The sequence below is a fragment of the Christensenella minuta genome, assembly GCF_003628755.1.
Taxonomy (GTDB): domain Bacteria; phylum Bacillota; class Clostridia; order Christensenellales; family Christensenellaceae; genus Christensenella; species Christensenella minuta.
Window position 1 is genome coordinate 1,267,987 of record NZ_CP029256.1, and the last position, 115,343, is coordinate 1,383,329.

Genomic DNA, 115,343 nt, shown 5'->3' on the forward strand with positions numbered 1-115,343 from the left:
GCAAGAGTCAATGCCCATCATAGCTCTCGGTGGAAGATTTGTGATAGCAATAAGAGTCTTTCCAACCAGTTCTTCCGGCTCATAAAAGCTATGAATACCGCTTAAAATGGTTCTGTCTGTGCCTGTTCCGTCATCAAGAGTAAACTGTAACAGTTTCTTTGACTTCGGTACTGCAACACACTCTTTAACCTTTACAGCTCTGAAATCTGACTTGCTGAATGTATCAAAATCAACTTCTTCCTCAAATAAAGGCTCAATCTTTACATTAGAGAAATCAATTTTTTCCGGCTCTGCTTTCATTTCTTCGGCAGCCTGATTTTTTACATCATTTTTCTTATTTACATCACCGAGTGACTTCATTGTGGGGAACAGTAATACGTCCCTGATAGAGAAGCAATCCGTGAGAAGCATCACCATACGGTCTACGCCAATGCCCATACCGCCGGTCGGCGGCATGGCATATTCAAGTGCCGTGACGAAGTCCTCATCCATCATATTGGCCTCGTCGTCGCCTTCCGCGCGCTTTCTCGCCTGCTCCATAAACCGTTCCCGCTGGTCGTCCGGATCGTTTAGCTCGGAAAACGCGTTTGCAAGCTCCCTGCCCGTAATAAACAATTCAAACCGCTCCACCATCGAATCCGAACCCGGTTTCTTCTTGGCAAGCGGGGACACCTCGATCGGATAATCGTAAATAAACGTCGGCTGGACCAGGTTTTCTTCCACCTTCTGCTCGAACGCCTCGTTGAGGAGTTCTCCCCGCGACGGCTGTCCTTCAAAATGAATCCCCGCCGCTTTCGCCGCCGCGCGCGCCTGCTCGTCCGTTTCGCACGCGCCAAAATCAACGCCCGAATATTCCTTTACAGCTTCGATCATCGTCATCCGTTTCCACGGCGAACCAAGATCGATCTCCGTTCCCTGGTACATAATCACATCCGAACCATTCACCTGCCGCGAGCAGTAACGGAACAGCTTTTCACACAGGTCCATCATGCCCTTGTAATCCGTATAGGCCTGATACAGCTCTACCGTTGTAAATTCTGGATTGTGCTTGGGGTCCATTCCCTCGTTGCGGAATATCCTGCCAATCTCATACACACGCTCGAAGCCGCCCACAATAAGCCGCTTCAAATGAAGTTCAGTCGCGATCCGCAGGTACATATCGATGTCGAGCGTATTGTGATGCGTCACGAAGGGGCGTGCCGCCGCTCCGCCCGCGCTCGTTTGCAGCACAGGGGTCTCGACCTCGATAAAGCCCTGTGCGTCCAGAAAATCACGGATTCCCCGAATGATTTTAGACCGCGCATAGAACGTATCTTTCACATCCGGATTGACGATCAGGTCAACATACCGCTGGCGGTACCTCAAGTCCGTATCCTTGAGGCCGTGCCATTTTTCAGGCAGCGGAAGCAGGGACTTGGATAATAAAACCACCTCATGGCTTTTCACCGAAATTTCGCCGGCATTCGTCTTGAACACCTCTCCCGTCACGCCCACGATGTCGCCGATATCAAATTTTTTATAGTCTGCATAGGGTTCGTCGCCCATCACATCGCGGCGGGCATAAATCTGCAGCTTTCCCTTCCCGTCAAGGATATGGAAAAAGCTTGCCTTACCCATCACGCGCTTGGAAATAATCCTGCCGGCGACCGATACGGTATCGCCTTCCATTTCATCGAAATGATTCAGTATTTCGTCCGAATGATGCGTTTTCTCAAACGTCGTAATTTCATATGGGTCCCGCCCCGCTTCTTTCAGGGCGGCAAGCTTTTCCCTGCGCACCCGCAGGACTTCGCTTAGCTCCTGTTGTTCCTTTTCCTGCTTCTCGGCCATGGTGTCGTATCCTCCTTACCTGTGGATGTCCAGAATTTTCAGCTTCACAATTCCTCCGGGCGTTTCCACCTTCACAAGATTGCCGACTTTCTTGCCAAGCAGTGCACGGCCAACAGGCGATTCGTTCGAAATTTTATTCGTGCTGAGGTCCGCTTCCGCAGAACCGACGATCTTATACTCGATCTCCTCGTTATATTCCTTGTCTAGGACCTTTACTGTCGTACCCACATTCACGCGCTGTACATCTACGTCTTCCTGATCCACAACCGTCGCATTCCTGAGCATGTTTTCGAGCATCACGATTTCGCCTTCGATCTTGGCCTGCTCGTTCTTCGCCTCGTCATACTCGGCGTTCTCCGAAAGGTCGCCGAATGCCCTCGCCGTCTTAATCTCTTCCGCAATTTCAAGCCGTCTTACGGTTTTCAGATATTCAAGTTTCTGTTCCAGTTCCTTAACGCCCTGATGCGTTAATACTACACCCTCGTTCGCCATTCATTTACTCCTCACCGCGCGCATATGCACACTGATCCAATTTACATGTCATCTATTATATAGAAATTCCACATTTTGTCAAGATAAAGGCCGTGTTTACGGGCTTTCCAGCCCGTTTGCGCGCCGTTATTCCCTCACCCCGTTCTTGGCCTCAAGGAACTTATCGATCTTCCCTTTCGCCCTCTGCAACGCATTGTCGATCGATTTTTCATGCCGTCCCATGATCTTTGCGATCTGCTGATAGGAAAGGCCGTGCAGGTAATACGTCAGCACCTGGTTTTCAAGGCTGGAAAGCATTTTCGATATCTCTTCCTCCATGCTCGCGTAATCTTCCTGGTCGATCACGATTTCTTCTGGATTAGAGACCTTGGACGCCGCGATAATATCCACCAGTGTGCGTTCGGACTCCTCATCATATACCGGTTTGTTGAGGGACACGTAGGAATTGAGCGGCTGGTGCTTCTGCCGCGTCGCCGTTTTAATCGCCGTAATAATCTGCCGCGTTACGCAAAGCTCCGCAAAGGCCCGGAAGGAAGCCTTCTTTTCCGCATCGTAATCGCGCACCGCCTTATAAAGCCCGATCATGCCTTCCTGCACGATATCTTCCTTGTCGGCGCCGATCAGAAAATACGATCTCGCTTTTGCGCGCACAAAATTTTTATATTTATGCAGGATATACTCGAGCGCCGGGCTCCCCTCTTCTTCGTTCGCCATAATAACGATTTGCTCGTCCGTCATCAGCGCGTACTTTTCAAAGCCCGCGTGCACGATCACTTCCCGCTCTTCTTCCAGCTCCAGTTTTTCCGGCAATCCCCGCCGTTCCTCTTCCGCCAATTTTTTCCCTTTCTTACCTGACCAATTCCTGCCGCCGCTTCTCATAGACCAGTATACTGGCTGCGCACGAAGCGTTGAGTGAGGTTGTCCGGCCGCCCATCTCGATTTTGACAATGAGGTCGCACAGTTCCTTTGTGTGTTTTGCTACGCCTTCGCCTTCTCCGCCGATCACCAACGCCATAGCGCCCGTAAGGTCTGTCGCCGAAAGGGGCTGCCCGTCCATATCCGCCGCCGCGGTCCATACGTTCCGTTTCTTCAGCTCTTCGATTGTCTGGTTGATGTTCGTGACCTTAACGACCGGAAGATACTGTGCGGCGCCGCACGATACCTTAAACGCCGATGCGGTCAGCGACGCGGACCGCCGTTTTCCAATAATGACTCCATGCGCCCCGAGCGCCTCTGCGCTGCGGATCACCGCCCCCAGGTTATGCGGATCCTGCACATTTTCCAGGATCACGATAAAGGGCTCTTCCCCACGCACCTGCGCCAGTTCAAAGATATCGTCAAGCTCGCTGTAGCGGAATGCCGGAATCTGTGCCGCGATTCCCTGATGGTTTCCCGGACGGCCATCCGGCCCTAGCCCCGCGCACATGCCGTCCAGCTTGGCGCGCGGCACCTCCGTCACAACGAGGCTATTTTGCCGCGCCATCATCAGCAATTCACGGATACTCCCGTCCGTAAGCCCCTGCTGTACATAAATACGGTCGATCTGCTCTCCGCTTTTGATCGCCTCGCGTACACTGTTGCGCCCAATCACAAATTCCCGCTCATTCATGTCCGCAGCCCTCCATCAGTTTCCGGTGCCGGGCACGCACTTCGTCCGCTCTGCCGCAGCACATTTTCCCCTCGCTGCACGCTCCGCATATGCAGGACGGTCCAGCCTTGCCAAAAAGGTCCGGCGCTTTTTCCATCACCAGCGCAAGCATCTGCCACGCAAGCTCGCGTATTTCCCACTGCGCCCGGTTACAGCACCGCAGCGCAAAAAAATGCAGGAGTTCGCGGGCGTTCATGGTAACGATCATCTTGGTCTCGCAGGCATTCGGAAGGACAAAACGCGCGTCCTCGTTCGATTTTTCCCCCGCGTTTCCAAGCGCAGCCACCCATTCGTCGTACCACTCCTGCATGGTCCGCATCTGTTCCTCGAATTTATGCACCGCCGCCTGCCCGAGCGCCTCGATGCTCGGCGGGATCACATAAGAAAATTCACCTTTTTTGGCGCTCTGGTTCACATACCGCTGCGACTGCACGGAAAAGCTCGCGATGCGGTGCCGTGTGATCTGCGCGAGAAGCGCGCGCGATACGCCCTCTATGCCAAAAGAGAAGGAAGCGTGCTCGATTGGCGAAAGATGCCCCATCTGCGTCAGCCTTTCAATAAATTCCGGACTCTTGGCCGTCTTTTCAAGGCCAGCGATATCCGCTTTGGAGTAGCATAGTTTCGCCCCCATAGAAACGATCTGTTCCGGATTCGGCGTGGCTGCCAGCAGCACTGTTTTGAGCTTTGTTTTCGGCATCTTCTTTCCCTCCTGTAACTCACACTTCAAAATCAAGCGTCCCCAGTATTTCATCGATCCGCCCGGCCTGCCCCGTCAGGAACAGGTAGCCGACCACCGCCTCGAGGGCGGTCGCGTATTTATAATCCGCAATGCTCATATTCTTGGGCGGCGAAGGACTCTTTGCGTTCCTTCCCCGCCGGAAAATATCCGCTTCCGCTTCGGTGAACCGCTCCATCCACCGGCGTGCGAATTCCGCCTGCGCACGGGCGTTCACAAGCCGTATACTCATGGAGTGCAGAGCGCCCGCATTTTTGGCACAGCCGAGCACATACTTTGTGCGCACGTAAAGATCAAACACGCTGTCGCCGATATAAGCAAGCGTAAGCGGCGGCATTTGCGCCGCTTTTTCCTCCGAAAGCCTCAAGTCCTCATCTATTCTACTTAACATTTCCACATTCCAATTGATAATATTTGATCCCGTCCACGATGGCCGCAGCCACCCTGTCCTGGTATTCCTCCTGCTGAAGCTTTTCTTCTTCCTCCGGATTCGTAAAAAAGCCGCATTCCACCGTCACGCTGGGCTGGCTGCCCGGCGCAAGCAGCCGATACCGCCCGAAATTCACCTTGCGCGGCGCTTCGATCTCAAGTTCTTCGTTCATCACCGTCTGGATACTTTCGGCGAGCTTTTTTCCTTCGCCGGAGTCCGTATAATAAAAAATCTGCGGCCCGCAGGCGTCCGCGTTCTCAAAGCTGTTCTGGTGGACCCCGATATACATATCCGCGTCCGCATCACGGATGATCTGTTCGCGCTTCTGCATATCCGCTTCCTTACGCTTCCCGATATCCGTTTCCTCCGCTGCGGCAACAGGATCGTCCGATTCGCGCGTCATCACTACCGTAACGCCTTCCTGTTCAAGCGCCGCCTTCAGCTTCAGGCCGATCTCAAGGTTCACTTCCTTTTCATACCGCCCCGTCGACACCCCAATCGTTCCGACGTCCGTATCGCCGTGCCCCGGATCGACGACGACCTTCACCCCTTCGAGGCTGACAGAGGAATAGCTCCGTCCGGATTCTTCTTCCCCGCACGCGCACAGCGCAAGCAATATGAACCCTGCAAGCAGGACAAGCAACCATCGTTTCAGCCTCATTTTTTCTCCCTAGAGCTCCATGACCGGCTGCGCATTGAGGTCGAGCCCCGCGCGCCGTCCTTTCCTGAACTCGTAATATGCACACGACGCGATCATCACCGCATTGTCCGTGCAATACTTAGGCTCCGGAAAATAAAGCGCGGTTCCGGTTTCCTTCGCTTTTTTTTCAAACGCCGCGCGAATCTGTTCGTTCGCAGATACGCCGCCCGCCACCGCAAGCGCCCGGGCATCCATCCGCCGCGCCGCTTCAAACGTATTTTTCACCAGCGTATCCGCAACATTTTTCAAAAACGATGCGGCGACGTCTTCTTTTTTATATTCCTGCCCCTGCTGGCCGAACTTATGCAGCAGGTTGATTACCGCCGTCTTCAGGCCGCTGAACGAAAAATCCAGATGATCCTCGCCGCGAAAGCTGTGGGGAAATTTATATTTTGTTTTATCCCCCCGCTTTGCCAGCTCCTGTAGGTTCGGGCCGCCCGGATAGGGAAGCCCGAGAACGCGCGCCACCTTATCAATGGCCTCGCCCGCCGCGTCATCCCGCGTGCGGCCGAGCGTCTCATACTCCGTGTAATTCTCCGCCCATACGATCTGCGTATGGCCGCCCGACGCTACAAGGCACAGAAAAGGCGGCTTAAGCTCCGGATGGGAAACATAATTCGCACAAATGTGCCCCGCAATATGGTGTACGGGCACCAGGGGCTTTTCCAGCGTATACGCAAGCCCCTTGGCATACGAAACGCCTGTCAGGAGCGCCCCCACCAGCCCGGGCCCGTTCGTTACCCCGACCGCGTCGATCCGTTCAAAACCGCCCGCGCCGCGCACGGCGGCTTCCACGACATGCGGAAGCTTCTTCACATGGTTGCGCGAAGCGATCTCGGGCACGACGCCCCCGTATTCCTTATGGATCTCGATCTGCGTATAAAGCGCCTGCGAAACGACTTCGCGGCCATTCCTGACAACCGCTGCAGCCGTCTCATCGCACGAGGTTTCAATTGCAAGTATATTCAGGTCTTCCATGTTTTTTCATCCTTTGGTAAACAATTCCCGCGGCTGCCGCGCTTCCCACCGCGGCCGAAAGAAACCACGCCAGTATCCGGGCCACCATATTGGCAAAAAACGCCTCCTGGAACATGCGTATCATACGTGATACGGCCGGGTCGAGCAGCCACAGGTCGTTGGTAAAAAACATATGGTGAAAACTGACCCAGAAACTGTTGAAATCTACCGCCGCCCACACGCCGATACAGGCAAAAAGGGCAAGCACGCCCACCGCCGCCCAGAAATAACAGCGCAAAAAGGTGCCGAGCGCACGTTCCCTCTTCCACAGGAAACAGCCCGCAAACAGCGCCCCGCCCGCACAAAAACCGACTGTCATAAAGAGAACCGCGTTTTGGTAAAGCGCCTTTACGTCAACCATGTGGTCCTTTTCACGTTGGCTGTAATATTCTTCACCGTTGTCCATTGCCAGATCGAGCGAAGGGGCATTGCCCTGTAAATAATCAAGCAGCGTATTGGTCGCCTGCTCCAAAACAGGATCAGTAACGCCCACATACGCCGCCGTATCCATTTTCCGGTATTCGTCACGGTAAAAGCTTTTGTCGAACGCTACGCCGCTGATACAGGCCACCGCAGCCGAAAGAACAATCAACACCGTTCCAGCGGCGGCCATCAGCCTGACAAAGCCGGTTCCATGCTCCCGCAGGCCTGTTTCGTTCATCCTTCGTCCCACTCCTGCAGGAGGCAGGCGCGGATCGGTGAGCCATCCGTATCGATCTTCAAGGGAAGCGCGCACAAAATATAGTTGCCCGGCTCCGCCTTGTCCAGCTTTAAAGATTCCAGCACCACGATGCCTTCCGAAAGCAAAATCTTATGCACCGCATCGTTGCCGATCGACTGCGCGTCCGTACCGATCAGGCGTACGCCCGCATCCGCCAAACTGCGTGCGCTTTTCTCCGTCAGCCGTCCTTCCGCGTCTTTCGTCCCTTTCAGGATAACGCGTTTCGTTCCGCGCGGAAGGCGGAAATCCTTCTTGTTCACCAGTACGGCCTCGCCGATCAGCGTGGAAAGCGGCACCTCTTTGGTCGTCTTTCCTCCGATCACGACATGCGCGGGCGCGTCAATATGGGTTCCGCTGTGAGAGCCCATCGTCAGCTTTGTCACGGCATAGCCATAGTTATCCACCGTGAAAAATTGCTCGAGCCGGACGTGCGGATCCCCTTCGTATACCTTCGTTTCACTATTCAGTTCGTGGGTAATATCGATTATTTTAATTTCAAACACCTCATATTCAAAGATTAGCCATACAATTTTCCGTAGTGTCTATTATAGTGATTTTCATCTGTTTTTTCAACCGCCATCCGGATTATTCATAAAATCGTTTCAAACTTCGCCGGACGCATATCCTTAAAACAGGTCCCCGCGGCGGCAAAAAAACACCCCGTTCGCTCTCCTGGCCGCGTACGGGGTGTCTTGCCATGTCAAATATTCTTTTGCAATTCCTGATCGAGGAACTCTGCCGCGCATGCAACGAGCTCTGCGCAGGGACGCTTCCTGTAATAAGCTTTCGTCCGTTTTTCAGGCACGGGACAGCTCGTATGCTCCGCAAGCCCTAAAAGCTCCCGGCATACGATGGAGCCGTTTTCGTCCCGGAACTGCCGTGCAAGCTTCTGCACGCGGGCATACTGTACCGCCTTCCCGCAGGCATCCGCCGGGGAATCATATCCCTGCACAAGCCCAAGTACCAGAAACATTCCGCTTACCGCCCCGCACACCTCGCGCAGCCGTCCCATTCCTCCTCCGAAAGAGGAACCAAGCCGCGCGGCCGTCTTTTCGTCAAGGCCAGCCTCCGGTGCGAAGGCAAGAACCACGGATTGACAGCAATTATATCCTTCTTTGAAATAACGCCCTGCGAGCAGCGCTTTTTCACTCATAATTTTTCCACTTGCTCAGCCGCTTCTGCGAGCCATTCCCCCGGGAGCGCCTCGATCTTCCCTTCGTCCGCCGCACGGGCGATCTCCGGATCGACCGGTACTCTGCCCAGCACCCTGATTCCGAATTTAGCCGCCGTCTCCTCGACGCGGCTTTCGCCAAAGACCGGGATTTCCTTCCCACAGTCCGGGCATTTCAGGTAACTCATATTTTCCACAAGGCCTATAACCGGCACGTTCATCATGCCCGCCATCTTAACCGCCTTGCCGACGATCATAGACACCAGCTCCTGCGGCGAAGTCACCACAATGATACCGTCTACAGGAATGGACTGGAACACGGTAAGCGGTACATCGCCCGTTCCCGGCGGCATATCCACAAACATCACGTCCACGTCGGACCAGATTACATCTTTCCAGAACTGCGTTACGGTCCCCGCAATGACCGGGCCGCGCCATACCACCGGATCGGTCTCGTCTGGCAGCAGAAGGTTGACGGACATAATCTGTATCCCGTTTTTCGTATAGACCGGGAAAATCGTGTCTTCTGTTCCGCGCGCCTTTTCCGTCACGCCAAACATCTTGGGGATGGACGGCCCTGTGATATCCGCATCGAGGATCGCGGTGCAGAGCCCCTTGCGGCGCAGCAGAACGGCCAGCATCGAGGTCACGAGGGATTTTCCCACGCCGCCTTTCCCGCTGACCACGCCGATAACTTTTTTGATGGTGCTTGCCTCGTGCGGCGCTTCCAGGAAATCCGCTGGGTTTTGTTCCCGCGAACCGCAGTTTTCCGAACAACTTCCGCAGTCATGCGTACAATCTTCACTCATCTTTTTCACTCCGTTTCTTTATCGTTGTCATTGATTATTTTTTTCTGTTGCTCCGAGTCCCTGATTTCCTTGTTGAGGAAATAGGAAATCACCGTGCGTATCGCCACAATCGCCGCCAGCCGCAGGATATCCTCAAACGTCGGTTTTGCGATGGAATCGATGATATCCGCTACGATCAGCACTTCAAGGGCCAACAGGATATAACCCCCAAGGCCGTTCTTTGCGTCGGCAAGCTTTCTCATCCGCGCAAACCGCTCCATCCGCTTGAAATGCGAAGCCAGAAAATCCCGCAGGCATAAAACAAATCCCCACAGGAGTATAGCGACCGAGGCAAGATACAGGACTGTTGTGATAACGTTCAAATATGGCGCAAAAAATTCCATATATTCCCCCTTTCCCCACAGTCTTATGATACCCTTTCCGGTTCAAAGCAAACAGCCCGGCGGCGCTTTTGCCGCCGGACTTTTATTCATAGTGAACAGGCTGTAACAAGTTTTTGTCCGCTGATTATCTTTTCGGCAAATTTTTGCGCGGGTCTTTCAAATATTCTTTGAATTTCACACGGAAAATAATGAAATAAGCCACGACGCAGGCAAGGATATACACGATGCTGATAATGCTCCAGATCGACATCGCTTTGTCTTCGCTCGTGTACTCCAGAACGGACAGTACCAGCAGCGGCACGCCCGTGATCCAGCAAAAAGTGCGGAGGAGCTTTCTATGTGCTGCCTGCATCTCTTCCGGATAATCGTTCTCATACGCTTTGCCCGACCCCTTAATTGCATAGTATAACAGGTATACTGCAATAAAGATGTCGAAAATTATCATAAAATTAAAAGCGCCTTCCATATCTTTCTGTTTTCCCCCTAGATTTTATTGATTTTAACGCCGTCCGGCGTATCTTTCAGTTCATACCCGCGGGTCCTTACTTCATCGCGCAGGCGGTCCGCCTCGGCCCAGTTCTTTTTGGCGCGCGCTTCCTGCCGCTTTTCGGCCATCTCCCGCACGTCTTCCGGAACCGCTCCGCCGGTCTCGTCCGAAAGTATGCCCAGCACGTCCATAAGCGTATCGAGCTCCGTAAGGGCCGCTTTTGCGTCCTCCGCGCGTCCTCCGCTCTCAAAAAGAGTGTTGATTTCTTTGATGTATTCAAAAATCCCGCCAATCGCATCCGCCGTATTGAGGTCGTCGTCCATTGCCGCGTTGAATTTCTCGCTTGCCGCCGCAATCACCGGTGCAATTTCCACCGCTTCGTCCTTCGGATGCTCCATAATGAACTTCAGGTTCTCACGGCAGTTCAAGATGCGGTCGTACGCCGTTTCCGACTGTGTAAGCAACTCACGCGAAAAATTGATCGGGTTCCTGTAATGGGCGCTCAGCATAAAGAGGCGCACCGCCGGGCCACGAAATTCCTTTAGGATGTCGCGCACCGTGAAAAAATTCCCCGCCGACTTCGACATTTTCCTGTTGTCAATATTGATGTAGCCGTTGTGCATCCAGTAATTTGCAAAGGGCTTGCCCGTCGCGGCTTCACTCTGGGCAATCTCGTTTTCATGGTGCGGGAATTTCAAGTCCTGCCCGCCGCCGTGAATATCGAGCGTATCGCCGAGATATTTCATGCTCATTGCCGAGCATTCGATGTGCCATCCCGGGCGGCCTTCCCCCCACGGGCTCGGCCAAGCGATCTCCCCTTCCTTTTTCGCTTTCCAGAGGGCAAAATCCATCGGATTTTTCTTTTCCTCGTTGATGTCGATGCGCGCACCCATTTCCAGTTCGGAAAGATCCTGCCCGGAAAGCCTGCCGTAGCCGGGGAAGCTCTGCGTATCGAAATACACGTCGCCGTGGAGCTCGTAGGCATGCCCCGTATCGACCAGCTTTTTCACCAGCGCAATGATGTCGCCGATGTGCTCCGTCGCCTTGGGATGTACGGTGGCGGGGCGGATATTAAGCGCTTCCGCATCCTTAAAATATTCCCCGATATAGCGGTCCCCGAGTTCCTTTACCGTAATGCCTTCCTCTGCCGCCACACGGATCATCTTATCGTCTACGTCGGTAAAATTCTGCACAAAGTTTACTTTATAGCCGCGGTATTCCAGATACCTGCGAAGCGTATCGAATACGATAAACGGGCGGGCGTTGCCGATATGGAAATAGTTATATACAGTCGGACCGCACGCATAAATGTTGAATTGTCCGGGGATAAGCGGATTCAGTTCCTCTTTTTTCCCCGTCATCGAATTAAATATCTTCAAAGCTTAAAACCTCTTTCCGTCATACTCACCTATTATAATATACGCGCGCTGAATTCACAAGTGAATTATCATTTTCCTCCTGTACGACAAAAGCGTTTTTCACGATGGAAAAACGCTTTTGTGCCGGGCCGGCCGTCAGATTCCATATCCCGCGACCGGGTAATATGCCATATCTTTCCTCCGGTCCAGCCTGCCGAACACGGCGACGACAGGTACGCTTGAGTTGAGGATCACCGCATATTGTCCCTTGGGAATACTGTATGCTTCTTCACCGATGGGAAAATCCATACGGAAGCAGTTGACCCGTTTCGCGGGGACGGTAATTTTAATTCCCTCTTTTGGTTCCTTGTCCTCAAACAGCAGGTCGAGGGTGATTTCGGCCTCCTCGCCGCAATTGTTTACCACCATCAGCGCTTCGTGTCCCAGCGGCTCGCTCTGCCCCTGCGGCGGCAGGTCGCCGTCCGCAAATACCCAGGTTTTCTTTCCAAGTTCCATTTTGCCCCCTCCCGCCTCTTATAGGTCTTCCATAAAGATTGCGTCCATCTCGGGGCACAGCGGCTCACAGCCGTCTTTCGTAATCAGGTAGCCCGTTTCAACGCGTGCGCCGTGCAGCGTCGGATGCCCGAAAAAGCTGACGTCGATGCACACGGTCATGCCTTCCTCCAGCTTATCGTCGCTGTTCGGCCCGTAGAACGGTCCTTCTGCTTCCATCAGTCCGATGGTGTGCACAAACGGGCATACCAGATATTCGATCAGTCCTTTTTCTTCAAAGAGCTTGCGTGCCGGAACGTCAAGCTCCCTTCCGCTCATTCCCGGTTTAAGGATTTCTTTTGTGATGCGCAGCGCCTTTCGCAAGGTGTTGACCGCGTCGCGCTGCTCGGGCGTATATTCTCCCGAAACGGGCAGCGTTTCCCCCATTGTCCCCGCATAGCCGTTGGTGCGGGGCGCAATGCCAATCATAACCCATTCGCCTGCTTTCATTTCCTTGTTGATCGCCGTGGGAACGACCGCGTCCGAACGCTCCCCGCTGCCCACGATCGTAGTGTAGGCAAAGCTGTTTGCTCCGTGTTTACGGCAGATATATTCGCCCTCCGCCGCTACCTCATGCTCGAACGCGCCGGGTTTCACCGCCGCCTTCATAGCTTTGAACGCCTCGTAGCACATTTCAAAGGACTGCCTCACATTTTCCGCTTCCCATGCGGATTTATACGCCCTCAACGCTTCATATTCGCCGGTGATGTCAACAAGCTCCGCGCCCTTGAAGCCCTCCTTGAACTGCGTATATACCTGGTAGGGGATCGCGCTCGTCCCGACGATGCCGACTTTCCTGAGCACACAGTTCTTGGCCTTCAGTTCTGCCGCCAGCCCGGTAAAATCCATGATCGTCGCATTCGGGTATTCTTCATCCGGCACCATGAAGGCTGAAAAGTTGCGCGTCTCTTTGATTGCGCTGCTCATCTTTGCGAAGGGCTCGCTTTCCGGGCCTCCCAAAAGAAGCGCTTCCCCCTCTACCGGCAGGAGCACCGCGCCCTTCTCGAACTGCGGGCACCACCCCGTAAGATACCAGCCGTTTGCAATGTTCAGTTCATCATAATAGATAAGCGCTGCGTCAAGGTCCTTGTCCTTCAGAATTCCCTTTACTCTGGCAATCCTGTTTTTCGTTTCCTGTTCGTTGTAGTAAGACATGTCATTTTCTCCTTTTCCGTTCGATTTTTTTGCAATTTTATGCCCATAGCCACCCGAGCGCTTCCACGCCCGCATAGATCGGTTCGTTATCTTCCCGTTCCGGATAAAGTGCGTTCGTAAGGATACGCTTCATCTCATGATACGGGAAGCAGCAGGATTTCACCCCTGCTTCGGTCATCGGGTTCACATCGAAATAGTTGCTGCGGATGATCTCGAATTCCTTTTCGTTCAGCCGGTACATTTCTTTTAGGTACTTCCTGCCTTCCTCCGGCGACTGCGCGTTATCGTATGCGATAGACGCGAGCGCCATATCATAAATGATTCTCAGCCTGCGCATCGCGACCTCCCATTTTTTAAAATGCAGGTCGAAATGTGCCGTCTCTTCGCCCGAACGGACATATTCGCGAATCCTGCCGATCCGCTCCATCATGTCCGGGTACTCCTCAATTGCCCGCTTAATGCGCGGAATATCCTGTTTTTCCACCTTGTTGCGCGCCATCGGGAATTCCGCCCGGTATATCTTCATCTGGCTTTCATGGATCGTCAGCATATTTTTCATGACATACCATATGTCGTCTGCCGCTTTTCCAAAGACCGCTTCAAGGGAATAGCGATAGAACTCCTCGGCCTCCAGCGTTCCGCCCCAGCCGTAATAGGAATGGGCAAAAAGCGCCATAAAAAACCCGTACCATTCAAACTGGTACCCGTTGATCCCCTTCACCTTCATTTTTACGGACCCTCTGTGCTGGCGGATATCCTCTTCTACGAACTGTGTGATCGTTTCTTCTTCCGCCCGCAGCCCGTTCCACCGGAACGGCCGCAGAAGCCTTCCGAAGCAGGCCGCAAAGCCGATCGCCTCCGTATCGCGCCCCCATATCCGTTCTTTCCCAAAGGCTTTCGTCCATTTTTCAAACTCCTCGTCCGGCACATACTGTCCGGGTGCCCAAAACAGCACAATGTCGTCCGGCACGCTTTTTACCATGTTTTCAATCAGCTGCCCGTCGCGGATCAGCGGCGGCTGCCGCCATGCCCTCAGCCCGATCACACAATCTTCGGAGGCCTTTTTGATCTCCTCGCAGAGCATCTTCAGCAGCGCCGTATTCGCCGCGTGGAGCGCCTCCTCCGGTGTGCTTGCATCTTTCCAGAATGTCTTTCTGCATTGATCGCAGCCGCAATACCAGAAGGCCTCTTCGCTTTCCTCAAAATCGATTCCGTCAAAGCCCTGCTCCACAATCTTGCGGATACTCGCTTTTAGGTATTCGACCGTCTCCGGCTCGCTCAGGCACAGGCTGTCAAAATCATTGATGAATTTGCTGCCCGCTTCCTTTTTCATCCGTTTTTCCGGGTGTCGGCAGGCATACCCCCCGCTATAGCTGTTGAGTCCCGTATAGGCGAAAAACCTGATTCCAAGCTTGTGCCCGTATTCGATGAGTTCCTTCAGGAACGGCTTTTCCACATTCGGATGCGTATATTCGACGGTAATCCAGCCGTCGCTCTCCGGATCGTACACCCGCATTTTAAGGCCCCGGAGCACAGTCTCCGGATATTCGGGAAATTCAAACGGCCAAAAGCCATACAGCACCATATTGAGCTGGTTGATCCGGTAATCGGAACAGACATCCAAAAACTGTTTCCACTGTTCAAAATCCCAGAGCTGGGAATCAAAGCCAATCCGTCCGTAACCGGCATACCATGCAAGGGGAATGGATATGCCCCGCACTTCAACGGAAGGATAGTCCTCGATATGCGCGCAAGCGATCGTATATCCGTCTTCCGTGCGGGAAATCAGCTGTTTCAGCGCGGCCGCCGCATAGACGAAGCCCTGCCTGGTCGCGGCATAGACCTCCGCCCGGTCCTCCTGCGCGTGAAGCACAAAGCCCTGCTCGTAAAACAATTTTCCGCCGTTTCCGCACCCGGGCGCGTCGTTCAGACAGACGGAATAGCTGTCCGCGCCGTCTTTGAGCACATTTTTCATGTTCCAGAACCGCGACTGGAACAAGTCCTCCGCGCCTTCCGTATTTTTACAGTTTGAACAAACACGAATCCCGTCAAAGCTTCCCGCCCGCGGCGGAAGCTCTTCCATCACCTTGGGCTGCGGCATGATCTTTTTCATAAACGCCTCCTTTTCGCCTCCGCTTCGATTTCTTCCCACCGGATGTCCGTGCAGGCCGGATAGAGCCGATCCGGTGCGCGCCGGAAACCGATCTGCGAAAAATCATTTGTGCTTTGCCCCGGGGTCAGCGCAACGACAGCCTGTTCCGATATGTCCCTCAGGCGCGGGAACAGATAGCCCATTTTCAGCACGATGATCCGGTAATCCCGGGGATCGATTCCCATTTTTTCAAAATGCCGCAAAGTGGTGAAGGCCGCGCGGGCATTGGTAATTAAAATGTCGATCCCGCCGCTTTCCGCCACGACTCCCTCGCCCACCTCGTCTCCAGCCCAGCCGCATACGATTCCGGAGCTTTTTACAGTAACGTCGAGCCCGGTCTCGATCTCCTGTGCGGTATGCTTACCCTTGCACAATACGATGTGCCGTTTCTCTCCCGGCTTGCTTTGCAAAAGCTCGCTGGTGACCGCTGGGTCGAAGATGCCGCATACCAGTACGCCGTCCGCGCCTTTTTCCAGATATTTGCGGAGCATAAGCGTCCCGGCGCCCCATGCCCCGGCAGTCGTATTGTCCCCCGAGTCGTTCACGAAGATCAGGCCGCCGTTCTGTGCCAGCGAATAATCGACCGCCTCATCCGCAGGCATCGCGCCTTCAAATACCGCGCCCTCCTTATGCTCCCAGAATACTTTCGCGAGCCGCATCGCCTCCGCGAACGCCGTTTCGCTGTCGAGATCCGCCACCACGGCGCAGGCCCCCGTATGCGGCGCGTCATACCATGCGTGGCCGTTGAAAAACGCACACGAGATAACGTGATCTTCCGCGTCGAGCCGCTTAAGTTCCTTTGTGACGGAAAGATACGGCTCGTTTGCCGTGACGGACGCATCCGCTCCCAAAAACGGGACCCTGACGCGCTGCAGCCGCGGCGTAATGTTCCGCTTCATACATTCGATCAAAGAGCGCGCCGCCCGCCGTTCCGTGTCGTCGTGGTCCGTGTGAGGCGCCGTGCGGAAGCCATTGACGGCATTCACGTTCCTGTAAAACTGGTCCGACAGCGTTGCGTGGAAGTCAAGCGCCGCCGAAATCGGTATTCCGTCCCCAATTTCCCTGCGGATCGCCGTTGTGAGAAGCTCTTCGCCGCAGCCGTGCCCTTCCACGTACATGGAACCGTGGAAATAGATGTAGATTCCGTCGAACGCCTTTTGCTCCCTGATCTTTTCAAGGAATATCCCTTCAAAATATTGGTAAGCCGAATAGGCGACTTCCCCGCTCGGCAGGGCGCTGGCAAATACCATAGGCACGGTTTCTATACCGTTTTCTTCAAAATATCGTGTCGCGGCCAGCTTTTGCGCCGCGTCGTTTCCGTAATGAACCTCAAAGTCATTTTCCGTTGCCACATCATCGCAAAACGAATTTGATTCGCACTGGAAAGAACCTGTCAAAACTTTCATCGGGTTATCTCTCTTTCCGCCGCAGGCCGCGGGGAAAGGAGCCCTTTCCCCGTCCCGCGGCATTCCGCTTCCTTCTACTGTCTCTTTTCAAGCCATACTTTCGCTTCTTCAGCCGTCTTTACCGGGATATATTCCGCAAGGATCTGGCCCTTGGGTTCGCTTCCGTTCAAAATACTTACCATTTCTTCTACAGCAAGCCTGGATTCCGTTTCAACGTCATCCACTACCGTCGCTGCCATCGTTCCGTCGATCACTGCCTGCAGGGCCTCCGCATCGCCGTCGATACCGATAATCTTGATCTCTGTACGGTTCGCGCTGATGCACGCGTTCATCGCGCCGAGGGCCATACCGTCGTTGTGGGCAATGATTGCGTCAATCTCGCCCGCCGGATATTTAGCGAGCCACGCTTCCGTCACGGACATTGCCTTATCTTTGGTAAATTCGCCGCTCTGCGATTCGACCAGTTCGATATCCGGATACGCTTCCAGCGCTTCCGCGATGCCTGCGCCCCTGTTGATCTGCGCGGAATGTCCCATAACGCCCTGAATCTCGAATACCTTTCCTTTTCCGTCGAGCATTTCGGCCACCATCTCGCCCGCCAGGAGCCCGGAAGCCTTTACATCCGTTCCGACAAACGTATCGTAGTCTTCATTCTCGGTCAGCGAAACCAGCTCGACCAGAGGAATCCCCGCATCTTTCGCAGCGACGACCGCCTGGCTGCTTCCTTCCACGCTGTCCGCATTCAGGATAATGCCGTCCACGCCCTGCGCGATAAGCGTATCGACGTCGTTCAGCTGCTTTTCGACCGAATCCTCGCTGTCAACGATCACAAGCTCTACATCGGGCATCGATTCGTCGATCGCCTGCAAGGCGTTAACCATGTTTTTCAGGAACTCATGCTCCCATGACTGCGTTGAAATCCCGATCTTCCATACCTTTTCCGCATCTCCCGCGGGCTGTGCGGATTCGCTGCCCTCCGCCGCCTTAGACGTGTCGGCGGACGCGGACGGGTCCGCCGTCCCCGAACACCCCACTGCCACCATTGCCACCAAAAGGATGGCGAGTACTACAGCTACCAGTTTCTTCATTCCATTTTCCTCCTTAATTCCCTTTTTTGGTTTTCATATCAAGCAGCACTGCGACTGCAATAATGATACCCTTGATGATCTGCTGGTAGTACGAAGATACACCCAGCAAAACCAGTCCATTGTTGAGCACTCCGATAATCAGCGCACCGATGATCGTGCCGCTGATCTTTCCGCTGCCGCCCGACATACTGGTCCCGCCGATAATAACCGCCGTGATCGCGTCGAGCTCGTATCCGGTCGCCGCGTTTGGCTGGCCGGACGTTATGCGGGCTGCAAGCATCATACCCGCCACACCGCAAAGGGCGCCGTTTAATACATAGGTCCAGAATTTCACCTTGACGACATTTACGCCGGATGCTTCTGCCGCGTTCTCGTTTCCGCCGACCGCATAAATATACCGCCCGAATTTTGTATTATAAAGGATCACCGCCGTAATCACCGCCACCACGATCAGAATCAGCACCAGCACCGGAAACCCTACTCCGCCCGTCGCCGCCGGGTCCCACAGGTACCCGTTTCCGATCTCGCTGTAGGTCGTATCCTTGATGGTATGCGGAATGCCGTCCGCCACCACGAGCGCGACCCCGCGCGCGATGGTCATGGTAGAGAGGGAAGCGATAAATGCCGCTATTTTCATCTTGGCCACCAGGACCGCCGTCCACATGCTCATGAGCGCTGCGGCGCCGATCCCCACGATCAGTGCGACCGCCAGCATATTCGGATTGCTTTCCAGTATCATAGCCGATACGACGCCGGTGATCGCCATCAGGGAACCGACTGAAAGGTCGATCCCGCCGGTGATGATAACGAGAGTCATCCCCAGCGCCAAAACCCCGTTGATTGCGATCTGCCTGAACACGCCAACGATATTCGTGGGCTGCAGGAACGTTGGGGACGCGATTGCAAAAACGGCGCAAACGCCTAAAAATATAATTACAAGGGCATAGCTTCTCAGATATTGCTTAAAATTTTTCTGCCGGCTTAACGCCCCTTCTTTATTCTCTCCAAATGCCATCATTGTTTTTTACCTCCCAGTGCGCATTTCAAAATATCGTCCTGCGAATATTCGCCGATCTTAAATTCTCCTTTGATTTTTCCTTCGCCCATCACGATAATCCGGTCGCTCATCCCGATGATCTCCGGCAGCTCGGACGAGATCATTACAATCGCCATCCCGGCCTTCGCAAAATCCCCCATCAGGGAATGAATCTCGGCCTTCGCTCCTACGTCGATGCCGCGCGTGGGTTCGTCAAGGATCAGGAGCTTCGGACTCTTCATCATCCATTTGCACAAGACTACCTTTTGCTGGTTGCCGCCCGAAAGGTTGCCCGCTTCCTGGGCAAGTCCGCTCATTTTTACCGTCAGCCTCCCCGCGATCTCCTTGCACCTTTCGCTTTCCTTCTCTTTATCGAGGAATGCGCCCCTGCAGAATTCCCCCAGGCTGGGAAGCGCGATATTTTCGCGGATCGACCGGCACAGGACAAGCCCCGTATCCTTCCGGTCCTCCGTAACGAGGGCGATCCCGTTTGCAATTGCGTCCTGCGGCTTCCTGACCCTGATCCTGCGGCCGTCCATCCATATTTCCCCGCAGTCGGCCCGGTCGAGTCCGAACACCGCCCTCATCACCTCGCTCCGCCCGGCGCCTACCAGTCCGTAGAATCCCACGATTTCCCCGGCGCGCACATTGAAACTGATGTCTTCGAACACGCTCTTTCTGGTAAGATTTTTTACTTCCAGCACGGTATTCCCGATCCCGACGATTTTTTTGGGGAAAATATTATCCAGCTTACGCCCGACCATCATATTAATCAGCGAATCCCGGTCGAGGGCTTCCGTCTTTTTACTGTCGATATATTTCCCGTCCCGCAGTACCGTCACCGTATCCGCGATCTGGAAAATCTCCTCCAGCCGGTGTGAAATATAGATCACCGCAACATTATTCTGTTTTAGATCATGTATCGTTTGGAACAGGATGGTGATTTCTTCATCCGTAAGCGACGAGGTCGGTTCATCCATGACGATCAGCTTCGCCCCTGAGGATACCGCTTTGATAATTTCGATCATCTGCATCTGCGCAATGGAAAGCTCGCGCATATGGGTCCTGGCCCCAACCGGCATGCCAAACTCCTTCAGCAGCTTATCAGCCTCCGCTTCGGCCCTCCCTTTGTCGACGAATACGCTGTTTCCCCGGGTGTATTCGCGGCCAAGGAAGATGTTGTCCGCGATCGTCATATCCTTGATTGGATTAAGCTCCTGATAGATCATGGCGATCCCCAGCTTCAGGGCCTCGGACGGACTGTGTATCCGGACCTTTTGGCCGGCAAATTCTATGCTGCCTTCATCCGGTTCGAGCAGACCGTTGAGTATTTTCATAAAGGTCGATTTCCCGGCCCCGTTTTCCCCCATCAGCGCGTGCACCTCTCCTTCCCGCACTTCAATTGCGGCTCCGTCAAGCGCCTTTACACCGGGAAAACTTTTCGATACGCCCTCCATTTTCAATATTGTTTTTTCCAAATTCTTCACCTGCTTTTATCATTTTTTCCTTGCAAAAAACTATTTTAACGCTTCTGCAAACGTTTGCAGAAAACTGCTGTTTCTAATCCCGGCATGCTGTTTTAAAAAATAATGCGCCAGGATTTCTCCAAAAATGATTTTTTCTCGTTCTTTGAAATAAGAGAGGTCTTTTTGTTTGTAAACTATTGCCTTAAAAACTTTATTTTTTTCTGCAGCTTTGTTTAATCTCAAGATAAGGATCCAGCAATATCTTCCGGCACTTCGCCGTCTGTCTGGATTTTTTGTTGCCTTTTTGCTTCAAGCGTTTAATGAGAAGCTCGCCCGTCTTGGTGCCGATCAGGCTCTCCGGCTGGCGAACGGTGGTAATACCCGGGACAACGAGACCCGTTTTATCATGTACGTCAAAGCCAATCAGGGAAATATCCTCCGGAATGCGCAGGCCCCTGTCGTTAATCGCCTTGATCGCGCCGAACGTCATCATTTCGGATGTCACGTATACTGCCGTAAACGGCACTTCCCCGATGCGGTCAAGCAAAGCGCACATGCACTCATAGCCTTTGTTCTCTTTGTAGTTGCCATAGGCGATCAACCGTTCGTCAACAGGGATGTCCGCTTCCCTCAGGGCACTTTTATAGCCAAGCATCCTGTCGTACCCGGTGGTCTCCTCGATCGATCCGATAATGACGGCGATCTCCCGGTGGTTCAGCCCAATCAGATGCCGCATAGCTATTTTGCTCGCTTCCACATTGTCGATCATCACTGCGTCGATCTCCTGTTCGATGACAGGCAAGTTGTCGATAAACACTACGGGAATATCGTGGTCCAGAAATTGCAGGACTTTTTTTCCTTTCAGCTCTACTGTCGCGAGCACCAGCGCGTCCACTCTTTTTTGAAACAACATCTCCAGATCGCGCGCTTCATTCGTTTTGCTTTCCCCGGAATCGGATACGATGATGGTATAACCCTCCGGCGACACAACCTCGTCGATTCCCTTGATGATCTGTCCGAAAAACATTTCGCAGATATCCGGGATGATGACTCCAATCGTTTTTGTGGACTGCGATTTTAAAGACCGGGCGATTTCGTTCGGGACATAATGGTACTCTTTCAATGCCTGCAATACCTTCTGCCGCGTTTCTTCCTTGACATAGGATTTGTTATTCACCGCCCGCGAAACAGTGGAAACCGAAACATTCAATTTTTTTGCGATATCTTTTAACGTGTTTGAATTGACCATGCCGGCAGTCTCCCATCCCCACAGGTTCTGCAAACGTTTTCTGCAATCGTTTGCAGTAATCATAATCCTTTTTCACCCATTTGTCAATATATGTAATAAAAAAATTTTATATTTGCGTCGCCTAAAAATATCTAATCCAGCGCGATCCATTCTTCAAGCAGCTTTTCGTGCCGCTCTTTCAGCTCTTCCAGCTCCGTGCAGCACTCGCCGACCAGCTCAAAATCCGCCGGGTTTTCGGCAATCAGCCTGCCAAGCTCCGCTTCGCGCGCTTCCGCCGCCGCAATTTCTTTTTCCAGCCGCGAGATGCGTTCCCGCCGCTTCGCCTCTTCCGCACGCCGCTGCCGGGGGTTCCTCGCCGGCTCCGCCGCTTCCTGCGGTGCGGTCTTGGGGGCTTCCTCCCGCGCGCGCTGTTCTTCCAGCTCTTTTACCTGCCGGTATTCGTCAAATGTGCCCTCGAATTCATTCAGCTTGCCATCCGTTATTTCATAAATCCGTTCCGCGAGCGCGTTGATGAAATATCTATCGTGCGATACGAAGAGCAGCGTCCCTTCGTACTCTTTGAGCGCCGCCTCAAGGCTTTCCCGTGCAGGCAGGTCAAGGTGGTTAGTCGGTTCGTCAAGAAGCAATACGTTATAGCCCCCGCACATTAAAAGCGCCAGCCCTACCTTCGCGCGTTCCCCTCCCGAAAGGTCGCCAATATGCTTATAGACTTCTTCCCCGGTAATCAGCACCCTGCCCAGCATAGACCGTGCGCCGTATTCCAGCAGGGAAGGAAATGCGTCCCACACCTCCTGCACCACCGTCTTTTCGGGCGTCATGTTCTTATTCTCCTGGTCGTAATATCCAACGAGCGTGTTCTTCCCGAAAACAATCCCCTCCTCCGGCTCCCGCGAGGCCGCGACGAGCCTTTTCATCAGGGTCGACTTTCCCGTTCCGTTGTCTCCGATTACCGCAGCCTTCGTGCCGCGCTTCAATTCTATATTCACATCCGTCGCGAGCACCTTCCGCTCCCGTCCGGCCACAAGGTCGAGGTTCTGCACTTCGAGCACGTCGTTTACCGGCCGCTGGGAAAACTCAAAGCGGAAGGACGGGGCCCGCACCTCTGTTTTCGGCTTCCTGATGCGCGTGAGCCTGCTCAGCTGTTTTACGCGGCTTTGCGCGCTCTTCGCCGTGGACGCGCGCGTTAAATTGCGCGCCACATAGTCCTCCATGTGCGCAATTTGCCGGGACTGTTTTTCATATTCCTTCATCTGCCACGAAATATATTCCGCCTTAAGCTGTTTATACTGCGTGTAATTTCCGGTATATTCGGTAAGCTCCCCCTCGTCAAGCTCCCATATCTTCTTTGCCAGCTTGTCGAGGAAGTAACGGTCGTGCGATACGATCAGCACTGCTCCCCTGTAGCCGTTCAAATAGTCTTCCAGCCACATCAGCGTTTTAAAATCCAGATGGTTGGTCGGCTCGTCGAGAATCAGCAGCTCCGGGTCCGAAAGCAGCAGCCGCGCAATCGCAAGTCGGGTCTTTTCCCCTCCCGACAGCGTAGCGATATTCGTTTCATAAGCCTTATCCGCGAATCCCATACCGTTCAGTATCTTCTTGATCTCTACCTCGAACTCGTACCCTCCGCCCGCCTCGAACGCATTTTGGGCGCGCGCGTACTCCGTCTGGAGGGCAGTATCGTCCGGGGCCTGCTCCATCTTCTTTGCGATTTCCCGCATTTTTGCGCGGGCATTGAGCGTCTCTCGGAATACGCCGCGCATTTCTTCTATGATCGTGCTCGACGCGGTGAGTCCGCTGTCCTGCTCCAGATAGCCAATGGAAAGCCCCGCCTTATGGATCACCGTGCCCGCCTCCGGGCGTATCCGCTTCACCAAAGTATTGAGCAACGTCGTTTTTCCTGCGCCGTTCGGCCCGATCAGGCCGATCCTGTCTCCCGCGTTGATAGCTGCGGTCACGTTCTTTAAAATTTCCGTTTCCCCATACGCAACGGTTACGTCCGTAAATGATGCAAGCATTTTTTCCTCTCCTGTTTGCCGATTTTACCATTATATCACAGACAGACGCACATAAAAACAGGGCGGCGGGAGAATTTCTCCCACCGCCCCGTGCCTGTTTTACAGCTCGATCAGCGTACCGCTTTTCCCCTCGAGGGCCAGCGGCGCTTTCTCAAGCGAGCCAATGATCGCTTTCCGTCCTTCCCGGCTTTTCGCAAATTCGCACGCCGCCTGCACCTTGGGCAGCATGCTCCCCGGCGCAAACTGGTTTTGGGCGATATACGCATCCGCCTCATCCGGCGTCATGCGCAGGATATCCTGCTGGTCCGGTTTCCCAAAATTGACCGCCACACGGTCCACGGCCGTGAGGATGAACAGGTAATCCGCATGCACCAGCTCCGCCAGCTTTTCCGCTGCAAAATCTTTATCCACAACAGCCGCCACGCCATGGTAGCCCGTGTCCGTTTTGATAACGGGAATTCCGCCGCCGCCGCCCGCGATGATTACCTCGCGCGCACTAATCAGCGTATCGAGCGTCATATATTCATAGATGCTGACGGGCTTGGGCGACGCCACCACCCTGCGCCAGCCGCGTCCGGAGTCTTCCACATATTTGCAGCCCGTCTCCGCCATCAGCTTTTTCGCCGTCTCTTCGTCGTAAAAGCCGCCGATCGGCTTGGTGGGGTTTTCAAACGCAGGGTCGTCTTTATCTACAATGACCTGCGTGAGCATGGTGATAACGGGCGTATTGTCGTTCCCGTTGGCCACGAGCTCCGCGTCTATCGCCTGCTGGAGGTGATAGCCGATATACCCCTGGCTCATCGCCGTACATTCCGCAAGCGGCATCAAAGGCGTATACCCGCCTTCATATCCTTTTTCAAACGCAAGATTTATCATGCCGACCTGCGGACCGTTTCCGTGGCATACGATAATATCGTTTCCGGCCATGATCAGCGGTACGATCGCCTTCGCGGCTTCCCTTACACGTTCCATCTGCTCCTCGGGCGTGTTGCCAAGCGCATTCCCGCCGAGTGCAATTACCATTCTACACATTACTTTTACCGCCTTTTCCGGTTTCTTCCCCTGCGGGGATGTCCGTTTTCAGTAACAATAACCACAAAGCGGATCAAGTATCCGCTTTTCCGCCTTTTCTTATTTTTCCAAGGTGAACTTCGCGGCTTTCGCCCGGGTGGAAAAATCCGCCCGGGTCTGCCGCTGTATCTGTCGGTTTTGTCTAATTCTGCGGGATTTAGCCCCCGCAAGGTCCTTTTTTATTCCTGTCCTTTGGTCCGCCAATATTGGGGATTATTGAGCGCATGCAGATAGGTGCAGTCCGGGGGCCGGGCACGCGGTCAGCAGCGGCACTACCATGCGCCGCATAAAGGAACCCGGCGTCCTAACGCCCGAATGCGCTATGCTGCGCATGTCACTTGCCGGAGGGCTGCTGCTGTGTGATACAGTGTACGTTGCCGCCGCCAAGAAGGATCTCCCGCGCGGGGATCTGCACGATCTCCCTATCCGGGAAGCATTCCTTTAATGTCTGCACCGCCTTTTCATCGTTCGGGTCGCCAAAGCCCGGAACCACGATGCCGCCGTTCGCGATATAGAAGTTTACATAGGAAGCCGCGAGCCTGTCGCCCTCGAGCCTTGGCAGCGTGCCGTCTACGGCGTCCACTCCCTCTTCTTCCTCTTTTGTAATCGTCACCGGGGAAGGAACGTACAGCTTTACGATTTCAAGCTTCCGACCCTTTGCATCCGTTTCCTCGGAAAGGATGCCGTAATTCTCTTTCGAGATCGCATACTGCGGATCGCTCTCGTCGTCCGTCCACGCGAGCAGTACCTTGCCCGGCTTGACGAAGCAGCAGATATTATCCACATGCCCGTTGGTCTCGTCAAGATAAATACCGTTTTTCAGCCAGATCACCTTGTCCGCGCCGAGGTAATCGCACAATACCTGCGTGATCTCTTCCTTCGTAAGCTGCGGATTCCTGCCTTCTGAAAGCAGGCATTCCTCCGTCACCATAACTGTCCCGTCGCCGTCCGAATGGATGCTGCCCCCTTCCAATACAAAGTCATTGAGGCGGTAACGGCCCTTGTATTCGATGTCGCACATCTTGCGCGCCACCTCGTCGTCAAGGTCCCACGGGAAGTAGAGGCCGTCCACAAGGCCGCCCCACGAGTTGAACGTCCAGTCCACGCCGCGCACTTCGCCCGTCTTGTCGTTGACGACAAACGTCGCGCCGCAGTCGCGGATCCACGAATCGTTGTTTGACATTTCCACTACGCGTATCTCCTCCGGGAGCATTCCGCGCGCGTTTTCGTACTGGTCCTCATTGACGCCGACCGTTACCGGTTCAAACCTATTGATCGCTTTTGCAACTTCGACAAAAACCTTCTGCGCCGGTTTTCCGCCTAAGCGCCAGTTATCGGGGCGCTGCGGCCACAGAATCCAGCAGCCGTCATGATGTTCGAATTCGCCTGGCATCCGGAATCCGTCTGCCTTTGGTTTGGAAGTATAGTTTTTCATTGTAAACACACCTTTCGATTTCAATATCCTTATACTTATACAAGCGCGTTTTCCTTTGCTCACGCGCCCATATACCGCTTATTTGCGGCAGCGGTTAGTAACTCCGCATTCACCGCCTATTCTTTTTTCACCGCTTCGCGCGGCGCTTTTTTCGTCGTCACTGCGGCGATGATCTCTCCCAGCACCACGGATATCGCCACGCCGATAATGAGAATGATATCCGGCTCAAGCATTCCGGTGTCCGCATTGTACGGGAACAGCAGGAATATGATCGCCAGGATCAGCAGCGCGAACGGCACCCATGTCATAACCCCGATCAGGCCTTTTTTGCCTGGCACCTTATAAGGGCGTTCCCTGTCCGGGTCGATCTTCCGTAGCTTCTGGAAGGCCGGAAACAGAAAGATATAGGATGCGAGCAACGTGACCACATTGAGGGCGAACAGCGTCCAGAATGCATCCACCGCATCCGGATTCACCTGCCCCAGTACCGCCGCAATAATCACAATCACCGTTGCTACGACGCCGTTGATGATATTGGCGCTCGAGGGAACTTCGTCCTTATTTTCCTTTTCAAACACCTTGGGCATCGCATGGTCGCGGGCTGCGTACATCGCGACATAGTTGACGCCGAACGACCAAGAAGAGAGGTTCGCGATCAGCGAAAACATGAACAGGAAGCCAATAACCGACAGGATAATCCCCGGCGCGCCCGCCAGCAGGATGCCTGCCGCATCCATGAAGCCACTGTCCACAGAGAGCTCGTTATACGGGATCGCCGCGGAAACGCCGAATGCGCCGAACAGGTAGAATACCGCGATCAGGATACCGCCCACAACGATTGCCTTGGGAATTTCCTTTTTCGGGTTCTGCATGTCGCCCGCAAACGTCGTCACGACCTCAAACCCCATAAAGTTGAACAGGATGATCGATATGAATGAGATTCCCATCAGCGGCGAGATATCCGCCAGGGAGCCGGAATTGGCAAAGCCGTTGACAACCGCGCCATAGATGCCGAGGCCGCCCATCGCAACAATTAATATAACCTTGACAATGGTGCCGATATTAATCAGCCACTTGCTCTGGCTGACGCGATAATTGCTGATGAGAATTACGACCCAGATGAACGCGAGCTGTATAACGAGGGCCACGATCCAGTTGATCTCGATTCCGGTCGCCGCAATCAGTATGTCCGTAAACAGGACGGCAAGGGACGCCATCCACAGCGGGAAGTTGACCCAATAGTACCATGCCACGCGGGAACCGTTCCTGCGGCCGAACGCACGCTTTACCCAATCGTACAGGCCGCCTTCGTCGTCATAGGTCGTCCCTAGCTCCGCGGAAACCATACCGTACGGCAGGAAAAAAGCGACGAGCATGATCGCCCACCAGATGTACTGCCACGGACCAATCGCGGCCGCAGGCGCAACCGCTTCTACAACGAGGACGATGCACACCGCTGCCAATACGGCGTCGAACAGTTTAAACTTTTTCTTTGTAGCCATCTACCATTCCTCCTCTTTCTCTTGATTTGACAAGATATTCCATTTTGCATCGGCCCGCCGGTACGTTCGCAGTAACAGGCGGGCCGATGCTTATGTTCAAAAGGGCGTACGCCCTTCCTGCCGGGATGGTCAGATCAGCCCTTTTTCTTTCATATAGGCTTCGAGTCCGGCCTTGGAAGCGTCACGCTCGGCAAGATCGACGGGTTTTTCCGGATACATGAAATAAACGAGCAGGGAGCGCATGGCGGTAAGCCTGTTCTCCGCTTCATCGATCACGATAGACCGCGGGCCGTCAAGCACTTCGTCCGTCACTTCCTCGCCCCGCGTTGCGGGCAGGCAGTGCATAAATTTCACATCCGGCGAAGCCTTCGACAGCATCGCCTCCGATACCTGGAATTTCGGATAGAAGATACGCATGCGGTCCTCCTTGGAAAGCTCCGCTTCGTACAACCCATACCATACGTCCGTATAGACGAAATCCGCATTTTTCATTGCTTCGTCCTCGTCCTCCGTAATCAGGAACGAACCGCCGGAAACCTTGCAGTTTTCCGCCGCGATCTTCCGGAAATTCTCCTTAAGCTGGAAACCTTTCGGCCCAAACTGCACAAAATCCATGCCCAGCTTAGTCGTCAGCATCATCAGGGACGCGCATACCTGTGTCGCGTCGCCCACGAATACAACCTTCAGGTCCTCCATTTTCTTCCCTTCCGGGAGGTGCTCCTTGATGGTGATCGCGTCGCCCATCTCCTGTGTCGGGTGGTTATAGTCGCTCATACCGTTGATGACCGGGATTGCCGCTCCTTCGGCCATATCCACAACGGTCTGGTGCCGTTCTACACGGGCCATCAGGATATCGACGAGGCGTGAAAGCACGCGCACCGTATCTCCTACGGATTCATGCTTGCCCATCTGGATCTGCCCTGGGGCGAGGTACTGCGCGTGGCCGCCCATCTGCGCCATTGCGGTTTCAAAGGAAACCCTTGTGCGCGTTGATGATTGCTCGAAAATCATCCCCAGCACTTTATTTTTCATCAGCTGGGGATAATACCCCTGTTTGATACATTTTTTAATCGCGATTCCGAGGTCGATGATCTCCATCAGTTCTTTCTTTGTAAAGTCTGTTGTGTCGATAAAATCTTTGATACGGGCCATAACGGCGTCCTCCTTAGAATTTAAAGTAATGATCTAAACCGAATAAATTCGGCAAACGACATTTTGTTACAAAGCTGCGTTTTCAGATGTTCTCCGGATGCCTTTATCTTAATGAAAACAAAAAAGCAAGTCCAGTATTTAAAGCGCTTTTGGAAGAATCATACCCCGGTTGGCAGTTTGTTCCACTCCTGTGAACAAACCGTCATTCCTCCTCGCTGTTTTTCCTTGCGAGCCGCGCCTCGCGGCGCCTCGCGGCGCGTTCATACTCCCGCTTTTCGCTGTCTGTGCGCGGTGTAAAGGGCGGCACCTCGTGAGGCTTGCCGTCATACCCGAGCGCCACGAACACAAGATAAGCCGTATTCGTACGTTTCTTTACCACACAGTTGGACTTTTCGCTGTATACGTCCACGCGCACCTCGAGCGAAGTGCGGCCCGTCCATGTCACTGCGGCCTGCAGCGTTACAATCGCTCCAAGCGGCACCGGATGTTTAAAATCCATGCTGTCAAGCGCCGCCGTCGTAACCGTGCTGTGCGCATGCCGCGTGGCGGCCACCGCGCCAATGATGTCCACCCACTGCATCAGCGTTCCGCCGTGCAGGTTCCCAAGCTGGTTGATGTCTTCCGACATCACAATATGCGTTGTTTCCGCATATGCGGTCTTCGTTTGCTCCATTCTATATACCCCCTTTGTACAACTATTGATAACCATAAAGTTTTTGATTAAGCAAAAAATATCCGGTTATGAGAAAGACAGCAGTTTATCAATAGGTTTGATGTCTGGTATTTCACAACAACAGGGAACAGGATTATGAAAAAGATTTCATTTATGCAGCTTATTTTCCTTACGATGGCCTATTTCGCCTCTGTAAGGCGCATCCCGAACATTGCATATGCCGGCTGGGAATCCGTATCTTTTATGATTTTCGCCGTGCTGATGTTCGTGATCCCAATTTCTTTCGTATCGGCGGAGCTTGCCACGGCAATGCCCGAAGACGGCGGCCTGTCCGTGTGGATCGGCCGCGCCCTTTCCCCGCGTTTTGGGTTTCTTGCCGCATGGCTCGTGTGGATTCAGATGTGTTTTGGCATGGTAACGGTGGGCGCCGCCTTTGCCGATATGATCGCCACCATCACGGGAACAAAAAGTCTTCTTTCAAACGACTTTTTCATCGGCATCATTGTAATCTCTATTTTCTGGCTGATTACGTTCCTTATCATCAAGGGCGTCCCCATTACTGCAATCAGCACTTATGGCACGATTATCGGGCTTTTTGTCCCGCTGGCAGTTTTACTTGTTTTCGGGACGGTCTTTGCATTCACCCACAATCCCGGGGTCTTTACTCCGCCCACTGAGGATAAAATCTTCCCCGACCTTTCCGACCTCGGAACGCTCTCCAAGCTGTCCGGCATTATTTTCCTCTTCGCAGGCATGGAACAGGCCTCGAGCTCTGCCAACCGCATCGATAATCCGCGAAAAAATTATCCGCGCGCTATCATCCTCGCGACTTGCCTCACAGCGGGGCTTTTCACTTATGCCGGCCTGGTGACCGACGCGCTCGTCGCCGAGGGCAGCATTGCCCTGGCCGATCCGGCGCAGGTTTTCTCCGTTATGTTCAGCGGCTGGAATATCCCGTGGGTCACCGCGGTCATTGCGGGTATGATCGCCCTTTCCTGCATCACCGAAATTTCGGCGTGGACCGTCGGGCCTTCCCGCAGCATGCTGCGCTGCGCGCGCGAGGGCTCTCTTCCGCCCGTATTTCAGAAAACCAACCGGCACGATATTCCCGTCCCGCTGATGCTGTTGCAGGCAGTGATCGTAACGGGTATCGCGCTTATCTTTGTATTCATTCCCGGCACCAACGGAGTATTCAACACCATCCTCACAATGGCGGTCGCCCTGTACTGCATCGTATACATCTTCATCATTTTATCGGGTATTATTTACCGCAAACGCCATCCGAATGAAAAACGCGCGTTCCAAATCCCAGGCGGAAAATTCGGGATGTGGCTCACCTCGATCGTGGGCCTTGTGGGTATCTGCTTCGTAATCTTTACGAGCTTCATTCCCCCAGCGTCCCTGAGCGCCTCCGAATATCCGGCTTATGTCCTGTTCATGCTGCTGGGTATCATCGTGCTTGTTGCCATACCGTTGGTCATTTACAGGCTGCGCAGGCCCGCGTGGAAGCAGGCGGACGTTTCCGCTCCAAAGCAGGCCGCAGCATCCGTCCGGCAGCAATAGCCGCCAGCCATAGATAGCAATCATAGATATAAAAAGCCCGTTCCTTTGTTGGAACGGGCTTTTTATATCTATATACGCCGGGGATTCAGCATCTCTCCGGCTCCGGGTTCTTTTCCAGTATTATTTTGAAATTATCGGCCACGAGCTGGAAGGTCTCCACGAGTACGGGTGAAAAGGCATTGAATATTCCGTCACGGATACGTCCCACTGCCTGTTCGTGCGAGTATCCCTTCGCCACCACCATATTGTCGTAATCATGGGCAAGGCCCACCGCCTGGGCACAGATCGGGATATCGTCCCCCACGAGCCTGTCCGGAAAACCTGAACCATCCCATTTTTCGTGATGGGACCGGCAGATATTATAGCAATACCTGATATAATCCTTGTTTTCGATATTTTTAAGGGGTTCGATCAACTGACAGCCCTTCACTGTATGCTGCTGCCAGATCAGGCGCTCTTCATCCTCGAGCTCATTGGCCCTTTTCCGCAGAATCGATTCCGGAATCAGCAGTTCTCCGATATCGTGCAGTACGGATGCGATACAGATCGTTTCGATCGTCTGCGGGTTCAGCCCGTTCTTATCGTCGCTGTGTTCATACAGGAATCTAAGCAGCTCGCGGGTATACATCCTGATACGCTGGATATGCTCCTTTGTCTCCGCCGTTTTTGTTTCGAGCACCGACGTAAGCACCGCGACGATGATTTCGTTCACATTGGAAAGCGCTTCCCCTTTTTGCTCGAGCACTTCTTCAAGCCCATTCTGGTAATGGTACAGTTCGACGATGTTTTTGACCCTGCGTTTGACAACATCCGTAACATACGGTTTGCGCACAAAATCCATCGCGCCCAGCCGCAGGCATTTCTCCTCGTCCTCGGCCGAATCCGCCGCCGTGACCATAATGACGGGCGTATGTTTGAGCAGGCCGTTAAAGTTCATATATTCGAGGACTTCGTAGCCGTCTATATCCGGCATCATCACGTCGAGAAGTACCAGCGCCAGGTTGTCACGCTCCCGTTCCATGATTTCCATCGCTTCCCTGCCCCCGCAGGCGCAAATTGTCTCATACTCGGATGAAAGCAGTTCCTCCAGTACGGCACGGTTCAGTTCGGCATCGTCAACAATCAACAATTTCTCTTTCATTGCAGACCTCTTTACTCCATATCCTCAATCGCTTTTACCGCGGCGTCGTAACGGTTGTACACGGTATCCACATCAATATCGCCCTCATTGCCCCGCAGTTTTTTGCACACTGCGTCGCAGCTGTCCGAAAGTTCATACATTCCAAGGGTCCCGCTCGTCCCCTTCAGGGTATGCGCGGCTTCGTAGACCCCCTCCATGTCGCCTTCCGAGAGGCAGTCCTTCAGCCGGATCATGCTCCCGTCCTGCAAAAACTTCTTCAGGAACTTGCGGTACAGTGCTTCGTTTCCGCTCATCCGCCGCAGTCCGTCTTCATAGTCGATCCCCGCACGATTCATTACTTCAATTTCCATACCCGTTTCCTCCAATCATAGCCTGCTTTTTTTATCATACAAAAATTTATACAAGGCTGCAAATATTGCTTCCGGCTCAATCGGTTTTGCCAGATGCTCGTTCATTCCACTCCTGATCGCTTCCGCGGCGTCTTCATAAAAAGCGTTCGCCGTCATGGCGATAATTGCGACCGAATGCGCGTCGCTCCTCTTCATCTCCCGGATCGCCCGGGCCGCCTCGTTCCCGTTCATGACAGGCATATGCACGTCCATCAGAATCGCGTCGTAATATCCAGGCCCGGAGGCTGCAAATTTTTCCACTGCTTCCTTTCCGTTATAAGCGCATTCGACCGTAAAACCCACATGCTCGCACAGTTCCCGCGCGACCTCCATATTAAGCTCGTTGTCTTCCGCAATCAACAGCCTCTTGCCTGTGAAATCATAATTTTCTTCTTCCCGCGCTTCGTTCGCCGAAGCCGATATTTCTCCGCTCAGGCGCTGCAGGATGCGGTAGATGTCCGCCCGCATCACCGGTTTTGTCAGGAAATCGTCGACACCGGCCGCAAGCGCCTCCTGCTCGATATTCTTGTGGTCGTAGGCCGACATCAGCACAATATGAGTCTCTTTTCCCGCTTCCGACCGAATCCATTCCGCCGTGTGGATACCATCCACATCGGGCATATAAAGGTCGATCAGGCACAGGTCAAACGTCTCTCCCGCATCCTTGACAAGCCTGACCGCGTCCACGCCGGAGGCTGCCGCCGTCGCGTCCACACCCAGCTGGCTGCACTGGAGCTTCAGATGTTCGCGCATCTCCTCGTCGTCCTCCACGATCAGCACATGCAGGTTTTTGATCTCCTCCGAAATCTTGATGGAAATTCCGCCCGCGTCCGCGATCTCCAGCCACAGGCTGAAAGCAAAAACGCTGCCCATATCCGGCACGCTTTCCACCTCGATCTCCCCGCCCATGGATTCGACAAGCGTTTTGGAAAGCGCCATCCCAAGACCGGTTCCGCCATACTTGCGGTAGGTGGCGCTTTGCTCCTGCTCAAAAGGCTCGAATAAATGCTCCAGGAATTCCTCGTGCATCCCGATACCGGTATCCCTGACCTCAAATTTCAGGCAAACCTGATTTCCCCGCCGGTCCATCTCTTCCACGGACATCCTGATTTTGCCTCGCTCCGGGGTAAACTTGATCGCATTGGAAAGAAAATTCAGCAGCACCTGCTTGATCCGCGTATTGTCGCCCTTCACCATATCACAGGTCACGTTTTTCTGCAGCACATCAAACGCCTGCCTGCTCTCTTCCGCCTTGGGCTGCATAATATCCGTGATCTCGCTGAGCATGGCGTTCAAGCTGAACTCGCGTTCTTCGATCTTCATCTTCCCGCTTTCGATCTTAGACATGTCGAGGATATCGTTAATCAGGTCGAGCAGGTGCATGGTAGACATATTCAGCTTGCGCAGGTGTTCCCGCATTTTTTCCGGATCGGCAAGGTCGTACTCCATCGTGCGGATCGTCCCTGTCATCGCATTCATAGGAGTGCGGATTTCGTGGCTCATACGCGACAGAAATTCCCGCTTCGCAATATTTGCGTTCTCTGCACGTTCGAGCGCGGACCTGAGCATATTCTGCGCGCGGTTTTCCTCGGTAAGGTCACTCGTCACAAATACGAACTTGGTGACCCTGCCGTTTTCAGCGATCGGATAACGCCTGCTGGACAGCTCTTTTTCATGACCCGTCTTCGGATCTGTCATAATATATTCATCCTGCCGGATCTCGCCAAGGTTGGGCTCTCGAAAACCGTTTGCAAGCCTCTGGAACGTTTCATCGTCAAGGTATGCACGCGCGATCCAGACATTGTTTTTATAGCTTTCCGCGGAAATCCCGAGGATGCGCTCCGCATTGTCGCTGATATATTCCACACGGTCCTCAAGAAGGTCGTAGATCATGAACACATCGTCCACATTTTCCGAAATAATACTGAAAAGCGCATTGTTGTGGAAGATATCCTCGTTGCGCTTTGCAATCGCATGCACGCTGGCGGCAGATACCATAATCGCGAGCGCAATCAAAATCGAGCCCCACGCAAGCGCCATCATATTCGTTTTTTCATTCAGTTGGTTGGCCCGCTCCACGTAATTATCGATCTCTGTCCCTGTATAATCTGTGATCTCGCGCACATTGCTGTCTGCGCGAAGATAGAGCGGATAGGCAGTCTCGTACAGGAGCGTCTTTGCTTCTTCCTGCTTCCCGTCGCGGATCAGTTGGATGCAGCGGTCATGCAGCGACAAAAGCTCGTTTACGTCCGCAATCAGCTGTTCCACGGTTTCGGAATTCCCTTCATATTGGGACCGGAGCGTCTCTTCGAGCAGAGGAAGGTCGTCACGGATCTCATACATCACACCCAGCTCCGCCGCCCGGCTCTCGGGGAATTCGTCTCCCGCAAGCAGGTTCAGCATCGTATTGCGTGTGAACAATAACTGCGTACGCAACTTCCACGCCGCGTTATTGACGGAATAAGGCCGCTGGTAGATTTCGTCCGTATAGGTAGCCAGGTTATCCGTATTGACGATCGTCATACCGGCAAACGCCGCCACGCCAATACAAATGACGGCCACAACGGCAATCAGCAAAGCGTTGATGTTTTTTACTTTCCGGTCCTTTTTATGCTTCATAGCTACCTATTATTCCTTTTGCCTTCCAATCAGAAGCCCAGATAAAGCAAATATAATCCAAGGATCAGGATTACTGCGCCAAGAACGGCTTTGACCCATTTCCCCGCTTTCGCAAACCGCGCCGAGCCGCCGAGCTGGTTCACCGTTCCGATTCCCGCTCCCACGGCGACGATTAATATGCTGTTTCCCACCGAATAGGTAACCAGCATAGCGATTCCCACGCCGAGGTCGATTCCGCTTGAAATCACCGCAAGAATCGCCGCCAGCACGGGCGTCACGCAAGGGGAAGCAAACGCACCTCCGAGAAGGCCAAGCAGGAACGCGCCCACGCCGCCCTTTTTAGTCGTGGTCTGCCGCACGCCGCAGGCCGGAAACAACTTTACAACGTCCCACATCACTAGCGCCATAAACACCATCAGCGCCCCTAGCGCCAGATACCACCAGCTTCCCATAGCGGAAAGCTGCTGGCCAAGCAGCGCAAGCACCGTGCCGATAGCGGTAAAGGTCACCGTCATCCCCAGGCAAAACAGCAGGGAATAGATGAGCGCTGTTTTTCTGCCGCTCCTATTTCCGCCGACATAACCGATGACAAGCGGAAAGGTAGAGAGGGAACACGGAGTGAAGGAGGTCAGCACGCCCGCCGCCAGCGCCGCCAGCGGCCCGATCCACAAGTTTTGCGAAATCATGTTTCCAAGCTGTGCGAGAAGCTCCGTCATGCGCCTTCCCCCGCCATATCCGGGTTCGCAAATGCGTCTTCGATAAAGGCCGTAAGCGCCTCCTTCGTCGCCGCGCCCGGATAATATGTAACGGGAGTTCCCGACGCGTCGAGGATCATATAAACGGGAACGCTCGACACGCCAAATTCCTGCGCGATTTTTTTCTGTTCATCGACATTCACCGTTACAAACGTAATTTTACCATCGTATTCCCGCCTGAGTTCCTTAAGGACCGGTTCCATCTCTTTGCAATAGGGGCACCAGTCGGCCGTAAAATCGATAAAAACCGGAAGGCCGTCCACAGTCCACTCCTGTACTGCCTGCGCGGGTTCCACATCCGCCGCTTTTTCTTCCTGCGAGGTTTTTATCAAAAAAATGCACAATACAAGCAAAAGAACCACCGTTATGATCGTTACTTTGCCTGCCGTGCCCGCTAGAAATTTTTTCATTCAATCTTCCTTTACCAAAAGCCAATAATAATCCTTTTTATTAATAACCCGAAACACAGGAACAGTAACCGCTTTTTTTACACATTTTTGTCCGTGAAATTTTGCCGGCGGAAAAGTCGAAGAGGCGAAGCAAAAGCCTCGCCTCTTCCGGACAGATAGCTGCTCTTTTGCGCGCAGACGCGCGCTCCGCTCGGCGGAATTTCCCCGGAGCACGCTTTTCGGCTGAGTTCCAGTGGAATGGCGCGGCAGCAAGATGCGCCTGATTTATTATTATACTATAAAATTGTCCGTCCGGCTATTCTTCATCCACAATGGTAATCTCTTCGCGAACGTTGCGCAGGTTTGCGAAGCGCTTGCGGTAGCTGATTTCCCGGATAGATATCCCCTCCGGAAAATCTTTGCCCGCCTTTATATCCTTTGCCGCTTTTTCCGCATAGCGGAAAAAATCCCGGATACCCTCCTGCGTGGGGCGCGCCAGATAAGACAGGCCCAGGATATCGTTGTGGATCAGTATCCCCCCGTCCGTTTGTTTCGCATAAAACAAAAGCGCCGTACCGTTATATTTCAACAGCCGCCGCGCGGCATTCAGAGGCCCTATCGTTTCAATTTCCCCGGCAAAGCCGCATTTAACACATATCATTCTGCCGCCCGCAAAGCGGTTTTTCTGTGTATTCGAGCCGCACCGCGGGCAGGCGGTGAAAATACCCCTCGCGCTCACGAATACGGGCTTTTCAAGCCCCCTCAGCTCCGCTTTATAGGCCACCATCGACACCATACGGTTGAATTCGCCCGCTGTAAGCTGCGCCGCCTCCCTGCCACAGGTAAGCTTGTCCCCGATCTCTCCCATGCGGTATGTGATAATGGCGCTCTTGTTTTTCCATGCAATTTCCACCAGCTCGTTTGCCGCCGCATGCATTCCGTTTTTAGTGCAAATATCCTTCCTGCGGGGAATTCCGCCTTCCGCAAGAACCTTTCCCTGAAGGTCCGTCACCGCGTAGCGCGCCGCGTCCTTCAGGCTGCGGGTGATTCCCATATATGTCTCGTTTTTCCCTTCCTGTGCGCTTTCGCACGCCACGTTTATGGAAAGGTAATAGTCCCCGTTCTTCTTCAGCAGGCGCGCCGTTTTAAAAATCCTCGGGTTTTCCAGCCCCGCGCGCAACACAGTCTCTTGTGCTTTGCCAAAGGAAAGCGGTACGACGATATACCGCTCGCGTTTATTATCCCGCTCGAGCGGCTCGTGTCCTTCCGCAACATAATATAGCTCCGCATCTCCGCGTACGATCCCTCCGCGGCGGTTTTCGTCCCGGACGCCCATAAGATAGAGTTTTGCATAGAACCTGCCGTGCGCTTTATCGTACAGCAGGCAGTAATCGCGGTTTTTCGCATACCGCCCGAAAAGCAGCGGTTTCCGTATGCCGAGGCCGTTATAGAGGCGTTCGAGCCGCAGGCGCAGCTCCTCCCGGCCGATCTCACCTGCGTCAAACGCGTCAAGCGCGGCGGAGAACTGCCGGTCAAAATCGGCTTCTTCCAATATCTGCGGATAGCGCGCTCCCTTCTGCGCTTTACGCAGAGACAGCCACGCGACCATCGCCATCGCATAATCAAGCTTCAGGGCGTCTTTGAACGGCTGTACGCCGAATTCGTTGAGCCTGTTCATCAGTTCTTTACCGAGAAGGCCGGTGATACGGCGTGTGAGGTAAGCGCCCCCCTCCCGCATCTCCCGCATGATAGGCTCCACGTTTTCCTTGGTATGCTCGAACAAATAGGAAAGCGCACGGTTATACCGTAAAACCGCCCGGTCGATCAGCTCCCGTTTTGCCGCCGAAGGATTATGAAGTTTGAGAACAAGCGTCCTTACCACCATCTTAGCAATACTCGATCTCTACGTCTTTGCCCATCTGCCGGAGGATCTTGGCGATATCCTTCACCATGCGCAGCTTGAGGCTGAGGTCGATCGGAAGGTCCGGGTTCTGGTGCGCGGGGTTGGCTGCGCGTCCCACCGTAAAGTGCGCGCTTGTGCATTCCTCCAAGAGCAGCTTTGCAAGCCGCGACGCGCCGTCCTGCTTGAATATATCGAACAGTTCTTCCATGTCGCTTCCTTCCGCCATATATTTCTGCATGATTTCATAGGTTTTCGCAAGCGTCACGACGCCTTCCGTCACAAGGTCGATCCCTTCGATCATTCCCGTGGGCGGCACGCCCGCATCCTTATAATCGATTTTGACGCGGAGGTCGCGGCCGGAAACACGGCTTACAATCTGCGACGTCGTGCCGCCGCACACCACCTTTACCCCGTCGGCCTCCAGCAGCCTGTCGACCAGCTCCCGGTCGCGCGAGGAATCCACCGGCGGCCCCACCATGATAAAAGCCGGCTGCGCATGCCGTATTTTTGTGGTCACAAACGTCGTATCGTCCCCCGGCCGGCCGTCGTAAAGCGAATTGCACGCGGAAAGCAGAAGCTTTGTCATCGCGCGCGCCGGCATCTCTTTGCGGTATGCCCGGCAGGCGTATTCCACAATGTTATCCCGCTGCCATCCAAAATTCAGCGTCTGGCCAACCCCTGCATGGATCGCCCCGTCTGAAAAAGCGACGCACATGTCGTCCTCCTGCATAGAAAAACGGCTTTCCAGCACCTTTTTATCGCCAATTTCAATCTCCGTTTTTTCAACCGGGACTTCCTTCCCGCCGCGCAGGATAATGGCCTGCGGATTATCAAACTCCACCATATGCGCTTTTCCCGCGGTATTCACGCGCAGGATGGTGAACGTGCAATACGCCAGCCCGCGTTCCGAGCAAACGGGCAGCGTGGACGCAACCGTCTCCACCGTTTCATAGATATCCGCACCTTCGGAAAGCATGGTTGCAGCGATCTTGCTGGTGAGCGTCGAAAGGATGTTCGCCTTTACCCCGCTGCCAAGACCATCCGCCAGAACAATGGTGGTCACGTCACCTTTGCGCACGATCTCCACCTTGTCGCCGCACAATTCCTCTCCATGCTTGAACAGGCTTTCGCCCGCCGTCTCAATAAATACGCTCATCTTCGCTCTCCTGGATATACTTTTTGAGGTTTGTGAGCGCAAGCTTCGTCTCCGCCGTCGTTTCCCCAAGCAGGCTTGCGATTTCCTGTGCTACGCGCATCTGTTTGTTGATGACTTCCTGGGTGACCTCCATGGTTTCCGCGCGCATTTCGCTGATTTTCTTCTGCTGGTGTTCATCCTCCGTGATATCTTTGATGAGCAGCAGGTACATTGAATTGTCCTTGATGAAAATCGTGGACTGCTTTACCGTAATCCCGAGATCCTGGTAAAACACCTTTCGGTCAAAAATGTTTTCCCCTGTCTCGCGTACTTCGTCGATATCATCGCAGTCGATAATCATGGATACCGGGCGGCCTACATAATTCCTTTCATTCAGGTGGAACAGTTCCGCCGCGGCCTTGTTATATTCCATCAGGTTGAAATCGCTGTCAAGGATGACGATCGCATTCGGCGTATTATCCAGCACCACGTTGGAGATACTTTCCGCTTTTTCGCGCATAAACGGCAGGCACATCCTGATATCCGCCTTACCCTGCAGGACAGCAATCGCTTTATCGCGGCAGGTCGGGTATCCGCAGCCGCCGCAATTGAGTATTTTGTCCTCGCTCGTCTTGCCCATGCGCACAAATACCTGCTGTATCTCCTCGTCGCTGGGGATACGGCGGTGAAGGGAGCGGTCGCGGTACTGCCGTCCGATCCCCGTTTTTGCGTCCTCTGTCAAAGGCGCGCTGCACGCGGTGCGGTTTTTGGCATACTGCAGCGTGCGGTCCTTAATGTGCAGGAAGGGAATATCGATTTCCTTTGCGCCCGGCCCGCCGAGACAGCTGCCCGGGCAAGCGTTCATTTCAAGGAAGAAATTTTCCAGTTCTCCCGATTTGAGCGAATCCAGCACCTCGGCGCAGCGGTCGATCCCGTCCACAGCCACACATTTATAGGCCTGGCGGATGGGCCGGTCGAGCGTCTGTATGATCCCCCCCGGGATCGGATACAAACGGTTCACGGTTGCTTTCATCTCGCGCACGTCCGGGTCCTCCGCCTCAAGGTCCACGCCTTCCGCTTCAAGCCACTGCATCAATTCGTCAAACAGCACCACCGCGTCGATTGCTCCGTCCGATTCCTGTGCCTCGTGTATTTTCGAGATGCACGGCCCTACAAAAACAGTCTTGATGCGCGGGCCATAGACCTCCTTCATCATCTTGCCGTGCGCCGTCATAGGCGCGTCTACGGGCGCGAGGTAAGGGATCAGCTCCGGATAATATTTCTCTACCAGAAGCACGAGCGTCGGGCAGCATGTTGTGATAATGTTTTTCATCTTATGCTCACGCATCAGCTCCATGAAATTCTGCGAAACCTTCGCCGCCCCGATCGAGGTTTCCTCCACACCCGTAAAGCCGAGTTTTTTCAGCGCCGATGAAATTTTCGGGAAAGTCGCATTTTTATAGCAGCTTGCAAAGGACGGAGCCACCGAAACATATACCTTGTCTCCGTTTTTGATGAATCCCTTGACCTTATCTAGGCTGCTGTTCACATATTTCGCGTTCTGCGGGCAGGCCAGAAAACAATGCCCGCAGAGAATACATTCCTTCTCCGTGATTTCCGCCTGCTCATTTTTAAAGGCGATTGATTTTACCTGACAGCTTCTGATACATTTATAACAGTTTTTACAGTTTGCTTCTTTAAACTGTATAATACTCATACCCTATAACGCTCCTTTCGTCGAAACGCGCCCCTTTGCTCATTTTCTCCGCAAGGGCCTCAGACTTAAAAGTTAATTCCTGACGGCATCCCCGGATAAAAGCATTTCCTCCGCGCGGCCCCTTCGTTTGGAAAAGACAGGGATGCGCAAAGCGCGCCAGCCTCCGCCGCCGCGCTGATGCACATTTCATTTATAGTCCCGGTCAAATTTTCGCTAAAACCTGGTTTTTGAAAAACTCCCCGACGTTATCCGTATTTACGGAAAAGACCTCATCCCCGATCTGTACGGAAACCGCGTCTGTGCAGTGGCCGAGGCAAAATACGCCCGTAAGCTCTACCCGGTCCCCGAGCCCCGACTCCTCGATCATCTCCTGCAGCTCGCTCACCACGTTGTACGACCCCTTCAGGTGGCATGCGCTCCCGATACAAATGTTGATTGTCATCATTTTACGTTCTCCTCCCCTTTATAGTAATTCACATGCAGCAGCTCATGAATTTTATTCTTTAAAATACCTCCGTACAGGGCCATCATGACAGGATTTTCCTCCGAACGCTTCACCTGCGACAGCTTATCCGCATCGTAAAGCCCTTTCGCACGTTCTTCCTTTCCTTCCCTGCGCGTAAACGGCTGGCCCGCCCCCGCAATACAGCCGCCCGGGCATGCCATGACCTCTACAAAATCGTATTCTGCCTCACCGATCTCGATCTGTTCGATCAGCTTCTCCGCGTTGGCAAGGCCGTTTACCACGGCGATCTTGACGCGGCCGCTGCCGTATGGGATGCTCGCCTCTTTGATGCCTTCCATGCCGCGCACACCCGTATATGCTATATTATGCAACATATTATTGCTTTTGTCATCTACAACCCTGCGTATCACCGCCTCTGCGACGCCGCCCGTCACGCCGAAGATCACGCCCGCACCGGAGGTGATTCCAAACGGCATATCCGCAGCCTCGGGATCGATATCCTCGAACACGATCCCTGCCTGTTTCAGGATGCTCGCGAACTCCTGCGTAGTAATAACGCCGTCCGTATCGCGTGAGCCGTCCCCGTAAACGAACTCCGGGCGTACCTGCTCGTCCTTTTTCGCCGTGCACGGCATGATCGCAAACACCACCGTTTCCTTGCCGTCCACCTCCTGCACCTGCTTGAAATGCTCCTTGATGACCGCCGAGAAAATCTGCATCGGCGATTTGCAGGTGGAAATCTGCTCCACCAATTCCGGGTGCGCATGCTCCGCATATTTCACCCATGCCGGGCAGCAGGACGTAAAGAGGGGGAGCTTCGCCCCCGCTTTATATTTCTTCACAAACTCTTTGGATTCCTCCATCACGGTAAGGTCGGCGCCCATAGTGGTGTCATACACCTCGTCCACCCCCATTTTCCGCAGTGCGCCCACGATCTTGCCCGCGACATTTGTGCCCGGTTCGAGGCCGAACTCGTCCCCGAGCGCCACGCGCACGGCCGGTGCAAACTGCACCACCACACGTTTGGAATCGTCGTAGATCGCATCCCAGAATTTCTGCGTACAGTTGCGGATCACGATCGCGCCCGTCGGACATACCGACGCGCACTGTCCGCAATTAACGCAGTTCGTTTCAGAGAGGGGTTTATTAAAGGCTGTAGAGACCGTCATGTTCGATCCGCGGTGCGCAAAATCAATCGCCCCCACATTCTGTATCTCCGAGCACATGCGCACGCAATCGCCGCACAGGATGCACTTGGAAGGATCGCGGATGATGGAAAGCGCCGAATCATCGATCCCCTCCTGCTTTTTCGTATTCTCGAAGCGCACGCTGTCGATCCCAAAACGGAGCGCCAACTCCTGCAGGCGGCATTTCCCGTTTTTAGGGCACGTCGTACAGTCGCGGCAATGGCTCGCGAGCAGCAGCTCGAGGATCATTTTCCGGTAACGGAAAAGCTGCGGCGTGTTGGTTTTGATCTTCATCTTGTCACGCGGAGGCGTGGAGCACGAGGCGATGATACCGCCCCATTCGTCCTCCACTACGCACATGCGGCATGCGCCGTAGATGGAAAGCTCCGAATAATAACAGAAGGTGGGCAGGTCGATCCCCGCCTTACGAATCACCGCAAGGATATTCTGTTCCTCGTCGAAATTGACGATCTGCCCGTCTATAATCATGTGTTTCTTATCAGTCATACCACTTATTTCCTTTCTTTATACAACGCCATGTACAAGAGGCCTTCGGTCATTCCGGATAGAAGCTCCCGGCGGGGAAAACGCAATCCCGGCCAACAGAGCATACGGAGCCGTACAGGGCCAAAGACAAAGCCCGCCGCTTCCGCACCGGGAAATTCCTGATGGCCGGATCAAAATTGTTCAACAACCGCGCCAAAGCTGCACGCCTCTTCGCATGCGCCGCACTTGATGCACTTTTCCGCATCGATCACAAACGGCTTCTTGATCTCTCCGCTGATCGCGTTTACCGGGCACTGGCGCGCGCATTTGCTGCATCCTTTGCACTTTTCTTCCACGATTACATATTGTTTCATTGCCTGGCAGTTCTTCGCCGGACATTTCTTATCCACAACATGCGCAAGATATTCGTCCCGGAAATATTTCATCGTACTAATCACAGGCGACGGCGCTGTCTTGCCAAGGCCGCACAATGCGGTCCTCGCGATCATGTCCGCGAGCTCCTCAAGCATATCGAGGTCTTCCTTTTCCCCCTTGCCCGCAACGATGCGTTCCAGTATCTCGAGCATCCGCAGCGTACCCTCGCGGCAGGGGACGCACTTCCCGCAGGATTCGTTCTGTGTGAAATTCATAAAGAACCGCGCCACCTCGACCATGCAGTTATCTTCGTCCATTACCACAAGGCCGCCGGAACCGATCATCGCGCCTTTTTTCTTCAGGGAGTCAAAGTCCATAGGCATATCGAGATGCTCTTCCGTCATACAGCCGCCGGACGGTCCGCCGATCTGCACCGCTTTGAATTTCTTGCCATTTTTGATGCCGCCGCCAATATCGAAGATGACTTCGCGCAGCGTCGTGCCCATCGGCACTTCTATAAGGCCCGTATTATTGACGTTTCCCGTAAGGGCGAACGCTTTCGTGCCCGGACTGCTCTCCGTTCCCATACTGCGGAACCAGCCCGAACCGTTCAGGATAATCATGGGGATATTGGCGTAGGTCTCCACGTTCGACAGCACCGTAGGCTTGCCAAACAATCCCTGCTCTACCGTACGCGGCGGTTTTACCCTCGGCATACCGCGGTTGCCTTCGATGGAAGCGGTAAGCGCACTTCCTTCGCCGCATACGAACGCGCCCGCGCCCTGGTTGATCCTCAGGGTGAAATCGAACCCGCTGTCCAGGATATTATCCCCCAGAAGCCCCTGCTTTTCCGCCGCGGCAATTGCCGTTTGCAGGCGTTTTACCGCCAGCGGATATTCCGCGCGGACATAGATATAACCTTCGTGCGCGCCCGTCGCGATACCGGCGATCATCATTCCCTCGATCATCTTATGCGGATCGCCCTCCATGATGCTCCGGTCCATAAACGCGCCCGGATCTCCCTCGTCGCCGTTGCACACCACGAATTTTCGGACTTCCTTTTGCTTCGCCACCTGCTGCAGCTTCCGTCCCGTGGGGAAACCGCCGCCGCCGCGCCCGCGCAGGCCGGAATCCATCACTTCCTGCACGATATCGTCCGTTTTCATATCAAAGAGCGCCTTTGCAACGGCCTGATAGCCGCCGCGCGCAATATATTCTTCGATCGCCTCCGCATCCGTGTGCCCACAGTTGGAAAGCACCATGCGCGTCTGCTTTTTGTAAAAAGGGATTTCCTCTTCCGCAGCATATGCCTTACCGTCCTGATGGAACAGGAGGCGTTCTACCGGCTCGTCACCCTTGAGGCTCTTCTCAAGTATCTCTTCGCAGTCCTCCGGCTTCACCTTCACATACAGCCAGCCAAACGGCTCGATACGAAGGAGCGGTCCCATTTCGCAAAATCCGTGGCATCCGCTCTTTTTAAACGCGATCTCTTCATGCGGCTCCTTTTTCAGCTCCACCGATACGGGAAGCCCCGCTTCCTGTGCAAGGTCCTTCAGGCGGCTGAATATTTCGAGCGAACCGCCCGCGACGCAGCCGGTCCCCGCGCAGACCAACACCTTCTTGTACTGCGCCTCCATAGATTTCCTGTATTGGTTTTTAAATTTATTTAATTCTTTTACGTTGTGTATCATGTTCGTTCCTTCCGTAATTTGAGTCTCCGGGTCCGCATTTCCATAAGAGCAGAGGCCTGCCCCTATTTCAGCGTGTCGATCAGTTCGCATGCCGAATCGGGCGTCATCGTCGGGTATACTTTGTCGTTCACCGTAAGCACGGGGGCAAGCCCGCATGCGCCGAGGCATGAGACCGTTTCGACAGTGTACAGCATATCGTCCGTCGTTTTCTTCTGCTCGGAAAGCCCGAGTTTTTTACGGAGGGCTTCAAGGATCGGGATCGACTTCCTGACATGGCATGCCGTCCCGTCACATATTTTGATTACATACTTTCCCTTCGGTTCCAGGGAGAAATTCTCGTAAAAAGTTGCGATGGAGTATATCTTCGCCTCGCCTACATGCAGTTTTTCCGCCACATAGCAAAGCGCTTCCTCGGGAAGATAACGGTATTCCTTTTGTATCGCCTGCAAAATGGGAATGATTTCCGATTTTTTGGGATGCTCCTTAAGAATCCCGTCCAAAGTCTGCTTCATCTCTGCGTTGTCCAAATCCAAGACCTCCTGATTTTCATTTCGCCCCCCGGCGCCGGACATTGTTAAATATTTAACATGTCTTTCTATTGTATCTTTTTTCACAAAAAATATCAATCTCTATTCATGATTTTTTAAGAATATTTTGTAAAAATCCCGTGTTCGTCCGTGGCCGTTAAAAATCCCCGCTTTCAGGCGCTTTGCGGGCCTTTTTTCCCGCTCCGCACCCATTGCCGCAATTGTCCTTACAAACTAACAAACTTCATATTCCCTGCTTTTACGTCTCTTTCTCTTGCGGCGCTCTTATGCGGCAACGATATCCCAACTGCCGGTTCCCCGGAAGTACCGCAGGATACCGGTCTTGGGGCGTTCTTCAAGTGCATTTTCTATCGGCTGCCGGAATCCCTGGCATCCCCGCCCGGTTTTCCGGGTCTCCGCGGTGCCGGAAACAGGCAGGGCAAAAGGCCCGGGCTATTGCCGCCCGGGCCTTTTGCTGCTATTTGCAGTAATACGCGATAGCCTTGCTCATGAATTCCGCAAGTCCTTCGCCATACCGTTCAATATTTTTGGCATACCGTTCATCTGAGCGGTATAGCTCTCCCAGCCCCGCAAGGATTCCGCCGGTGCATTCATAGTAATTTTGAGTAATATACTGCTGCCACTCCCGTACCAGTCCCTGTGCCGCTTCCTCTTCGGGAGAAAATGCCATTGCCTCCGCAAACCGCCGGAACAGGCGGTCCATCCCTGCATCGATACGCGCCCAGTCGTCCTTTCGGTACCCGGCCGTCTTCGCCTCGCTTTGCCGGTATGCTTCGGTCCCGCCCCAGCGTTTTCCGGCTTCGCGGGCATATTCCTCCCGCGCTTTTTCTATCCAGCTCCTGTCGAATTCCTGAAAACTCATATTCCGCTCTCCTTTCAGCGTTTTGTCGATAAGGCGCACCAGGCCTAAAAGCCGTTCCCGTTTTAATTGCAGAAGGTCCCGCTGCTTCAGGAGCGCCTCTTTTTCATCGAAGGATGGATTTTCCATGATATTTTTGATTTCCTTCAACTGGAAGCCCAGCTCCCGGAAAAATAAAATTTGCTGCAGCCGTACAAGCTCTTTTTCCCCATAGACCCGGTAGCCCGCTCCCGTCACCGTTTCCGGGCGCAGAAGACCGATCTCGTCATAATAATGCAGTGTGCGCACACTGATGCCCGCAATGCGGGATACTTCCTTTACTGTCATGCCGTCACCTTCCTTCGATAGCTCCATCATAAACTATGACGCAGCGTGAGGGTCAAGCGGTTTTCATAAAAAAACGGGCGCATTGCTGCACCCGCAGAATCCCTCATACTTCTTTCGAGACCGCTTCCGGCGGGTAAAGCTCATACGGCACGTCAATCGGCCCGGGCACGCCCAGTTCGATCATCATGGCAAGATCGTCCTGCGTGTCGGGATAGGCATGGAAGTCTCCGTCCACCCATCCCGTCTGTAGGATTGGGTTCCCGCCGGCCTCAAAATACCGCACCATTTCGCCCACCTCTTCCTTTTCAATCGGCACCTTCACATGATGCAGCCCTTCCCCTTTTTCCTCGAGGAAGCGGAAATAGCAGTTCGGCCCTTTGACTGGCTGGATGATCTCAAATTCCACCCGGCCGATCTGGCAGGTCGCGATATGAAAATCGAACTCATCTTCCACAGGTTTGCCGTCCACCTTGTACTCCCTTACGATTTCATTCGTAAAATGCCGCAGCTTCCACGGTCCGATCCCCAATTTTTCCCAATAATTCCCGACATATTTTCTGAGGTCTTTTACCACGATACACACCTGCATGATATCCCATTCTTTTTTCATAAGGCATCCCTCCGCTTGGATTTTGCCCTCATGGTAACATACTGTTTACCGGCGGCGCAATCGTTTTAATTTTTTTCATTATATTTTCATTGTGCAGGCGGATTTGGACGGATCCTGTTTCCGTGCCGGCCGTTTTTTGCGTATGTATAAAAACAGCGCGGCTTGCCGCCGCGCCGTTTGTTTTTCCGTTTTCCCGTCCGGCTGGTCAGCCGATCGGTTTTGCATTTTTGAGCAGGTAGCGCTCCGCTTCCGCCGACCACAGCCCATTCGAGCGTTCCACGATCTTTGCGAGTTCAGCGAACATCGCATCCGTTTTGCCAAGTTCCGCGAAATCATCGATCGCCGTAAGCGGCATATCGATCTGTGTGTAAATAAGCTTTTTGCCGCCGGGAATATCGTGCAGCTTGAGCGTCACCTCGGGTACGCAGTTCAGGCCGCCGACATGCGTAATCATTACGGAAGGCTCGAGCCTGCCCTCGCCCATCATCTTGAGCACTTCGCGCATGTCCTGCGTATTGCCGCCCGAATTGCTGCACACATGCGTTGCCGCATAGTGAACGTCATAGAAATTGAATTCCGCCTTGAATTCCGTGTTCGTCGGGCCTGCAAAAAAGTTGAGGCAGCCGTCCATACCAAGGATGTTGTCGCCCATTTCCACGACCGGCTTCACGGGCGCCATAACATAAACGTCGTCGTAGCCCGTGCCGCCCGAAAGTTCCATCACATAGGCTTCATCCTTTTCAGCCGTATTTACATAGTGAAGCTCAACTCCCTGCTTTTTGGCCTCCTCGATTGTGAAGAGGGCCTCCGCACGCGCGAGCCGTACCGGGTCGATATCCGTCACGACGAGGAGGGCGGGCTTCCTTGACGCATGCAGCGCATAATCGATGGTCCCTAGCCCCATTGGGCCGACGCCCGCGAGCAGCGCCATCTTTCCGCCTTCTTTGATCCCCATTTCATGCACATAAGAACCGAACTTTGTATGGTAGTTTACATGCGCGCCGCCCGCGATACAGCTCATCGGCTCAGCGAGCGATCCGTGGTAAAACGCTTCCCCGTCGTATTTCAGGAAGCAATCCGTTTCAAACGCCTCGGAGGGAATAATAATATAGGTCGCGTCCCCGCCATAGAAGGGATAGGAATATCCCGGCGCTTCCAGCGATCCCTTATAAAACATCGCCGGCTGTACCGTGAATTTATCGCCCGGCTTGGCAAGGTGCGCTACATTTTTCCCTGCCTTAACGACTTCGCCGCAGAATTCATGCCCGATGATGACCGGGTTTTCCGCCACATTATCCGGCACGCGCTTATGGTCGCCGCCCTGAAGCGCCGCCTTATAACTGGACATGCACAGGCTGTCCGATACAACCTTTGCCAGCATTTCATCGTCCGTGATTTCCGGCAATTCAAATTCTTCCAGCCTCAAATCCGATTTTCCATACAACCTAACCGCTTTTGTTTTCATTGTTTTCCTCCAAAGACCTGGATTTTTAAATACTCCGCTGCGCCTGTCAGCGGTTTCATACAATTTGGACGTTCCTGCGCTTCGCTTCCCGCACGATCTCCTCATCGAGATCGTCGTCCGAAACGAGCACGTCGATATCTTCCATATATGCGTAAGTGAACGGCATGATCTTATCGATCTTTTTGCTGTCCATCAGCACGATCGTTTTGCGCGCACGGTTCACCACTTCTTTTTTAATCTCGCATTCCGTATAGGTCCCGCTCGTGAACCCGTTTTCCACCGAAAACCCGCTTGCCGCCATAAAGGCGATGTCGATATTTACCTCGCGGATAAAATTGCACGAATTAATGCCGGATACGGAGATCGTATTGCGGTTCACCTGCCCGCCGATCAGGGTAACGCTGGGTTTTTGCTTCTTGATAAGCTCCATGGCAATGTTCACACCCGACGTCATAATGGAAAGATATTCGTCTTCCATCTCCCGGGTGAACAGCATCAGCGTGGTGCCAGCATCCACATAAATAGACCGTCCGCGCTCAATAAACTGGAGCGCCTTTTTGGCAATCGCATATTTTTCCGCCACATTTTCAAGGGCCCGTTCTGAATAGATGTCCTCCGCCGCAATGGAAAGCCTGCTCATTGCAACCGCGCCGCCGCGCGTGCGCTTTACATAGCCATTATCCTCCAGGTATTTCAAATCCCGGCGCAATGTCATACTTGAACAATCCGGAAAATGCTGCTCCAAATCCTTGAGCTTTACTTCTCCGCGCTCCCGCAGCAATTCCTTGATTTCTTCCCGTCTTTCCGTGTTCATAACAGTTTCCCCATCTTGTTTTTTCATATTGTAACATGAAAATGTTCATTTCTCAACAAATTTATGAAAATTTCTGACATTTTCGATCATTTTATTTATCCAAACGCACTGCCTGGCAAAAAAAATTTTCTCATTTCCGTTTTTGAACATTCTTTTGGAAAATACGCAAAAAGCGATAGTTACGCATTTTTTAATTGAACGCCGGTTCATAGCATCTTGAAATATCAAAATACCGCATTAAAAAGGGATTTTTTGCCTTGACAACGCCTCCCGAAATCCGTATTATTTTATTAAATGAACTATGGTTCGTATTAAAATATTCATAGCGGACCTGCAATTGACCGTCCGTAGCCGGACGTTTGTATATTGTAAATAATTAATGTAAGGACTTATATTGGAGGTTTTATTATGGCTATTAAGAACTCGATCAAAAGCGCGGGCGCTAACGTTGCGTTCTCTGCGGCATTCAAGTACCTGGAAAAAGATCCGGTCAAGAACCTGCCGAAGCTCCTGAAATGGGCGGACGGTTTCACCAAGGGCAACCAGTGGAATAAATCCGTGAAGAATTTCCAGGACTGGTGGGATCAGCAGACTTGGCAGGGCGTTCTGATGAAACGCGTCCTCACCGACGTAAATGTAAACTATCTCAAGCGTTTCATTCTCAACTTCTTCCTGAACTCCGGCGTAAAGGGAATGCCGATCGCTCAGGCGAAGGGCAAAGAAATGGGCGTCAATATTCCGTGGGCAATCCTGATGGACCCGACTTCCGCATGCAACCTCAAGTGCATCGGCTGCTGGGCTGCCGAATACGGCAAGCATTACAACCTGACCTATGAAAAGATGGACGAGATCATCACCCAGGGCAAGGAGCTTGGCATTTATGTCTACCTGTTCTCGGGCGGCGAGCCGCTGGTTCGTAAAAAAGACCTCATTCGTCTTGCGGAAAAGCATTCCGACTGCGCGTTCGGCGCATTCACGAATGCAACGCTGATCGACGAAGACTTCGTACAGGATCTTCTGCGCGTGGGTAACTTTACGTTCATGATCTCCGTGGAAGGCACGCCGGAAGAAACGGACGCGCGCCGCGGCGAGGGCACGTACGATAAGGTAATGAAGGCGATGAAGCTCTTAAAGGATGCCGGAATCCCGTTCGGTTATTCCGCTTGCTACCACAGCCAGAACTATAAGACCATCGCAAGCGACGAATGGAACGATACGATGATCGAAGCAGGCTGCCTGTTCGGTTGGCTGTTCACCTACATGCCGATCGGTAAGGATGCCGTTATGGATTTGTGCGTAACGCCCGAACAAAGGGCGCATATGTACCAGAGGGTACGCGAAATGCGTGAATACAAGCCGATCTTTATCCTCGACTTCTGGAATGACGGCGAGTATGTCGGCGGATGTATCGCAGGCGGACGGCGTTATTTCCACATCAACTCCAACGGCGACTGCGAGCCGTGCGCGTTCATCCACTATGCAACGCACAATATCAACGAATGTACACTTGAAGAAGCGCTCGGCAGCCCGCTCTTCCGTAAATACCAGGAAGGCCAGCCGTTCTCTGACAACCTTCTGCGTCCCTGCCCGCTGCTCGACAACCCGGACGGCCTGCGGAAGGCGGTTAACGAATCCGGCGCACATCCGACGCAGGACCTCGACCTTGAGGGTGTCGACGTGCTTACGGCGAAGACGGATAAGATCGCTGAGAACTGGAAAGTCAAAGCAGATGAAATCTGGTCTTGCGGTCACTTCCCCTTCAACGGCGTGATTAATGCGGCGATGGATAAGAGGGTGGATACCACGAACGGTCAGGGCGCTGCGGCATGCGGCAACTGCGGACACGTTCAGTGCGACCGTGCTACGGAAATTCCGGAGCATCTGAAATAAAAAATTTACCGTTGCGGCACAGCCGGTTGGCTGTGCCGCATTTTTTATCCTTGCTTTTTTGTATTCCGGGAATTTTCCCGTTTACAATCCTCCCTCCCGCTCTGTATAATAGAATTGTCTATTATCAGGACCAAACCGTCAGGAGAAAAATTATGTTGCTTGTCACACGCGAAAGTATTACGGGAAAAACACTGGAAGAACTCGGGATCGTCTCCGGGAGTACAGTGCAAAGCGTACACATCGGCAAAGATTTCATGGCCGGATTCAAAACACTCGTCGGAGGCGAACTCACATCCTATACGGAAATGATGCAGGAGGCGCGGAAGATCGCCACCGGGCGTATGGTCGCGGAGGCCTCGGCCCTCGGTGCGGACGCCGTCATCTGTATGCGCTACGCTTCCTCGTCCATCACGCAAGGCGCGGCGGAAATCATCGCATATGGAACCGCCGTAAAATTTAAAGACTGATTTTTCCGGAAAGGAACCAGCTTGGAAGATATCATATCCACCTTCCCAACCGCCCTTGAAGTCATCGGCTTGCTTGCCTTCAGCGTTTCGGGTGTAATTGCCGCGCTGCAAAAGCGTCTCGACCTGATGGGGATCATCGTGCTCGCGATTACTACCGCCTGCGGCGGTGGTATTTTACGCGACGTCCTCCTGCAAAACGGAATCCCCGTTTTCTTTACAAACTATTCCTATATCACCACAGTCATCGTCGCCATCGTGGGCACGCTTGCGGCCAACAAGCTTTATTCGCGGCATAAGACGCTGCGCAAATATAACGTCAGCCGTATTTTGGACGTAGCGGATGCGGTCGGCCTTGCGACCTTCGGCACATCGGCGGCGCTTATGGTCATTGCGCAGGGCGGCAATATGCTCACCTGTGTGTTCATCTGCACCATCACCGGCTGCGGCGGCGGGATCCTGCGGGATGTTCTCGTCCAGCGTATGCCGATCATTTTTTCCGGTACGATTTATGCCGCCTGCTGCATTGCGGGCTCGGTTGTCATGTACCTCCTTTACGACTATTGTTTCCTTCCGCGTGAACTCATCACCGCCGTGTGTTTCATATTGATTCTAGGCCTCCGTTTTCTCGGTATTTTCAAAGGCGTCGGCCTGCCGAAAATACAATATCATGCCGAATAGCCGTTCCTCTTGACGTTTTGCTGGTATTACTATACAATACCAGTAGAATGGCCGCGCTTTTGAGCCTTCGGAGGTAGGTTATGATGGATAACGATTTGCTGTATGTTGAACTTAAGAATACGCTCATGCGCAGCATCTACGAAGGAACCTATGCCGCCGGGCAGCCGATTCCCTCCGAGCGTACCCTTTCGGAGCTTTACGGCCTCAGCCGCGTAACGGTGAGGAAAACGCTCCAGCTGCTCGCAAATCAGGGCATCATCCGGAAAAAGACTGGCCTCGGAAATATCGTATCGTTTGAACGCGGCAGCCACCCGGGAAAGCTTGATCAGATCGCCCTTGTCGCTCCCGCACAGCGTACATTTTTTTCGCTTTTCCTCGATCATTTCCAGCGAATCGCCGATGCGGCGGATGCGCTTGTCTTTTTTATACAGCAGTCTGAACGCGAGCGCATTGAGGACACTCTTTTCCGCCTGCTTCTGCACGGCATCCACAACTGCGTCATCTGGCTCGATTACAAAATGCTTGATCCCGTTTATATCGAACGTTTACGCGCGCTTGGGATGAATATGGTCTTTTTCGATATTCCGGTTTCCACTCCCTATGCGGATAATGTTATTCTGGACAATACCGACGCGATCCATTCCCTTTGCCAATATCTCAGGGAAAACGGCAGGTCCCCGCTTGCATACGTGAGCCGGGAAAACACATCCCCTACTAGCTTTTTTGAACGGGAAATTGCGTTTTCTGCCGAAAATCCCCATTCCGTAATCCTTCACATCCCATGGTTCCACAGCGGCTACCTTGCCGAGCATATGAACCGCTTCATCCTGGACACCCTGTATCCGGCGCACCGGCCGGGCAGCCTTTTGTGCAGCGATGGTGAAATCGGCGTCGCGCTGAAAAAGGCGCTGCAATACCACGAGATCGATGATATTCTGATTGCCAGCATCGACGATTTCCCGGAAGCGGAGGAGCTCTCGCTGACTGTCTACAGGCAGCCGTACGACCGTTTCGCGCAGCAGGTTTTCGATTGTCTTGCCACGCAAAACGCCAGCGCGGGCTGGCGGGCCGGAACTTACCGTATCAAAGGCGAACTGCTGATCCGCTAGATCCTTTTCCGTCGCGGCGGCCTTGGTGCCTCCGCACGTTTTTTATCTCATTCCACAGCAAGGGACCGCCCGGAAAAATTCCGGACGGTCCCTTTTAGAGGAAATAGAGCTGCAAGATTAATAGCTCCCTAGTTCTTTACCTTACCGCGGCTTCTTATACAGCCGCCTCTACAGGTCCATAACCTCGAACCCAAGATACCCGCGGTATGCCTCGACCAGCGCGTCCCTGTTTTGCCCTGCGGAAACGCTCACATGATGCCTGAATCCATTTTTCGCAATTCGATATAGCTTTTTCTGCAAATCCGCAATCCGGGCCACTCCGCCCGTCCCAAAATATTCCGCTTCAATGGGGTCGTTTACAAATTCCCCGTTATCCACATAAGCGACGATCGTTCCGCTGTCTGTTTTGGCGCTCGAATAGGTCATCGGCATCGCCCGGATCGTTCCCTGGTTTACACCCCAGCTCACATCGTCCCCCATCGTTTTTTTGAACATTTTATGTTCTACGATCGTTCCTTTATCCTTCATCATCGTATTGCAGACCGGGCCGCAGTGGAACAAAATACATTTATCCGGCTCGCTGCCATAATTGTTATTGAAGTCAAGGCACATGGCCGGCTGCTCCGACGCGCTCGAAAGCGCCTTCATACAGATCGCATTCGCCAGGTCGAGCTCGCAGGCCGTCACGATTCCCCGTTCGTTAAGCTCGCTTACAAGGCTGCATACGGATATCTGCATTTCCCGCTGGAATTCGTCCCAGCAGCGAATCGTCATGCAGTCTGTCTCCAGTTCCGCTGCGACCTGGTCCGCCGCAAGGCTTGCGCGCACCATCTTGTCCATAGAAGCCGCAGGGACCCGCGTACAGTCCGCATAATTCTCATAAAACTCCATCCTGCTTTTATATTCCGCCGAAAACGGATCGGCAGATTTCATCCGCAGGAAGAAATCCGCAAGATCGACGGTTTCCACCGTGATCCCGTATTTCTGCGCGGTCAGTTCGTCAAAGCGCATGGTCTTGAATGCCGAAACACGCGCTCCCACCGCAGCAACCGTAAGGTTACGCAGGTTTTTCACCACGCGGCACACCGCGCCGAATTTTTTCAGCTCTCCTTTGAATTCTTCACTGTCAAGCCCGACGACATGCGATTGCGTCAGCGAAAAGGGAATCCCGTATTGATAAAACAGGTCTGTAATAGCCAGCTTTCCGCAGAATGCATCCCGGCGGCCGGCAAAGTCCATTTTTCCGATCTCGTCCGGGCAGGCCTGGATCAGGATGGGAACGCCGCAGTCCTTCAGCGCGGCCACCGCTGCCGATTCGTCGCTGAAGTTCGCAAGGCATGCAATCACGCCGTCAAACTTCCCCTTGTTCTCTTCCAGGAACCGCGCGTATATCTTCCCTTCGCGCACCGTTTCGGCAGCGCCGTGGCTGGTCTGCCCCACATCCATGCTGATAAAGTCGCAGCCCGCTTCTTTTACCGCCTTTTCCAGCTGCGGACGCGCTTCGTCGATCACTTCGTCGGGCATAAACGCCCTGTTTCCATAAAATAAAGCAAATGTTGTCATGCTCCTGTCCCCTCCAATTCTCTCCGCTTCCCGGTCTGACGCTGCGCCGTTGCGTTGCCCCGGAAGCAGCGAACGCCGTTTGGGCGGCATTGTCAGCCGCCATACAAAAGACTGCGCGTATCCCGGATACACAGCATATCCGTAATCACCTCGCACACCTTGTCATACACCGCCTGCCGCGCCGCCTCGATATCCTGTCCATCCTTTGCCAGCGCCTTTTCATACGCCTGCCTGATTTCCGTGCCTACGTTGATTTTTGCGATACCTGCCCGGATGCCTTCACGGATACATTCTTTATTGATCCCGCTGCCGCCGTGCAGCACAAGCGGGATTCCCGTCGCTTCGGCAAGCCTTTTCAGGTGTTCAATATCGAGCCGCGCCTCCGGCTTTTTCTGGTGGCGCAGGTTTTCCGCGACCGCTCCATGGATACTTCCCACCGCGACCGAAAGCCAGTCGCATCCGCTTTCCCGTACGAAACGCTCTGCCTCCGCCACATCGGTAAATCCCTTCTTGGTCGCAAATATCTCTTCATAAGGAATTCTCGGGCCGCTTTCGTGGCCCATCACCGCCCCAAGCTCAGACTCGCAGGGAATCCCCGCTTCATGCGCCAGCCCGGCAACCTCACGTGTCGCGCGGATGTTGCCCTCAAGGTCAAGACGGGACGCATCGATCATGACGGACTGGTATCCGGCGGCGATGGCGCGCCTTATGATCGGTATATAGTCCACCCGCTTCTGGTCCTCGTCGACCACCGGAACATGGTCAAGATGCAGGAGCGTATGCTCCGGGTCTTGATATTTTCCGTATTCCTCCGCCACTGCTTCAAGGCTTTGCGATCCGAATTTCTCCCATTCTACCCTTGCCACCTGGATCATCGCCAGCGAATTCATATCCGCCACCGCCTGCACGACGGGCTTCACCATCGGCAGGTAAGGAATGTTGTACGCTGGAATGACAGTCCCACGTTCCCTTGCCCTCGATATTGCGTCTCTTGCATCCATCATGATTTGTAAATCTCCTTTACCGCTTCGTAAAGCCGTTTGTATTTTAAATAATTGCCGCGGTATACCGGTAGGTTCTCCTGCCGCGGACGAAAGGTGTCTTTGTAGCGTATCAGATCCTCCTGCGCTTGCAGAATACTGTCGTAAAGGCCGATCTGGTTATAGCAAAGAATCGCGCTGGCAAGCGTCCCCGCTTCGCTATTTTCCGGCAGGCAGACCTCCTGCTCGAAAATATCTGCGCGGATCTGCATCCACAGTGGGGATTTGGAACCGCCGCCCACCGTAATGATCCGCTTCAGGCTGATGCCGATATCCTCAAGACAGTCAATGTTCAGCTTCATTTCATATGTTTCGCCTTCCATAAAGCTACGAAATAGCGCCCCCCGCGAGGTATTGAGCCGCATTCCCGCGATCGCCGCGGGCGTCCTTCCGTCGGAATACGGCGTGCCGCTCCCGCCCAGATACGGCAGCACGATCAGGCTCGTTGGCTCCTGCGGCGCTTCCCGGTTCAGAAGTCCATAAGCATCCGGCAGTCCTGCAATGTCTTTCGCGAGCGTATCCCGGAACCACTTTACCGTACACCCTCCCGACATATTGAACGCATAGGTCACATACCTGCCCTCTCCCAGATAGGGAACGACGGGGAATTTGTACCGCAGCATCTTGCCAAGGTCCATATTCTTTTCTTTCATTACCGCCGTAAGGCAGTCAACCGTACCCATGCCGTTCGCGATATCCCCTTCTTCACGCGCGCCGCTGCCCACAGCCGCCAATATCTGGTCGTGGCCTCCGAGGATCAGCTTCACATTCCGCGGCATTCCGAGCCGCTCCGCTGCCCGGCCGTTCAGCGTGCCGATCACGCTGCCGCCCGGTGCGGGCTGCGGGAGAACGGATGTATCTACGCCCGCAAATTCCGTCGCGGGCCGCCACCACGCCTTGGCCCTGAAGTCGAACATTCCGCTGCGCGCGGCCAGGGAATAATCGCAGATATGGTCCGCCCCCAGCATATAGGTGACGAAATCGCTGATGAACGAAATACGTTTTACCCGCTCCATCATCTCCGGCCTGTTTTTATTGAGCCACCTCAGTTTATATATGGCAAACATGGGATCGACATAGTTTCCAGTCCGGTCGAATATCTCCCGCTCCGTAAAAAGCGTTTTGAATTCCTCCGCCTCTTTTGTACCGCGGTGATCCATATAGATCATCGTTTTCCCCAAAATTTCGCCGTTTCCATCAAAGCAGACGAACGATTCCCCAAAGGAGGTGACGCAAATCGCCCGGATTTCTTTTTTGTCGCATACCCGCGTTGATTCGGCCAGCACTTCATAGGTCTTTTCGATCAATACCCGCGGATCGAGTTCAAACATCCCTTCTCCCGGACAAATCAGGTCATATTCCCTGTAAGCGTGACCGAGCACATTTGCCCTGCCGTCAAAAACGGTGCTTTTCACGCCGGATGTCCCTACGTCGAGCCCAATTACATACATATTGTCTTCCCCTCGTGTGCGTCCCATGCCATAGCGCTCTTTACTTTCCCGCAGGCATATTCGGGTATTCGCTGAACAGCGGATACAGGATCGCCTCATCTTCTTCTATCGTCGGAAAGCGGCCCGTCTCTTCATAAAACCGGTTATCCACATTGTCGTCATTGGTGCGTGACACTTCACCGATCAGGCATTTTCCGCCTTCCGCCCAGAACGTATGGTATTGCCCCATCGGGAGGGAAATACTTTCCCCCGTACCGATTTCGATCCTCGAGCCCGCCTCCACCTCGTAGGCCCGTCCATCCTGGTAAATGGTGACCGGCGTATCAAGTTTTTCTCCATTTTCACCGGAATTGTAGCACCTGAGGACCAGCAGCCCTCCGCCCCTGTTGATAATATCTTCCTGCTTTTTCCAGTGGAAATGATAGGGTGTAACCTGTCCCTCCTCGCTGATTAAGAGCTTTTCCGCATAGGTCTTGTTGTATTTGGGATCGTGAAAGCTCCCATTTCGGAGGGTAATCATCAAAAGGCCCTTCCGGTGGAAATCCCCGCTGCCGAAATCCGTAATGTCCCAGCCAAGCATACAATCCTTGATCTCGTCGTATTCGCTGTTTTTCGTCTTCCACTCGTCATACGTCCACGTCACAAACGGCGGTAAAGCAAACTTCTGCCCGTCGATGAACGCGATCGCATCGCGCATAATTTGATTGATCTCTGATCTCTTCATAATTTATGTCCCTTCTCTGCTGTTTGCCTGCACAGGCGGCTGTCCGGCCGCCCGCGCCGCTTTCTATTCAGTGACTTCTTTTGCCCGCTGTGCCTTAATAAAGCTGTCGAACGCTACCGCTGCGATCAACACCATGCCGCGTACAAACTTTTGCACAAACTCGTTGATCCCCAGCATCGTCATGCCGTTCTGCAAAATCCCCATGATTAGTACGCCGATGATTACCATATACAGCTTGCCCTGGCCGCCCGTCATACTCACGCCGCCAAGCACCACGCCCGTGATAACGTCCATTTCATAGCCCTCGCCGGCATTCGGCTGGCCGGAATTCGTCCTCGCCAGGATCACAAGACCCGCAAGCGCGCTCATAAAGCCTCCGACAGCATATACCAGGAATTTGATCTTCGATACGTTGACGCCCGAAAGCCGCGAAGCTTCCTCATTGCCGCCCACGCCGTAAATATGGCGCCCTGCGCGCGTCCTCGTGAGGAAGATGATCCCGAATACGAACACACCTGCCATAATCAGCACCGGAATGGGAATCGGCCCCAAATATCCCTGGCCAAGCTGCGTAAAATTCTTATCGAAGCCGAACACCGGAAGTCCGCCTGTGATGATATAGGCGAGACCCCTGATCGATACCATCATGCCCAGCGTCGCGATAAACGGCGGCACGGCCAGCTTCGAGATGAAAAAGCCGTTCGCAAGCCCGAGGCCAATGCCGAACAGGCACATAATAATCGCTGCAAGCACCGGGTTCATCGCCTGTTCCGTCATCAACAGCGCGGCGCCCACTCCGGCAAAGCCCGCTACCGAGCCCACTGAAAGGTCGATTCCGCCTGTCAGCATAATAAACGTCATACCAACCGCGATGATGCCTACGATCGATACCTGCCGCAGAATATTAAAAATATTGTCCGCCGTCAGAAAACGGTTCGACAATATCGTAAAGATCACAATCAGCGCGATCAATACGAATACGATCCCGTAGCTTCCGAGTATCCTCTTGATGCTCTTTCCGCCCAAACTGTTCTGATTCAACTCTTTTTCCATTTCATCAACCTCCTATTAACCCGGAAGCGTATTCCAGTATCAGTTCCTGTGAGAACTCCTCACGCTTCAATTCCCCTACCACATAGCCAAAACGCATCACCAGCATCCTGTCGCTCATACCGATCAGCTCGGGCATCTCCGACGATACCATCAGTATCGTTTTCCCTTCTTCGTCCGTCAGGTGCCTCATCAGGTTATAAATCTCCTGCTTCGCACCCACGTCGATGCCGCGCGTCGGCTCGTCAAAAATGATTACGTCGCACTGCGTTGCGAGCATCTTCGCGAGTACGACCTTCTGCTGGTTGCCGCCCGAAAGGTTTTTGACCAGTTGGTTAATGCTGGGCGTTTTAATCTGGAGCTTGCCCACATATTCTTCCGCGATTGCCGTATCCTTTTTTTTGTCTACGAACGGCCCCCGCATCGCCTGTCCGAGCGAGCTGAACGTCACGTTCTCCTTGACGGACAGCCCAAGGAGAACGCCCTGGTTTTTCCTGTCCTCCGGAAGGAGCCCGATTCCGTGGTCAAGCGCATCCCCCGGGCTTTTGATCCTGACCCGTTTGCCGTTCAGGTATACCTCTCCGGATTCAATGCGGTCCGCCCCGAACAGCGCCTGCATCACTTCTGTACGGCCCGCGCCCACAAGTCCGCCGAACCCGAGGATTTCTCCCTTCCGCACCTCGAAGCTCACATCCTTTATCTTGTCGTTCGTGAGCCCCTTCACCCGCAGGACCGGCTCGCCGAGCTCCGTCACCCGTTCCGGATAATTCTCCCCCAGTTCGCGTCCTACCATGTCGGTAATCAATTCTTTCCTGGTGATGTCCTTAACTTCCTTGGTCGAGATATATTTCCCGTCGCGCAGAACCGTTACGCGGTCGCATATCTCAAACATCTCCTCCATCCTGTGCGAGATGAATATGATCGTTACCTTGTTTTTCTTTAACTTATCTACGATATTGAATAATAGCTCTGTTTCTTTATTGGTCAGCGGCGCGGTCGGCTCGTCCATAATCAATACCTTTGAATTCGCCATCACCGCTTTCACAATCTCCGTGATTTGCTGATAGGCGACTCCAAGATCGCTGATCACCGCCATCGGGTTCAGCTTGATCTCAAATTCGTCCAGCGCCTTCTGCACCTCCGCCGCCATTGCCTTTTTGTTGACGAACGCACCCTTCATAATCTCTTTTCCATAAAATACGTTTTCCGCAACCGTAAGGTAGGGAATGAGGTTGAATTCCTGATACACCGCCGATATCCCTTTTTCAATCGCTTCAATCGGCCCCAGTTTCGGATAACTTTCGCCATTCAATACGATCTCTCCCCGGGTCGGCTCGATCGCCCCTGTCAGCATCTTAATCAGCGTCGATTTTCCAGCGCCGTTTTCGCCTGCCAGCGCATGGACCTCACCCTCTTTAAAACCTACCGATACGCCGTCCAGCGCTTTTACCCCGGGATAATATTTGCAGAGATCCTTCACTTCCAATATATAATCTTGCATTTCTTCTCCTCCGCCTTTTTCCGCAGTCGGATTTCCGACAAAACCTTGCCGCGCTCCCGCAGCGGGGAGCGCGCTTTCAGGTTTTACATTTGGTTCACTGCCGGTTGCCCGGCCATGCCATATCCCGGCTTAAGATTCGGAGCCTTTCGCAGTCCATCCGGCGAGGACGTCTTCCTGCCATACCGGATCCATGTTGAAGTATGTCGTCTTGACCGCATCGCCGACCGGCATTACGCCGCTCTCGATGATGTCGTGGATCGCTTTTACGCAATTCTCCCCTGTGTCGTAAGGGCCAATGTCAACGGTAGCGCGGTAAACGCTCGTCTCGTCGTTCATCTTTTCGATTGCTTCCGGCGTAGCGTCTCCGCCGCCGATGTAGAACTTATCGAGAATATCCTGGGAAAGGTTCATGCCCTTTACCGCTTCCACAGCTCCGAGCGGGCCCGAGTCGTTGTTGCCGGTAATAACGTTGACTTCGGGATGCTGCTGCATAACGTCTTCCGTAATCTGCATTCCTTTTTCCGGATTATCGCCGGCCTGCCGTGCAACGATCACCGCATCCGGGCACAGCTCCATGATCTTATCCTGGATACCATCCGCCCTCTTGACGACGGATTCAACGTTATCCTGGGAGATAATCAGCACGTTGCCTTTACCGTCAAGTTTTTCGTTGATCCACTTTGCGGCGTTCTCGCCGATGACCTGTCCATAGGAATACTCGTCGATGGTAAAGATCGCATTCGCGTTCGGAACGAGCTGTGCAAAGGAGATCACGATGATGCCCTGTTCATTCATCTTCTGCGTCACATCGATCAGCGCGTTGGAGTCGATCGGGCACGAGATCACCGCAGTTACGCCCTGGTTCATAAAGTTCTCGAAGTCGGAGACCTGCTTGGCAACGTCATAATTGGCGTCCACAACGGTCAGCTCATAGCCATATTCCTTGCACATCGCTTCGACACCATTTTTAACTGAAACAAAATACGGGTTCGCGAGCTGCGGGATCGACATGCCGATCGTCACATTGCCGCTTTCCTTCGCAGCCTTAATCAGCGCGTCGTTTGCCGTCGATGCCACCTGTACGGCCTGCGTTGCCTGTGCGTCAGGCTCTTTACTCTCCGCGGCGCTTGCTTCCGTGCTTGTTTCCGTGCTTGCTTCTGTGCTCGCCTCCGGCGCGCTCGTGGATGGTTCTGCCGCCGGTGTGGAACACCCTGTCAGGACCATAGCCGCTGCCAACATAATTGCCAGAACTGTTACAAATACTGTTTTTTTCATTTTTCCTCGCTTCTTTCTTTTTTATTTTCCTAAACGCATTTCGCGTAAAGAAGACCGTTCGTAAGGGCGTCCATAGTTCCGCGTCCACAAGCCATAAGCGGCTTTCCACTGCCGATTGGGTACACAAAACAATCCGACCTGCAAATATATCTGCTTATATTCCGGCCGATTCCGGTCGCCATTTACTTTTCAAAAATTTTTAGTTCTTCAGATGGTTTTTTATTTTGTCGTATTCCGGATCACAAGCTCCGGCCTGATCGAGACGATCCTTTGCTTTCCGGCCGGCGCTCTGCGCGCCCCGCCCTTGATCTCTCCTTCAAGGATATCCATCGTCTGCCGGCATATGTCGGCAAGCGGCTGCCGGACCGTCGTGATCGGTTTTTGCGCGAGCTCCGCAAACATCATATCGTCAAACCCCGCGACCGAAATATCCTCCGGGATACGTACGCCTCGTTCGTCGAGACGCTTCATGATTGCCAGCGTCATCATGTCGTTGATACATATGATCGCCTCCGGCCCGCGCTCGAGGATGCTGTCCGTTATGTCGTACGCAGCCTGGAAATTCGGCTCTTCCACATAGAACAGGTTTTCCTCCGGCGCCGTGATCCCCATTTCGTCCATTGCCTTCATAAAACCGTGCAGCCTCAGCTTCGTGAAATTTGCATCCATCCTGACGTTAAGGAAGCAGATGTTCTTCAGTCCCTGATTCAGCAGGTAACGGGTCATCTCGTATTCACCGCTGGAAAAGTCGCACATTACGCAGGGCTCCGTGCAGCCGTCATAGGTTTCCGTGCAGAACACCATCGGAATCTTCTCCGTCCGCAGCATCTCAAGATGTCCGATATCTGGATGGTCGCGCAGCATCGGCACAACGATCACGCCGAGCACCCTGCGTTCCATAAAACTTTCAATGTACATCTTTTCGGTACGGCTTTTGCTGTTCGATATCCCCAAAAGCAGCGTATACCCTTTTTGCTCCGCGAGCTTTGCCATGATGTCCACAATCGAGCTGTAATAGGGATTTATGATTTCGGGGACGAGCAGCCCAATCGATCTGCTGTCCTTCGTTACAAGGCTCCTTGCGGAATAGTTCGGTACATAAGCGAGCTTTTGGGCAATCTTCAACACCTTGTTCCTTGTTTCGGCATTCACGCCCCGTTTATTGTTGATCGCCATCGACGCCGTCGCGACCGATACCTCTGCCTCTCTGGCAACATCCTTAATCGTAACCTTCATTCACTCTACCCCGGCCAGTCATTTGAAACGTTTAGAATTTGTTTGAATAAAAAAACTCCGCCTCGCTTTAATCGTTATTTCTCCTCTTCCAGAAAATCCTCTTAAAAATCTGCTGAGTTCCTCTAATGCAATTCTATGGTGTCTGGTTCATTTGAAACGTTTAGAACTTGTTTATGGGTTGATTATAGCAATCTTTGATGCGATAATACTAGTAGAGCAATATCAAAAAATAGTAAAATCGTACTTTTTATGTGAGAATTTTACAAAAATCTTACGGATGTAAATTATGAGCTTGACACTGGATACCGAAAACCTGCGGGGGTTTTTACAACATTTCAATACCATCACTGGGCTGCGCATTGCCCTTTTCGACCTTGATTTCAACGAGCTGTTGTCGTGTCCCGAGCAACCGAACCCGATCTGTGATCGGATCAAGGCAAGCAGCGTCGGCCGGGAGCGCTGCCGCAAGTGTGATCTTGCCGCCCAGCTTTATATCAAGGAAAATCCCGAAAGCAACCACATTTACTTCTGCCATTCGGGGCTTGTGGACGGCATCGCCCCCATTACGGATGAGACGCAGATCATCGGTTATATGATGATCGGGCAATGCCTGTCATGCGATATGTCGATTGGGGACGCCTGGCAAAACACCGTCCGCCTGTGCTCTGATTTTACGGATCTTGGCGACCTCAGGGAACAGTTCTTCGCGACTCCGCAGCTTACGAACGAACAGATCCGCGCGTGCGCATACCTAACCAACGCCTGCGCCAGTTATGTGCGCCTCAAAAACTATGTGCGTCTCAGGCAAAACGATATTTTTACTACAGCAAGCAAATACATTGAACGCAATCTCCCGGGCGACCTCTCCTCGGACCACCTTTGCACGGCTCTGCTCGTTCCGCGCAACGCGCTTTTTAAAGCCGTCAGAGACGAAACCGGCCTGACGCTTGGCCAGTATATCCTGCAGCGCAGGCTGAAGTATGCGAAATATTTGCTCAAAAATACCAAGAATACCATTGCACAAACCGCTGAAAAATGCGGTATCAGCGATTTTAATTATTTTTCCCGCCTGTTTAAAAAACAATATGGCATTTCGCCCCGGGAATACCGGAAATCTCCCGGTATGGATTAGAAAACAGGGATCAAAAAGCGGGCGGAAGGGATTCCCCTCCGCCCGCTTTTGGTGAAATGGTCTTTTCCTTTACGGCTGCATCTGCTGGCCGCCCGTCACGTTAAGCGCCTGACCCGTCATATAGGCCGCGTCGTCGCTCGCGATGAACACGAGGCAATTCGCGATATCTTCATACTGGCAGCCTCGCTTCATCGGCACCTGGTTGATATATTTCTGGCGCACCTCTTCCTCCGTGATGCCCTGGTTTTTCGCATACTGTTTGAACAGGCTGTTCACCCACAGCGGGCTGTCGAGCATGTTGCCCGGGCAAATCGCGTTTACGCGGATATTATCCTCCGCAAGCTCGAGCGCAAGGCTTTCCACAAGACCGATCCCGCCGAACTTCGACGAAGCGTACGCGGAATTTTTCGCCGAACCCTTTTTGCCGGATTTGCTGTTGATCTGCACGATGCTGCCATAGCCCTGCTTTTTCATCACCGGCACCGCGGCCTTCACCGTGTTGAAGAAACCGCACAGGTTTACGTCGATCACGAGCTTCCATTTTTCGGGATCGAACTCCTCTACCACGCCGGAAAGGACGATCGCCGCATTGGCAACAAGGATGTCGACCCTGCCATATTTGTCTACGGCCGCCTGGATCAGCGCCTCACAGTCGGCAAATTTGGTTACATCGAGTTTCACCGCGACAGCATCGGCGAGCATCTTGGCCGTTTCCTGCGCGCCTTCATAATTCATATCGCCGACGACGACTTTCGCTCCTTCGTCCGAGCACCTTTGGGCAAGCGCCTGTCCGAGGCCCTGTGCCGCGCCCGTGATTACCACCACTTTGTCCTTAAACTTCATACACCGTTCCATTGTTTCTCCTCCCTTGCATCACACAAGCTTTTCTATAAATTCCGCAAGCGTTTTTGCGCTGTGCTTTTTCCCCCATTTCCTCTGCGCCCGCTCCATTTCTTTCAGCTTCAGGTCGTTGAGGCGCAGCTGCATGATGACCTGGCTCACACTCTGGTACTGGCTGCAGTGCACTGCCAGCGAATTATTCAAAAGGAACGCAAGATTCATATTCTCAACGCCCGGCATGGGCTTCATCAGCAGGAGCGGTTTCCCTTTCGCAACCGTCTCCGAGGAGGAAAGCCCGCCCGGTTTGGTGATGACGATATCCGCCGCATCGATATATTCCTCCATATTATCCACAAAGCCCAGGACATGCACCTCATTTTTATATTCCATTGCGGTAAGCCTGCTTTTCAGGCGCTTGTTCGATCCGCATACCGCGACGAGCTGGATGCCTTCCATCTGGTCCACATCCTCCATCACCGGGGTCATACCCGCAAAACCCATACCGCCCGAAGCGAGCAGCACGGTAAATTTATCAAGATCAAGGCCCAGCTTCCTGCGCGCCTCGTTCCGCGGGATCGCCCGTGCGAATTTAGGATCCACCGGGATTCCGGTCGGAAGAATCTTGTTTTCAGGAATACCGCGCTGGGTAAATTCGGGGATCAGCAATTCATTTGCCGCCACAAAATAATCCATCGCCGTATATTCCCAGAACGGGTGCAGGGAATAATCCGTCACAATACCGATGCTCTTGATCCGGTCGTCGTACGTTCCCGCTTCCTTCAGGGCGGTAATCAGCATCGCCGTCATCACGATCGAGCATACGATCACATCCGGTTTTTCTTCGTCGATATATTTTTGGAGCTTGCTTTTGGCAAGGTTGGCGAACGCCCATGGGAAATACAGTTTCATATCCGCGCGGCCGTTGGCCTTTTCAGCGCCCTTATAAATCGTCTCGTTCAGCTTGGGGACAAACCGGCCCATAGCAACATAGCCCTTATCGAACCCCAACCCGATCGCTTTATTCAAAAATTTATACGTATCGAGAATATCGCATTGATGTCCCTTTTTCAAAAGCGCCGCGCGCAGGGCCTTGCTTGTCGAATTGTGCCCCTGCCCGACAGTCATACTTAATACAAGTACCTTCATGATTCAACCTCTCACTTTATCCCCAATGCATTAAATATAGCATAAACACAGGTCATTATCAACGGCATGGAGCGTAAAGAATTCTTACAAATTCCCCGCTCCGGACAGAGAGTTTCATTTTCTGCGCAATCCTTTTTAAAAGAAATCATCCGGAATGTTATTTTGGTCCGAAAAGCCACAACCATGCTCTTGCCCGCGTCTTTCCATTATGCTATGATGGGTAAGGTTATTATTCCATAGGCAGGTATACGAATGAGTAAAAAGATTGTATTGACAGGCGGCGGCAGCGCCGGACATGTTACGCCGAACCTCGCCCTCATTCCCGGGCTTTCGGAGCACGGCATCGAGGTGCATTACATCGGCACAGCGGAAGGAATCGAGCACACGCTTGTACACGGCGTTCCTTACCACGTAATCGAGGCGGGAAAGATGCGCCGCTATGCAAGCGCCAAAAATATCAGCGATATTTTCAAAATTTTTAAAGGCTACGGACAGGCCAAAAAAATCCTGCGCGGCCTCAGGCCGGATCTTGTTTTTGCCAAGGGCGGTTTTGTATCCGTTCCCGTCGCATGGGCGGCGGCAAAACTTAAAATCCCGGTCATTCTGCACGAAAGCGATTATACGCCCGGCCTGGCCAACCGGCTGTGCACGAAAAAGGCGCAGAAAATATGCCTTTCGTTCGACACGCGCGGAGCGGCGGGCGGCAAAGGGATTCTGACCGGTTCCCCGATCCGCAGCGACCTTCTGACCGGCAACCGGGCCGCCGGTCTTGAAAAACTGGGGTTTAGCGGCTCAAAACCCGTGTTATTAATAATGGGAGGATCTTTGGGCGCACAGGCGATCAACGACGCCGTCGACGCGGGAATCGACGAACTGGCAAAACGGTACAGTATTGTCCATCTCCGCGGGAAAGGAAAGCTTAATCCCGCACTGGAAGGCAATCCCGATTATCGGCAGTTTGAATATGTGGAGGATGGCCTCAATGATATCTTTGCGGCGGCCGATCTCGCGCTTTCACGCTCCGGCGCAAATGCGATTTTTGAATTTCTTGCATTGAAGCTCCCGGCGCTCCTCGTACCACTTCCTCTGTCCGCAAGCCGCGGAGACCAGATCTTGAATGCGAATTATTTTCAGAAACGCGGCTATGCAAAAGTGCTTGAACAGGAAAACCTGACCCGGGATACGCTCCTTGAGGCCCTGAGCGACCTTGAAGCACACCGGCAGGAGCTTACGCTGAATATGGCGCAAAGCACAGAGGCAGACGGTACGAACAATGTCCTCAATATTATTTTAGAGAGCATTGGTGTAAAATGAATATTCAGAATTTTGTCGAAAACTATCACATCCTGCCTGCGGCAGAACGCAAGGAAGGCCTTTCCTGTATCATCAAAGAAGGAAAGCTCCAAACCGTATACAACCAAGCCAAGGGGGCGAATACGCGTGCGGCTTTGCGCGTGATCGCGGATGCGGACGGCCGCGCGGCCGATTTCGTGCGCGCCAATATTGACGGCATCCTGAAATTCCTGCGTACGGGCGACGCTAAGGTACGCATGCATGCCGCCCAGATCATCGGCAATACCTGCGCGGGCGAATACCTCGACGAGCTGATCGACGCGATTATGCACGAACAGACAATGTTTGCGCTTCCCTCTTACCTGCTGGCCATCGGCCGGGCCAAAAACGACCGGGCGAAGCACTTTTTGGATTCCTACCAGCTGAGAAGCGACCTCGACAAGCACCGCGAAGAGGAAAAAGCTGCGCTCGATAAGGCCCTCGCGGGTTTTATCATGCGAAAAAAAGCGCGGGTACGCATCCTGCCGACGGATATCGTGATGCTCGCTTCCCCGAACCCGAACGTAACCTACGCCCAATGCACCGATGCCGGCCTCAAACCTAAAAAGCTGGGGCGGTATATCGCTGTTTCGGGCCTGAATGATTTTTACGATATTTACCAGCTGCGCACTTATACGGACGCATACATTTACCTCGGATCCGCATCCATGGCGGACCTTCCCTCGTTCCTCGCGCAACGTGAGCGCGCCGTCATCCAGCGGACCGGCGTAACGGGCTACCGCCTCGAAGTGCGCAGCGTTACACATGAGGTGCGGCTGGATATCATCAAAAAGTGCGTCGCGGCAATGAAGGAGCTGATCAACACGCCTTCCTCCTATTCCATTGAGATCATGATTGAAATGGATGGAGACAAGGCGCAGGTCTTTTTGAATCCGCTCACGGACGAGCGCTTTGCTTACCGCAAGAAAGCGATTCCCGCCAGCATCAATCCCGGAGTCGCCGCCAGCGTATGCGCCTATGCGAGCGAATTTTTCAATCCCGACGCACGTGTGCTGGATAATTTCTGCGGCAGCGGCACGATGCTTTATGAGCGGGGATTTTATCCGCACCATTCCCTGACTGGGGCGGATATCAACATGACGGCGGTCGAAGCCGCCAAGGAAAACAGCCGCTATGCCCACGTCCATCCGCAGTTCCACTACATCGACTGCCTCAAATTCACAGCAAAAAAATATGACGAAATCATTGTCAATATGCCCTTTGGGCTGCGCGTAGGCAGCCACTCCAAAAACGAACGGCTCTATAAGGCATATTTCCGTATCCTGCCCGGTATTCTGACGGATGAAGGACTTGCCGTGCTGTATACGCACGAAAAACAACTGACCGAGCAGCTCATCAGGGCGTGCGGCAGTTTCGACGTGCTCAAGCGCGCGACCTTTGATGCGGGCGGTCTTTATCCGGCCGTTTACGTACTGCGCAAAACCGCCAAATAGTAGATATTTCCGCACAAAAAATGGAAGCGCCGCTTCCATTTTTTATTTTCCAATAGAGCTCAGCCGTGCTTACCGCTCCGGTTCCGCTTCTACCCTCCCCGGCAGTTTTTCCGTCTTTCTCATCCGCTTCATTGCTATGATCCCGCCAACGATGATAATGGGAAACAGGATGGCAGATAAAAGCCCGATCCTGAGGCCGATCTGCTCCGGTGTAAATCCGTCCGCCGCTGCCTGCGCAACGAGCGCGGGCGAATTTTGCGCCCCTTCCGATACAAAACCCGTGATCCACGGCCCAATGGAACATCCAATATCCCCGCAGATCGCAAGTATCCCGAACATCGCCGTACCGCCGCCCGGGTAGCATTCCGAGGAATAGCTGAGCATGCCCGGCCAAAGCAGACTGACTGCAAGGCCGCAAAGTGAGCATCCCATCAGCGCAAACACCGGGTTGTTGGCCAGCGAAGCAAGCAGGTAAGACGCCACGCATAAAACCGAACATACGAGCAGCGCACCCGTGAGGTTGATCCGCTTCCCCCACAGTCCGTAAAACGTTCTTCCAAGGCCCATAAATACGGCGAACAGGCAGGGGCCGAGCAAATCGCCCATCACCTTCGATACGCCAAGCGCCCGTTCCGCAAACAGGGACGACCACTGCGCCATCGATAATTCGGCCGCGCCCGCGCACAGCATCATTATCATTGCGATCATAAATATCTTTGACGCAAGTAATTTTTTGATCGGTATTTTCTCATGCTCCTCCGCGGGCGTAGGGATCGGCACCTTCAGGAAGCTGAGACCGTTCGCAAGGGGCAGTACCGCCCACAAAACGGGCAGGATTATCCACAACCCATGTCCGAATACCTGCAGGAATACCGTGGAGAGCAGCACCACCAGTACCTGTCCCCAACAATAAAAGGAGTGCAGCAAGCTCATTGCCGAGGCCTTATCGTCGCCCGGCACCGCATCTACAATCGGGCTGATGAGCACTTCGATCAGGCCGCCGCCGATCGCATAAAGAATCACCGCGAGACACAGACCGGCATAAGGCGTTATGACGTTCGGCAGGATCCCGAGCGCCACCAGCCCCACCGCGCAAAGGATGTGCGCCGTCACCATACATTTACGGTAACCGATTTTATCCGCAAATTTCACCGCAATCGCATCCACGACAAGCTGCGTGCCGAAATTCAGAAAAATCAGGTTCCCAATCATGGAAAGCGATAATTCAAATTGCTGCTGGAATATGACGAACAGCAGCGGGGCCAGGTTGTTGATCGCAGCCTGCACAATATATCCCCGGTAACAGGCATGGATTGTGCGTTTGAATGTGTGTACCATTTTTGCCTCTCCGCGGCGCCGCCGTTTCCGTTCAGAATTCTGCTCCCAGCTTTTCCGCACGCATAAGCCCGTCCGTTTCCCCAATCGCACCCCTGGCGTTCACGCCGGCGGCTACCAGCCTGCCGCGGTCTTTCCAGCCAAGATATTCCGCGATCAGCTCATAGCTGCGCACAAGGCCGTCGAACGCCTTTTCTTCCGTATCCCCGCCGCAGGTAAGAAGGGCGCATTCCTTTCCCTTGAATTCTTTCCCGCCGGCTACAAAAGCATAGAATTTATCGATTACGTTTTTGATCTGAGCGGGAAAAGAGAACCAATACAGCGGCGTTGCAAACACAACCGCGTCCGCTTCCAGCACAGCCCGCGCGATACCATTGAAATCATCGTCGAAAAAGCATGCCCTGCCTCCCCGGTAGCATCCGTCGCACGCGCGGCAGCCCTTCACATCGAGGGAAGCCGTCTCAATCTTTTCCACGGTATGTCCCGCGCCACGCGCGCCCGCAATAAACGCGTCCGCCATACGGTCGCTGTTGCCGCCCTTACGCGGGCTTCCCGTCAATACTACGATAGTTTTTCCCATACTTGTTGCTCCTTTTGCAATGGATCAGTTTTATTTTACGTGAAAACGGACGAACCGTAAAGTGAACATTCTTACGATTCCCCGATTCCGCAAATATATATACCAATTTCGCAAATATGTTCTCCTCCATACCGGCCAGCCGCCGGTATATCATACGCAGTCAAGGATTTTATAAAGCAGGCTGTACAGCGTCACGGCTTCCTCCGGGCTTAAATTGATACACGGTCCGATCCTGCCCGGGATATCCGCGGCCTTTGCTTGCAGCTCCCCGCCTTTTCCAGTCAGGGCAACCATCAGGTTGCGTTCGTCCTCCGGGGCCCTGAAACGCGAAACCAGTCCGTTTGCTTCCAGCCGCTTGAGCAGGGGCGTTAACGTCCCGGAATCGAGATGCAGCCTTTCGCCAAGTTCCTTTGCAGTTGTTTTTTTCTGCTCCCACAGTACCAGCATTACGATATACTGCGTATAGGTAAGGCCGATCTCCGCCAGGAGCGGCGTATACTTTTTAACAATTTCACGGGAACAGGCATATAAGGGAAAGCAAAGTTGATTTTCCAGTTTTAAAACGTCATATTCCATTATGGTATCACCCCTGCCTCCCATTATATATCAGCTTTCCGTTGCGCGCAATCGAATCGCGCGAGCTAAAAATTACCGGGGCGCCTGCGCGTTTTTCAAAGCAATGCGGCTATTTTTTTATCAAGTTTCCTCGGGCTTTCCGCAGAACCGTAGCGTCCGGCCACATTCCCTTCGCGGTCGACAAGAAATTTCGTAAAATTCCACTTGATATTTCCCCCCATCAATCCGCCCTTCTGCTTTTTCAGGAATGTGTATAGGGGCGCTTCGTTTTCTCCGTTCACATCGATTTTGGCAAATTGGGGAAACGTGATACCAAAGCGGCCCGTGCAGAATGAGTGAATCTCCTCATCGCTGCCGGGGGCCTGGCTGCCAAACTGGTTGCAGGGAAAATCCAATAGTTCAAATCCCCGCTCCCGGTATTTTTCATACAGCTCCTGCAGTCCGGCATATTGTGGGGTAAAACCGCATCCTGTCGCCGTATTTACAATCAGCAACACCTTTCCTTTATATTCGTCAAGCGCCTGATCCCCGCCGTCCGTTTTCTTTACGGTCATTTCATAAATCGACATGTCCGATCCTCCTGAATTATATTAATTGTGTACAATTAAATTGTACACAATTAATATATAACATATTAAATCCATCCTGTCAACCATATCTTGCCGCTGCCTGCCGCGCAATATTATGATGCTTGTACGGCAAAACACCCAAAGACAATAAAAGGGATATGCGGTCCACAAATCTCATATCCCTTTTATTGCAATAGTTCAAGTTATACAAAACCGGAAGTTATAAAATTCAAATTGATTTCATAAAAAGATTTTCATACTTTTCCGCAAGGCTTTTTCCCATTTTTAATGGAGCTTACAGCCGAAACCCACACGACCATATCATTTCAGTGTCTTGCTTGGCTGTGATTCCCGCAGTCGTGAGCATATCCCCCGTGATTGCCGCGTTCACGCCGGAGCGCAGCATGCGCCTGCCCCGATCCCTGAAATTGATCCGCCCGCCCGCGAGCCGTATTTGTGCCCGTGGGAGCAAAAAACGGAATACCGCCGCTGTGCGCTCGGCCTCTTCCCCGTCCAGCACCGGGCTTCCGCCGAGCGGTGTTCCCTCTACCGGGTTAAGGATATTGAGCGGAACGGAACGAATCTCCAGTTCCCTGAGGGTGAGGGCCAGGTCGATCCGGTCTTCCATACTTTCCCCCATGCCGATGATCCCACCGCTGCACACGGTAAACCCGGCATCCTGCGCCGCGCGGATAGCCGCAATTTTATCGTCATAGGAATGCGTCGTGCATATCCTGCGGAAATACCCGCGGGAGGTTTCCAGATTGTTGTGGTAACGGGAAACGCCCGCCTGCCGAAGCATGTCGAACTGCCTGCGGGAAAGCAGGCCATGAGACGCGCACAGGGAAAGCCCGCATTCCTCCCCTATTTTTCGGTAGACCGCACATAATTGTTCTATTTCCCCGTCCGTAAGCCGTTTCCCGGAAGTGACGATGGAAAACCGCCGCACGCCGCACGCACGATTCCTCCGCGCAGCCTTGAGGATTTCCCCCATACCCAACAGTCCGTAAAATTTTGTATCGGTTTTATAATGCGCGGACTGGGCGCAGAATTTGCAGTCTTCCGGGCAGCTGCCGCTTTTCCCGTTGACAATCGAGCACAGATCGAATGTATCGCCGCAAACGGCCTGCCGGACCTCGTCTGCAGCCCGGCACAGCTCGGAGAGCTCTGTTCCGGCAAGGAAGATGGCTTCTTCCCTTGAGACCGGGCAGCCTCCCGTTGCCTTCTCCCGCAGCTCCCGCACGGTCATGATGCGCCCCCGTTCTTTTTCAGCGCCGGGATCATCCGCTTTGCGATCCACGAAGCAAGCAGGCACCGCAAAACATCGGCGGGAAGGACAAGCACGATGCACGACCAGACCGCGGCCCACATGCCGACCGGCGTATCAAGCGCATAATTCATGATGAAATAGAAGTACAGCATTCCAATGATATAGACCGGTATCATGCCGATCATACCCGTAACAAAAAGACGGCCAACCGTCAGCTTCTTCAACCTCCGGGTACGTATCCCTACCACAAAGGCGCATACCGCAAAGCCGATCAGGTAGCCGAACGTCGGTTTCAGTACATACATGATCCCGCCGCCTTCCGTAAAAACCGGAATCCCGACAAGCCCGACGGCAATATAGATCAACATTGAGGCCGCCCCATATTTCGGCCCCAAAAGGAAGCCGGCGAGCAAAACGAAGAAGCCCTGGAAGGTGATCGGCACATAAGGGACCGGAATCCTGATAAATGCCCCAATCGCAATCAGGGCGGCGAAAAGTGCGCATAAGACCATATTTCTGGTAGTGATACGTTGTTTGGCTGTCGTTTCCATAAACCCATTTCCCCCTATTTTCGTACCGTATCAGGATACCATATCCCTTTTTGATTGTAAACCAATATTTTTAATTTAGTTTACCATTTTTTAATTTTATTAAGACAGCCCAGGTCCATATATGGTACAACAATACGGCGGAAATCGATTTGATATTGCTGCCGGAATCAACCCTGTTTGCAAACCCGGACTGCGTAACCGGATAATTAGCGCATTGTAAGATAAGGAGGGATAAATTATGTGCAAATACAGCTATCCGGCTATTTTCAAAAAAGAATATTCCTTATACATCGGCCGGTTTCCGGACCTTAACTGCTGTATCTCTTTTGGGCATTCATTTGAAGACGCTTATGAAATGGCGGAAGAAGAGCTGGTGCTGCTCCTATACGCTTTGGAGCTCGAGCAGCGGCGGCTGCCCCCTCCTACGTCTATCGATGATCTTCGCCGTCATTGCAGAGATATTGTCTTGCTTGTTACAACGGATACCGCGTCAGTTTCCGCACCAAAAGAATAACGCAAAAACGCCTTGCTTCGCAAGGCGTTTTTGTATTGGACGTTTATTCCGCTTCACCAGGGTTTTTATGTCCCGCTTTTTGCACAAGCTGCGCAATGGAGTCGAACGCCTTTTCCATCCGCTCCGCGGTCTCCGCGTCTATTTCCAGCCCGCACTGCGGGCATGTTCCTTTTCCGCGCTCCTGCAAAACGCCGTCCCGCTCCACCTTGAACAGGGCCCCGCAGCGCTTGCATCTCAACTGAGCCTGCATAACCATCATCCTTTCCTTTGTTTCGCAGCTGCAGACGCCCTGGTTTCCGTACGCATGGAAACCAGGGCGCTGCAATAAGTAGAGAAAACGTCAGCTATGCCGTTTATATGCATAGCAGGAAAAAGTCTGTTGCTTCCCGGCAGGACGTCAGTCGTCCGTGATCCCAACCCATTTTTCTTCACGGGCGGACCGCTGTACCGCGTCGATAATCTGACAGGCCTTATAGCCGTCGTAAAAGCTCGCGCTTACCAAGAACGGGTCTTTTTTGGAGACCGCCTCGATAAAATGCGACATTTCCGCGCACTTCAGATCCGCATAGCCGACGCCAAGGTCTGCGATCGGCCAAAACGACATTCCGTATGGATGCATCGGTCCCATTTTAATCTTTTTGTACCCCTGCCTGTCCTCCGGGTCTGTTCCGCTGTAATACTGAAGCTCCCACAGGTATTCGTTGGTGAATTTCAACGCACCCCTGCTGCCGTAAACCTCGAAATCAAGCGTATTTTTATGCCCATAGGCAAATCTGGACGACGTAAATATCCCGGTCGCCCCGTTTGTGAACTCCACGAGGAACTCCACCTCGTCGTCCACCTTCACCTCCTGGTAACCAAGCACCTCCCGCTTCTTTTTCAAGCCCAATACGGCGGATTCTGAGACCGGCCGTTTTTTGATGATCGTACGGCTTTTCGCAGCCACCTTTGCAAAATTGCCCACCAGGTACCTGGCGAGATCGATCGCATGCGAACAAATATCTCCAAGCGCGCCGCTTCCCGCCTTGTCAATATCGAGGCGCCATTCCATCGGCACATCCTCACCAATGGCCCAGTCCTGCATATACTGGGTGCGGAACGTATAAATCTCGCCCAACTGGCCCGACTCGATCATTTGCTTTGCCAGCGTAACGGCGGGGATGCACCTGTTGTTATAGCCGACCGCGTTCACTACGCGCGCGCTGCGCGCCGCCTCATAAACCTCGCGCGCGCCTTCCAGCGTGTTGGAGAGGGGCTTTTCACAAAAAACGGGCTTCCCGCTTTTGAGTGCTTCAAGGGCCATTTCACGGTGAACCCAGTTGGGGGTCACGATGTCGATGGCGTCCACGTCGCCGCGGGCAATTAGCTTTGTCCAGTCTTCTTCATATTCCTTATATCCGTAACGGGCCATCCCCTCCTCCGCGAGACGGACGTTGCTGTCGGCAATGCATTGCAGCGCCACATTCGCCTCCGGCGGGAAAAAATACATCGGGTAATTTTTAAGGGCAATGCTGTGCAGTTTGCACATAAAGCCCGCGCCGATCATACCGATTCTGATTGTATCCATGCTTTCGCTCCTTCAGTCTTTGCTGTATATGGGATTTTGCGGGAACCGGCTGGCGCCGGTCCCGCTGCAACAGTGTGATTATTTATTTTCAAACTGCGGACGCAGGTCCACATAGCCGCTGTCGTCAACGCTGTTGCACCCATAATAGGCAAACACGAATTCCGCTTCCTCGTCGAAGGGATTCCGCGTCCAGTGAACAGACCCCTGCGGCGCATAAGCGACTGTCCCCGGCTCGCATACCGTCTCCACGTCTCCATCCGGCGTCGTAAATCCATTGATTACCTTGCCGCGGATGGTGTAAACGCACTCAATCGCGTTCAAATGCTGATGCTTATAATGCGCCGACCTCGGCGGGAACACGCAGTGCCCGAAAATCGCCTTGTCGTTGTCCGGCACTGTATCCCCTGTGATGATATACTGAATCTCAAATCCGGGCATCAGGTCGTCCATTCCCGGATCGTCCGGGATTTCCTTGTAATTCCATGCATACTTCTTGACGGGTTTCCACCCTGCAATTCCACCGCTCATTGCTTTATACCTCCATTTTTATTTTTGTTTTCCGGCAGGACGCCGGTTGTTGGTTTTTCCTACTCCACCGCTTCAAATTCATGGTTCCCCCACAAAACGTCAAGCGCTGCGTAATCCTGCGTAACCACATAGGGCTGCGTCAGTGTTTTCCTTGGAACATCCTTCCCCGTCAGAAAATCATAAGCGTAATTTGCAATGTATTTCCCTTGGTCAAACGGGTCCTGCACAACGCAGGCGTCCTGTACGCCCTCCCGCAGGCGTTCCAGGCCCAGCGGCGTGCCGTCGATTCCCACAAGCACGATGTGCCCCTCTTCACCAGTGGGCACAAGCCGTCCCATCTCGCGCAGGGCCGACTGTATCCCCGTCTGCATCTCGTCATTGTGCGAATAAATTGCGGCCAAATCCGGGTTGGCTGTCAGCACGTCCTGCGTCGCGGAAGACGCCTCGGTCGATACCCACTCCGTATTTTTAGAAATCACCTCGATATCCGGGTAATTCGCGATCGTTTCTACAAAGCCGTCGTGCCTTGCCGTGGAGGAAAGCGAAGCGAGCGCGCCGCGGCATTCCAACACCTTGCCTTTCCCACCGATCTTGTCCGCAATGAATTCCGCCGCCAGCTGCCCCATCTGGTAGTTGTCCACGCCTACATGGATCGGGACAATATCGCCTTCTACTTCACTTTCGCACGTTACCAGCGGAATGCCGGCCTCCTGCGCCATTTTCACGCCTGCAACAAGGCCGTCGTTGCTGTTCGGCGTGAGGATAATCGCATCCACGCGCTGGGTAATCATGTCCTGGATTTGGTCAAGCTGCGTATCGTCCGAGCCTTGCGCATCAAGTACGATGGGCGTTACGCCAAGCTGCTCGCACGTCGCCTCAAATTCCTGCTGTAAGCCGATCATCCATTCGAAGCCCCGGGAGAACAGCAGCAGTGCAAAGGTCATTGGTTCGCCCTCTTCCTTTTTTGTGTACTCTGAGAAATCCGCGATGTTCACAACCTCTGTGCCCGAAATCGGCTCCGGCCGCTTAAGCTCTGCTGCAGGTTCCGCCGTCCCATTCCCGCCGGCCGGCGCGCTTTCCACGGCATCCGTTCCCTCCGGCGCACCGGCGGCTGTTCCGGCGTCTGCCGGTGGTTCCGCCGTTCCCGTATTGGCGGCGCAGGCCGTGAATACGGAAACGCACAGTACGCAGGCAAGTATTGCCGCCATAATCCTGCTTTTTGATTTTCCTTTCATCTCTTTCCTCCTTATGTTCCTTTCTATTTTCAGGTTTCCCCAAACCGTTATCCAATCCTCTTTTTACGCGTACGCAGCGCGTCGATCAACGCTGCCGCGCCAATCACCGATCCGGTGACCACATTGTCGTAAGCGGCAGGCACGCCCCAGAGGTTGATTGAGTTGCTGATCATGGCGATAAGGACGACGCCGAGGAACGTTCCGAACATATTGCCGGTGCCGCCCGAAAGACTCGTTCCGCCGACCACGGCCGCCGCGATCACCGTCAGCTCCATCCCTGCCGCCGCCGTGGGAATCGCCGCATCCAGCCGGGAAACGAGCAGCATTCCGGCAAATGCGGACAGCAGCCCGCAGAGGACGTACGCCCACAGCCTTACATTGTCCGTCTTGATGCCCGACAGCCGCGACGCTTCGGGGTTGCCGCCCGTCGCGTAAAAGCTGCGGCCAAGCTTGGTCCACTTCAGCATCAGGGCCGCAAGTACGCCGATGCCGATCCAGATAAAGATGGTCAGCGGCATATTGCCGAATACCTTGATTGACGTCATTTTTTCTAAAAATTCCGGCGCCGGCGCAATGTTCGCGCCGTTGGAATATACCCAGATCACGCCTTCCACAATGGTCATCGTAGCGATGGTGGCGATCAGGGAGTTTACTTTCACCTTGGTAACAAGAAGCCCGTTTGCAAGCCCTACTCCCACGCCGAACAAAAGCGCAAGGATAATCGCCCATTCCTCGGAAAGTCCCTGATATTTCGTCAGCCCCACCGAAAGCAGGCCTGCCATGGACGCCACGTTCGCAACCGACATATCGAGCCCCCCCGTAATAAGGACAATCGTCATGCCCACCGCGATGACCCCCATAGAAGTCGAACGCGAAAGGATGTTGATCAGGTTCTGCGGTGTCAGGAATACGTCCGAAGTGATGACCATGATTATGAACAGGATGATAATCGCCACCAGCAATCCGTTATTGCCAAATACCCTTACGACCTTGTTATCTTTGATACTCATCATTTATATTGCCTCCTCGAGTGTTGTTTCAGTTATTCAGCAGGGGATCGCTTTTTTGAGCATTGCCGACTCCGTGATCTCACGATCCATTTCCGCGACGATTTTTCCGTCCGCCATTACCAGTACCCGGTCGCACAGGAGCGCAAGCTCGGACAGCTCGGACGAGACGAGTATGATGCTCACGCCCTCGCTCGAAAGCTGCGAGATGATCCGGTGTATTTCCGCCTTCGCCCCGACGTCAATGCCCCGGGTCGGTTCGTCCAGAATAAGGATGTCCGGTTTGGTCGAAAGCATCTTGGCAAGCACCACCTTCTGCTGGTTCCCTCCCGAAAGGTCCTCCACACACTGACCCACGGAAGAGCATTTGATCTGAAGCTTACCGGAATACTCCCGGATGATATCGTCCTCCAGTCCTTTTTTTATCAGTCCGCCTTTATAGTTGAAGTTCCGATAGGTGATCGCAATATTTTCGCCTACACTTTTGCCGAATATCAGTCCTTCCTCCTTGCGGTTCTCGGGGACCAGGCAAAGGCTTGTCTCATTTCCCAGCATTACCGCAGGGCTCACGCGCCGCATTTTTTTACCGTTCAGCACGAGCGAGCCGCCCGTTGGCTTCGTTGCCCCGAACACCCCCCTCATCAATTCGCTGCGTCCGGCTCCCACCAGTCCCGCGAAGCCAAGCACCTCGCCTTTTTTCAGTTCAAAGGACGCATTCTTGATCTTGGGCTGCACGCACAGGTTTTCGACGGACAGTATGGCTGGCAGTCTTGCGGTATCCTTTTTCGTATGCTCCACCTTATCCACCGCTTTGCCTACCATCATCTCGATGATTTCCCGGTGCCTCAGGGCTCCCGCATGGTTGTGCCCGATAAATTTGCCGTCCCGCAGCACGATGATTGTATCGGATATCTGCTGCACCTCGTTTAAGCGGTGAGAAATGTACAGGACCGTTTTCCCCTTGTTCTTAAGCGCGGTCAAAAGCTTCAGCAGCCGCCTGCTGTCCTCCTCGGAAAGAGAAGAGGTGGGTTCGTCCATAATCAGAATATTCGCCTCCGCCACCAGCACCCGCGCGATTTCAACAAGCTGCTGCTGCGCGACGCTCAGGTCCTTAATCATGCTGTGCGGGGAAACGTTTCCGAGTCCTACCTCGCAAAGCGCCGTCCGGCATCTTTCCGCCATTGCCTTATGGTCGTAGAGGATGCCCCGCACGATCGGGTGCCCGAGGTAAATGTTTTCGTAGACCGACATTTCGGGAATCAGGCTCAGCTCCTGGTAAACGATCCCTACGCCAAATGCCTGCGCATGGCTGGGCGTAAATTCCGTCATCTGCTTCCCGCCGATTTTCACGGTTCCCGTGTCTGGTGCGTGCGCCCCTGCAATCACGCGCATCAGCGTCGATTTGCCCGCGCCGTTTTCACCTACGATGCTGCAAATCTGTCCGCTTTCCACGCTGAAGGTAATATCCTTTAGCGCGTGGATTCCCGCAAAACTCTTGCTTACATCCTCTAATTCCAAAGCAACCACTGTGATCCCTCCGTTCGTTCCCTTTTCGTTTTTACATACATATTTTTCAGTTTTGCAGCCTTTTGAATAAAGCCCGGAAAACCGAATATTTGTTTCATTCTTCCTTTTGTGTTTTCGCTATATTGTCGGGCGCTTGAATGCTTGAATGGGTTATCGTTTGCTGTGATTTCATTTTATTTGTTTTTGAAAACGGCAACAATCAACAAAATTGGCTTGGAGATACAGGATTTTGCCTTTTGGGCAAAAAAAGCGTCCGCAGTTTTTTCCTACGGACGCTCGCCAGACCTTCCCTTGGGGCCTTCCTTCCTGAATTTTCCGGGCGTAATCCCCACGTTGCGCTTAAACAGCATGGTAAAGTAATTCTTGTTCTGATATCCCACCTCCGCTGCGATATCAGAAATCGTCCGTCTGGTATCGGTCAAAAGCTCCTTGGCCTTTTCCATCCGGCAGTTCATCAGGTATTGCATGGGAGAGACGCCCATTTCCCGTTTGAAGATATGTGCAAGATAATAGATGCTGAAGTTTACTTCGGAAGCGATCTGCGTGAGGGTGAGCTCCCGGTTGTAGTTTTGTTCGATATAGCGGCGCGTGACCTCGGTTACATCCGAAACGTTGCTTTCCATGGTTTTGAGTTCGTCGATAATAATATACAATAAAATGCACAAGGCCGAAGTAATAATCTCGTTTTTTACCGGCCCGTCCCGGCTGTTCCACTCCTGTTGGAGGTAGGCGCAGCTGTTGAGGAAAAAATCGCTGCTTTTCAGGAGCGGCAGAAAAAGGAAATCCTCCTCCATGATTTTGTTTTCCGGATAGCCCCTGACCTGATAATCATACAAAAGGATGCGCAGTATTTTCTCATCCTGCGGCGGTTCCTCCATTAGCCGATATCCGCAGCTTCCCTGCAGCACCAGCAGCTGCCTGCGGTCAATGTGGGAATATTCGCGGCCCGCGCATACCTCCGACATTCCATCCATACAAATCACAAGCTCGGTATAATCTGAATTTTCAGGCCGCAGCCTCTCTCCGGAGCCAATCCATTCGACCAGCTTAATCTTCGGTTTTTTTAAAAAAATCGAATCGTAACTCATATGATATATCCCCGGTGGCCTGAAAATAATAATCTGGAAGCGGACCAGCACGCCTGCCGCACAGCTTGCCCGTTCCTAAAAGAGTAGCACAGTCTCGGCCGTAATTCATGGAATTCCCGTTAAGAAGACAAAATCGCAGACCTTTTGAACAATTTTATAGATTTCCATTTCCCCTTCTTTCCCCTAGAATTTATAGCGTAGCCACAGAGAAATGAGGCAAGCGTTTGTCAAAACCGATGATGCAGCATACAGCCTGCTTGATTGTTCCATGTTGATTCAAAAGGCTGTAGCTATGGAGGAATCTGTCATGCTGCTTGAGATGAAACAAGTCACCAAAAAAATCTTTTCATCCGTTCTCCTTGACCATGTGGATTTCAGTATGGAGAAGGGTGAAATTCATGCGCTCATTGGTCCCAACGGTGCGGGGAAAACGTCCCTGGTGAATATCCTCGGCGGCGTCTTTGCTCCCGATTCCGGCGAAATCTTCCTTAACAGGCAGCCCTATCAGCCCACGTCTCCCATGGCGGCGCAAAAAAACGGCATTTTCACCGTATACCAGCAGCCCAATCTTGTCGGCTGCCTTTCGATTATGGAAAATATCTTCCTCGGTATCAAAAAGGGGCCCTTTGACCTTTTTATGCACTGGCGTTATATGAAGAAGAAAACTACTGAGCTTCTGCATTATTTCGACTTGCAAAAGCCGCCCTCTGCATTGGTATCCGACCTCTCCGGAAGCGAAAAAAACATCATCACCATTGCAAAGGCGTGCATTGCGAATGCCGAAATACTGATTATGGACGAGCCCACCGCCGGGCTCACCGCCGTGGAGCAGGTATATGTTTTCAACCTCCTGCGAAAGATCAAAGCCCGCGGCACCAGCGTCATTTATATCACACACCGCATTGACGAGGTCATCGACCATTGCGACAGGGTCACGGTGCTTGTGGATGGCACGAACAAATACAGCGGCGCGGTGAGCGGCACCACAAAGGATGAGCTCCATCTGATTATGTCCGGCCGGGCGCTCAACCACGATCTTCATGTGAGCGGCAACGAAAAGGGCGAAACCCTTCTCGAGGTCCGGAACCTCGAAAAAAATCCCATCTACCGGGACATCAGCTTCAAGGCCCGCAAGGGCCAGATCCTCGGTATTGCGGGCGCGGTCGGTTCCGGACGTTCCGCCATTCTGCGCACCATTATCGGCGAATTCAAAAAGGATGACGGCAGCATTTTCCTCAAAGGTAAAAAAACGCACTTTGTCCACCCCCTTGATGCGATTAAAAACGGCGTCGCATACCTGACCGATGACCGCATCATGCAAGGCATTTTCCCCAATTTAAGCGTATCCGAAAACTGCATGATTTCGCACCATTCCGCCGATCATATGCTGATCGACCCGCAAAGGCAGGTTGCGGACACGCTTGAGAGCATAATCGACCTTGATATCAAACTTCAGGACATCAATGAACCGATTTTAAACTTAAGCGGCGGAAACCAGCAAAAGGTGCTGCTGGCGCGGTGCATGGCCGCGGATTGCGATATCCTTTTGCTTGACGAGCCGACGAAGGGCGTGGATGTTTCCACCCGCAACGATATTTATTTGTGGATTCAGGAGAAAGTACAAAATGGCTGTACAGTCGTCATCAGCAGCTCCGAGATTTCCGAGCTGCTCATGCTCAGCACTTATATTATTGTTCTGAACCGCGGGAGGATTGCCGACCGGATGCTCCACAGGGATGCGAGCGAAAGCCGCATTCGGGCCGCGATGCAAAGTTAGGGCTGTTCCCGCTTTCTTTTGCTAATATTAAAGTAGCATGAAACCCCCGGCATTACAAATTAAAAAACGCTCCCCGAACATACGTTTCAGAGAGCGTTTTTATCTGACAGGATTATGTAAAGGAAAGTTTGCTTCAGAAATCGAGCGCGGCGTCTGCCGCCACTCCCTTGGCGCCTGCCGAAACCAGCGCTTCCGCAGTCTGCCTGTCTTCAATCGTCCCCGCCGCTTCGATCTCGGCGTTCTTTACAAGACCGGCGATATACGCAATATCCTCCGCCGTCACTTTGCGTGCCTGCAGGGGCTTAAAGCCCGTTGAAGGCAAGATCACATCCGCGCCGAGGGAATCCGCGAGTTCCACAGCGGTCTTTACCTGCTCTTTTGTGAGGAGTACCGTTTCGATCATCACCTTGGCCCTGCAGCCCGCTGCATGCGCCGCGTCTACAACGCCTTTCACTTCCTCTTTTACAACGCCGAGGTCGCCCACCTTCACTGCCGCTGCATTCATTACCATGCAAACTTCCTGCGCGCCGTCCCCGATCACGAGTTTTGCTTCGTTGACCTTAATCTTAGGAAGGTCCGCGCCCAGCGGATAACTGACCGAGGAGCAGCATTTTGTATCCGTCCCCTTGAGCGCTTTTGCCGCAACGGCTACCACGCTCGGGAATACGCTTACGCTGCTAAGGCCCTTATCCGCCGCCTTACGGCAGATATCACCGATATATTCTTCCGTCATACCGCACTTGAGTACCGTCTGATTCAATTCCATCTTTTTCCCACCTTTCTTATTGGTCAAAGCCTTCCATGATCTTGAACGCCGAGCTCGTCGCGATCCGCGAAGCTCCCGCTTCCATCATGGCGACCGCATCCTCCGTCGTCCGCACGCCGCCCGACGTCATAATCTTGATGGCATCCCCAAAATTCTTCTTCACAAGCCGCACGTTGCCAAGCGTCGTCGAAAATCCGTACCCCGGGTTTGTCTTAAGGAAGGGAACGCCCAGCTTAACCGCGATTTCCACACACTTAAGCTGCTGGTCTTCGGTCATCAGGCTGCAAAAATACAGCCATTTTATCACCCTGCCGTCCGCAAGCTCGAGCATCGGCTTGAAGTCTTCTTCCACCTTCTTATAGTTCCCCGACATGAACGCACTGATGTCGATCCCGCAGTCAAGCTCGTCCGCGCCATCCGCAATCGCCTGCTTGGCCTGTGCGTATTTATCCTCAAAAGTCATTCCGCCGAGCGGATAGTTACACAGTGCGCAAATCTTTTTGCCTGCCTCATGATACATAGGCGCAACATAGGGCACATAAAAGGGTTCGATCGCGATTGCCGCAAAGTTGTAGGGAATCGTCGATTTTGCAAATTCCGTTACCTGTTCCACCGTGGGCGCCGGCGCCGCGCCGATCGAGGCGTCAATGCCCTGTTCGACGATTTCGCGTGTAATTTTAGTCATCTTGATTATCCTCCTGAAAATTTGGTCCTCTTTTATTTCGCTTCATGCTCCAGTACAAGCTTTACGCCCGAGCTGGTGCCAAGACGATCCGCGCCCTCCGCAAGGAAAGCCAGCATGTCTTCATAGGTCTTCATCCCGCCGGCCGCTTTCATCTTGACATCCGGTCCGATATTTTCACGGAAAAGAATAATGTCTTCAATCGTCGCTCCGGCCGTGCCAAAACCCGTGGAAGTCTTGATATAATCCGCTTTTGCATTCGTTACCGCCCTGCACATGGCAATCTTTTCATCTTCGGTCAGGTAGCACGTTTCGATAATAACCTTAAGGATCTTATCGCCGCACGCAGCCTTGATCTCCCTGATCTCATCCTCGATCTTTCCGAAATCCCCGTTTTTCGCGTCGCAGATGTTGATAACCATATCCACTTCGTTTGCCCCGTCCGCGATCGCCTGCTTGGCCTCCGCTACTTTGGCCGCCGTCACGCTGTACCCGAGCGGAAAACCAATGACCGTACAGATATTGATCTTGTCGCCGTACTTATCGTTTACCCGTTTGATATAGGTAGGCGGAATACAGATGGAAGCGGTTTTATTCTCGATCGCTTCTTCTGTCAGCTTCTGGATTTGCTCCCAGGTGGAATCCGCTTTCAGCAGCGTATGGTCCACATGCTTCAAAATGTCGTTTGCTTTCATTTCTTTTCCCTCCATAAATCGCATCACGAAACAAGCCGGTGTGAAAAACGGCTGTAACTCATTTCCCATCCCGTTGCCGCGCAGCGATAAAATTTAATCGTTTCCCGTTATTTCGCCGACGCGAGTATTATGTTGTTGTCCTTGATAAACTGTTCCACTTCGTCAAGGCGCGGCATCGATTCGATGCAGCCGACCTTCGTAACGCTGATGCCCGCAGCCACGTTTGCAAATACAATCGCGTCCGCAATGTCATAGCCCTTTGCCATCCCCGCAAGGAATGCGCCGCCGAATGTGTCTCCCGCGCCGCTCGCATCCACCGCCTTCACCTTGAAGGACGGAATATATTGTTCGTGCGTATCGTCAACGAATACCACGCCGTTCGCCCCCAGCGTGACGATCACATGCTTCACGCCCTTTGCGAGAAACCATCTGGCGGCCTGAATCGCGCTCTGTTCGTTCGTCACATCGATCCCCGTAAGCGCGGATGCTTCCGTCTCATTCGGCTTAATAAACTCAAGGCAGGGATAGATCGATTCATCAAACTCCGCGACGGGCGCCGGGTCAAGCAATACCTTTACGCCGTGCGCATGCGCCCTCTTCACGGCATACGCCATAGTCTCGAGATTGATTTCAAGGCCGGTACCCATGTATTCGATCTCGTCAAACAGGCCTTCCCGCTCAAATTTGTCTATATCTTCCTTTGAAATTGCATCGTTCGCGCCGCGCGCAACGATCACGTAATTCTGTCCGCCGTCCTCGATGATGCAGGTGCCGACGCCTGTAAAGCTGTTTTTATCGACGACCACGTATTTTGTTGTCATGTTTTCGTCGTCCATGAATTCAAATGTGCGTTTCCCGAATTCATCCTCGCCGACACAACCGCAATAAGCGGTCGGGACCCCCAGCCTATGGCAGCCCACTGCCGTATCAAGTCCTTTCGCCGCAATCTCGCTGTTGTAGGACTGCGCCATCACTGTTTCGCCTTTTTCCGGAAGCGCCTTCGGGCGGAAAAAATGGATCCCGAACTGGCTTCCGACAACGGCAACCTTAGTCATACTCTTTGTCCCCTTTCCTGAACCTGATTTTTAAAATTCGTTGAATTCCCCGTTCATCATCTGTGTGGAATCAAAAATTTTCTCAAGATACTGCGCTTCCTGCGCGCCGTCGAAAGTCGTGGGTACGGCAAACCACGGATTCGCTTCTTCCTGCCAGATTTCGTTAGAGTGCGTCTTGCCGAGGCGCTCAAACACTTCGTCCAGCTCGAGCTCCGTCTCGATATACACAATGCTGAAATTCTTATAAATGTAGACCAGCGTTTCCGTTGCTCCGGAATCCCACATTGCCTGGGGCTGTCCGTTGAATTTGGTTTCCATGCATGTTTTGTGCAGCCGTTTGTAATCTTCCACATGCTCGGGTTTCAGTTCGTTTACCATCATATATCTTTTCTTTGCCATTTTTCCTGTTCTCCTTTTAAATTTTTTGTGGGTGGCGGGACGTGTGCGCCGCCCCGGATGCCATTGTTGTTCGAAGCGGCGCCGTCCCTCAGCTTAGGTAGGACTATTGCTCTCCCGGATCATCAAAGATAATCCGAAACGTTGTCTTTGTCGATCATGAAGGAGTTGGACGGGATCACGTCGGATTCCGGCTCAACGCCGCCTACGAGGTAGTTGTACATATAGATCAGGCTCGAGACCGCGACGCCCATCGTGTCCTGACTGATAACGACCATCTGGCCGTCGGCAACATATTCGAGGTTGTCCGGGACCTCGTCATGCCCGGCAGAGATCACCTGGTCCGAAAGTCCTTTTTCTTCAATTGCCTTGGATGCGCCATAGTTGCCGCCTGAGGATACATAGACCGCTTTGAGGTCCGGGTTCGCCGTCAGGTAATCCTTCGTGATCGAATATACCTTGTCCGCGCTGTCGCCCGATTCCATGATGCCTACTTCTTCCCATTTCGCTCCGTTTTTCGCAAGGCCGTCCTTGAAGCCCGAGTTGCGTCCTTCAAATACCTCTACGCCGAACACGCCCGTTACGATACCGTATTTTCCGCCTTCGGGATATTTATCCGCAACATATTCGCCGACGATCTTGCCTGCGGAATACGCATCCTGCCCGATGAAGAGCATCCTTTTGCTTGGCTCGGTGCTCTCGCCATACAGCGTGATTACCGGGATCCCCGCGTCTACAGCCTTGTCGATATACGCTTCCGTCCCTACCGAGAAGGGCGTTACGATGATTCCGTCATACTGCTGGACGATTGCCGCGTCCATTGCCGTATTCACGGTCTGCGCGTCCATCGTGTCGCCCATTACAATATAGTCGACCGTCACATTGTGCTCCGCCATCAGCTGTTTGCCGAGCTCCGCGCCCTGTGCCACAAGGTCGAAGAACGCATTGTTCTGGAGCGAAAGGAACGCCAGCCGCAGCGGCTTTTCAGGCTCCTTGTTTACCATGTCGACACGCGCATACTCGCTGTCCACCGGGACCATCTCTACGTCCTCCGGCGCGTTTGCTTCCGAAGACGCGCTTTCCTCCGCGGATGCGGATGCGGACGTCTCTGCGGATGCTTCCGTGCTCGCGGAAGGCTCGCTTGCCGTCTGGGCGGCACAGCCCGCCAGTGCGCATGTAAGCAGCATAACTGCGGCGATCACAATGCTCAGTACTTTTTTCATTTTTTTCTCCTCCGTTATTTATGTTTTTTCTTACCTCCGCGCTTTCCGGCGCGGAAAACCGTTTTTTTCGTTCATCCCTGCCCGGTTGCGTAGCGCATGATGACCTCCTGCGCGTCGTCATTAAGCTCGCTGCGCTCAACGATGCCGGTCATTTTCCCGTGGTACATGATCGCAATGCGGTCGCTCAAAAGCAGCAGCTCGGGAAGCTCCGAGGATACCAGGATCACCGATACGCCCTCTTTGGTCAGGTTGTCGATGATGCTGTATATTTCCGCCTTCGCGCCCACATCGATCCCGTGCGTCGGTTCGTCCAGCATCAGGATTTTTGGCTTTGCCAGCAGCCACCTCGAAAGGATCGCTTTTTGCTGGTTGCCGCCCGACAGGTTAATGATCGCCTTTTCCACGGTCGGCGTTTTGATATTCAGCTGTTTGACGCTTTGTTCCGCTCGTTCGATCTCTTTTTTGCGGTTGACGAGCGTACCCGTCTTGCATTCCCTGATCGTTGCGATATTGATGTTGTCTCTTACGGAAAGCTCCAGGAAGAGTCCTTTGACCTTTCGTTCCTCCGGGATCAGGCCAAGCCCCGCTTCCGTGGCGACCTGCGGATGGACCATGTTCATCTTTTTCCCTTCCACAAAGATTTCGCCGCTGTCCGCCGGCTCGTACCCGAAGATCGCTTCCAGTATTTCCGACCGGCCCGCGCCCACCAGTCCGGCAAACCCGAGCACCTCGCCCTTCTTCAGCTCGAACGATACATCCTCGAACGCTCCTTTCTTGGAAAGGCTCCTCACCTCGAGGATCGTTTTGTCCTCCGGTCCATGCTTCGCATTCTTTTTCAGGCTGTGCATCTGGTCGTCTAGCTGTCTGCCGACCATATACTGCACCACTTTATCGTTGTCGAAATCGCCGACCGGCCCCGTGACGACGTGCTGTCCGTCGCGCAGGATTGTCACCGTGTCCGCCAGCTTGAAAATTTCGTTGAGGCGGTGGGATACGTAAACGATGCCCACTCCCTTTTGTTTCAGATCGCGTATAATATCCATCAGGATCGCGGTCTCTTTATTTGTGAGCGCGGCGGTCGGCTCGTCGAACATAATGAAGTCCGGATGCTGGGAAAGCGCTTTGGCGATCTCTATCAGCTGCTTGTCTGCCATGCCGAGGTCTGCCACCGTCGTTCCCGGGCGGATATGCTCGAGATGCAGCTCCTCGAGCAGTTCCACCGTTTTGCGCTTTACTTCATCCCGTTTTATCATTGCCCCGCTTGCGGGATAGTGCCCCATAAAGATATTGTTCTGTACGTCGAGGAAGGGGAACAGCGAATTTTCCTGATGCACCATTCCGATTCCCATGTTCTGCGCGTCAAGGGGGGTCCGGAAGCGTACTTCCTTTCCCTTCCAAAAAATTTTCCCTTCCGTCTGCGGATAGGTCCCGAACATAATGTTCATAATCGTCGACTTGCCCGCGCCGTTTTCGCCAAGAATTGCATGCACTTCGCCTTTTTTCACCTGCAGGTTTACATCCTGCAGCGCTTTTACGCCGGGGAAATGCTTGGATACGTTTTTGAGTTCGATCAACATATCTTGATCCATTTTTTATTCCTCCCCCGTACAGCTTATATTTTCCTGTTCCTGATCCCGTCGAGCACTACCGCGACGATAATGACCGCGCCAAGCGTAATCATCTGCCAATAGGTAGAGAATTTCAATAATACGAATCCGTTTTTGAGCACACCCATAATCGCCGCGCCGATCAGCACGCCCACAATCGATCCCTTGCCGCCGGACAGGCTTGCGCCGCCGATTACCACCGCCGCGATCACGTCCATTTCCATGCCGCTGCCCGAGCTGTTGTCCGCGATAGAAAGGTTGCATACGCAGATGGCCCCGGCCAGTGCGCACAGCGCCCCGGCGATGCTGTAAACGGTGTACTTTACGCGCTCCGTGCGGATACCGGAAAGCTTGGCCGAACGCTCGTTTCCGCCCACTGCAAAAACCTTTTTGCCGAACACTGTGCGGTTAAGCAGGATATGGCCGACGATAATGACGGCAAACATGATGATGACGGATACCGGAACACCGTCCGCACCGCCGATCGTACCGTTGCCGATAAAGTTGATATAGGAATCGAATTTGATCGGCAGGCCGCCCGTAACGAGATAGGCAAAGCCCTTAATGATGTTCATGGTCGCGAGTGTCGTAATGAATGCGTTGAGGTTCAGCTTTACGATCAGCAAACTGTTGCACAGCCCGCACAGGAGTCCCACGCCGAGCGTCAGGACCAGCGCGGCCGTCGGATCGACGCCCGAGGCCACGAAGAAGGCCATCATGATTCCCGAAAGGGTCATCGTACTGCCTACGGAAAGGTCGATGCCCCCCGTAATAATGATAAATGCTTCACCAACTGCCATAATGGCAACCAGCGTGATCTGCCGGAGCACATTCATTGCGTTCCCGAAGGTAAAAAACACAGGATTCGCAAGGCCCAGGACCACGCACAATACAATCAGCGCAATGAGGATACCAAACTCGTTTACGCTTGCGGCTTTTTTGAGCGGGCTCATCCTTTTTGTTTCCTTTACTTCTGCATCCATTTTCTACTCCCCCTTTTATTGCAATATGATTGATGCCGTTTCTGAATTGTTTTGTTTCGTGACTTCCGGGTTAAAAGGTAAACGTTTTTTAACAGTTCCTTTTCAAAAGAGAAATAAATTAAAAATGGACAGGAATAGTATTTTAAGATAAAAAAAGCAGTGGTTAAAAACGTTTAGGTTCTTAACCACTGCTTGGGATTTATTTTCACTTATTCGTGATCGCAACTTAATCTTAACCTATTAAGTCAGATGTGTCAACATTTTTTGTTATTTTTTCGATATTTGTTATTAAGTTTATACTTTTATGCGGATAATATGTTATTTTTCCCCCTTTTAAAGGCATTTTTCCTTGATATCCGCTTATCCATTTTCTTTTCAGCCGTTTAATTTTTGCTTTAAAATCATAGTTTCAGCAACAAATTGTTGCTTAAACTAACACTTTTTGATGTTATTATCACATTTTTGGATGGTTTTCGAGATTTTTCTTTACTTTTTTCACAGGCTGCGCTATACTTAAGAAAATTTTTGTTAAACAAGAAAGAAACGTCATGAGTAAGAAAGCAGACCGGCTCAACCGTATCATGCAAATATTGAAGATGCGCAACGGCGCTTCCATCCGGGAACTGTCCTCCGAGCTTGAGGTTTCGGAAATGACGGTCCGGCGGGACCTTGAAGTGCTGAGCGCAAGCCGTCTCGTTACGCTGATCCAGGGCGTGGCCATATACCATCCCGCGAACGAAACAGAGGGAGAGGCAATCCTCAATAAAGAATACAACCTTTCGGCCGAGCATCTTTCCCACAGGTCCGAAAAAGAGCGGATCGGCGCAAAGGCCGCTTCCCTCCTCGAGCCGAACGACGTAATCGTGATCGATACCGGCACGACGACAGAGCAGCTCGCGCGCTTCATCCCCGAAGCGGCGGCGCTCACCGCGCTGTGCTACAATATGAATATTCTCATTGAGCTGAACCAAAAGAAAAACACAAAAATCATCTGCGGCGGCGGTTACTACCACTCCAACACGCAGATGTTCCAGAGTCCGGAGGGCATTTCCCTGATCTCAAGGACGTGCGCCAACAAGGCATTTATTTCGGCTGCCGGTATCAGCAGCAAAATGGCGGTCACCTGCATCGATCAATACGAGATCGAAACCAAAAAGGCGGCGATCGCTTCGGCGCTCACAAAGATTCTGCTTGCAGACTCTTCTAAATTCGATAAAGTATGTCCGGCCATGTTCGCCAATCTGACGGAATTCGATATGATTATTACGGACAAAGGACTCAGTGAAGAATGGCTTGATTACATCGGCCAGATGGAAATCGAGCTTCTCCTCGTCTGAGCCCGCCGTTCCATTTATTTCATTGGAAACAGGAGAGGAATCAATATGGATGCACTGGAAGCAATTTTCACCAGGCGGAGTATCCGCAAATATACCCCGCGGCAGGTAGCGGACGATACTGTCAGCCTGCTGCTCAAGGCGGGAATGGCCGCGCCTACCTGCGTGAATAACCTCGACTGGCAGTTCGTTGTCATCCGCGGCCGGGAACATATGGAAAAGATCATAGAGCTGAAGCCCGGGAACGCCGACATGCTGCGCGAGGCTTCCGCCGCCATCATGGTGTGCGGCGATATGAATCTCGCCTATCCCGGGAACCCCGATTACTGGATACAGGACTGCGCAGCGGCAACGCAGAATATACTCATTGCCGCGACCGCCCTCGGCCTTGGAAGCGTCTGGCTGGGCGTATGGCCAAACGGAGGGCGCGCGCAGGCGCTCCGCGAATACTTCAGCCTTGCGGAAGCGCTCGTCCCCTTTTCCATCGTCTCTCTTGGCTATCCCGCTGAACACAAGGACCCCCGCGATCTTTTCGATCCGCGCAAGGTCCATTACGCCGGCTGAAAAAGCGTTCTCAGCCGATATGTCCGCCAAACACATCGGGATCGCGTCCGAACGGCAGTCTCCTGCCAAGGCCGTCGATCCTTTTCATATTCTCTGCCGAAAGCCTAAGATCAAATAGCCCTGCGTTTTCCACGATGCGGTATTTCGGGATACGTTGACGCCCCTTTAAGGTGCCGCCGCAGCGTTGCCTGCGCGGGCGTCTTGCCGTATTCCCCGCCGGTCTACTCCGCCAGCGGTCTTCCGCCTGATGCCCATGGAAAACGGGCCCCAGGCCGTAACAGAAATTCCGTTGTTGTGCAAATCCGTCACCGTGTCTCCTTTTCCGCTTTCCCGCGTTTGCAGGCCGTTTCGATCCGCGTTCTCCGCTCGCACAGATATTCGCTGAATGCCGCGAGATTGCGGCTGACAACAAGCTCCTCCGGAAATCCCGTCTCCCCCAGTATGCGGACGGCATGCTCGAAACAGCCGATTTTATAACAAATATGCGCATCGGACGAGACCGTGATACGCACATCCTTTTGTTTGCACAGGCGCAGGAATTCCAGGCAGTTCGGCCGCGATCCTTTTCGGTATATAAACGAATTGTTGTTGATCTCAATCAGCTTATTCATACGCCTTGCCGCTTCTACAACCGCTTCCGCATCCGCTTCAAAGCGCGGGTTTCCCGGATGCCCGATCACGTCGATATACGGATTGCCGAGGGCCCCAAGCATCGCTTCCGTGTGCTGCGTCCTGCTTCCGGGCATAACGATTCCGTCGTGGATCGAGGCGATCGCAAAATCCGTATATTCCAGGTACCGGTCCGAAATATCGAGGCGGCCCGAATAATCCAGGATGTTTGCTTCCGTTCCGTTCACAACGCGCACTCCCTCGATAAATTCAGGTCCCCCCGAAAGCACAGTCACAAGAAACTCCACGGCGGCTCCCTCCATTGCGGGACCGTGATCCGTACAGCAAATCCCTTCCATTCCCGCCTGCTTTGCCGCAAGCGCATTTTCCCTGACCGTGGAGCGTGCATGCCCGCTTGAAATGGTATGCGTATGCGGGTCTACCAGAAATCTCATAAGTTTATCCTCCGTTTCATCGAAAAACACCGGGGTGTCCCGGCTTGCGGAGAACAATAGCAATTACCTGTTTGGTGAAATGTAGTTTCCGGCCTCCTTCTATGGCTCCCTGATTATACCACGGTCCGCCCCGCAAAGTAAATCCGCCTCCGGAAATGGAGGCCCTTTTCTTCAATGTCCGTTTTTAGGGCCGCGGGCCGCATGCCGGGACCTTTTTTGATATCCGCCCTGCTTTTGGCCCCCGGCGGTTTATTTCTTCTTGGGCTGCAAATAATGCTCGGGGGTCGCATTGTCGAAAATGCGCTTCAGGTACTCTCCTGTATAGCTGCCCGGCGTTTCCGCAACCTCCTTGGGTGCGCCCTTGGCAATCACCGTACCGCCCTTGTCGCCGCCGTCCGGCCCCATATCGATGATGTAATCCGCACTCTTGATGACATCGAGGTTATGTTCTATGACCACCACCGTATTGCCCTTGTCCGCAAGGCGGTTCAGGACCTTCACAAGGCGCTTCACATCGTCCATGTGCAGGCCCGTCGTGGGCTCGTCGAGGATAAAGAGCGTATTTCCCGTCTGCTTCTTCGCAAGGTGCGTGGCAAGCTTCACACGCTGCGCCTCTCCGCCCGAAAGCGTGGTCGAGGGCTGTCCCAGCTTGATATAGGAAAGCCCCACGTCCAGCAGTACCTTCAGCTTGCTTTCGATGCGCGGGATATTCTCGAAGAACTTGTATGCCTCTTCCACCGTCATATCCAGCACTTCAAAAATATTTTTGCCCTTGTAGCGCACTTCAAGGGTCTCACGGTTATAACGCTGTCCCTTGCATACCTCGCACGGCACATATACGTCCGGCAGGAAGTGCATTTCAATCTTGATGATACCGTCGCCGCGACACGCTTCGCAGCGTCCGCCCTTAACGTTAAAGGAGAACCTTCCCTTCTGGTATCCGCGCGCCTTCGCATCCTGTGTCATGGCGAAAATATCGCGGATTATATCGAACAAGCCGGTATACGTCGCCGGATTGGAACGCGGCGTCCGGCCGATAGGCGACTGGTCGATATCCACGATCTTGTCTACGTACTCCAGTCCGTCGATGCGGTCGTGCCTGCCCGGCCGGTCTTTGGAATGATAAAATTTCTGCATCGCCGCCTTTTTCAGGATATGGTTCACCAGCGAAGATTTTCCGCTGCCCGATACGCCCGTTACCGCGGTGATTACGCCTGTCGGGAAGGAAACGTCGATATCCTTCAAGTTGTTTTCCTTTGCGCCGCGTACGGTGATCCATTTTTTCGGCTTCCTCAGCTTCGCCGGGATGCGAATCAGCTTTTTTCCGGACAGGTATTGCCCGGTGATGCTTTTTTTATTCGCCATGATCTGCTCCGGCGTGCCTTCCGCGACCACCTTGCCGCCGTGCGCCCCCGCTCCCGGCCCGATATCCACGATGTGGTCGGCGTTCAGCATCGTTTCTTCGTCATGCTCTACCACGATCAGCGTGTTTCCAATATCCCGGAGCCCTTTCAGCGTCGCGAGAAGCTTATCGTTGTCCTTTTGGTGCAGGCCGATACTCGGTTCGTCGAGGATATACAGCACGCCCATAAGTCCGCTGCCGATCTGCGTCGCCAGGCGGATACGCTGCGCCTCACCGCCCGAAAGCGTTCCCGCCGCGCGGGAAAGCGTAAGGTAATCGAGCCCTACGTTAATCAGAAAATCGAACCGCGCGTTGAGTTCCTTTAAAACGCGCTCCGCGATCATCTTCTGTTTGCTGCTGAGCTTCACGGTATTCACATATTCGCGCGCCGCACGGATCGACATATCCGAAAGCTCGGCAATGTTCTTATCGCCGATCTTCACGGCGAGCGTTTCCGGCTTATAGCGCTGCCCGCGGCATACGGGGCACGGCGTTTCCACCATATATCCTTCGATCTCGCCCTTCATGTATTCCGAGGTTGTCTCTGCGTACCGCCGCTCGAGATTGGGAATGATGCCCTCGAAAGCGGCGTTATAATGGCCGGAACCGCCCATTCCGTCATATTCCACGCGCAGCTTTTCCCCGTCCGTACCATATAAAAGCGCGTGCTTCACCTCGGCCGGCAGGTCCTCGTAAGGGGTATCCATATCGAAATGATAGCGCTTCATCATCGCATCGAGATAATTTTTAGCAATTGTCCCGACCGTACCGAAATTCCATCCCGAGGCCTTTACCGCTCCCTCGCGCAGCGTCTTCGTCTTATCCGGCACGATGAGGTCCGGATCGATCTTCAGCAGCATGCCGAGGCCCGTGCACTCCGGGCAGGCGCCGAACGGGCTGTTGAAGGAAAACATCCGCGGGGAAAGCTCTTCGATGCTCACGCCGCAGTCCGCGCAGGCAAAGTTTTCATTCATCAGGGTTTCCTTGCCCGTATCCATATTGCGGACGATCACAAGGCCGTCCGCCATCCTCAGTGCCATTTCGATGGAGTCTGCCGCGCGCTTTGCGCTTTCCGGCTTCACGATAATGCGGTCCACCACTGCGGAGACCGAATGCTTCTTCTGCTTTTCCAGCTTGATCTCCGTATCAAGCTCCACCGTTTCTCCGTCCACCACCGCACGCACATAGCCTTCCTTCGCAAGGCCTTCGAGCACCTTCTTGTGCTCGCCCTTTTTCGCACGGATTACGGGGGCAAGGATCATCAGCTTCGTGCCCTCGGGATGCTTCATCACCTGATCCACCATCTGGTCCACGGTCTGGCGCGAAATCTTCTTGCCGCACTTCGTGCAATATACCTCGCCCGCCCGTGCGTAAAGCAGTCTTAAATAGTCGTGTATCTCCGTTACCGTCCCCACCGTGGAGCGCGGATTGCGCGCGGTCGTCTTCTGGTCGATGGAAATTGCAGGCGAAAGCCCCTCAATGAGGTCCACATCCGGCTTTTTCATCTGTCCCAGGAACTGCCGCGCATAGGAAGAGAGGGATTCCACATACCGCCGCTGTCCCTCCGCGTAGATCGTATCGAACGCAAGCGACGATTTTCCACTGCCCGAAAGCCCGGTAATCACAATAAATTTATCGCGCGGGAGAGTGATGTCTATATTTTTCAGATTATGCTCCCGCGCACCCTTGATGCGTAAATAGTCCATTTTTCCTCCGTTTGTCTATATTACAGCCTCTCGGCGCATGCTCCGCGGCCAAACGCCCGCATGCTCGGGAAAAGCTGCCGTCCCTCCAGGACTTTCCTCCGGCCCGCTCCCACAGGCTTGCCGCAAAGGCATCCGGTTTTTTTCCTGCAGCGGCAAACCCATTTTTCCGCGCATCCTGCCGGCGGAACAGGCCGTTTCCCGCTTGCCACATCCCATTTTACCAAAAAAGTCGCCGCTTCGCGACTTTTTTCTCTCCTCTTTTTCCAGCCGCCGGCTGGGGCACTTTTTTTGGAAGCAGGTGCAAATTTTAACGAATCCGCCTTCATGGATTGCAGGCGCGCTCCGCCCTGTGCTAAGATAAAGGGAAATACAGGATGCGAACTATCAGCAAGCAGGAGGAAAACGCTATGGAAGCGGTAAAGTGGGGCGTCGTAGGAACAGGCCATATCGCGGGGAACTTCGCCGAATGCATGACTTATGTGTCCGGGGCGCGGAAGACCGCGGTCACGGGTACAAGCATCGGAAAAGCGCGGGATTTCGCCACCCGGCACGGATTCGACATGAGCTTCTCCGATTTCGGGGAGATGCTCGAAACGGCACGGCCGGATGTCGTTTATATTGCGGTTCCGAACCATCTCCACTTCAAGCTGGTTATGGCGGCTCTGGACGCGGGCGTGAACGTGCTGTGCGAAAAGCCGATGGCTGACAACGCCTTCCAGTTGGAACGAATGATCGCAAAGGCGCGGGAGCAAGGTGTCTTCCTGATGGAAGGCATGTGGACACGCTTTTTCCCCGCAGTCGAAAAGGCCTGCGAATGGATCAACGCCGGAGCTATCGGGCGGGTGCGTTCGGTGCGGGCAGCCTTTGGGTTGAAAGCCGCTCCGGACTGGCAGATGTGGAAGGCAAGCGCCGCCGCATCCGCAGGCGCCCTGCGCGACGTGGGCGTGTATTCCCTCGCTATGGCGTTCCTAGGCTTCCATGAAACGCCGGAATCCATCGCGTCTGTCTATTCCCTTAAAAACGGGGCGGATTCGCATTCCGAACTGATGCTGCGTTACAGCGGCGGACGCGCGGCATTCCTGACGGGTTCCTTTGAGATCGTCACCGATTCCCGGGCGGTTTTTTACGGGGACGACGGCCTCATCATCCTTGGCGATAAATTCTGGTGCCCGAACCGCGCCAAGCTCTACGCATACGACGACGCGGATATCCTCTCGACGACGCTGACGGAAACCCTGGAGGACCCTTACCTGTCTCACGGGTTCCAATACGAAATCGCACATGTGATGGAATGCGTCCTGCACGGCAGGAAGGAAAGCAGCCTTTATCCGCTGGAAGAAAGCCTGAAGTCCGTCCGGCTGACCGACAGCCTGAGGAAGGAATGGGGCGTCCGCTATCCTTCGGACGTATGACCCTCTCCGCCGCATCCGGGCCGCGGCCCGTTTTTAATTCCCGCCGTTATCCTTTTCTCCGCCGCCTACTTCTTTTTCAATTCCTCGATCATATCCCGCAGCTTTGCCGCGGCCTCGAATTCAAGTTCTGCGGCAGCCTGCTTCATTTGCTGTGTTAGCAAATCGATGCGCATATTGCGCTCTCCCTTCGGCAGCTTCGCAAGGTCTTCATCCTCAGCCTTCTGGGAGATGGCCAGCGCTTCGCCCACGTCCTTGGAGATCGTCGTGGGCGTAATACCGTGCTTCTCGTTGTAGTTCCTCTGCAGCGCGCGGCGCCGTTCCGTCTCGGTCACAGCGGCCTTGATCGACCGAGTAATCGTATCCGCATACAGGATCACACGCCCCTCCGCATTGCGGGCGGCGCGGCCGATCGTCTGGATCAGCGACGTCTCATTGCGCAGGAAACCCTCCTTATCCGCATCGAGGATAGCGACAAGTTCCACCTCGGGGATATCGAGTCCCTCGCGCAGCAGGTTGATGCCCACCAGTACGTCGAATTCGCCTAGGCGCAGGCCGCGCACGATCTCGATGCGTTCCAGCGTATCGATATCCGAGTGCATATACTTCACGCGGATGCCCATTTCCGTATAATATTCGGTAAGCCGTTCCGCAAGCCGTTTGGTCAGCGTCGTCACAAGCACGCGCTTACCGCGCGCGGCGATTTCACCGATCTCCCCGAGCAGGTCGTCAAGCTGTCCCTCCGTCCTGCGGATCTCAATCGCCGGATCAAGAAGCCCTGTGGGGCGGACGATCTGTTCCACCACATCGCCTCCGGCCAGATCGCGCTCATATTCCGCGGGAGTGGCGGAAACATACACCGCCTGGCGCACCCTCTCGTTGAATTCATCAAACTTGAGCGGCCGGTTGTCGAATGCGGACGGCAGGCGAAACCCATAATCCACCAGCATCTGCTTGCGCGCCCGGTCGCCGTTGTACATCGCCCGCACCTGCGGGAGCGTCACATGCGATTCGTCCACAAACAACAGGTAATCGTCAGGAAAATAATCCATCAGCGTGTACGGCGGCTGGCCGGGCGAACGTCCGTCAAAATACCGTGAATAGTTTTCGATGCCCGAGCAATAGCCCAGCTCCTTGAGCATCTCGATATCGTACATCGTGCGCTGCTGGATGCGCTCCGCCTCGAGCAGTTTACCCTGTTCCTTGAACATCTCTGCCTGTTTTAAAAGGTCGCGCCTGATATCCGGCAGATGCGCAAGCACCTTTTCATGGTCCATCGCGTAATGCGACGCCGGAAAGATAATAATATATTTAAGGATGCTCAGCTTCTTTCCCGTCAGTGCGTCGATCTCCGATATCTGTTCGATCTCGTCCCCAAAATATTCCACGCGGATCGCTTTTTCACTCTGTCCTGCCGGAAAAATTTCCACGACCTCCCCGCGCACGCGGAAAGTGCCGCGCGACATATCCGTATCGTTTCTCGTATAGTTGATGGAGACAAGCTTATCGAGCAGCATCTCACGCGAATATTCCATGCCCTCGCGCAGGGAAACGGCAAGCTTGCCGTAATCCTCCGGCGCGCCGATGGAATAGATGCACGATACGCTCGCCACCACGATCACGTCCCTCCGTTCCAGCAGCGAAGAGGTCGCGGAGTGGCGCATCTTGTCAATTTCGTCGTTGATGCTCGCGTCCTTCTCAATATAAAGGTCGCGCCCGGGGATATACGCCTCCGGCTGGTAATAATCGTAGTACGAAACAAAGAACTCCACCGCATTGTTGGGAAAAAATTCCTTGAATTCAGAGCAGAGCTGCGCCGCCAGCGTCTTGTTGTGCGCAAGGATCAGCGCCGGGCGCTGCGTGCGGGCGATCACGTTCGCCATGGTGAACGTCTTTCCGCTGCCGGTGACCCCAAGGAGTACCTGCGCCTTTTTATTCTCCTCCACCCCGCGCACCAGTTCGTCGATCGCCTGTGGCTGGTCGCCTGCCGGCGCATACCGGGAATGCAGTTCAAATTTCTCCATAATACCTCCATTTGCTAAAAAATAAGCAACTTATATTATAACACATTTTGGCCGGAAAATGATTAATTTATCGGCATTTCCGCAATCAAAAAAAGACGTGTGTGCGCTTCATTTTTTGCTGTGTAAAAACAGCCTGCACCGGTAATCCGGGGGCCAATCACCAGATACAAAAACGCCGCAGGTACAGCCTGCGGCACGAACGCGCTTCCTGGGGTCCGGCGCTTTTCGTCAATTCCTCCGCCGTTCTTTTTTGAATGCTTCTTTTTTTGTCCCGCGTACAAAGATCACCGCCAAAACGAGCGCCGCGCTGCACAAGACCGCGGAAAACACAAAAGACATATGCACCCCGTAAACGCCCGCGCGCATCGGCGAATCAAATCCAGAACCCGCGGCCGCGGCAGACATCACCGTTACCATCAGCGCCGAACCGATCGCCCCCATCACCTGCCGCATAGTATTGTTGATCGCTACGCCGTCCGGCATTTTTTTCAGGTCCAGCGAGTCCACGCTCCATGTGGTCGTCGGCATAATAAGGAATCCAAGTCCGATGCAGCGCACGCAGTAATCCGCTACCAGCACGCCCATCGGCGTGCCCGCGTCCGTCATCACAAGCAAAAGTGTCCCGCCGGCAAGGAAAGCCGAGCCAATAATAAGCGTAGCCCGCGCGCCCAGGCGGTCAAGCATCCAGCCGGAAATAGAGCTGGTCACCGCCATCAAGAACGCGCCGGGCAGAAGCGTCAGGCCGGAAACAAGGGCGGTCTGTCCCAGATAGCTCTGGATATAAATGGGCAGCACGATCCCCATTCCAAGAAACGCGAAATAGTAAAGCGATATCAGCGTGGTTCCTACCGCAAAATCCCGGTTTTTGAAAATGCGCACGTCAAGCAGCGGATTTGCGATCCGAAGCTGCCTCCGCACGAAAAAGACAAGCGAAAGGATGCCGGCTGCCAGCGGCACGATTACGAGCGGATGGAAAAAGCTATAGTCCGAGAGGCTTGTAAACGCCAGCAGCAGGCCGCCGAATCCGCATGAGACCTGCAAAGAAAAGTCAAGCCGGAAATGAATAAAAAATGAAAGGTAAAAAATGGAACATCAAATAAAACCACCCTGAAATAAGCTGGTAAGCCAAGCAAAAAGAATATGTGGGCTACTGAACCGCCAAACTGCCTAGATGCTCCTTAACCCGTGCGTAGTAGATACGCAGGAACTTGTTGGCTCCTGCCATCATGTAGACGTAATAATGCTTACCCTCGCCGCGTTTTTTGTCAAGATATTGGAATACAGCATCATGAGAGGGCGCGTGTTTGAGCAGGCAGTCCATGACCTGAAAAAGCGTCTTTCTGAGTGAGGAAGAACCTCGTTTGGAAATGCCGGTACTCTGTGCTTCAAAGGCGCCGGACTGGAAAGGCGGTGCGTCGATACCGGCAAAAGCAACCAGCGACTGCTTACGGTTGAAACGTCGCACATCGCCAATTTCAGCCATGAGTTGAGGTCCTAACACATTGCCGACCCCTTGCATAGCCATGACAACAGGAAATTCCGGCAAGCCGGAGGCAAGGGAAAGCATCTGCTGCCGAATCAGAGCCAGCGTTTCCGATAGGGAGTTAAGCTGCGACACAGCTTGAGTAATAAGCTGTTTGGCAAAGGTGCTTCGAGGCAGTGTACTGACTTGTATGCAGGCGAAATCGTAGATGGCAGCGGCCTTAGTGGAAAGAAAGTTGTAACCTGTTCTTTTGCACCATTTTTGATAGCGCTGGGTAAAAACGTTTTTGGAAAGGCTGTTGACGCATTCAAAATGCCAAAATTTACCCACGAAGTCAATCCATTTTTCGTGACCGTCCCCCTTGCGGGGCGGGCTGGAGAACAGCATGTTGACACTCGGAAAGGTTTGGTCAAGCAAAGCGATGAGGCTGTTTTTAAGCATAACACTCTGCTTAACGTACTGGTTGCACTGGCGGGCGCAGGTTTTAAGCATGTGGCGAACGTCTTCTTCCGGCGCATATTGCGGAAGATCAAGCCAATGGCTTAGAGCATAGCTGGCGATTTTAACAGCATCTATCTTGTCCGTTTTGACCCGTCTAAGGGAATTTTGACCGTAGTCATGTACAAGAATAGCATTGACAACGGACACATAGAGGCCGGCTTCGTGCAGATGCCTGGCGACAGGCAGATAGTAATTGCCAGTATGCTCCATAACAATGCGGGTTTCACCGTCCAAACTTTTCAGACGTTCAACCAAACGTCTGAGTTCATGAGCGGTGTGCTGAATTTCAAAAGGTGAAGCAACCACCTCACCGAAGGGACGCAGGATAGCAACCATGCACTTGCCTTTGGAAATGTCGATACCGACAGCGTTCATAAGTATTCCTCCTGATTGATGTATTGTAATCGGTGCCCATCTCTTACCCATTGCCTATTCAATCTACTGAGTGACACGAACGCACGAGTGGTGGCTCTACCTGCAAAACGAACGCTGCAACAAGAGGATGGCTGACTGTCTCACGTACGGGCGTGTAGACCCAAGAAAGGAGTCGTCAGACCAATTACTCCCCTTATTGTAGCTTAGACTATGGGATGGAAAGGCGTATGGCTGGCTGCCATATCCTATCCATAAATTATTGTAGTAGGAAAGGAGGATCGAAAGCTTATCGAGCGGTCCCGAAAATTCCTCCCTCTTTACGTTTTTCAGCAGGAAGGCGGCGCATAATAAAATCGCCCCGGAAAACACGGAAAGCAGCAGGAAAATACTTTGCCATCCATATGTATCATTCAGCCATCCGGACAGCGTCGGCGCAATCGCGGGCGCAAAACTGACGGCAAGTCCCACGATTCCCATTGCAAAGCCGCGTCGGCTTAAGGGCGCAAGCTCGAGGACGATCACATTCAAAAGCGGGAACAGTATCCCGGTTCCTACCGCCTGCAATACACGTCCCGAAAGCAGCATGGCAAAATTTCCGGAAAAGAGCGCCAGCAGGGAACCGGTGAAAAAAAACGACATACAGGTGTAAAACAACTGGCGCGTAGAAAACCTTCCGATCAAAAAAGAAGTTGTCGGCACCATTATTCCAATCACGAGAAGATAAATTGTCGTGAGCCATTGCCCAAGGCCTACCGATATCCCAAGGTCGGCAACGATCTTCGGCAGCGCGGACGTAAGGAGCGTCTGGGTAAGCGAACCCACAAACGTTCCCACTAAAATAATCATAATGGTCGGCATATATTTTTTATCCACTCCCATGCGTCCGCGCTCCTTTTCTCAACTTTTCCCGGCCTCCGCCTCCCGATTCCTGCCAAATTCCAGGCTTCGCCCTGCGGGGCCATACCGCCGCCGTTTCTTGCTTTCACCCACCGGCGGATTTGACCTTCCAGACAAAAGTAGTTGCGCGCGCAACTACTTTTGCTGACAGAAATAATGCTACCTCTATCGGTCCCCTTTGTCAATAGCACCGCCCGAACTTTGCCTTTCCCGTGTAAAAAAAGTCGGCCCCGTGCCTATTCGATGGATTTCATCGACTCCACCATATCGATCTTTTTCAGTTTAAAATGCAGTACGAAGTTCACAATGAAAGTGAACGCCATGGTAAGCGCGCCCGCATACAAAAATGCCGTCCATGGAATTTCCGGCGCAAACATTACGATATCCACTTCCGCCGTCCGTATCACAAATTTCTCAAGGAATATCCCCCCGACAAGCCCCGCCAGCATACCGATCACCGCCGAAATATTATTTTCACGGTAAATATATGCCGACACTTCCTTATCGTAAAAACCAAGCACCTTGATGGTCGCTAGCTCGCGGATACGTTCCGTCACATTGATGTTCACAAGGTTATACATCACGATAAACGCAAGCAGTCCCGCCGACATAATCAGCACAAGTACGATGCTTCCGAGGCTGTCCGCAATATCGGAGAACTGCGTCACCGAACTTTCAGCATAGGAAATCCCCTGAATATTATCATACCCGAGAATCGTCTCGGAAAGGCGGCTCAGGTCCGCGCCCTCCTCCGTATTGAACAGGAAGGTGTTTACCACAGGCTCCGCACCGAAAACCTGCTGGTAATATGCGGGGGACATATATACATAATTCATTGCATAGTTTTCCGTAATGCCGGAAACGCGCACCTCCGCTTTATCCCCATCCGCGTTTTCAAGGGTAAAGGTGCTTCCTAGCTTAAGGCCCAAAAGCTTGGCAAGTTTCTCGTTCACCACCGCACCGTCATCTGAAAGCGAAAGAGGAATATGCTCTTCCCGTGTGCGCAGCGTTATATAGTCCCCGAGTTGATCCGGGGCCTCGGGCACGAATGCGGTTACGCTCGCTTTGTTTTTACCGGCCTCGGCGTCCATCCCCTGGTAGAGGAGCATCATATCCTTTGCAACTCCCGGCGTTTCCGCAAGCCGCTGCCGTACAGTCCCGGTCTCCTCCGGCGTAATATCGTTGCTCATCGCGCCCATCGCATCATAGATAAAAATTTCACCGAACTGTTTGGGGACGATGGCTCCCACAGAATACTGGAGACCGAAGCCGGTCAGCATCAGCGCCGTGCAGCCCGCAATACCCACAACGGTCATCAACACGCGCTTTTTATACCGGAACAGGTTTCGTACCGTCACCTTTTGTGTAAAATTCAGTTTATTCCACAGCCACGTCCATTTTTCAAGCAGTACCCGCTTTCCGGAAGGCGGCGACTTGGGCCGCATCAGCTGTGCGGGCTGCTCCTTGAGTTCTGCATATCCCGCAGCCCATGCCGAAATTCCGGTCACCAAAATCGCGGCCGCCGTACACCAAACGGCATAATCCCAGCGGAACGGCGTGATCGGTTCGGGCATGAAATAGCGAATTTGATAAGCATGGATGATCGTCGTCGGAAACAACGTGAAACCAACCAGCAGGCCCGCGATGCTGCCAACGAGGCTTGCCGCAATCGCATACCAGAGATATTTTGCCATGATCGCACGGTTCGTATAACCAAGCGCTTTCAAGGTGCCGATCTGCGTACGCTGTTCTTCCACCATGCGCGTCATTGTCGTCAGGCATACGAGCGCCGCCACAAGGATAAAAAATACCGGGAACACCTGCGCGACCGCGTCGACCTTCTCCGCGTCGTCCTGATAACTGGAATAACCGGGATTATCGTCCCTATCCCATACATACCAGACCGGCTTTTGCACGTCCGCAAGCTGCGCTTCCGCATCGGCGATCTCCCGGCGGGCATCCTCCAGTTTTTCGTCCGATTCCCGCCTCCCCTCGTCGTAGTCGGCGCGCGCCTGATCGAGCGCCGTCTGTCCGTCCGTAAGCTGCTGCTCCGCGTCGGCAAGCGCTTGGGCTCCTGTCTTTTTTTGCATCGCGAGCTCTGCCCGGCCCGCGGCGAGTTCCGCCGTTCCCGCGTCAAGCTGTGCCTTCGTACCGTCAAGCTCCTGCTGCGCACCGTCAAGCTCCGCCTTCGCGGTGTCAAGCGTATATTTGGATTCGTCTAATTTCTGCTGCGCGCCGTCAAGCTGGGCGTAGCCGTCCGAAATACCCTGTTCGAGCTGGGCAAGTCCCTCTTTTGCGGGCGCGAGCTGCTGCTCCTGCGTATCAAGGTAACTGTTTACACCATCCACAACCTGATGAAGCCCCGACTCCAGCAGGCCCTTCACCGGGCTTTCCGGCGGTGCAAGTACATACTGCTCCAGCATTCCTTTCGCCGTGACCCCGGACGGCAACGTCCCCGGCGGGATCATTGCGTCAAGCGCCCCCGCCCCATCGATCACGGCGGCAACATCCGGCGGCAGCTGCGAGAGGTCCGGCACCGAATCATTTTCATAGACAGCTGTCACATGGGAAATCCCGGCGACAAGACTCCTGCCCCCGCTGATCTGCGCCTGTCCGTCCTCCACTTGCTTTTTCAGGGTATCGCGCTGCTTCTCAAGGCTGTGCAGCTCTTCAAGCGCTGCCGTTTTCCGGGCCTCAAAATCGGCGAGACCCTGCGTATATTCCTGCAATCCGTCTTCATACCGCCGCATACCGTCTTCATACTCCGCAAGCCCCGCCTCATACTGCGCCCGCCCGTCCGCAAGCGTTTGCCGCGCCGCATCGAGCCTCTCCTGCGCGGCGGATATCTGCGTATCGTATTCATTTCTGCTCTTATCAAGCTCGGCGCGGCCGTCCAAAAGCTCCGCCTGTGCATCATCGATCTTCTGCTGCGCATCCGCAAGCTCTGTGCGCTGCTGCTGCTCACCGTCCGCGAGTTCTCTCTTGGCATCACCGATCTTCTCCTGCGCCTCGCTTACGATCTCATCATAACGTCCCTGTTCCCGGACATCCGCAATCTGTTCAAACCGTTTGACAGCCTGGTCCACTTCGTCCTGATAGGGCTGCTCAAAAGGCGAAAGCCCCTGCGTGGAATAAAGCGTCAGGTAAACGTCCGTATATACGTCAAGCTTAAAGTCGCCCGCCGGGATCATCATGAACGTATCGATTTCCCCGTCGCCGATCTGCGTCTTGCCGCGGTCAAAAGAAATATACTGCGGCGATTCCACGATCCCAACGATGGTAAAGGTATCCTGCACGAGGGTATCGCCGATCTTTTCGTCTTCTTTTCCTGCAATAAGCTTTATAGTGTTCCCGATCTGAAATTCTTCGGGAGAATGGATGTTTTTTTCTACGACGCATTCGCCCGCTCTTTCGGGCAAACGGCCTTCCTGTAGGACAGGCTTATTGAGTGCGTCCGGGTTTTTGAGATTTTCCGTATCAAGTGAAAGCACCTTCACGATCGTATCGGCCCGGTCCCCCACGTCCACAAACGCATCTATGGAATAGGCGGGCATCATTGCCCGGATACCGTTGTCTTCACGGACCGCGGCAAGGTCATTGTCGCTGAACCCGTAAGTCGAGACGAGATGCACATCTGCAAGCGCGGTATCCTCGTAATAGCGCTCCATTGTAAGCTTCATGTCCGGGCAGCTCGCCTTAACCCCGGCAAAAAAGCCGACGCCAAGCGCCACAATGCCCAATATGGAAAAGAAACGGTTACGGCTTCTCCATATTTCGCGCAGCGTTTCCTTGACTAGCTTTGACTTCATATGCCTACCACTCTATTTCTTCTACCGGGGTCGGATGATCGTTCAGCCTCACATCCATGACCTTGCTGTTTTTAAGCGTGATAACTCGGTCCGCCATCGGCGTAATCGCATGGTTATGCGTGATGACCACGACAGTCATATGGTCCCGCCTGCACGTATCCTGCAAAAGCTTGAGGATCGTTTTGCCCGTATCGGAATCAAGCGCCCCCGTCGGCTCGTCGCACAGCAGCAGCTTGGGATTTTTGGCAAGGGCGCGCGCAATTGAGACACGCTGCTGTTCGCCGCCCGAGAGCTGCGCCGGAAAATTGTTCATACGTTCCGCAAGCCCAACCTCCCGCAGAGCTGTTTCCGCATCCTTCGGCTCGCGGCATATCTGCGTCGCAAGCTCCACATTTTCCTTGGCCGTCAGGTTCTGTACAAGATTATAAAACTGGAATACGAATCCGATATCAAACCGCCGGTATTCCGTCAGCTCCTTCGGCGAATAGCGGCTGACCTCGCAGCCGTCCACAAGAATGGTCCCTTCATCGCATTGGTCCATCCCGCCGAGAATATTGAGGACCGTTGTTTTTCCGGCTCCGGAAGAACCGACGATAACGGCAAACTCTCCTTTTTCGATCTCAAAGGAAACTCCGTCCGATGCTGTGATCGTCACTTCGCCCATTCGGTACCTTTTGTATACGTCTTTTACCTGCACAAAGCTTCCCATTGCTATTACCGCCTGTACTTTATCGCTGTTTTTATTATATCACAAACTCATAATAGTGAGGCTTTATGAATTGATTGTGTATAAATTACCCTTGATAAGTAATATACCCGTTTTCCATCCTAAAAGACATTTATTTCCTTACTTTTTCCAGCGGAAAACAGATTTACAAGTAAAAATTTGTATGATATAATAATGCGCATATGGGGCATTAGCGCAGCTGGCTAGCGCACCACACTGGCAGTGTGGGGGTCACCGGTTCGAATCCGGTATGCTCCACCACAACAAGAAAATCCGAACCCTTTACCTATCGGTGGCGGGATCGGATTTTTGTTATTGTTCTGTCTACTCATACATAGAGCGCCATCACCATGTATTTCCAAGAATTGTATTTCTATAAGTATATTAACAATATTAACAGGAAATATTTATCGTAATATATCCTCAGGCGCTCTGAAAAAGTCGTCAAAAGTACAAGAATATATCTCCTGTAACCCGACAAGCAGATTAACAGGAATATTCAATTCACAAGTTTCTATACGAGAATATACATTCCTGTTAATTTCAATTCCCATGAGATTTAACTTTGCGACAAGCTGATCTTGTGTATAACCGTTTACTTTTCTAAGGGCGCGCAGCGTATAGCCCATATTACTATTCTTTAATTTTTGCATACGCCAATCACTTCCATAAAAAATGCTCAAATAGTTGAGTAGATTATGTAATTATAGGTTACAAATGAAATACAAAGGCTCAAAATACTGAGCGAACTCGTAAAATGGTTGATAAAGGAGTGATATTTTTATGCAAAATGCGGAATCATGGATACAAAGCGACTTAAAACGCTGGGAAAAAATATGCCGGGTGGAGGGAGCAATATTTGACGAAGATGAATTATGGCAAATTTATTTTGAATTACAAATGCATTCAAAGAAAAAGGCTGAGTATAATCTTTTAATAGCATTGCTCATAACGGAATATCAAAAAGAGCCGGATTTTCCAATAGAATTCAGATAGTTAGTTTCCTTAATCAAAAAGTGACGGCGGCATTCTTTGGCGGCGCCAGCCTTATAGGTCCCTCTTTGTTTCGATTTTCCTTAATCCCGATTCATCTGTCTGAATCCTGTTTATTAGGTAGCAATACAATAAATTCGAGCCACAGGTTGTGTAGGCAAGCGCTATCCTGTATAAAGCAAGAGAGGAAAAACAATGGAAAAATATGATGTTGTGATTATTGGCGCCGGGCCGGCCGGGTTCACGGCCGCTTACGCATTAAAGGCGGGAAACAAACGGGTCGCCCTGGTAGAAGAGGACCTTTGGGGCGGCACCTGCCCAAACAGAGGCTGCGACCCAAAAAAAGTCTTTGTTTCCGGAATGGAGGCCGCAGAACGCAGCAACCAACTGGCGGGCAGGGGACTCGTTCCCGTCAGGTCTATCCGCTGGCCGGAGCTTGCTGCATTTAAACGCACCTTCACCGACCCTTTCCCCGGAGCATTCAGGAAAAAATTGCAGAGCCGCGGTATAGGAACGATCAGCGGAAGCGCAAAATTCCTAAATCCCCGGCAAATCGAGGCGGGCGGGAAAATAATCGAGGCGAACGCCTTTATTATCGCGACCGGACAGCGTCCGGGCATCCTCGACATCGAAGGAAAAGGCTATCTGAAAACGAGCACTGACTTTCTCGATCTGGCGGAACTGCCTCCCTCCATGACCTTCCTCGGCGCCGGGTATATCGCTTTAGAGCTTGCTTCGATTGCCAATGCCGCCGGAAGCGCAGTAACCATTATACATCACAACGACCGCCCGCTGAAAAGCTTCGACAAGGACCTTGTTTCAGATATGGTCAGGACATTCAGTAAAAAGGGCATCCTCTTTGTTTTCAATACGGATATCCGGGAAGTAAGCTGCCGGGACGGCCGGTTCTTAGTGAGCGGCAACCGTTATTCTGAAAAAACCGATTATGTTGTCTGCGCTACCGGACGGATCCCCAATGTCGAAAATCTGGCGCTCGAGAACGCGGGGATCGAATACGGCAGGCGAGGCATTGCCGTAAATGAATATCTGCAGACAACAAACCCATCCGTCTTCGCGTGCGGCGATGTCGTCGATAAAAAACAGCCCAGGCTGACCTCCGTGGCAACCTTTGAAGGCAATTACGCGGCGGCTAAAATCCTCGGCGCCGCCGCCCACAAGATCGCCTATCCTCCTGCCGTTTCCGTCGTATACGGCAGTCCAAAGCTGGCTCAGGCCGGTATAACGGCGGACGAAGCGGCGGCGGCGCCGGAACGGTACAGGGTCAGGGAAGTGGATATGACCAGTTGGTTCACTTACCGCCGGATGAATGAGCCTATTTCAAAGGCAAAGCTTGTCTACGAAGGCGAACGGCTGAAGGGCGCCTGTGTTTTGAATAACGAGGCCGACGATCTGGTCAACTATTTGGCGCTTCTGATCCAAAAAGGGATCGGCCGCGAAGAAGCAGAGCATATGATGTTAGGCTCGCCGACAATCGCCAGCGATCTCCGCTACCTCGTTTAGGTACGTGCAATTCGCCCTGTTTTGGACAAAAGGGCGGATACCGGCAGAAGGATTCCTCCCGCCGCAGCCCTAAATCTTGACATACTTTTTCCCCTTCTGTTATGATGACTTTCGGAGGCAAAAATATGATTGGCTTGATCGACGGGGGCGGCGGGATGCGCGGCGTCTATACCGCGGGTATTTACGACCGCATGCTGGATGAAAATGCAAAAATCGATTACGGGATCGGCGTATCCGCCGGGGCCGCCAATATGATTACCTATCTGGCGGGCCAGCACGGGCGAACGCTTACCTTCTTCGCGGACTATACCTTCCGCAGGGAATATATGAGTGCCGGCAACTGGCTCAGGGACCGGAATTACCTGAATCTCAATTATATTTACACCACGCTCACGAACCGTGGGGGCGAAAACCCTCTCGATTACGAGGCGTTCGCAAAAACTTCCTGCCCTTTTTTTATCGTGGCAACGGATGCGCAGACAGGAAAGGCGCACTATTTCACGCGCGGCGATATTGCGCAGGACAACTATGACGTCCTGAAGGCATCCTGTGCGATTCCGGCGGCGTGCAAGCCGTATCCGGTGAACGGCAGACTGTATTTCGACGGCGGCGTCGCTGAGCCGATCCCCTATCAAAAAGCTTTCGACGACGGCTGCGATAAGGTCATCGTGCTGATTACACGGCGGGAAGATTATGTGAAGCCAAAACAAAAAAATATGCGTTTACTCGGCTGGATGCTGAAAAAATACCCGGAAATTGTGGACAGGATCGCGCACCGCCATGAGGCATACAACCGGTCCATCGGGGAACTCAGGGAACTTGTACGGCAGGGCCGCGCGCTTCTCGTCGCACCTGCGGACGACTGCGGCGTCAATACCTTCACAAAGGACAGGGAGGCATTTGTGCGCTTGTATGGCAAGGGCTATGAAGACGGCCGGAAAGTGGCGGACTTTATACGGGACAACAGCTGAAATAAAAAGAACCCCGAAGGGTTCTTTTTATTTCAGGAAAACTGTTATTGGAACAGCGCTGCCAACCGGTCCCAGAAGGTCTCGTTTTCTTCTTCCGTTTCCTGTGGTTCCGGTTCCCCGGGTTTCTCGATTCCCCCGCATTGCAGCACAAACTGCACGAACTCCGTATCCGTATTTTGAGCCGACGTAAAGGAAACCGGATCAAAATCCGAAGGCATATACTCCTCCTTCATCTTATCGACCTCCTTTTGGATCATGCCGGGCATACCCGCGATTTCGCCGCTCATGGTACTGGTGCCATCGTGCAGTTCCCCCACGCCGTCATTTAATTCTCCTACTCCGCTGCTGAAGGTGGAAAGCCCCGCATGGAAGGAATTGTAGCCCGCGGAAAGCCCGGTCACCCCATCCAGATACGCAACAAGCCCGTCATGGAATCTGGTATAGTTTCCAGCCAGATCCTTAAGCCCCGACGCCAATTCACCGAGCTGCCCGAGTCCGTCCAGCTGTGAGAGCACCCCGCCTGCCTGCGCGGCCAGCGTGTCCAACGTATCCGCAATTGTATTGACCGAACCGGTCAGCGTATCCGCTGTGGTCCCCACCGCTGCAAACGCCGTCTTTACCTGGGCATAGGTCCCTTTCGCAGCCTGCGCCGCCTGATACTGCGCCGCAAGACGGGTTACCACGTCTTTCTGAGCATCCGTGAGACCAGACCCATCGGCAAGCAGGCCGTCGATCTCCTGCTGGGATATGTTTGCGCCCGGAATTCCCTGCATTGCGTTATCGAGCGCGGAAAAGGCTGTATTAAAGCCTTTTTTCATCTGCCCGAGGCCGCCGGATACCCCGCGCAGACCGTCTGCCAGTTGTTTAAGCCCCGAGGGAAGCTGCACGGCCTGGCTAAGGTCGATCCCCCCCTCCGCATCGAGCGCGGCGGCGATTTGCCCGAGCGCGCTGTTGATCTGATCTGACGCGTTTTCAAGCTGGCCTGCCTTGCCGCTCAATTGCGCGAGCCCGTCCCTGATCCCGTCTGAACCATTCACGAGGCTGCTTGCCCCGGACGTCATCTGTTTCGTCCCGCTTCTGAGCTCGGCCACGCCTTCATTGAGCTGGCCGATCGCCTCCGGCAGCTGCTCAAGCTCGCCCAGTTGGTCCTCCATATCCGGGAATTCCATGCTCATGGAATAAGGGACTGCAGAAATAGAGATTCCCGTCATTGTAAAATCCGCCACATCCGCTTTCAGGATAAAATCCGCATCCTGCCCCGGAAGGACGGTATAGGCAATTACCTTATCCTTGCCCGCGCTTGCGGGCGTTCCGTCCGGCGCGCCGATATTGGAACATTTATCCGTATCGAGCGTTACCGTAATCTGGAGCATATAATTATCATAAAAGGTCGCGTCCGCCCGGTCGTTTTTCGCGGATACGATTCTTATTTCCAACGCGCCGCTTTTTCCGGCGACCTCCTCCGGTTCCAGCTTCTTTCCGTCAAGATAATATTCGATGGTAAAATCCCACGGAAGGTCTGTGCTTTTCATGTTGCCCTGATAGTAATAATTTTCTTCGCTTGCGGTAAACGAAACGGCATTTCCCTCCTGCGTCAGGGAGTCGCTGTTGGTCAAATTCACTACCGATTCATAGTCCCCGTAATCGGTCACGTTCCCGCCCTTCGCAAGCGCAAAGTGATTGACCGCATAAATGGCGCGGACGCCTCCATTTGCGGAAAGCGTGGCATAGACTACCTCGTCTTTCCCCTCTATTTCCGCGGCTCCGTTTGCGCCCGTCTCCACCGTTCGGGAGGCCTCCTGCGCCCGTGCGCCGTCCGCTTCGCCGGACGACGAGGCCAGCCCGATGGTCGTGACCGCAACCAGGCACACGGTCAGGCAGACCGTAATTAGATGCCTTAACTTTATTTTTATCTTCTTCTGATTGTCTCTCATTTCGCTTTACTCCTATCGATCAGAAAACCGGCCTTATAGGTCGTCTTTGCAATTGCTTTGTCAAATATCCTCAAAAGCGCGGGCAGGAAACAGATCACCATGAAGAGGGACAGCAGCGTTCCGCGCCCCAGCAGCAAGCCGATATCGGATACCGCGGGGTTGGATGAGGTCGCGTACAGGGTGAAGCCCGCCGTTGCAAGCGTCGCTGCGGAGACCAAGATCGATTTGAACGAATCCCCCATCGCCTGATGCATCGCCTCTTTCTGCGGCATGGCCTTCCTGTTCCGCATATACGTCGTGGTTAATAAAATGGCGTAATCCACCGTCGCCCCAAGCTGTACCGTATTGAGCACCAGGTAGCCGATGAAGTTGATGGACGTTCCGGTGAAATACGGAATTGCCAAATTGATCCAGATACCCGCCTCGATCGTCAGCAAAAGGAGGAACGGTAAGGTGCCCGATTTGAAGGTGACCAGCAACACGAGGAAGATCGCGATTACCGCCAGAATGGTGACAAACCGGTTGTCCTCCTGCACCACGTTCTTCATATCGTAAAGATTCGCGCTCTCCCCGACCGAATATACGGTGTCGCCGTAATAGGACCGGGCGACCGCCATGATTTCTTCCACCGTGCCGAACGCCGCGTCGCCCTCCGCCGGCGTATCGGTATAGACCACAATACGGGCATAGTGATCCGAATAGAACTGCCCTGTCACGTCTTCTCCCAAAAATTCCGGCGGATAGGCCGCGCCCACCATATTGGCATACGATACGACCGCCGTTACATGGTTAAGGTCACCGAGCTCCCCTCCCATCGCGAACTCCTTCGAGACGTCGCCCCGCGGCACAAGCAGCGCCATAATGGTAGACTGCCCGAACTCTTCCTGGATTTCCTCTTTTGCGCGTCCGCTTTCACTCGCCTGGGCGGCACTGCTGTTGCCGTAGACAAAGCCTGTCTGCCCCTGCCCAAGGAAAGCGGGAACGACGACGAGGATCACCAGGATCAGCGCCGGAACGGCAAGCTTCGAGAATACCTT

105 protein-coding genes and 1 tRNA gene (2 of these 106 only partly in view) are annotated in these 115,343 nt (G+C 53.3%); 17 read left to right on the forward strand and 89 right to left on the reverse strand.

The genetic code is table 11. The annotated features are described in order from the left end of the window. The 30 genes from lysS to B1H56_RS06215 all read right to left on the reverse strand — a co-directional run. Positions 1 to 1,830, reverse strand: the 5' portion of a protein-coding gene (gene lysS / locus B1H56_RS06070) for a lysine--tRNA ligase (protein WP_066517804.1). 99 nt of this gene lie to the left of the window's left edge; the window shows 1,830 of its 1,929 coding nt (coding positions 1–1,830); its start codon is at positions 1,828 to 1,830; its stop codon lies beyond the left edge, outside the window. 15 nt (positions 1,831 to 1,845) lie between these two features. Beyond that, complete coding sequence (gene greA, locus B1H56_RS06075; protein ID WP_066517802.1) at positions 1,846 to 2,322, reverse strand: transcription elongation factor GreA; 477 nt, start codon at positions 2,320 to 2,322, stop codon at positions 1,846 to 1,848. Between the two features lie 126 nt (positions 2,323 to 2,448). Further along, positions 2,449 to 3,120: an RNA polymerase sporulation sigma factor SigH gene (sigH, locus tag B1H56_RS06080; protein WP_066519191.1), complete on the reverse strand. Its 672-nt coding sequence runs from the start codon at positions 3,118 to 3,120 to the stop codon at positions 2,449 to 2,451. A gap of 49 nt (positions 3,121 to 3,169) precedes the next feature. Continuing rightward, positions 3,170 to 3,931, reverse strand: coding sequence for a 23S rRNA (guanosine(2251)-2'-O)-methyltransferase RlmB (gene rlmB / locus B1H56_RS06085; RefSeq protein ID WP_066517800.1), 762 nt, complete (start codon positions 3,929 to 3,931; stop codon positions 3,170 to 3,172). After that, positions 3,924 to 4,667: an FAD-dependent thymidylate synthase gene (gene thyX / locus B1H56_RS06090; RefSeq protein WP_066517798.1), complete on the reverse strand. Its 744-nt coding sequence runs from the start codon at positions 4,665 to 4,667 to the stop codon at positions 3,924 to 3,926. The genes rlmB and thyX overlap by 8 nt, the downstream gene beginning before the upstream one ends. Positions 4,668 to 4,686: 19 nt before the next feature. Beyond that, positions 4,687 to 5,097: a Mini-ribonuclease 3 gene (locus tag B1H56_RS06095; protein ID WP_066739767.1), complete on the reverse strand. Its 411-nt coding sequence runs from the start codon at positions 5,095 to 5,097 to the stop codon at positions 4,687 to 4,689. Beyond that, the gene (locus tag B1H56_RS06100; protein WP_066517796.1) at positions 5,087 to 5,797 is read right to left on the reverse strand and encodes an N-acetylmuramoyl-L-alanine amidase family protein; all 711 of its coding nucleotides are present in this window, start codon (positions 5,795 to 5,797) and stop codon (positions 5,087 to 5,089) included. The genes B1H56_RS06095 and B1H56_RS06100 overlap by 11 nt, the downstream gene beginning before the upstream one ends. A 9-nt stretch (positions 5,798 to 5,806) precedes the next feature. After that, complete coding sequence (tsaD, locus tag B1H56_RS06105) at positions 5,807 to 6,814, reverse strand: tRNA (adenosine(37)-N6)-threonylcarbamoyltransferase complex transferase subunit TsaD (protein ID WP_066517793.1); 1,008 nt, start codon at positions 6,812 to 6,814, stop codon at positions 5,807 to 5,809. Further along, the gene (locus B1H56_RS06110) at positions 6,786 to 7,514 is read right to left on the reverse strand and encodes a TIGR01906 family membrane protein (protein WP_066651118.1); all 729 of its coding nucleotides are present in this window, start codon (positions 7,512 to 7,514) and stop codon (positions 6,786 to 6,788) included. Before B1H56_RS06110 ends, tsaD begins: the two co-directional genes overlap by 29 nt. After that, entirely contained in the window at positions 7,511 to 8,077 is a 567-nt protein-coding gene (locus B1H56_RS06115; RefSeq protein ID WP_066739770.1) for a cyclase family protein, read from the reverse strand. The genes B1H56_RS06110 and B1H56_RS06115 overlap by 4 nt, the downstream gene beginning before the upstream one ends. A gap of 197 nt (positions 8,078 to 8,274) precedes the next feature. Further along, positions 8,275 to 8,727 carry a C-GCAxxG-C-C family protein gene (locus B1H56_RS06120; RefSeq protein WP_066517788.1) on the reverse strand — a complete coding sequence of 151 codons (453 nt, stop codon included), beginning with the start codon at positions 8,725 to 8,727 and terminating at the stop codon, positions 8,275 to 8,277. Beyond that, positions 8,724 to 9,554, reverse strand: coding sequence for an Mrp/NBP35 family ATP-binding protein (locus B1H56_RS06125; RefSeq protein ID WP_066517786.1), 831 nt, complete (start codon positions 9,552 to 9,554; stop codon positions 8,724 to 8,726). Before B1H56_RS06125 ends, B1H56_RS06120 begins: the two co-directional genes overlap by 4 nt. 5 nt (positions 9,555 to 9,559) lie before the next feature. Further along, a complete protein-coding gene (locus B1H56_RS06130) occupies positions 9,560 to 9,937 on the reverse strand; it encodes a DUF1622 domain-containing protein (RefSeq protein WP_066517783.1) in 378 nt (125 codons plus the stop codon). Between the two features lie 124 nt (positions 9,938 to 10,061). Then, the gene (locus tag B1H56_RS06135; protein WP_147554672.1) at positions 10,062 to 10,382 is read right to left on the reverse strand and encodes a hypothetical protein; all 321 of its coding nucleotides are present in this window, start codon (positions 10,380 to 10,382) and stop codon (positions 10,062 to 10,064) included. A gap of 38 nt (positions 10,383 to 10,420) precedes the next feature. Further along, a complete protein-coding gene (gene cysS, locus B1H56_RS06140; RefSeq protein ID WP_066517777.1) occupies positions 10,421 to 11,803 on the reverse strand; it encodes a cysteine--tRNA ligase in 1,383 nt (460 codons plus the stop codon). 135 nt (positions 11,804 to 11,938) lie between these two features. Further along, positions 11,939 to 12,298, reverse strand: coding sequence for a sensory rhodopsin transducer (locus tag B1H56_RS06145; RefSeq protein WP_066517772.1), 360 nt, complete (start codon positions 12,296 to 12,298; stop codon positions 11,939 to 11,941). Between the two features lie 18 nt (positions 12,299 to 12,316). Next, positions 12,317 to 13,489, reverse strand: a complete 1,173-nt coding sequence (locus B1H56_RS06150; RefSeq protein WP_162938963.1) for a M24 family metallopeptidase — start codon at positions 13,487 to 13,489, stop codon at positions 12,317 to 12,319. 37 nt (positions 13,490 to 13,526) lie between these two features. Continuing rightward, positions 13,527 to 15,602 (reverse strand): glycoside hydrolase family 20 zincin-like fold domain-containing protein, encoded by a 2,076-nt coding sequence (locus tag B1H56_RS06155; protein ID WP_066517768.1) that lies wholly within the window; start codon positions 15,600 to 15,602, stop codon positions 13,527 to 13,529. Next, the gene (locus B1H56_RS06160) at positions 15,599 to 17,047 is read right to left on the reverse strand and encodes a M81 family metallopeptidase (RefSeq protein ID WP_162938964.1); all 1,449 of its coding nucleotides are present in this window, start codon (positions 17,045 to 17,047) and stop codon (positions 15,599 to 15,601) included. The genes B1H56_RS06155 and B1H56_RS06160 overlap by 4 nt, the downstream gene beginning before the upstream one ends. A gap of 74 nt (positions 17,048 to 17,121) precedes the next feature. Next, positions 17,122 to 18,135 (reverse strand): substrate-binding domain-containing protein, encoded by a 1,014-nt coding sequence (locus B1H56_RS06165; RefSeq protein ID WP_066517765.1) that lies wholly within the window; start codon positions 18,133 to 18,135, stop codon positions 17,122 to 17,124. Between the two features lie 13 nt (positions 18,136 to 18,148). Further along, positions 18,149 to 19,153: an ABC transporter permease gene (locus B1H56_RS06170; RefSeq protein WP_066739779.1), complete on the reverse strand. Its 1,005-nt coding sequence runs from the start codon at positions 19,151 to 19,153 to the stop codon at positions 18,149 to 18,151. Next, positions 19,150 to 20,658 (reverse strand): sugar ABC transporter ATP-binding protein, encoded by a 1,509-nt coding sequence (locus B1H56_RS06175; protein ID WP_330384532.1) that lies wholly within the window; start codon positions 20,656 to 20,658, stop codon positions 19,150 to 19,152. Before B1H56_RS06175 ends, B1H56_RS06170 begins: the two co-directional genes overlap by 4 nt. A gap of 30 nt (positions 20,659 to 20,688) precedes the next feature. After that, on the reverse strand, positions 20,689 to 20,880 hold the full coding sequence (locus B1H56_RS06180) for a hypothetical protein (RefSeq protein ID WP_066517764.1): 192 nt from the start codon (positions 20,878 to 20,880) through the stop codon (positions 20,689 to 20,691). After that, positions 20,849 to 21,949 carry a LacI family DNA-binding transcriptional regulator gene (locus tag B1H56_RS06185; RefSeq protein WP_082771072.1) on the reverse strand — a complete coding sequence of 367 codons (1,101 nt, stop codon included), beginning with the start codon at positions 21,947 to 21,949 and terminating at the stop codon, positions 20,849 to 20,851. The genes B1H56_RS06180 and B1H56_RS06185 overlap by 32 nt, the downstream gene beginning before the upstream one ends. Positions 21,950 to 22,017: 68 nt before the next feature. Continuing rightward, positions 22,018 to 23,901, reverse strand: coding sequence for a ribosomal protection-like ABC-F family protein (gene abc-f / locus B1H56_RS06190; RefSeq protein ID WP_066517762.1), 1,884 nt, complete (start codon positions 23,899 to 23,901; stop codon positions 22,018 to 22,020). Positions 23,902 to 24,000: 99 nt separating this feature from the next. Beyond that, positions 24,001 to 24,933 carry a carbamate kinase gene (gene arcC / locus B1H56_RS06195; RefSeq protein ID WP_066517755.1) on the reverse strand — a complete coding sequence of 311 codons (933 nt, stop codon included), beginning with the start codon at positions 24,931 to 24,933 and terminating at the stop codon, positions 24,001 to 24,003. 373 nt (positions 24,934 to 25,306) lie between these two features. Then, positions 25,307 to 26,407: an agmatine deiminase gene (gene aguA / locus B1H56_RS06200; RefSeq protein ID WP_066517754.1), complete on the reverse strand. Its 1,101-nt coding sequence runs from the start codon at positions 26,405 to 26,407 to the stop codon at positions 25,307 to 25,309. 116 nt (positions 26,408 to 26,523) lie between these two features. Then, positions 26,524 to 27,909: an APC family permease gene (locus B1H56_RS06205; protein WP_066517753.1), complete on the reverse strand. Its 1,386-nt coding sequence runs from the start codon at positions 27,907 to 27,909 to the stop codon at positions 26,524 to 26,526. Positions 27,910 to 28,038: 129 nt separating this feature from the next. After that, positions 28,039 to 29,061, reverse strand: coding sequence for a putrescine carbamoyltransferase (gene ptcA, locus B1H56_RS06210; RefSeq protein ID WP_066517747.1), 1,023 nt, complete (start codon positions 29,059 to 29,061; stop codon positions 28,039 to 28,041). Between the two features lie 202 nt (positions 29,062 to 29,263). Then, positions 29,264 to 29,734, reverse strand: a complete 471-nt coding sequence (locus B1H56_RS06215) for an acyl-CoA thioesterase (RefSeq protein ID WP_121418977.1) — start codon at positions 29,732 to 29,734, stop codon at positions 29,264 to 29,266. A gap of 135 nt (positions 29,735 to 29,869) precedes the next feature. Here B1H56_RS06215 and B1H56_RS06220 point away from each other — a divergent pair, with 135 nt between their 5' ends. Further along, positions 29,870 to 31,297: an amino acid permease gene (locus B1H56_RS06220; RefSeq protein ID WP_066517743.1), complete on the forward strand. Its 1,428-nt coding sequence runs from the start codon at positions 29,870 to 29,872 to the stop codon at positions 31,295 to 31,297. Between the two features lie 85 nt (positions 31,298 to 31,382). Here B1H56_RS06220 and B1H56_RS06225 read toward each other — a convergent pair whose 3' ends face one another. The 16 genes from B1H56_RS06225 to B1H56_RS06305 form a co-directional block, all read right to left on the reverse strand. Beyond that, the gene (locus B1H56_RS06225; protein WP_066517740.1) at positions 31,383 to 32,438 is read right to left on the reverse strand and encodes a response regulator; all 1,056 of its coding nucleotides are present in this window, start codon (positions 32,436 to 32,438) and stop codon (positions 31,383 to 31,385) included. 11 nt (positions 32,439 to 32,449) lie between these two features. After that, a complete protein-coding gene (locus tag B1H56_RS06230; RefSeq protein WP_066517738.1) occupies positions 32,450 to 32,788 on the reverse strand; it encodes an Hpt domain-containing protein in 339 nt (112 codons plus the stop codon). A 15-nt stretch (positions 32,789 to 32,803) separates the two neighbouring features. Next, complete coding sequence (locus B1H56_RS06235) at positions 32,804 to 35,446, reverse strand: hybrid sensor histidine kinase/response regulator (RefSeq protein WP_066517737.1); 2,643 nt, start codon at positions 35,444 to 35,446, stop codon at positions 32,804 to 32,806. Positions 35,447 to 35,475: 29 nt separating this feature from the next. Then, positions 35,476 to 36,162: a cytochrome c biogenesis CcdA family protein gene (locus tag B1H56_RS06240; protein WP_066517734.1), complete on the reverse strand. Its 687-nt coding sequence runs from the start codon at positions 36,160 to 36,162 to the stop codon at positions 35,476 to 35,478. Further along, on the reverse strand, positions 36,159 to 36,611 hold the full coding sequence (locus tag B1H56_RS06245; RefSeq protein WP_066739783.1) for a thioredoxin family protein: 453 nt from the start codon (positions 36,609 to 36,611) through the stop codon (positions 36,159 to 36,161). Before B1H56_RS06245 ends, B1H56_RS06240 begins: the two co-directional genes overlap by 4 nt. Positions 36,612 to 36,906: 295 nt before the next feature. Further along, a complete protein-coding gene (locus tag B1H56_RS06255; protein WP_066517726.1) occupies positions 36,907 to 38,475 on the reverse strand; it encodes a hypothetical protein in 1,569 nt (522 codons plus the stop codon). Between the two features lies 1 nt (position 38,476). Further along, a complete protein-coding gene (locus tag B1H56_RS06260) occupies positions 38,477 to 39,649 on the reverse strand; it encodes a SpoIIE family protein phosphatase (RefSeq protein ID WP_066517723.1) in 1,173 nt (390 codons plus the stop codon). Beyond that, complete coding sequence (locus B1H56_RS06265) at positions 39,633 to 41,345, reverse strand: [Fe-Fe] hydrogenase large subunit C-terminal domain-containing protein (RefSeq protein ID WP_066517720.1); 1,713 nt, start codon at positions 41,343 to 41,345, stop codon at positions 39,633 to 39,635. Before B1H56_RS06265 ends, B1H56_RS06260 begins: the two co-directional genes overlap by 17 nt. A 202-nt stretch (positions 41,346 to 41,547) precedes the next feature. Beyond that, the gene (locus B1H56_RS06270) at positions 41,548 to 41,790 is read right to left on the reverse strand and encodes a (2Fe-2S) ferredoxin domain-containing protein (RefSeq protein WP_066517717.1); all 243 of its coding nucleotides are present in this window, start codon (positions 41,788 to 41,790) and stop codon (positions 41,548 to 41,550) included. After that, a complete protein-coding gene (locus B1H56_RS06275) occupies positions 41,787 to 43,505 on the reverse strand; it encodes a [FeFe] hydrogenase, group A (protein ID WP_066517715.1) in 1,719 nt (572 codons plus the stop codon). Before B1H56_RS06275 ends, B1H56_RS06270 begins: the two co-directional genes overlap by 4 nt. 170 nt (positions 43,506 to 43,675) lie before the next feature. Then, positions 43,676 to 45,550: an NADH-quinone oxidoreductase subunit NuoF gene (locus tag B1H56_RS06280; protein WP_066517709.1), complete on the reverse strand. Its 1,875-nt coding sequence runs from the start codon at positions 45,548 to 45,550 to the stop codon at positions 43,676 to 43,678. A 62-nt stretch (positions 45,551 to 45,612) separates the two neighbouring features. Next, positions 45,613 to 46,062 carry a complex I 24 kDa subunit family protein gene (locus B1H56_RS06285; protein WP_082771077.1) on the reverse strand — a complete coding sequence of 150 codons (450 nt, stop codon included), beginning with the start codon at positions 46,060 to 46,062 and terminating at the stop codon, positions 45,613 to 45,615. A gap of 493 nt (positions 46,063 to 46,555) precedes the next feature. Further along, positions 46,556 to 47,284, reverse strand: coding sequence for a MerR family transcriptional regulator (locus B1H56_RS06290; protein ID WP_066517704.1), 729 nt, complete (start codon positions 47,282 to 47,284; stop codon positions 46,556 to 46,558). Positions 47,285 to 47,387: 103 nt separating this feature from the next. Continuing rightward, on the reverse strand, positions 47,388 to 47,894 hold the full coding sequence (locus B1H56_RS06295; RefSeq protein WP_066517702.1) for a VOC family protein: 507 nt from the start codon (positions 47,892 to 47,894) through the stop codon (positions 47,388 to 47,390). Positions 47,895 to 48,099: 205 nt separating this feature from the next. Further along, positions 48,100 to 49,359 (reverse strand): zinc-binding dehydrogenase, encoded by a 1,260-nt coding sequence (locus B1H56_RS06300; protein WP_066517700.1) that lies wholly within the window; start codon positions 49,357 to 49,359, stop codon positions 48,100 to 48,102. A gap of 55 nt (positions 49,360 to 49,414) precedes the next feature. Then, positions 49,415 to 50,200 carry a DeoR/GlpR family DNA-binding transcription regulator gene (locus tag B1H56_RS06305; protein WP_082771073.1) on the reverse strand — a complete coding sequence of 262 codons (786 nt, stop codon included), beginning with the start codon at positions 50,198 to 50,200 and terminating at the stop codon, positions 49,415 to 49,417. A gap of 381 nt (positions 50,201 to 50,581) precedes the next feature. Between B1H56_RS06305 and B1H56_RS06310 the strand changes: the two genes are divergently transcribed. The 4 genes from B1H56_RS06310 to B1H56_RS06325 all read left to right on the forward strand — a co-directional run bounded on the left by B1H56_RS06310 (position 50,582) and on the right by B1H56_RS06325 (position 54,317). Continuing rightward, on the forward strand, positions 50,582 to 52,063 hold the full coding sequence (locus tag B1H56_RS06310; RefSeq protein WP_066517694.1) for a radical SAM/SPASM domain-containing protein: 1,482 nt from the start codon (positions 50,582 to 50,584) through the stop codon (positions 52,061 to 52,063). 152 nt (positions 52,064 to 52,215) lie between these two features. Beyond that, on the forward strand, positions 52,216 to 52,530 hold the full coding sequence (locus B1H56_RS06315; protein WP_066517692.1) for a YbjQ family protein: 315 nt from the start codon (positions 52,216 to 52,218) through the stop codon (positions 52,528 to 52,530). A gap of 21 nt (positions 52,531 to 52,551) precedes the next feature. Continuing rightward, positions 52,552 to 53,208, forward strand: coding sequence for a trimeric intracellular cation channel family protein (locus B1H56_RS06320; protein ID WP_066517688.1), 657 nt, complete (start codon positions 52,552 to 52,554; stop codon positions 53,206 to 53,208). Positions 53,209 to 53,288: 80 nt separating this feature from the next. Continuing rightward, the gene (locus tag B1H56_RS06325; protein ID WP_066517682.1) at positions 53,289 to 54,317 is read left to right on the forward strand and encodes a GntR family transcriptional regulator; all 1,029 of its coding nucleotides are present in this window, start codon (positions 53,289 to 53,291) and stop codon (positions 54,315 to 54,317) included. A gap of 168 nt (positions 54,318 to 54,485) precedes the next feature. Here B1H56_RS06325 and B1H56_RS06330 read toward each other — a convergent pair whose 3' ends face one another. The 8 genes from B1H56_RS06330 to B1H56_RS06365 form a co-directional block, all read right to left on the reverse strand. After that, a complete protein-coding gene (locus tag B1H56_RS06330; RefSeq protein WP_066519170.1) occupies positions 54,486 to 55,880 on the reverse strand; it encodes an L-fucose/L-arabinose isomerase family protein in 1,395 nt (464 codons plus the stop codon). 92 nt (positions 55,881 to 55,972) lie between these two features. Beyond that, positions 55,973 to 56,884 carry a class II fructose-bisphosphate aldolase gene (locus B1H56_RS06335; RefSeq protein WP_066517680.1) on the reverse strand — a complete coding sequence of 304 codons (912 nt, stop codon included), beginning with the start codon at positions 56,882 to 56,884 and terminating at the stop codon, positions 55,973 to 55,975. Beyond that, the gene (locus B1H56_RS06340) at positions 56,881 to 58,398 is read right to left on the reverse strand and encodes an FGGY-family carbohydrate kinase (RefSeq protein ID WP_162938965.1); all 1,518 of its coding nucleotides are present in this window, start codon (positions 58,396 to 58,398) and stop codon (positions 56,881 to 56,883) included. The genes B1H56_RS06335 and B1H56_RS06340 overlap by 4 nt, the downstream gene beginning before the upstream one ends. Positions 58,399 to 58,411: 13 nt before the next feature. Further along, complete coding sequence (locus B1H56_RS06345; protein WP_066517676.1) at positions 58,412 to 59,095, reverse strand: D-lyxose/D-mannose family sugar isomerase; 684 nt, start codon at positions 59,093 to 59,095, stop codon at positions 58,412 to 58,414. A 63-nt stretch (positions 59,096 to 59,158) separates the two neighbouring features. After that, positions 59,159 to 60,148, reverse strand: a complete 990-nt coding sequence (locus B1H56_RS06350; protein ID WP_066517668.1) for an ABC transporter permease — start codon at positions 60,146 to 60,148, stop codon at positions 59,159 to 59,161. Positions 60,149 to 60,152: 4 nt separating this feature from the next. Then, entirely contained in the window at positions 60,153 to 61,646 is a 1,494-nt protein-coding gene (locus tag B1H56_RS06355) for a sugar ABC transporter ATP-binding protein (protein WP_066517665.1), read from the reverse strand. A gap of 129 nt (positions 61,647 to 61,775) precedes the next feature. After that, positions 61,776 to 62,921 (reverse strand): sugar ABC transporter substrate-binding protein, encoded by a 1,146-nt coding sequence (locus tag B1H56_RS06360; protein WP_066517663.1) that lies wholly within the window; start codon positions 62,919 to 62,921, stop codon positions 61,776 to 61,778. Between the two features lie 219 nt (positions 62,922 to 63,140). Further along, a complete protein-coding gene (locus B1H56_RS06365; protein ID WP_066517661.1) occupies positions 63,141 to 64,157 on the reverse strand; it encodes a LacI family DNA-binding transcriptional regulator in 1,017 nt (338 codons plus the stop codon). A gap of 286 nt (positions 64,158 to 64,443) precedes the next feature. Here B1H56_RS06365 and B1H56_RS06370 point away from each other — a divergent pair, with 286 nt between their 5' ends. Then, entirely contained in the window at positions 64,444 to 65,289 is an 846-nt protein-coding gene (locus tag B1H56_RS06370) for a PocR ligand-binding domain-containing protein (protein WP_066517660.1), read from the forward strand. Positions 65,290 to 65,358: 69 nt separating this feature from the next. Here the strand turns inward: B1H56_RS06370 and srlD are convergent, their stop codons facing one another. Both srlD and B1H56_RS06380 read right to left on the reverse strand, forming a co-directional pair. Next, positions 65,359 to 66,132: a sorbitol-6-phosphate dehydrogenase gene (srlD, locus tag B1H56_RS06375; RefSeq protein WP_066519168.1), complete on the reverse strand. Its 774-nt coding sequence runs from the start codon at positions 66,130 to 66,132 to the stop codon at positions 65,359 to 65,361. A 30-nt stretch (positions 66,133 to 66,162) separates the two neighbouring features. Continuing rightward, positions 66,163 to 67,275, reverse strand: a complete 1,113-nt coding sequence (locus B1H56_RS06380; protein ID WP_066517653.1) for an MGDG synthase family glycosyltransferase — start codon at positions 67,273 to 67,275, stop codon at positions 66,163 to 66,165. 252 nt (positions 67,276 to 67,527) lie between these two features. Between B1H56_RS06380 and B1H56_RS06385 the strand changes: the two genes are divergently transcribed. Beyond that, positions 67,528 to 68,589: an undecaprenyldiphospho-muramoylpentapeptide beta-N-acetylglucosaminyltransferase gene (locus B1H56_RS06385; RefSeq protein WP_066517650.1), complete on the forward strand. Its 1,062-nt coding sequence runs from the start codon at positions 67,528 to 67,530 to the stop codon at positions 68,587 to 68,589. Next, the gene (locus tag B1H56_RS06390) at positions 68,586 to 70,061 is read left to right on the forward strand and encodes a methyltransferase (RefSeq protein WP_066517645.1); all 1,476 of its coding nucleotides are present in this window, start codon (positions 68,586 to 68,588) and stop codon (positions 70,059 to 70,061) included. The genes B1H56_RS06385 and B1H56_RS06390 overlap by 4 nt, the downstream gene beginning before the upstream one ends. A 69-nt stretch (positions 70,062 to 70,130) precedes the next feature. On the opposite strand, the gene B1H56_RS06395 is transcribed toward B1H56_RS06390, so the two are convergent. The 6 genes from B1H56_RS06395 to B1H56_RS06420 form a co-directional block, all read right to left on the reverse strand. Beyond that, positions 70,131 to 71,399, reverse strand: coding sequence for an MFS transporter (locus B1H56_RS06395; RefSeq protein WP_066517642.1), 1,269 nt, complete (start codon positions 71,397 to 71,399; stop codon positions 70,131 to 70,133). 31 nt (positions 71,400 to 71,430) lie between these two features. Further along, positions 71,431 to 71,976 carry a flavodoxin family protein gene (locus B1H56_RS06400; RefSeq protein ID WP_066517640.1) on the reverse strand — a complete coding sequence of 182 codons (546 nt, stop codon included), beginning with the start codon at positions 71,974 to 71,976 and terminating at the stop codon, positions 71,431 to 71,433. A 150-nt stretch (positions 71,977 to 72,126) separates the two neighbouring features. Next, entirely contained in the window at positions 72,127 to 72,552 is a 426-nt protein-coding gene (locus B1H56_RS06405; protein WP_066517639.1) for a MarR family winged helix-turn-helix transcriptional regulator, read from the reverse strand. A 95-nt stretch (positions 72,553 to 72,647) separates the two neighbouring features. Next, positions 72,648 to 73,121 carry a glutathione peroxidase gene (locus B1H56_RS06410; protein ID WP_066517638.1) on the reverse strand — a complete coding sequence of 158 codons (474 nt, stop codon included), beginning with the start codon at positions 73,119 to 73,121 and terminating at the stop codon, positions 72,648 to 72,650. Positions 73,122 to 73,416: 295 nt separating this feature from the next. Continuing rightward, the gene (gene bioB / locus B1H56_RS06415) at positions 73,417 to 74,373 is read right to left on the reverse strand and encodes a biotin synthase BioB (protein WP_407920132.1); all 957 of its coding nucleotides are present in this window, start codon (positions 74,371 to 74,373) and stop codon (positions 73,417 to 73,419) included. After that, a complete protein-coding gene (locus B1H56_RS06420; RefSeq protein WP_066517636.1) occupies positions 74,367 to 74,942 on the reverse strand; it encodes a biotin transporter BioY in 576 nt (191 codons plus the stop codon). The genes bioB and B1H56_RS06420 overlap by 7 nt, the downstream gene beginning before the upstream one ends. Positions 74,943 to 75,180: 238 nt before the next feature. Here B1H56_RS06420 and B1H56_RS06425 point away from each other — a divergent pair, with 238 nt between their 5' ends. After that, the gene (locus B1H56_RS06425) at positions 75,181 to 75,456 is read left to right on the forward strand and encodes a type II toxin-antitoxin system HicB family antitoxin (RefSeq protein ID WP_066517634.1); all 276 of its coding nucleotides are present in this window, start codon (positions 75,181 to 75,183) and stop codon (positions 75,454 to 75,456) included. Between the two features lie 43 nt (positions 75,457 to 75,499). Here B1H56_RS06425 and B1H56_RS06430 read toward each other — a convergent pair whose 3' ends face one another. The 7 genes from B1H56_RS06430 to B1H56_RS06460 form a co-directional block, all read right to left on the reverse strand. Continuing rightward, complete coding sequence (locus tag B1H56_RS06430) at positions 75,500 to 75,706, reverse strand: hypothetical protein (RefSeq protein WP_147554671.1); 207 nt, start codon at positions 75,704 to 75,706, stop codon at positions 75,500 to 75,502. A gap of 147 nt (positions 75,707 to 75,853) precedes the next feature. Continuing rightward, on the reverse strand, positions 75,854 to 77,023 hold the full coding sequence (locus B1H56_RS06435; RefSeq protein WP_066517629.1) for a Gfo/Idh/MocA family protein: 1,170 nt from the start codon (positions 77,021 to 77,023) through the stop codon (positions 75,854 to 75,856). Positions 77,024 to 77,101: 78 nt separating this feature from the next. Continuing rightward, positions 77,102 to 77,551, reverse strand: coding sequence for a cupin domain-containing protein (locus tag B1H56_RS06440; RefSeq protein WP_066517626.1), 450 nt, complete (start codon positions 77,549 to 77,551; stop codon positions 77,102 to 77,104). A gap of 59 nt (positions 77,552 to 77,610) precedes the next feature. Next, on the reverse strand, positions 77,611 to 78,786 hold the full coding sequence (locus tag B1H56_RS06445) for a sugar ABC transporter substrate-binding protein (protein WP_066517621.1): 1,176 nt from the start codon (positions 78,784 to 78,786) through the stop codon (positions 77,611 to 77,613). Positions 78,787 to 78,833: 47 nt separating this feature from the next. Then, the gene (locus tag B1H56_RS06450) at positions 78,834 to 79,799 is read right to left on the reverse strand and encodes an ABC transporter permease (protein WP_066739792.1); all 966 of its coding nucleotides are present in this window, start codon (positions 79,797 to 79,799) and stop codon (positions 78,834 to 78,836) included. A gap of 33 nt (positions 79,800 to 79,832) precedes the next feature. Beyond that, on the reverse strand, positions 79,833 to 81,320 hold the full coding sequence (locus tag B1H56_RS06455) for a sugar ABC transporter ATP-binding protein (protein ID WP_066739794.1): 1,488 nt from the start codon (positions 81,318 to 81,320) through the stop codon (positions 79,833 to 79,835). A 266-nt stretch (positions 81,321 to 81,586) separates the two neighbouring features. Continuing rightward, positions 81,587 to 82,408 (reverse strand): helix-turn-helix domain-containing protein, encoded by an 822-nt coding sequence (locus B1H56_RS06460; protein ID WP_066517617.1) that lies wholly within the window; start codon positions 82,406 to 82,408, stop codon positions 81,587 to 81,589. 211 nt (positions 82,409 to 82,619) lie between these two features. On the opposite strand from B1H56_RS06460, the gene B1H56_RS06465 reads away from it, so the two are divergent. Then, positions 82,620 to 84,185 (forward strand): sugar ABC transporter ATP-binding protein, encoded by a 1,566-nt coding sequence (locus tag B1H56_RS06465; protein WP_082771075.1) that lies wholly within the window; start codon positions 82,620 to 82,622, stop codon positions 84,183 to 84,185. Between the two features lie 133 nt (positions 84,186 to 84,318). Here B1H56_RS06465 and deoC (B1H56_RS06470) read toward each other — a convergent pair whose 3' ends face one another. From deoC (B1H56_RS06470) to B1H56_RS06505, 8 genes are all read right to left on the reverse strand, one after another. Further along, a complete protein-coding gene (deoC, locus tag B1H56_RS06470) occupies positions 84,319 to 84,951 on the reverse strand; it encodes a deoxyribose-phosphate aldolase (RefSeq protein WP_066517612.1) in 633 nt (210 codons plus the stop codon). 16 nt (positions 84,952 to 84,967) lie between these two features. Beyond that, positions 84,968 to 85,636 (reverse strand): deoxyribose-phosphate aldolase, encoded by a 669-nt coding sequence (gene deoC, locus B1H56_RS06475; protein WP_066517610.1) that lies wholly within the window; start codon positions 85,634 to 85,636, stop codon positions 84,968 to 84,970. 32 nt (positions 85,637 to 85,668) lie between these two features. Next, positions 85,669 to 86,328: a deoxyribose-phosphate aldolase gene (gene deoC / locus B1H56_RS06480; RefSeq protein ID WP_066517608.1), complete on the reverse strand. Its 660-nt coding sequence runs from the start codon at positions 86,326 to 86,328 to the stop codon at positions 85,669 to 85,671. Positions 86,329 to 86,435: 107 nt separating this feature from the next. Continuing rightward, positions 86,436 to 87,383 carry a ribokinase gene (locus B1H56_RS06485; protein ID WP_066517605.1) on the reverse strand — a complete coding sequence of 316 codons (948 nt, stop codon included), beginning with the start codon at positions 87,381 to 87,383 and terminating at the stop codon, positions 86,436 to 86,438. A gap of 30 nt (positions 87,384 to 87,413) precedes the next feature. Further along, on the reverse strand, positions 87,414 to 87,782 hold the full coding sequence (locus B1H56_RS06490) for an L-rhamnose mutarotase (RefSeq protein WP_066517603.1): 369 nt from the start codon (positions 87,780 to 87,782) through the stop codon (positions 87,414 to 87,416). Between the two features lie 122 nt (positions 87,783 to 87,904). Then, positions 87,905 to 89,002 (reverse strand): sugar ABC transporter substrate-binding protein, encoded by a 1,098-nt coding sequence (locus B1H56_RS06495; RefSeq protein WP_066517600.1) that lies wholly within the window; start codon positions 89,000 to 89,002, stop codon positions 87,905 to 87,907. A gap of 71 nt (positions 89,003 to 89,073) precedes the next feature. Then, positions 89,074 to 90,591 carry a sugar ABC transporter ATP-binding protein gene (locus B1H56_RS06500; RefSeq protein ID WP_066517597.1) on the reverse strand — a complete coding sequence of 506 codons (1,518 nt, stop codon included), beginning with the start codon at positions 90,589 to 90,591 and terminating at the stop codon, positions 89,074 to 89,076. Between the two features lie 23 nt (positions 90,592 to 90,614). Beyond that, the gene (locus B1H56_RS06505) at positions 90,615 to 91,592 is read right to left on the reverse strand and encodes an ABC transporter permease (protein WP_066517595.1); all 978 of its coding nucleotides are present in this window, start codon (positions 91,590 to 91,592) and stop codon (positions 90,615 to 90,617) included. Between the two features lie 548 nt (positions 91,593 to 92,140). Here B1H56_RS06505 and B1H56_RS06510 point away from each other — a divergent pair. Continuing rightward, positions 92,141 to 92,929, forward strand: a complete 789-nt coding sequence (locus B1H56_RS06510; RefSeq protein ID WP_066517593.1) for a DeoR/GlpR family DNA-binding transcription regulator — start codon at positions 92,141 to 92,143, stop codon at positions 92,927 to 92,929. Between the two features lie 45 nt (positions 92,930 to 92,974). Further along, positions 92,975 to 93,490: a nitroreductase family protein gene (locus B1H56_RS06515; protein WP_308660680.1), complete on the forward strand. Its 516-nt coding sequence runs from the start codon at positions 92,975 to 92,977 to the stop codon at positions 93,488 to 93,490. A gap of 10 nt (positions 93,491 to 93,500) precedes the next feature. Here the strand turns inward: B1H56_RS06515 and B1H56_RS14950 are convergent, their stop codons facing one another. From B1H56_RS14950 to uvrA, 3 genes are all read right to left on the reverse strand, one after another. Further along, on the reverse strand, positions 93,501 to 93,623 hold the full coding sequence (locus B1H56_RS14950) for a hypothetical protein (protein WP_258106812.1): 123 nt from the start codon (positions 93,621 to 93,623) through the stop codon (positions 93,501 to 93,503). 172 nt (positions 93,624 to 93,795) lie between these two features. Next, a complete protein-coding gene (locus B1H56_RS06520) occupies positions 93,796 to 94,554 on the reverse strand; it encodes a phosphatase (protein WP_066519156.1) in 759 nt (252 codons plus the stop codon). Positions 94,555 to 94,803: 249 nt separating this feature from the next. Next, entirely contained in the window at positions 94,804 to 97,662 is a 2,859-nt protein-coding gene (gene uvrA, locus B1H56_RS06525) for an excinuclease ABC subunit UvrA (RefSeq protein ID WP_066517589.1), read from the reverse strand. Between the two features lie 407 nt (positions 97,663 to 98,069). Here uvrA and B1H56_RS06535 point away from each other — a divergent pair, with 407 nt between their 5' ends. Then, complete coding sequence (locus tag B1H56_RS06535; RefSeq protein ID WP_066517584.1) at positions 98,070 to 99,074, forward strand: Gfo/Idh/MocA family protein; 1,005 nt, start codon at positions 98,070 to 98,072, stop codon at positions 99,072 to 99,074. 65 nt (positions 99,075 to 99,139) lie between these two features. On the opposite strand, the gene uvrB is transcribed toward B1H56_RS06535, so the two are convergent. From uvrB to B1H56_RS06565, 6 genes are all read right to left on the reverse strand, one after another. Then, positions 99,140 to 101,095 carry an excinuclease ABC subunit UvrB gene (uvrB, locus tag B1H56_RS06540; RefSeq protein ID WP_066517581.1) on the reverse strand — a complete coding sequence of 652 codons (1,956 nt, stop codon included), beginning with the start codon at positions 101,093 to 101,095 and terminating at the stop codon, positions 99,140 to 99,142. A 228-nt stretch (positions 101,096 to 101,323) separates the two neighbouring features. Further along, positions 101,324 to 102,136 (reverse strand): MFS transporter, encoded by an 813-nt coding sequence (locus tag B1H56_RS06545; protein WP_066651120.1) that lies wholly within the window; start codon positions 102,134 to 102,136, stop codon positions 101,324 to 101,326. A 106-nt stretch (positions 102,137 to 102,242) separates the two neighbouring features. Then, entirely contained in the window at positions 102,243 to 103,454 is a 1,212-nt protein-coding gene (locus B1H56_RS06550; RefSeq protein WP_066523776.1) for an IS110 family RNA-guided transposase, read from the reverse strand. Positions 103,455 to 103,550: 96 nt separating this feature from the next. Next, positions 103,551 to 104,333 carry an MFS transporter gene (locus tag B1H56_RS06555; protein WP_066651159.1) on the reverse strand — a complete coding sequence of 261 codons (783 nt, stop codon included), beginning with the start codon at positions 104,331 to 104,333 and terminating at the stop codon, positions 103,551 to 103,553. 254 nt (positions 104,334 to 104,587) lie between these two features. Continuing rightward, positions 104,588 to 108,160 carry an ABC transporter permease gene (locus B1H56_RS06560; RefSeq protein ID WP_066523369.1) on the reverse strand — a complete coding sequence of 1,191 codons (3,573 nt, stop codon included), beginning with the start codon at positions 108,158 to 108,160 and terminating at the stop codon, positions 104,588 to 104,590. A gap of 4 nt (positions 108,161 to 108,164) precedes the next feature. Continuing rightward, the gene (locus tag B1H56_RS06565; protein WP_066523370.1) at positions 108,165 to 108,869 is read right to left on the reverse strand and encodes an ABC transporter ATP-binding protein; all 705 of its coding nucleotides are present in this window, start codon (positions 108,867 to 108,869) and stop codon (positions 108,165 to 108,167) included. 202 nt (positions 108,870 to 109,071) lie between these two features. Between B1H56_RS06565 and B1H56_RS06570 the strand changes: the two genes are divergently transcribed. Next, positions 109,072 to 109,148 (forward strand) — tRNA-Ala (locus B1H56_RS06570). Positions 109,149 to 109,294: 146 nt separating this feature from the next. On the opposite strand, the gene B1H56_RS06575 is transcribed toward B1H56_RS06570, so the two are convergent. Beyond that, positions 109,295 to 109,540 carry a helix-turn-helix domain-containing protein gene (locus B1H56_RS06575; RefSeq protein WP_066523371.1) on the reverse strand — a complete coding sequence of 82 codons (246 nt, stop codon included), beginning with the start codon at positions 109,538 to 109,540 and terminating at the stop codon, positions 109,295 to 109,297. 130 nt (positions 109,541 to 109,670) lie between these two features. On the opposite strand from B1H56_RS06575, the gene B1H56_RS06580 reads away from it, so the two are divergent. The 3 genes from B1H56_RS06580 to B1H56_RS06590 all read left to right on the forward strand — a co-directional run bounded on the left by B1H56_RS06580 (position 109,671) and on the right by B1H56_RS06590 (position 112,372). Next, positions 109,671 to 109,883, forward strand: coding sequence for a hypothetical protein (locus B1H56_RS06580; RefSeq protein ID WP_066523372.1), 213 nt, complete (start codon positions 109,671 to 109,673; stop codon positions 109,881 to 109,883). A gap of 192 nt (positions 109,884 to 110,075) precedes the next feature. Beyond that, positions 110,076 to 111,401 carry a dihydrolipoyl dehydrogenase family protein gene (locus B1H56_RS06585; protein WP_066523373.1) on the forward strand — a complete coding sequence of 442 codons (1,326 nt, stop codon included), beginning with the start codon at positions 110,076 to 110,078 and terminating at the stop codon, positions 111,399 to 111,401. Between the two features lie 125 nt (positions 111,402 to 111,526). Further along, on the forward strand, positions 111,527 to 112,372 hold the full coding sequence (locus B1H56_RS06590; RefSeq protein ID WP_066523374.1) for a patatin-like phospholipase family protein: 846 nt from the start codon (positions 111,527 to 111,529) through the stop codon (positions 112,370 to 112,372). A 44-nt stretch (positions 112,373 to 112,416) separates the two neighbouring features. On the opposite strand, the gene B1H56_RS06595 is transcribed toward B1H56_RS06590, so the two are convergent. Next, positions 112,417 to 114,306 carry a phage tail family protein gene (locus B1H56_RS06595; RefSeq protein WP_066523375.1) on the reverse strand — a complete coding sequence of 630 codons (1,890 nt, stop codon included), beginning with the start codon at positions 114,304 to 114,306 and terminating at the stop codon, positions 112,417 to 112,419. Then, positions 114,303 to 115,343, reverse strand: the 3' portion of a protein-coding gene (locus B1H56_RS06600) for an efflux RND transporter permease subunit (RefSeq protein WP_066523376.1). It continues 1,029 nt past the right edge of the window; 1,041 of the gene's 2,070 nt are visible here — the last part of the coding sequence; its start codon lies beyond the right edge, outside the window — the gene reads right to left on this strand; the stop codon is at positions 114,303 to 114,305. The genes B1H56_RS06595 and B1H56_RS06600 overlap by 4 nt, the downstream gene beginning before the upstream one ends.

Excerpts from the sequence above, each read along its gene's own strand:
- greA (WP_066517802.1), bottom strand. The coding sequence starts at position 2,322 with ATGGCGAACGAGGGTGTAGTATTAACGCATCAGGGCGTTAAGGAACTG.
- rlmB (WP_066517800.1), bottom strand. The coding sequence starts at position 3,931 with ATGAATGAGCGGGAATTTGTGATTGGGCGCAACAGTGTACGCGAGGCG.
- thyX (WP_066517798.1), bottom strand. The coding sequence starts at position 4,667 with ATGCCGAAAACAAAGCTCAAAACAGTGCTGCTGGCAGCCACGCCGAAT.
- B1H56_RS06095 (WP_066739767.1), bottom strand. The coding sequence starts at position 5,097 with ATGTTAAGTAGAATAGATGAGGACTTGAGGCTTTCGGAGGAAAAAGCG.
- B1H56_RS06100 (WP_066517796.1), bottom strand. The coding sequence starts at position 5,797 with ATGAGGCTGAAACGATGGTTGCTTGTCCTGCTTGCAGGGTTCATATTG.
- tsaD (WP_066517793.1), bottom strand. The coding sequence starts at position 6,814 with ATGGAAGACCTGAATATACTTGCAATTGAAACCTCGTGCGATGAGACG.
- B1H56_RS06110 (WP_066651118.1), bottom strand. The coding sequence starts at position 7,514 with ATGAACGAAACAGGCCTGCGGGAGCATGGAACCGGCTTTGTCAGGCTG.
- B1H56_RS06120 (WP_066517788.1), bottom strand. The coding sequence starts at position 8,727 with ATGAGTGAAAAAGCGCTGCTCGCAGGGCGTTATTTCAAAGAAGGATAT.
- B1H56_RS06125 (WP_066517786.1), bottom strand. The coding sequence starts at position 9,554 with ATGAGTGAAGATTGTACGCATGACTGCGGAAGTTGTTCGGAAAACTGC.
- B1H56_RS06130 (WP_066517783.1), bottom strand. The coding sequence starts at position 9,937 with ATGGAATTTTTTGCGCCATATTTGAACGTTATCACAACAGTCCTGTAT.
- B1H56_RS06135 (WP_147554672.1), bottom strand. The coding sequence starts at position 10,382 with ATGATAATTTTCGACATCTTTATTGCAGTATACCTGTTATACTATGCA.
- B1H56_RS06145 (WP_066517772.1), bottom strand. The coding sequence starts at position 12,298 with ATGGAACTTGGAAAGAAAACCTGGGTATTTGCGGACGGCGACCTGCCG.
- B1H56_RS06150 (WP_162938963.1), bottom strand. The coding sequence starts at position 13,489 with ATGTCTTACTACAACGAACAGGAAACGAAAAACAGGATTGCCAGAGTA.
- B1H56_RS06155 (WP_066517768.1), bottom strand. The coding sequence starts at position 15,602 with ATGAAAAAGATCATGCCGCAGCCCAAGGTGATGGAAGAGCTTCCGCCG.
- B1H56_RS06160 (WP_162938964.1), bottom strand. The coding sequence starts at position 17,047 with ATGAAAGTTTTGACAGGTTCTTTCCAGTGCGAATCAAATTCGTTTTGC.
- B1H56_RS06165 (WP_066517765.1), bottom strand. The coding sequence starts at position 18,135 with ATGAAGAAACTGGTAGCTGTAGTACTCGCCATCCTTTTGGTGGCAATG.
- B1H56_RS06170 (WP_066739779.1), bottom strand. The coding sequence starts at position 19,153 with ATGATGGCATTTGGAGAGAATAAAGAAGGGGCGTTAAGCCGGCAGAAA.
- B1H56_RS06185 (WP_082771072.1), bottom strand. The coding sequence starts at position 21,949 with ATGATTACTGCAAACGATTGCAGAAAACGTTTGCAGAACCTGTGGGGA.
- abc-f (WP_066517762.1), bottom strand. The coding sequence starts at position 23,901 with ATGCTTGCATCATTTACGGACGTAACCGTTGCGTATGGGGAAACGGAA.
- arcC (WP_066517755.1), bottom strand. The coding sequence starts at position 24,933 with ATGTGTAGAATGGTAATTGCACTCGGCGGGAATGCGCTTGGCAACACG.
- aguA (WP_066517754.1), bottom strand. The coding sequence starts at position 26,407 with ATGAAAAACTATACTTCCAAACCAAAGGCAGACGGATTCCGGATGCCA.
- B1H56_RS06205 (WP_066517753.1), bottom strand. The coding sequence starts at position 27,909 with ATGGCTACAAAGAAAAAGTTTAAACTGTTCGACGCCGTATTGGCAGCG.
- ptcA (WP_066517747.1), bottom strand. The coding sequence starts at position 29,061 with ATGGCCCGTATCAAAGATTTTATCGACACAACAGACTTTACAAAGAAA.
- B1H56_RS06215 (WP_121418977.1), bottom strand. The coding sequence starts at position 29,734 with ATGGAGCAAACGAAGACCGCATATGCGGAAACAACGCATATTGTGATG.
- B1H56_RS06220 (WP_066517743.1), top strand. The coding sequence starts at position 29,870 with ATGAAAAAGATTTCATTTATGCAGCTTATTTTCCTTACGATGGCCTAT.
- B1H56_RS06225 (WP_066517740.1), bottom strand. The coding sequence starts at position 32,438 with ATGAAAGAGAAATTGTTGATTGTTGACGATGCCGAACTGAACCGTGCC.
- B1H56_RS06230 (WP_066517738.1), bottom strand. The coding sequence starts at position 32,788 with ATGGAAATTGAAGTAATGAATCGTGCGGGGATCGACTATGAAGACGGA.
- B1H56_RS06235 (WP_066517737.1), bottom strand. The coding sequence starts at position 35,446 with ATGAAGCATAAAAAGGACCGGAAAGTAAAAAACATCAACGCTTTGCTG.
- B1H56_RS06240 (WP_066517734.1), bottom strand. The coding sequence starts at position 36,162 with ATGACGGAGCTTCTCGCACAGCTTGGAAACATGATTTCGCAAAACTTG.
- B1H56_RS06245 (WP_066739783.1), bottom strand. The coding sequence starts at position 36,611 with ATGAAAAAATTTCTAGCGGGCACGGCAGGCAAAGTAACGATCATAACG.
- B1H56_RS06255 (WP_066517726.1), bottom strand. The coding sequence starts at position 38,475 with ATGGTGGTAAGGACGCTTGTTCTCAAACTTCATAATCCTTCGGCGGCA.
- B1H56_RS06260 (WP_066517723.1), bottom strand. The coding sequence starts at position 39,649 with ATGAGCGTATTTATTGAGACGGCGGGCGAAAGCCTGTTCAAGCATGGA.
- B1H56_RS06265 (WP_066517720.1), bottom strand. The coding sequence starts at position 41,345 with ATGAGTATTATACAGTTTAAAGAAGCAAACTGTAAAAACTGTTATAAA.
- B1H56_RS06270 (WP_066517717.1), bottom strand. The coding sequence starts at position 41,790 with ATGATGACAATCAACATTTGTATCGGGAGCGCATGCCACCTGAAGGGG.
- B1H56_RS06275 (WP_066517715.1), bottom strand. The coding sequence starts at position 43,505 with ATGACTGATAAGAAACACATGATTATAGACGGGCAGATCGTCAATTTC.
- B1H56_RS06280 (WP_066517709.1), bottom strand. The coding sequence starts at position 45,550 with ATGATACACAACGTAAAAGAATTAAATAAATTTAAAAACCAATACAGG.
- B1H56_RS06285 (WP_082771077.1), bottom strand. The coding sequence starts at position 46,062 with ATGAAGCAGACTTTGGACGGGATTCTTAAGGAGCATCCCAAAAAATCG.
- B1H56_RS06290 (WP_066517704.1), bottom strand. The coding sequence starts at position 47,284 with ATGACAGTAAAGGAAGTATCCCGCATTGCGGGCATCAGTGTGCGCACA.
- B1H56_RS06295 (WP_066517702.1), bottom strand. The coding sequence starts at position 47,894 with ATGAAAAAAGAATGGGATATCATGCAGGTGTGTATCGTGGTAAAAGAC.
- B1H56_RS06300 (WP_066517700.1), bottom strand. The coding sequence starts at position 49,359 with ATGAAAACAAAAGCGGTTAGGTTGTATGGAAAATCGGATTTGAGGCTG.
- B1H56_RS06305 (WP_082771073.1), bottom strand. The coding sequence starts at position 50,200 with ATGAAAAAACAAGATGGGGAAACTGTTATGAACACGGAAAGACGGGAA.
- B1H56_RS06310 (WP_066517694.1), top strand. The coding sequence starts at position 50,582 with ATGGCTATTAAGAACTCGATCAAAAGCGCGGGCGCTAACGTTGCGTTC.
- B1H56_RS06315 (WP_066517692.1), top strand. The coding sequence starts at position 52,216 with ATGTTGCTTGTCACACGCGAAAGTATTACGGGAAAAACACTGGAAGAA.
- B1H56_RS06325 (WP_066517682.1), top strand. The coding sequence starts at position 53,289 with ATGATGGATAACGATTTGCTGTATGTTGAACTTAAGAATACGCTCATG.
- B1H56_RS06330 (WP_066519170.1), bottom strand. The coding sequence starts at position 55,880 with ATGACAACATTTGCTTTATTTTATGGAAACAGGGCGTTTATGCCCGAC.
- B1H56_RS06335 (WP_066517680.1), bottom strand. The coding sequence starts at position 56,884 with ATGATGGATGCAAGAGACGCAATATCGAGGGCAAGGGAACGTGGGACT.
- B1H56_RS06340 (WP_162938965.1), bottom strand. The coding sequence starts at position 58,398 with ATGGGACGCACACGAGGGGAAGACAATATGTATGTAATTGGGCTCGAC.
- B1H56_RS06345 (WP_066517676.1), bottom strand. The coding sequence starts at position 59,095 with ATGAAGAGATCAGAGATCAATCAAATTATGCGCGATGCGATCGCGTTC.
- B1H56_RS06350 (WP_066517668.1), bottom strand. The coding sequence starts at position 60,148 with ATGGAAAAAGAGTTGAATCAGAACAGTTTGGGCGGAAAGAGCATCAAG.
- B1H56_RS06355 (WP_066517665.1), bottom strand. The coding sequence starts at position 61,646 with ATGCAAGATTATATATTGGAAGTGAAGGATCTCTGCAAATATTATCCC.
- B1H56_RS06360 (WP_066517663.1), bottom strand. The coding sequence starts at position 62,921 with ATGAAAAAAACAGTATTTGTAACAGTTCTGGCAATTATGTTGGCAGCG.
- B1H56_RS06365 (WP_066517661.1), bottom strand. The coding sequence starts at position 64,157 with ATGAAGGTTACGATTAAGGATGTTGCCAGAGAGGCAGAGGTATCGGTC.
- B1H56_RS06370 (WP_066517660.1), top strand. The coding sequence starts at position 64,444 with ATGAGCTTGACACTGGATACCGAAAACCTGCGGGGGTTTTTACAACAT.
- srlD (WP_066519168.1), bottom strand. The coding sequence starts at position 66,132 with ATGAAGTTTAAGGACAAAGTGGTGGTAATCACGGGCGCGGCACAGGGC.
- B1H56_RS06380 (WP_066517653.1), bottom strand. The coding sequence starts at position 67,275 with ATGAAGGTACTTGTATTAAGTATGACTGTCGGGCAGGGGCACAATTCG.
- B1H56_RS06385 (WP_066517650.1), top strand. The coding sequence starts at position 67,528 with ATGAGTAAAAAGATTGTATTGACAGGCGGCGGCAGCGCCGGACATGTT.
- B1H56_RS06390 (WP_066517645.1), top strand. The coding sequence starts at position 68,586 with ATGAATATTCAGAATTTTGTCGAAAACTATCACATCCTGCCTGCGGCA.
- B1H56_RS06395 (WP_066517642.1), bottom strand. The coding sequence starts at position 71,399 with ATGGTACACACATTCAAACGCACAATCCATGCCTGTTACCGGGGATAT.
- B1H56_RS06400 (WP_066517640.1), bottom strand. The coding sequence starts at position 71,976 with ATGGGAAAAACTATCGTAGTATTGACGGGAAGCCCGCGTAAGGGCGGC.
- B1H56_RS06405 (WP_066517639.1), bottom strand. The coding sequence starts at position 72,552 with ATGGAATATGACGTTTTAAAACTGGAAAATCAACTTTGCTTTCCCTTA.
- B1H56_RS06410 (WP_066517638.1), bottom strand. The coding sequence starts at position 73,121 with ATGTCGATTTATGAAATGACCGTAAAGAAAACGGACGGCGGGGATCAG.
- B1H56_RS06420 (WP_066517636.1), bottom strand. The coding sequence starts at position 74,942 with ATGGAAACGACAGCCAAACAACGTATCACTACCAGAAATATGGTCTTA.
- B1H56_RS06425 (WP_066517634.1), top strand. The coding sequence starts at position 75,181 with ATGTGCAAATACAGCTATCCGGCTATTTTCAAAAAAGAATATTCCTTA.
- B1H56_RS06430 (WP_147554671.1), bottom strand. The coding sequence starts at position 75,706 with ATGCAGGCTCAGTTGAGATGCAAGCGCTGCGGGGCCCTGTTCAAGGTG.
- B1H56_RS06435 (WP_066517629.1), bottom strand. The coding sequence starts at position 77,023 with ATGGATACAATCAGAATCGGTATGATCGGCGCGGGCTTTATGTGCAAA.
- B1H56_RS06440 (WP_066517626.1), bottom strand. The coding sequence starts at position 77,551 with ATGAGCGGTGGAATTGCAGGGTGGAAACCCGTCAAGAAGTATGCATGG.
- B1H56_RS06445 (WP_066517621.1), bottom strand. The coding sequence starts at position 78,786 with ATGAAAGGAAAATCAAAAAGCAGGATTATGGCGGCAATACTTGCCTGC.
- B1H56_RS06450 (WP_066739792.1), bottom strand. The coding sequence starts at position 79,799 with ATGATGAGTATCAAAGATAACAAGGTCGTAAGGGTATTTGGCAATAAC.
- B1H56_RS06460 (WP_066517617.1), bottom strand. The coding sequence starts at position 82,408 with ATGAGTTACGATTCGATTTTTTTAAAAAAACCGAAGATTAAGCTGGTC.
- B1H56_RS06465 (WP_082771075.1), top strand. The coding sequence starts at position 82,620 with ATGAGGCAAGCGTTTGTCAAAACCGATGATGCAGCATACAGCCTGCTT.
- deoC (WP_066517612.1), bottom strand. The coding sequence starts at position 84,951 with ATGGAATTGAATCAGACGGTACTCAAGTGCGGTATGACGGAAGAATAT.
- deoC (WP_066517610.1), bottom strand. The coding sequence starts at position 85,636 with ATGACTAAAATTACACGCGAAATCGTCGAACAGGGCATTGACGCCTCG.
- deoC (WP_066517608.1), bottom strand. The coding sequence starts at position 86,328 with ATGAAAGCAAACGACATTTTGAAGCATGTGGACCATACGCTGCTGAAA.
- B1H56_RS06485 (WP_066517605.1), bottom strand. The coding sequence starts at position 87,383 with ATGACTAAGGTTGCCGTTGTCGGAAGCCAGTTCGGGATCCATTTTTTC.
- B1H56_RS06490 (WP_066517603.1), bottom strand. The coding sequence starts at position 87,782 with ATGGCAAAGAAAAGATATATGATGGTAAACGAACTGAAACCCGAGCAT.
- B1H56_RS06495 (WP_066517600.1), bottom strand. The coding sequence starts at position 89,002 with ATGAAAAAAGTACTGAGCATTGTGATCGCCGCAGTTATGCTGCTTACA.
- B1H56_RS06500 (WP_066517597.1), bottom strand. The coding sequence starts at position 90,591 with ATGGATCAAGATATGTTGATCGAACTCAAAAACGTATCCAAGCATTTC.
- B1H56_RS06505 (WP_066517595.1), bottom strand. The coding sequence starts at position 91,592 with ATGGATGCAGAAGTAAAGGAAACAAAAAGGATGAGCCCGCTCAAAAAA.
- B1H56_RS06510 (WP_066517593.1), top strand. The coding sequence starts at position 92,141 with ATGAGTAAGAAAGCAGACCGGCTCAACCGTATCATGCAAATATTGAAG.
- B1H56_RS06515 (WP_308660680.1), top strand. The coding sequence starts at position 92,975 with ATGGATGCACTGGAAGCAATTTTCACCAGGCGGAGTATCCGCAAATAT.
- B1H56_RS06520 (WP_066519156.1), bottom strand. The coding sequence starts at position 94,554 with ATGAGATTTCTGGTAGACCCGCATACGCATACCATTTCAAGCGGGCAT.
- uvrA (WP_066517589.1), bottom strand. The coding sequence starts at position 97,662 with ATGGACTATTTACGCATCAAGGGTGCGCGGGAGCATAATCTGAAAAAT.
- B1H56_RS06535 (WP_066517584.1), top strand. The coding sequence starts at position 98,070 with ATGGAAGCGGTAAAGTGGGGCGTCGTAGGAACAGGCCATATCGCGGGG.
- uvrB (WP_066517581.1), bottom strand. The coding sequence starts at position 101,095 with ATGGAGAAATTTGAACTGCATTCCCGGTATGCGCCGGCAGGCGACCAG.
- B1H56_RS06550 (WP_066523776.1), bottom strand. The coding sequence starts at position 103,454 with ATGAACGCTGTCGGTATCGACATTTCCAAAGGCAAGTGCATGGTTGCT.
- B1H56_RS06555 (WP_066651159.1), bottom strand. The coding sequence starts at position 104,333 with ATGGGAGTGGATAAAAAATATATGCCGACCATTATGATTATTTTAGTG.
- B1H56_RS06560 (WP_066523369.1), bottom strand. The coding sequence starts at position 108,160 with ATGAAGTCAAAGCTAGTCAAGGAAACGCTGCGCGAAATATGGAGAAGC.
- B1H56_RS06565 (WP_066523370.1), bottom strand. The coding sequence starts at position 108,869 with ATGGGAAGCTTTGTGCAGGTAAAAGACGTATACAAAAGGTACCGAATG.
- B1H56_RS06575 (WP_066523371.1), bottom strand. The coding sequence starts at position 109,540 with ATGCAAAAATTAAAGAATAGTAATATGGGCTATACGCTGCGCGCCCTT.
- B1H56_RS06580 (WP_066523372.1), top strand. The coding sequence starts at position 109,671 with ATGCAAAATGCGGAATCATGGATACAAAGCGACTTAAAACGCTGGGAA.
- B1H56_RS06585 (WP_066523373.1), top strand. The coding sequence starts at position 110,076 with ATGGAAAAATATGATGTTGTGATTATTGGCGCCGGGCCGGCCGGGTTC.
- B1H56_RS06590 (WP_066523374.1), top strand. The coding sequence starts at position 111,527 with ATGATTGGCTTGATCGACGGGGGCGGCGGGATGCGCGGCGTCTATACC.
- B1H56_RS06595 (WP_066523375.1), bottom strand. The coding sequence starts at position 114,306 with ATGAGAGACAATCAGAAGAAGATAAAAATAAAGTTAAGGCATCTAATT.